The following is a 115,343-nucleotide window of genomic DNA, read 5'->3' on the forward strand; positions in this document are numbered from 1 at the left end:
TGTTTACAAGCTGTCGAAGCACGAAAGTGCGACGGCGTACTTTTTGTAGAACGGTCCGGCGAGTTATGATGAGTGGTAAGGTTAAGGACTTAAGGTCCGGAGCCGAAGCGAAAGCGAGTGTTAAAAGCACGGTTGAATCGCTTATCATAGACCCGAAACCGGGTGATCTATCCATGTCCAGGTTGAAGCTGCCGTAAGAGGTAGTGGAGGACCGAACACACATCCGTTGAAAAGGGTGGTGATGAGGTGTGGATAGGGGAGAAATTCCAATCGAACCCGGAGATAGCTGGTTCTCCTCGAAATAGCTTTAGGGCTAGCCTCTGGTTAGTCTGCCGCAGGTAGAGCACTGAATTTCCTAGGGGGCGTCAAAGCCTACCGAAGAATATCAAACTGCGAATGGCGGACAGATGATGCCAGGGAGTCAGACTGCACGAGATAAGTTGGGTGGTCAAAAGGGAAAGAGCCCAGACCTACAGCTAAGGTCCCAAAGTGTGTGTTAAGTGGAAAAGGATGTGGGATTTCGAAGACAACTAGGATGTTGGCTCAGAAGCAGCCACACATTAAAAGAGTGCGTAATAGCTCACTAGTCGAGAGGTCCTGCGCCGAAAATGTCCGGGGCTAAAACACAACACCGAAGCTTAGGAATTCACATGAATTGGTAGAGGAGCATTGAAGACGGAACGAAGCCATACCGAAAGGAATGGTGGACTGTCTTGAAGAGAGAATGCCGGAATGAGTAGCGAGATTGAAGTGAGAATCTTCAAGGCCGAATATCTAAGGTTTCCAGGGTAAAGCTGATCTGCCCTGGGTAAGTCGGGGCCTAAGGCAAGGTCGAAAGACGTAGTCGATGGATAACAGGTTGAAATTCCTGTACTGCATCAAATCAGAAATGTGGGGACACATGAGGGAAGCATGAGCCGGAAAAGGAAAGTCCGGTACAAGCGCAGCAGAGGACAGATAGGCAAATCCGTCTGTCAACTCAAGGGCGCGATGTGGAGCGAACCAAAGTAGCGAAGCATGTGGAGCTTGTGTCGAGAAAAGCCGCTATAGCGTTTGATGTACCCGTACCGTAAACCGACACAGGTGGATGAGGAGAGAATCCTAAGGCCGGCGGGAGAAGCATTGTTAAGGAACTCGGCAAAATGACCCCGTAACTTCGGGAGAAGGGGTGCTCCAGAGATGGAGCCGCAGAGAACTGGCCCAAGCAACTGTTTAGCAAAAACACAGGTCTATGCAAAACCGAAAGGTGAGGTATATGGGCTGACGCCTGCCCGGTGCTGGAAGGTTAAGAGGAGATGTTAGCCGCAAGGTGAAGCATTGAATTTAAGCCCCAGTAAACGGCGGCCGTAACTATAACGGTCCTAAGGTAGCGAAATTCCTTGTCGGGTAAGTTCCGACCCGCACGAAAGGCGTAATGATTTGGGCACTGTCTCGACAATGCACCCGGTGAAATTGAAATACCAGTGAAGATGCTGGTTACCTGCGCCAGGACGGAAAGACCCCATGGAGCTTTACTCTAGCTTGATACTGGGGTTCGGTATTGCATGTACAGGATAGGTGGGAGACTGAGAAGATGTGTCGCCAGATGCATCAGAGTCGATGTTGGGATACCACCCCTGCAGTACTGGGCTTCTAACCTGCAGCCGTGACCCGGCTGGGGGACAATGTCTGGTGGGGAGTTTGACTGGGGCGGTCGCCTCCGAAAGAGTATCGGAGGCGCTCAAAGGTTCCCTCAGAATGGTTGGAAACCATTCGAAGAGCGCAAAGGCAGAAGGGAGCTTGACTGCGACACCGACGGGTGGAGCAGGTACGAAAGTAGGACTTAGTGATCCGGTGGTATGAAAGTGGGATTGCCATCGCTCAACGGATAAAAGCTACCCTGGGGATAACAGGCTTATCACTCCCAAGAGTTCACATCGACGGAGTGGTTTGGCACCTCGATGTCGGCTCATCGCATCCTGGGGCTGTAGTAGGTCCCAAGGGTTGGGCTGTTCGCCCATTAAAGCGGTACGCGAGCTGGGTTCAGAACGTCGTGAGACAGTTCGGTCCCTATCCGGCGTGGGCGTAGGATATCTGAGAGGAGCTGTCCTTAGTACGAGAGGACCGGGATGGACTGACCTCTGGTGCACCGGTTGCATTGCCAAATGCATAGCCGGGTAGCCAAGTCGGGACGGGATAAACGCTGAAGGCATCTAAGCGTGAAGCCCCCCTCAAGATGAGATATCCCATAGCATAAGCTAGTAAGACCCCTTGAAGACGACGAGGTAGATAGGCAGAAGGTGGAAGTGTGGTGACATATGGAGCTGATCTGTACTAATAGGTCGAGGGCTTAACCAAGAGAAAAGGTTAAGACGGTTTGGATAGAACAAAGAGAGTTATTCTTAAGAGTAATCGGATGAAAAATATTTGCAAAGACAGATACGATATGATATATTTAATGTGCAGTTTTGAAGGAACAATCCTTCTCCTTAAAGATAGGGGATTGGTCAAATGGTATGATAGGGGTCTCCAAAACCTTTGGTGGGAGTTCGATTCTCTCATCCCCTGCTATTTAAAGGATTTAAGTTGAATTTCAGCTTGAATCCTTTTTTTGCATTTAAAAAGATTAATTACAAAGTTGCTAAAACTATATAATAATAATGATGAGGAGATAATCATGAATGAATCTAAATATGAGCATATAGTACACCCATTTCCACCGTTGTATAACAGTGAATCAAGAATACTGATACTTGGAAGTCTGCCATCAGTTAAGTCAAGAGAGCAGATGTTTTTTTATGGACATCCGCAGAACAGATTCTGGAAAATGATTAGTGGAGTATTTGAAGAGACAGTTCCGCAGACGATAGAAGAAAAGAAGGCATTTATGTTAAAGCATAATATTGCATTGTGGGATACAATATATAGCTGTGACATAATTGGTTCTAGTGACAGTAGTATTAAGAATGTTGTTCCAACAGATTTGAAAAGCATTATAGATAATTCTAAGATTGAAAAAGTAATATGTAATGGGAAAACATCAGGAAAATATTATGAAAAATATCAGATGAAATATCTGGGAATTAAACCAGATATTCTTCCCTCAACAAGTCCTGCAAATGCTGCATATTCATTGGGGAAACTTGTTGAGATATGGAAGAAATCTATAATATATTAGATTTTTAATTATTTTTCAGGCTTAACAACATTAAGAGGCATCATAAGATGATCTATAAGGATGCTGTAAGCTTTATCACCATTACCAGCTTTGAGATAATCAAAGTATTTCTTGTGTTCATCTAATGTACCAGTAATACGTCCATCAACCTCAAGAGCTGACTGAGAAGTAAGTTTTATCAGATACATTAGTCTTTTAATTTGCCAATAAATAAATACTATGATATCATTAATTATTATGTAATAAAGGAATGATTCATATGGATAATATTATTATAAGAAGCATGAAAGAAGAGGATTCTTCAGAAGTCCTTGAGATGATGAAGGTGTTTTATGCCTCACCAGCACTGCTTTCAGACCCTTCAGAGGATGTTATGAAAAGGGATATTGCAGATTGTCTTGGAGATAATCCGTTTATAGAGTGCTTTGTATTTGAGAATAACACAGGTGTTATCATGGGTTATTCAATGGTTGCACACAGCTATTCTACTGAATGTGGTGGTAATTGTGTGTGGGTTGAAGATATATATATTAAGCCGGATTACAGAGGAAAGAATATTGCAGGTGAGTTCTTTGAACATCTTGACAATATGTATGGAAAAGAAGCTGTCAGATTCAGACTTGAGGTTGAAGAGGAGAATGAAAGGGCAGTGAAAGCATATAAGAAGGCTGGATTTGAGAAGCTTGGTTATGTGCAGATGGCTAAGGATTACTAATTGGAGTTGTTATGAATAATAGTTATAATGAAAGAAGCATGAAGATAATTGACCTTAAGAAAACTATCTTAGAGGACAATGATGCTGATGCTGACAGATTAAGAGAAGAGCTAAAGAAGAAAAATGTATTCTATATGAATGTCATGTCAAGTCCCGGTTCGGGTAAGACTACAACTATTGTTGGTACAATTGAAAGACTTAGGAAACATTTTAATATAGGTGTGATGGAAGCTGATATTGATTCTGATGTTGATGCACTTACTGTTGCTAAGGCAGGAGTGTCAGCAGTACAGCTGCACACAGGCGGAATGTGTCATCTTGATGCTGATATGTCAAGACAGGGAATGGCTGCGTTAGAAGCTGAAGCAGATAATGCACTTGATTTTATTATACTCGAGAACGTTGGTAATCTTGTGTGTCCGGCTGAGTTTGATACAGGCGCATGTCTTAATGTGGCAATTCTTTCAGTTCCGGAAGGAGATGATAAACCACTTAAGTATCCGCTTATGTTTGAGAAGTGTCAGGTTGTGATTATTAATAAGATTGATTCCATGCCGGCATTTGATTTTGATATGGATAGGGTTAAGAATAATATTGCAATGAGAAATCCGGAAGCAGTAGTTTTCCCTATTTCTGCAAGAACAGGAGAAGGAATGGATGCATGGTGCGAATGGCTAAAAGACAATGCAGCACAATATTTAGGAGAGAACCAGAATGGGTAATGTAAGAGTAATTGATGTACATCAGAGTGTTTATGCAGTTAATGATGAGATAGCTGCTAAGACAAGGGCAAGACTTAAGGAAGAGAAAACATTTATGGTTAATCTTATGTCAAGTCCGGGAGCAGGTAAGACTACGACTCTGTTAAGAACAGCTAAGATGTTAGGAGACAGATACCGTATAGGAGTTATGGAAGCAGATATTGATTCTTCTGTTGATGCTGAGAAGATGGCGGCAGCAGGGATTACTTCAATTCAGGTGCATACAGGCGGAGAGTGTGCGATGGACGCTCATATGACTATGCAGGCGCTTGATGAATTTGATACAAAAGGTTTTGACCTTCTTGTTATGGAGAATGTCGGTAATCTAGTATGTCCGGCTGAGACAGACACAGGAGCATCGCGTAATGTCGTTATTCTTTCGTATCCTGAGGGTGATGATAAGCCACTTAAATATCCTCTTATGTTCGAGGTGTGTCATGTAGTTCTTATCAATAAAATTGATACTAAAGAGTATTTTGATTTTGATGACGAAGCAGTTGTTGAAAGAATTCACGAAAGAAATCCATTAGCAAAGGTATTTTTCGTTTCAGCTAAGACTGGCGAAGGCTTTGAAGAATGGATAAGCTGGCTTGACAATAATATTAAGAAATGGATTGGAGGTACAGTCTGATGGTAGACAGTCGTAATTTTAAAAAACAGAATCAGAAAGGACAGGGGTTAAAGAAACATAAGTGGATTCCGCTTGTTGTTATCGTATTGCTTGCACTTATCCTTATTCTTGTACAGTATTTTATGCTTGATATTCTTGTAGCAGTTAATAGTGCAAAATAGTAATCAGAGATTAAGAAATTCGGAAATATTTAATAATCCCCAGCCCTGCAGATTATCCGGCAGGGCTTTTTTAGTGCAGCAGGAATGAAGCCTTTTTTTAATATCTTTAGGAGACATGTCTTTTTTTGTCAGAACATTTGCAATTGCACCAGAAACAACCGGGGCAGACATGGAAGTTCCGCTTTTTACAGAATATCCGTTAGCAGAATTATTGCATGACCTGATATATGAACCATTTACAATAAGTTCTGGTTTTACTATACATTCACTGGTTGGACCTCTTCCTGAATAGAAATCTTTGCCATCCGTGGAACCAACTGTGATAATTTTCTTGCAGGTTCCGGGAATTGCAACAGTTTGTCGCCCCGGTCCTTCATTTCCAGCGGCTGCGACAACAATAATATTATTGTCCCAGAGCTTTTCAATTGCTTTTTCAAGTGCAATGAGATTTTCCTTTTCGCCAAATGTGGTTGCACCGAAGGATATATTGACAACTCTTATATTCAAATCCTTCTGATGGGAGATTATCCAGCCAGCGGCATCTAAAACATTTTCAATCCTGCCATTGCCAAGTCTGTCTAATACCTTGATTCCTGCGAGATTGGCAGCAGGGCAGATTCCTTTGATTCTGCCGTGGCTTGCATAGCCGCTGCCTGCGATAATTCCACTTACATGGGTGCCATGTCCACAGTCATCATAAGCATTTTTTCTGCCATTGACAAAATCCTTGAAAGCTACTATGCGGTTTTTGAAATCTATATGAGGATATATTCCTGAATCTATTACAGCAACAGTGATTAATTTATTCATAATAATTATTTTCAGAACATAATATATATATTTTAGTATATTCAGATTGGGTGGTTTAGTGCGGTTATATTACAGGGATTAGATGTGACTAATTATTCATTTACTTTCTTATAAAAAATTGATATAATTTAAATATTAAAAGTATGGAGGTATTTTAATGAAACAGTTAAATGAAAAAGTTGCTATTGTAACAGGAGCAGGTCAGGGAATAGGTAAAGGAATTGCTCTTTGTCTTGCAAAAAGAGGGGTTAAGGTTATTGCAACGGGACGTAGAGCAGAGCCAATTGAGCAGACAATTGCAGAGATTAAGGAATTAGGTGGAGAAGGCTTCGCCATGACATGCGATTCAGCAGACAGAGCAAGAGTTGAAGAGGTTGTTAATGTTGCTGTAGAAAAGTATGGAACAGTTGATGTTGTAGTTAATAACGCACAGGCTATCGTTCCTTCTGCTCCAGTTGAAGAAACTTCTTATGATAATATGCTTAAAGCATGGCAGAGTGGTGTAATCGGCTCTCTTAACTATATGCAGGCTGCATTCCCTTATATGAAGGAACAGCATGAAGGAAGAATTATTAACTTTGCTTCTGCAACAGGTATGTTTGGTATTGCAGGACAGTTAGCTTACGGTTCTAATAAAGAAGCTTTAAGAGGTATGACTAAGATTGCAGCTAAGGAATGGGGACAGTATGGTATCTGTGTTAATATCGTTCTTCCAGGAGCGGAATCACCAGCAGCTAAGGCATGGGCTGAGAAATTTCCAGAGGAATATGCGAAGCAGGTTAACCTTAATCCTATGAAGCGTTTTGGTGATCCAGAGATAGATATTGCTCCTGTCATTGCATTTTTAGCAGGTCCGGATTCATGCTATTTCTCAGGACAGAGTGTGATTGTTGATGGTGCTAATTCTATAATGCCATAATGTCTATATACATATTGAAAAAATTTGCTTTTTGGCGGTTCATGGAATATAATGTTTACATCAATAATAATCGTGTATGAGAGGTTTATGTTATGGATAATAAGAGAATTGTAGTTGCCTTAGGAAGAAATGCATTTGGAAAGACATTTCCAGAGCAGCAGCAGAATGTTAAGAAAGCAGCAGTGGCAATAGCTGATCTTGTAGAAGCTAAGTATCAGGTTGTTATTACACACAGTAACGGACCACAGGTTGGGATGATTCAGACAGCAATGACTGAGTTCGCAAGACTTGATCCTGATGACAGAACAGTTGCTCCTATGTCTGTATGCGGAGCCATGAGTGAAGGTTATATTGGATATGATCTTCAGAATGCCATAAGAGAAGAGCTTATTAACAGAGGAATATATAAGACAGTTTCAACTATTATTACTCAGGTAAGAGTTGATCCTTTTGACATTGCTTTCAGTGAACCATCTAAGGTTATTGGTAGATATATGTCTAAAGAAGAAGCTGATGCTGAAGAAGAGAAGGGAAATTATGTAGTTGAAGAAGAACCTGGTAAGTTCAGAAGAATAATTGCTTCACCTATGCCTATTGATATATATGAGATTGATGCTGTCAAGGCATTACTTGATGCAGATCAGGTTGTTATTGCAGCGGGCGGTGGCGGAATTCCTGTATTACAGCAAGGTTCACATCTTAAGGGCGCAAGTGCTATTATTGAAAAGGATTATACAGCTGCCAAGTTAGCAGAGCTTGTTGGAGCGGGAACATTACTTTTCCTTACAGCATATGATAAGCTTACTATAGGAAAGGGAACACCAGAGGAGAAGGTATTTGATACAGTTTCTGCATCAGATCTTCACCAGTATATTAAAGATGGACATTTCCCAGCAGTTACAACTTTCCCTAAGGTTGACGCATCTATCAGATTCGTAACAGCTGATAAGGAAAGAAAGGCTGTTATTGCTAATCTTGAGAAGGCTAAGGAAGGTCTTGCAGGAAAGACTGGAACAACAATTACAGCGTAATATTTTGAATATTATATGGAAGCACGGGCATTTTTGTCCGTGCTTTTTTGCGCCTGATTTTACCGTTCGCGACATAAAAACGACGGATTACGACGAAAAAACGACCGATTACGACATGTTTAACACAAAGCGGGAAAAAGCTGATATACTTATGAAGTCGGAATAATAATCACGATTGGGGGAAAATGCTGGTATTTAATATGTTTAACAAAAAGGATGAAATGTGTATATGCTTTGAAAGATATTTTCTGGCGATGGGGAATTCGCTTGAAGATTTCTGGAGTATTAATAAGAAGTACATGCAGGGATTTTCAAGAGAGGAGGATGAGGAATACATAGGAAAATGTAAGAAAGTTCTTATTGTTATGTCGAAGGAATTTATAACTGACATGTTGTCTTTATATTATATGGATGTGATAAGAAGTCTTAAAGAGCAGGGAGTCATAGAAGTAATGGCCATGATAGGAAATGATGTTAATCTGCCATCAAGATATGAATGGATTAATGATGCAGATGTCAGCAGGATAGCTTTTTATTAATATTTGCTTGCATTTATGTTCCAGAATCTCTATAATCAACTTTGTATGATTATTTTTATAATAGATTATTATCTGTTATGCGTATTTTTTGGAGGAGATTATTAATGATTAGTGCTAACAATGTAACACTTAGAATCGGTAAGAAGGCTCTTTTTGAAGATGTTAACATTAAGTTCACAGAGGGTAACTGTTATGGACTTATTGGTGCGAATGGTGCCGGAAAGTCAACATTTTTAAAAATTCTTACAGGACAGATAGAACCTAGCAAGGGTGATGTTTCAATCACACCAGGTCAGAGATTATCTTTCTTAGAGCAGGATCACTTCAAGTATGATGAATATAATGTTCTTGATACAGTAATCATGGGTAATGACAGACTTTACCAGATTATGAAAGAGAAAGAAGCTATATATGCCAAGGAAGATTTTACAGAGGAAGATGGTAACAAGGCAAGTGAGCTTGAGGCTGAGTTTGCAGATATGAATGGCTGGGAGGCTGAATCAGATGCTGCACAGCTTCTTAACGGACTTGGAATCGGAACAGATCTTCATTATAAGACAATGGCTGAGCTTAACGGTAGTGAGAAGGTGAAAGTTCTTCTTGCAAAGGCTTTATTTGGTAATCCTGATATTCTGCTTTTAGATGAGCCTACTAACCACCTTGATCTTGATGCGATTGCATGGTTAGAAGAATTCCTTATTAATTTTGAGAATACTGTTATTGTTGTATCGCATGACAGATATTTCCTTAATAAAGTATGTACACAGATTGCAGATATTGATTATGCGAAGATTCAGCTCTATGCAGGTAATTATGATTTCTGGTATGAGTCAAGCCAGCTTATTATCAAGCAGATGAAGGAAGCTAATAAGAAGAAGGAAGAAAAGATTAAGGAATTACAGGACTTTATCCAGAGATTCTCTGCCAATGCTTCTAAGTCTAAGCAGGCTACTTCAAGAAAGAGAGCTCTTGAGAAGATTGAATTAGACGAGATTAAGCCATCAAGCAGAAAGTATCCATATATTGATTTCAGACCAGCAAGAGAGATTGGTAATGAAGTACTTACAGTAGAAGGAATTTCTAAGACTATTGATGGTGTTAAGGTACTTGATAATGTATCATTTATTGTAAATCATGATGATAAGATAGCATTTGTTGGTTCTAATGAGCTTGCGACAACTACACTTTTCAATATTATTACAGGCAACATGGAGCCTGATGAGGGAAGCTACAAATGGGGTGTTACAACTTCACAGGCTTATTTCCCTAAGGACAGTGCTGCAGAGTTTAACAGAGAAGATACTATTGTTGAATGGCTTACACAGTATTCACCAGATCCGGATCCTACTTATGTAAGAGGATTCCTTGGAAGAATGCTTTTTGCCGGAGATGACGGTGTTAAGAAGGTTAAGGTATTATCAGGTGGAGAGAAGGTAAGATGTCTTATATCCAAGATGATGATATGTGGAGCAAATGTATTAGTATTTGATGATCCTACTAACCACCTTGATATGGAGTCAATCACAGCTCTTAACAACGGACTTATTAAGTTCCCTGGAGTTACATTATTTACATCACACGATCACCAGTTCATCCAGACAACTGCTAACCGTATTATGGAAATTGTTCCAAGCGGACAGCTTATTGATAAGATAACAACATACGATGAGTATCTTGCAAGCGATGAGATGGCAAGAAAGCGTCAGGGCTTTGCAGAAGCAGCTTCTGATGATGAAGATTAATAAACAGCAATGGACAGCCGCACTTATGTGCGGCTGTCTGTGCGTATGAGCTGCGAGCAGAGTCAAGATGAGAATAAGAATGATTGACAAATACTACACATTTGTTATACTTATCACATATTATATTTGCAGGGGAGCATAAGGGCTGTGTAAGCAGTGGCTGCTGAGAGGGATTAAGTTCCGACCCATAACCTGATGTGGATAATGCCACCGTAGGGATTCTTTAGAGGGCTTTTAGCTCTTCATTTGATTGTTTCGAAATCGGATTTCCACAAGGCTTATGATTTTCCTGTTAATTATCCAGAATGGAGGAATACATATGGAATACGCAACACAGATGGATGCTGCAAGAAAAGGCATTGTTACTAAAGAAATGGAAATTGTTGCAAAGAAAGAAAATATAGATGTCGAGAGTTTAAGACAGCTTATAGCTAAGGGACAGGTTATCATTCCTGCCAATAAGAATCATAAATGTCTTGACCCTAACGGTATCGGTAATAAGTTAAGAACTAAGATTAATGTTAATCTTGGAACTTCAAGAGACTGCGTGGATCTTGATATGGAGCTGGACAAGGTTAATAATGCTGTAAAGATGGGAGCAGAAGCTATCATGGATCTTTCTTCTTTCGGTGATACACAGAAATTCAGAAGAAAGCTGACAGCAGAATGTCCTGCAACAATAGGAACAGTTCCTATATATGATGCAGTTGTATATTATCATAAGGCACTTAAGGATATCACAGCACAGGAGTGGCTTGATGTTGTAGAAATGCATGCTAAAGACGGCGTTGATTTCATGACTATACATTGTGGTATCAACAAGGCTACAGCTAAGAAGTTCAGAGCAGATAAGAGACTTATGAATATTGTATCAAGAGGCGGTTCTATCATATATGCATGGATGGAGATGACAGGAAATGAGAATCCGTTCTTTGAATATTATGACAGAGTGCTTGAGATATGCCGAGAATATGATGTTACAATGAGTCTTGGAGATGCGTGCAGACCGGGATGTATTATGGATGCATCAGATATCTCACAGATTGAAGAGCTTGTTACACTTGGCGAGCTTACAAGAAGAGCATGGGAGAAGGATGTCCAGGTTATGGTTGAAGGACCAGGACATATGCCTCTTAACCAGATTAAGGCTAATATGGAGATTCAGCAGACAATATGCAAGGGAGCACCTTTCTATGTATTAGGACCTCTTGTTACTGATATAGCTCCAGGATATGATCACATTACAGCAGCAATCGGTGGAGCTATCGCAGCTACTTACGGAGCTTCATTCCTCTGCTATGTAACACCTGCAGAACATTTAAGATTACCAGATCTTAATGATGTTAAGGAAGGAATTATTGCTTCTAAGATTGCAGCACATGCGGCTGATATTGCAAAGGGCGTACCGGGTGCAATGGACTGGGATTATAAGATGGACAAGGCAAGAAAGGTTCTTGACTGGGAAGCAATGTTTGACGTTGCGATTGACCCTGAGAAGGCAAGAGCTTACAGAGCTTCATCTAAGCCTGAGAAGGAAGATACATGTTCTATGTGTGGTAATTTCTGTGCAGTAAAGAATATGAACAAGATTATGGAAGGCGAGATTGTAAGTATATTTGATGAGTAATAGCATATATGAAAGGGGTTGCCATGGTGGTGGCAGCTCTTTTTTTATATAAAGAATGTGATTTGCCATGAAACTGGATAAATGTTATAATTAAAAAATGTGAAAATGCGATATTAAGGAGTGAACTTTATGGCAAATACAGCCAGCAGGAATGGTAAAAAGACTACCACTCAGAGAAAGAAAACAAATACTTCAGGCAGGAAAAAGCAGCCGGCTAAGTCTAAGCAGCCAGTAAAGAATAAGCAGATTCAGGATAATCAGTTAAGGAATGATTGTATAATACTTTTTTCGATAGCATGTGCGATAATACTTATACTTACGAATTTTAATCTTGCAGGGACATTGGGCAGAGGAATAAAATGGTTTATGTTTGGTGTTTTTGGCGTGATGGAATACATTTTTCCATTTGTACTTGCAGCAAGTGTTATTTTCTTAATGGTAAACAGGGATTTAATAAGAGTTGCAAGAATTAAGACCGTAGCGGTTTACGGACTTCTTATTGTATTATGCGGAATGATTCAGTGTGTATATAATAAGCCGGCGGTTATGGAGAGTAATGTGGGAGAAGTATTTACATATTGTGCTGATTATAAGGCAGGAGGAGGATTTTCAGGCGGCATATTATGTAAAGTACTGAGTCCGATAGGGGCTATTGGAACATTTGTAATATTAATGATACTTGCAATTATATGCATTGTTATTATCACAGAAAAATCTTTTGTGTCAGGGCTTAAGAATGTAAGGAATAACAGCCAGAGAATGATGCAGGAGGCAAAAGAAGATTATTCGGCATACAGACAGCATTCTGCAAGCAGACATGAAAATGATATGTCAGATGAAGAGTATCATAGGCTAAGAGAAGAAGAGAGAGCTAAGGCAAGATTAAGAAAAATTGAAAAGAAAGAGAAACAGCTTGCTGAAAAGAAGGCAAGGGAAGAATATCTTGCCAATGCCAGAATGAATAATGTTGTAAGAGGCGTGACTTCTGATACACTTATAACAGGTGATGTCCAGCCGGAGCCAGAGATAGATATACATGAAATTGAAGTTGACCGTGAAAGAAAAGATGAATATTCAGCCGATATATATGAGCCTGATAATAGAATGAAACCTGTTGATAAAGCACAGGTGATTGTTGATGACAGTGATGATTTGTTTGAGAATTTGTATTCGGATGATAAATCTGCTGACAGTGTTATGCCTGCACAGTCTGTTCAGGAGATTCAGGATGATTATTATTCAGAAGAACTACAGTATCAAGAGGCAGATGCTTCTGACAGTATGATGGATAATTATTCGTATTCAGAACCAGATGCGGATGAAGATGTATACGATATGCAGGAAGATGAAGCAGCAGATTATGCTGGAGATATTCAGGAAGAGCCAGAAGCTGATGTACAGGATAATGTAATAACAGAAAGTTCTGTGCCTGAAAAGAAACCAAAGAAGGTATACAAGTTCCCACCGATAAGTTTATTAAAGAAAAATCCAGGGGCGGCATCCGGCGGAAAGGCTGAGTACAGAATGACCGCGCAGAGATTACAGGAGACTCTGCTTACTTTCGGAGTTAAAGTTACAATAACTGATATAAGCTGTGGACCTACAGTTACAAGATATGAGTTACAGCCGGAACAGGGGGTTAAGGTAAGCAAGATTGTATCTTTATCAGATGATATCAAGCTTAATCTGGCAGCCGCTGATATAAGAATTGAAGCACCAATTCCAGGTAAGGCAGCTATAGGTATTGAAGTTCCTAATAAGGAAGCCGGAAGTGTATATTTCAGGGAACTGGTTGAGTCTAAGGAATTTAAGGAAAGCCAGTCAGCGATATCATTCGGAGTTGGTAAGGATATTGCAGGAAAGACTATTATTGCAGATATTGCGAAGATGCCTCATATGCTTATTGCCGGAGCAACAGGTTCAGGTAAATCGGTATGTATCAACACAATTATTATGAGTATTCTTTATAAGGCAAGGCCGGAGGATGTAAGACTTATAATGGTTGACCCTAAGGTTGTTGAGTTAAGTGTGTACAACGGAATACCACATCTGTTATTACCAGTTGTAACTGACCCTAAGAAGGCTGCGGGAGCGCTTAACTGGGCTGTTAATGAGATGACAGACAGATATAAGAAGTTTGCTGCTATGCAGGTTCGTAACATCAAGGGATATAATGATGTTGTTGTCAAGAAGAATAAGGAGGGCATAGACCCTCCAATGGAGAAGCTTCCACAGATTGTCATTATCATAGATGAGCTTGCTGACCTTATGATGGTTGCACCGGGTGAGGTTGAAGATGCAATATGCCGTCTGGCTCAGCTTGCTAGAGCGGCCGGAATACATATGGTTATAGCAACGCAGAGACCTTCTGTTAATGTAGTAACAGGACTTATCAAGGCAAATATTCCGTCTAAGATAGCATTTGCAGTATCTTCGGGAATTGATTCAAGAGTTATCATTGATATGAATGGTGCTGAGAAGCTGCTTGGAAAGGGAGATATGCTCTACTTCCCATCTAATCTTCCAAAGCCGCTGCGTGTTCAGGGCGCATTCGTATCTGATGAAGAGGTTGAAAATGTTGTATCTTTCCTTAAGGAGAATGCAGAGGAAGTATCTTATGATGAGAGTATTGCACAGGCTACTGTAAGTCAGGAGAGCATGCCTGGCAGCAGTAAAGGCGATGATGAGAGAGATTCACTTTTTGCTGATGCAGGAAGATTTGTTATTGAGAATGAAAAAGGCTCAATAGGAAGTCTGCAGAGACATTTTAAGATAGGCTTTAACAGGGCAGGACGAATTATGGACCAGCTTGCTGATGCAAAGGTAGTAGGACCGGAGCTTGGAACTAAGCCAAGAAAGGTTGAGATGACAATGGAAGAGTTTGAAACACTTCTAAAGCAGCAGTAATATAAGTAATATATACTATAAAATAAGGAGACTAATGTATGAAGCTTTCAGAGATATTAAAAATATGTTCAGAAAATGAAACTGCAGACTTCAGATACAGTGTTGTATGCGGTGATACTGATGTGGATGTTACTGGAATTACATCTGATTCAAGAAAAATGCAGGATGGATATGCATTTGTATGCATTAAGGGTGCTGTTAGTGATGGGCATAAGTATATTGACCAGATTAAGGATAAGGCATCTGTAATTGTTGTTCTTGATGGCGAATACGAAGCCAAAGACTGCAAGGCAGCAGTTGTAAGCACAGATAACACAAGGCTTGCGCTTGCACTTATGTCGGCAGCAGTCTATGGCAATCCTGACAGGAAGCTGTTTACAATAGGAATAACAGGAACTAAGGGAAAGACAACAACCACTTATATGGTTAAAAATGTGCTTGAGGCATGCGGCATTAAGACTGGACTTATAGGAACAATTGAGACTATTATCGGGGATGAAGCGATTCCGGCACATAATACAACACCTGAATCAATAGAGATTCACCAGTCATTTGCAAAGATGGTAGACGCTGGCTGTAAAGCAGTTGTTATGGAGGTGTCTTCGCAGGGACTTAAGCTTGACAGAACAGCAGGTATTATGTTCGATATAGGAGTGTTTACTAATCTTGAGCCCGACCATATCGGACCTAATGAGCATGAGTCATTTGAGGATTATCTTAATTGTAAGGCTAAGTTATTCAAGCAGTGCAAGGTTGGTATCGTTAATGCTGATGATAAGCATACCCAGGATATCCTTAGGGGAGCAATATGTAAGGTTGAAAGCTATGGTATCGGAGATAATGCTGATATTAAGGCTGAAAATATTGAACTTTTACATGAACCGGGTAAAATTGGTCTTACATATGACTGTACAGGACTTGTTAATATGAAGGTTGAACTTAATCTTCCGGGTAAGTTTTCTGTATACAATTCATTATGTGCAATAGCAATTACAAGGCATTTCGATGTTGACGAAGAGGCACTTAAGGAAACTCTTAAGCATGTTAAGGTTAAGGGAAGAATTGAGCTTGTAAAGGTTTCAGATGATTTTACATTAATGATAGATTATGCTCATAATGCAATGGCTTTAGAGAGTATACTTACAACTCTTAAGGAATATCACCCTCACAGACTTGTATGCCTGTTTGGATGTGGTGGTAACCGCTCCAAGGAAAGAAGATATGAGATGGGCGAGGTTTCAGGAAAACTTGCTGACCTTACTATTATCACATCAGATAATCCAAGATTTGAAGAGCCGGAGGCAATTATAGAAGATATCAAGACAGGAATTGCTAAGACTACCGGAAAACATGTTGATATTACAGACAGAAAAGAAGCTATTAAGTATGCGATAGAACATGGCGAACCGGGTGATATTATTGTTCTTGCGGGTAAAGGTCATGAGGATTATCAGGAGATTAAGGGTGTGAAGTATCCTATGGATGAGAGGGTGCTTATCAAAGAAGTGCTTGAAGAATTGAAGGGTAATTAATGTACGCAGATGTAATAATAGACATTTCACATGAACAGCTTGATAAGACATTCCAGTATGCAGTTCCGGATGAATTGGCGGATGTAATTGAACTGGGAATGTCAGTTGATATTCCTTTTGGAGCAGGAAACAGGCAGATAACAGGGTATGTTGTAGGTTTGGGAGACAAGGCGGCATATCCTGTTGAAAAGATAAAATATATTACAGGGATTACCGAGGGAAAGGTCACTGCAGTAAGCAGAATGTTAAAGCTTGCGGCTTGGCTGAAGCACAATTATGGATGTACCATGAATCAGGCAATTAAGACGGTTATTCCTGTAAAAGATAAGGTTAAACAGAAGGAAAAACGCTCGGTCAATCTTATTATTGACACGGCACAGGCGCAGAAGTATCTTGATGTATTTGCAAAGAAAAATGCAAAAGCAAGATACAGACTGTTAGAGGTACTGATTAAGGAACCTGTAATAGATGAAAGCATTATTAAATCCAAGCTTAATATCACGGCACAGACGGTAAAAGCATTTGAAGATATGGGGATTGCCGAAGTCAGGTCAGAAGATATGTATAGGAATCCTGTAAGAAATGTTTCGGGAGAAAGAAAAAATATCGAGCTTAACAAGCAGCAAAAAAAAGCTGTGGATACAATAATAGCTGACTATGATAAGGGGGATTATAAGACATATCTGCTTCATGGTGTTACAGGAAGCGGAAAGACCGAGGTGTATCTTGCGGCAATTGAGCATGTCCTTAATCATGGAAGACAGGCAATTGTGCTTATACCGGAGATTGCACTTACATTCCAGACTGTGCAGAGGTTTTACCACAGATTCGGGGATAAGGTATCTATTATGAATTCCCGTATGTCAAAGGGAGAACGTTATGACCAGTTTCTGCGGGCGCAGAGAGGTGATATAAGTGTAATGATTGGACCACGTTCAGCGTTGTTCACACCGTTTTCAAATATAGGAATTATAATAATAGATGAAGAGCATGAAGGAGCTTACAAGTCAGAGACTGTTCCAAGATACCATGCAAGAGAGGTTGCATGCCATATGGCAAAGGAAGCAGGTGCTTCAGTGATACTTGGTTCTGCGACTCCTTCAATGGAAAGCTACTATGCGGCAATGAATGGACATATACAGCTTATTACACTTGACAGCCGCGCAGGAAGCGGAGAGCTTCCATCAGTTGATATTGTTGACCTGAGAGAAGAATTAAGGCTTGGAAACAGGACGATATTCAGCAACAGGTTAAGAGAACTGATGAGTGACAGACTTGCAAAGCATGAGCAGATAATGCTTTTCCTTAATAAGAGAGGCGTGGCTGGCTTTATATCATGCCGTTCATGCGGAAAGGTTATGAAATGCCCGCACTGTGATGTTTCACTTACGGAGCATGCTGATGGAAGGCTGATGTGTCATTACTGCGGATATACAACACCTAAGATAACTGTATGCCCTTCATGCGGTTCAAGGTATGTTTCGGGTTTCAGGGCAGGAACGGAAGGTGTTGAAGCACAGGTTAAGAAAACATTTCCACAGGCAAGAGTGCTAAGAATGGATATGGACACTACAAGAGGCAAGGATGGACATGAAAAGATTCTGTCGGAATTCGCCAATGGTAATGCGGATATTCTTATTGGAACTCAGATGATTGTTAAAGGACATGATTTTCCAAATGTAACGCTTATGGGAGTGCTTGCGGCAGACATGTCACTTTATTCCAGTGATTACAGGGCTTCTGAGAGAACTTTCCAGCTTCTTACACAGGCGGCTGGAAGGGCAGGAAGAGCAGAAAAAAGCGGCAATGTAGTTATACAGACTTATACGCCGGAGCATTTTAGTATTGTTAGTGCGGCTAATCAGGATTATAATGCTTTCTATGAGCAGGAAATTGCTTACAGAAAGCTGTGTGGATATCCGCCGGCGGATAATCTTATGAAGATTATGTTATCTTCACCAGATGAGATGTTATTGACAAAGAGTGCAGCGTGGGTTAAAGCATTTGTGGATAACAACTGCAAGTATAAAGGACTTATGTGTATAGGTCCGGCAGATGCACCTATATATAAGATTAAAGATGTGTATAGTAAGATAATCTATGTAAAACATAAAGACAGGGAAGTTCTTAACAGTATATATGAAAAGCTTGATGTTAATATTGTTGGAAATCAGGCTTTTAAGAATATTAATGTACAATACGATATTAATGGATGATTGCGAGGAGGAATATATGGCAATAAGAAATATTAGAACACTTGGAGATGATATACTAAGAGCCAAGGCAAAAGAGATTACAGAGATGACACCAAGAATTGAAGAGCTTATTGATGATATGTTTGATACAATGTATGAGGCTAATGGTGTAGGTCTTGCAGCACCTCAGGTTGGAATCAGAAAGAGACTTGTTGTTATTGACTGTGGAGATGATCCTATTGTTCTTATCAATCCTGTTGTATTAGAGACAAGCGGAAGTCAGACAGGGCTTGAAGGATGCCTAAGTGTACCTGGAAAGACAGGTGAGGTTACAAGACCTAATTATGCCAAGGTTAAGGCTCTTAATGAGAATATGGAAGAGATTATAGTAGAAGGAGAGGAGCTTCTTGCAAGATGCCTTCTTCATGAGATTGACCATCTTGATGGTATAATGTATGTTGATAAAGTAGAAGGAGAACTTCTCTCTACAGATGACATTGAAGAAGAATAATTAATGAAAAGGGGAACAGAATGCGAGTAGTATTTATGGGTACACCCGATTTTGCTGTAGGGACACTTAAAGCAATAATCGAAGCAGGACATGATGTGGCAGCAGTTGTTACACAGCCTGATAAGCCAAGGGGAAGAAGCAAATCACTTGTTTTCTCTCCAGTTAAGGATGAAGCTGTGGCACATGGAATCACAGTGTTACAGCCGGAGAGAGCAAGAGATGAAGCATTTGTAGAAGAATTAAGAACATATAATGCAGATGTAATTGTTGTCGTTGCATTTGGACAGTTACTGCCGGCAAGTATTATTAACATGCCAAGATACGGCTGTATCAATGTTCATGCATCACTTCTTCCTAAGTACAGAGGTGCATCGCCAATCCAGTGGGCAGTTATTGATGGCTGTGAGTATTCAGGTGTTACAACCATGAAGATGGATGAAGGCCTTGATACAGGAGATATCCTGATGGTTGAGAAGGTGAAGCTTGATGCTAAAGAGACGGGCGGAAGTCTTTTTGACAGATTAAGTGATGTCGGTGCGCATCTTTTGGTTAAGACACTTGAAGGACTTGAAGCTGGAACTATTACTCCTGTTAAGCAGGATGATTCAGAAAGCACTTATGTAAAAATGCTTCATAAGTCATTTGGTAAGATGGATTTCAATAAGAGTGCAGCTGAACTTGAAAGACTTATAAGAGGACTTAATCCATGGCCTAGTGCATTTACTTATATAGACGGTAAGATGTTAAAGATATGGGATGCAGATGTTGCAGATAATATCAGTGAAGTACAGACAGAAGAAGTTAAGCCGGGACAGGTTGTTACTGTAGGAAAGAACACATTTACAATAGCCTGTGGACAAGGTTACTTAGTTGTTAATGAGGTTCAGTTAGAAGGTAAGAAGAGAATGGACAGCGGTTCATTCTTAAGAGGCAACCAGTTAGAAGCAGGTGTAATGTTAGGAGAATAAGCAGAATCTTAAATGGTTCAGAAAAGAGGTATTATGGTAGCTTTATATGGTTATTATGGATATGGATATTACTATGATCCAATGTACATTCTGATAATAATATCATGTGTTATTGCACTGATAGCGCAGGTAAAGGTAAAAAGCACATTTAACAAGTATTCCAAGGTGTCATCTTCAAAAGGAATGACAGGCGCAATGGTCGCAGAGCAGCTCTTAAGAAGCCAGGGAATATATGATGTATCTATTCAGAGAGTATCAGGAAGCCTGACAGATAATTATAACCCAAGAAATAAGACACTTAACCTGTCAGATTCTGTGTATAATTCAACATCTGTTGCTGCTATCGGAGTTGCAGCCCATGAAACAGGACATGCCATACAGCATGCTTATGGATATGGTCCATTAAGCTTCAGGACAGCGTTGTTTCCGTTAGCCAGTGTTGGTTCACAGGTATCATGGATACTTATTGTACTTGGACTTATATTTGGCTCAACTAATATACTTATAGATATTGGTATTCTTATGTTCAGTCTGGCAGTACTTTTCCAGCTTGTAACATTACCGGTTGAGTTTAATGCTTCGGCAAGAGCATTACAGCTTCTTGAATCAGAAGGATTCCTGTATGGAGATGAGAACAGACAGGCAAAAAAGGTGCTTTCAGCAGCAGCCATGACATATGTTGCGGCAGCAGCCACAGCAATTTTACAGCTTTTAAGACTGATTTATTTATTTGGAGGAAGACGCCGTGACTGATTCGGTGAATTTAAGGGCAGTTGTACTGGATATACTTATGGAAATCAATGAGAAGGGTGAATTTTCACACCTTCTCATTAATAATGCACTGACAAAATACCAGTATCTTGATAAGAATAAGAGAGCATTTATAAGCAGGTTGTCTCTCGGAACTATTGAGAACAGGATTGAACTTGACTATATAATTGACCAGTATTCAAAGACTCCTGTAAGAAAGATGAAACCACTTATAAGAAATATATGTGAAATGTCTGTATACCAGATAATATATATGGATAATATCCCTGATTCGGCAGTGTGCAATGAGGCTGTGAAGCTGGCTACAAAACGTGGATTCACAGGGCTTAAGGGGTTTGTGAACGGAGTCTTAAGAAACATTGCAAGAAATAAAGACAATATTTCATATCCTGACAGAAATAAGGATATTGAACAGTACCTTTCTGTAAAATACTCAATGCCATTATGGATAGTTAAAATGTGGCACAGTCAGCTTGGAATTGATATGACTGAGGAAATTCTAGCAGGCTTTAAGCAGGAGAAAAAGACTTATATAAGATGTAATACGGCAAAGGCTACGGTTGAAGAAATAAAGAAGATTCTTTCACAGGAAAGCGTATCTGTAGCAGAAGTTGAAGGTATACAATATGCTTTAGAGATTAAGGACTATGATTATATAGCCGGACTTAAGAGTTTCAGGGATGGTCTGTACCAGATACAGGATATAAGCTCTATGACAGCAGGATATATGACAGGATTCAAGGCTGGTGACACAGTAATTGATGTGTGTGCGGCACCGGGAGGAAAGAGCATTAATGCGGCGATAAGCGTTGGTGCTGATGGTAAGGTATATTCAAGGGATGTATCAGACTATAAGGCAGGGCTTATTGAAGAAAATGTATTAAGGCTCGGACTTAATAATATAGAAGTCCAGGTAAAAGATGCACTCGTAATGGATGAATCTATGAGAGAGAAGGCAGATGTTGTTATAGCAGACCTTCCATGCTCAGGACTTGGCGTTATGGGAAGAAAGCCTGATATCAGATATAATATAACAGAGGACAAGCTTGTTTCATTAAAAGAGCTGCAGCAGAGCATACTTTCTGTAGTACAGGCATATGTTAAGCAGGGCGGTATAATGATGTACAGTACATGTACAATTAATTCAGAAGAGAATGAAGCCAATGCTGACTGGTTATGTAAAGAATATGGCTTTAAGAAGATAGAATACAGACAGATTCTGCCGGGAAAGAATGGCGGAACAGATGGGTTCTTTGTCGCAAAACTTAGGAGAGAATAGACATGACAGATATTAAGTCACTTAATTATGACGAACTTGTAACATATATGGCCGGACTTGGTGAGAAGAAGTTCAGGGCTGGGCAGCTATATCAGTGGATGCATGAAAAGCTGGCAGACAGCTTTGATGAATGTACCAATCTTTCCAATGCATTAAGGCAGAAGTTAAAGGAAACATCAGAATATGTATGTCTTGAGCCTGTCAGGGTACAGCATTCAAAGCTTGACGGAACAGAAAAATATCTGTTCAGATTATCAGATGGTAATTATGTTGAAAGCGTACTCATGAAATATCATCATGGTAATTCAGTGTGTATATCTTCACAGGTAGGCTGCCGTATGGGCTGCCGTTTCTGTGCATCTACACTTAATGGAAAAGTCAGGGATTTAAGACCATCTGAAATGCTTGACCAGATATACAGAATACAGAAGATTACAGGGGAGCGAGTAAGCAATGTTGTAGTTATGGGTTCAGGAGAGCCAATGGATAACTATGATAATCTTATTAAGTTCATAGAACTTCTCAATGACGAGAGGGGGCTTAACATAAGCCAGCGTAATATTACTGTATCATCATGTGGAATAGTACCTAAGCTAAAGGAACTTGCTGACCTTAAGCTGCAGATTACTCTTGCTATTTCACTTCATGCTCCAAATGATGAACTAAGAAAGACAATGATGCCTATAGCTAATAAATATTCAATAGAAGAGATAATGGATGTATGCAGGTATTACATAGAATGTACAGGCAGAAGAATCTCATTTGAATACAGTCTTGTTAAAGGCGTCAATGATTCAATGGAATGTGCAAAGCAGTTGATTGAACTTGTTAAGGGCATGAATTGCCATATTAATCTTATACCTGTTAATCCTATCAAGGAGCGTGATTATAAGCAGACAGGTAAGGAGGAAGTGTACGCATTTAAAAATAAACTTGAAAAGAACGGAATAAATGTTACAATTAGAAGAGAAATGGGCAGAGATATTGATGGTGCCTGTGGACAGTTAAGGAATAAGTATATGGAGGATATCGATGAGAGCGACGGCGGTTACTGATATTGGCAAAACTCGTGCCGTTAATCAGGATTATGTATATACATCAGTTGACAGTATTGGATGTCTGCCTAATCTTTTTATTGTTGCAGATGGAATGGGAGGACACAAGGCTGGGGATACAGCATCACGGTTTACTGTAGAGACTGTTAAAAGACTTATTTCTGAGTCAGATCAGACCGATGCAATATCGGTTATAAATCAGGCGGTAAAAGAAGTTAATACTCTGCTGATAGAAAAGGCATCTGAATCAGAAGAATATTATGGAATGGGAACAACACTGGTTATTGCAAGCATTTTTGATAATGCGTTAAGGGTTGCTAATGTAGGTGATAGCAGGTTGTATGTTATAGATGATAATATTACTCAGATAACACGAGACCATTCTTTAGTAGAAGAGATGGTGCTTGCTGGACAGTTAAGCAAGAGTGAAGCAAGAACACATGCAAAGAAGAATGTTATTACAAGGGCAATAGGAGGAGAAGAACAGGTAGAACCGGAAATGTTCTCTATAGATCTTAAAGCAGATAGTAAAATTCTTATGTGTTCGGATGGTCTTACTAATATGCTTGAGGATAATGATATCTTAAGCATTGTGAAGAAACATGCCGATATACAAGAAGCAGCGAGAGAACTGGTTGCAAGAGCTAATGAGAATGGTGGGAAAGATAATATTTCAGTTATAATTGTAGAGCTGTAGTGGAAGGAATAATATTTATGTTAAGAAAAGGAATGTTTTTAGCAGACAGATATGAAATAATTGAGCAGATTGGTACAGGCGGAATGTCTGATGTCTATAAAGCCAAGTGCCATAAGCTTAACAGATTTGTGGCTATTAAGGTTATGAAGTCGGAATTTAGTGAAGATAAAACATTTGTATCTAAATTCAGAGCAGAGGCACAGTCAGTTGCTGGATTTACACATCCTAATATTGTTAATGTATATGATGTAGGCGACGAGAATGGTATCTATTATATAGTTATGGAGCTTGTTGAGGGTATCACACTTAAGAAGTATATTGAAAAGCGTGGAAGAATACCGTTTAAAGAAGCTGTAAGTATTGCAATTCAGGTTGCTAATGGTCTGGATGCAGCACATAAGCATAATATTGTTCACAGGGATATCAAGCCACAGAATATTATTATATCTAAGGAAGGCAAGGTCAAGGTAACAGACTTTGGAATTGCCAAGGTTGCTTCATCTAGTACAATTAATTCGTCATCAACTATGGGTTCTGTCCATTACATTTCACCTGAACAGGCAAGAGGTGGATATTCTGATGCAAGGAGTGATTTATACTCACTTGGTATTACTATATTTGAAATGCTTACAGGTACAGTGCCGTTTGATGGGGATTCTACAGTTGCAGTTGCAGTGCAGCATATTCAGGATGAAATACCTGCACCTTCTACAGTCACTGATGATATACCGCTCAGCATAGACAGGATAGTACTTAAGCTTACGCAGAAAAAGCCGGATAGAAGATATCAGACAGCGGCAGAACTTATTACTGATTTAAAGAAATCGCTTGTTATGCCAGATACAGATTTTGTTGTTATGGCACCTTTATATGGGGCATCAGGCTCAGCCGCAAAAGTAATGCCTGCTAATAATAATCCGGTTAAGGATGAAGAAGATAATTTATCAGATGACATGTTATCAGATGATGATTTTCTAGATGATTCGGAAGATGAAGAAGATGATGAACAATCTAAGAATGAATTAGAAGATGATAGTGATGATTCTGATATTGACGATGAGAATAATGATAAGCTGGATCTGATTATGAAGATAATAGGTATAGGAATAGCAGTTATTATTCTTATAGTAACTATATTCATAATTGTTAAACTTGTTGGAAGTACGAAATCTAATAAGCGTAATAATGAAAGCTCACAGACAACAGAAAGCTCTATAGAGCATACAAGTACATCAGCTGATGACAAGAATAAAGTTACAGTTCCAAAGGTAGAAGGAATGACAAAGGATGAGGCTATCAAGGCTCTTAATGAGGTTGGACTTGGATATCGTGCAGTGGTACAGAATTCTGATACAGTATCTGAAGGAACAGTTATTTCACAGGGAACAGCGGCTGGAAAGAAGGTTGCTAAAAATACACAGATAATTATTACAGTCAGTGGCGGTAAGGAAGTAAAGAATATTACAGTTCCATCTGTTACTGGAAAGACAGAGAGCGAAGCCAGAACTGCACTTGAGGCTGATGGTTTCGGAGTTGATGTTGATTATCAGTATAGCAGTACAGTTGAGAATGGTAAAGTAATCAAGGCATCACCTTCAGGAAGCGTTGCGCAGGGCTCTACTATAACAATTACTGTAAGTCGAGGAAAAGAAATTAAGAATGTAACAATGGCTAATCTTGTTGGAATGACAGAAGGTCAGGCTAGGCAGTGGCTCCAGAATAATGGCCTTAATGTCGAGGTATTACCTGCAACAACGACTGGAACATTAGGAAATGTTATACATTGTAATTATTCTGAAGGAACTTTAGTTCCAGAGGGAACAACAGTTACAATTACTGTAAGTAAAAAGCAGGAGCAAACAACAAAGACAACTGAAGCTGATAAGAATAACAATACTAATCAGGGTGGCAGTTCGAATAATAATTCGAATGGAAACAATAATGCAAATGGAAATAATTCTAATTCGAATAATCAGCCCAATAATGCAGAACAGAAGCCACAGAATTAATCAGGTATAATTATTTATATGCAGGGAAAGATAATTAAAGGTATCGCTGGTTTCTACTATATACATGTAGAAGCCAGCGGTATTTATGAATGTAAGGCAAAAGGAATATTCAGAAACCGACACATTAAACCACTGGTTGGTGATAATGTGGAGATTGAGGTTATTGATAAAGATAATTTCAAGGGAAATGTGGTGGACATCCTTCCAAGAAAGAACGAACTTATAAGACCAGCTTCTGCTAATATCGACCAGGCAATGGTTATATTTGCAGTAAAGACGCCAGAACCTAATTTTAATCTGCTTGATAAATTCATTCTTATGATGAATTATCAGGATGTTCCGACAGTTGTATGTTTCAATAAAGAAGAACTGGCTGATGATGAATATAAGAATGAATTAAAGAAAAAGTATGAGGGGTGTGGATGTGAATGCATATTTATAAGTGCAAAGAATAATATTGGCATTGACAGGATAATGGAAGTACTGAAAGGAAAGACAACAGTACTTGCAGGCCCTTCAGGAGTTGGCAAATCAACACTTACCAATCTGCTTATACCGGACATGGAAGAGCAGGGAGAAGTCAGCCAGACAGGAGAAGTAAGCAGGATAGGCCGAGGAAGGCATACTACAAGACATTCCGAGATATACAATGTATGCAAGGAAACATATATATGTGATACGCCGGGATTTACATCACTTAATCTTCCGGATGTTGAGAAAGAAGATTTAAGATTTTACTTTGAAGAGTTTGTACCATTTGAAGGAAAGTGCAGATTCAATGGATGCATGCATGTAAGCGAACCGGGATGTGCGGTAAAACAGGCAGTTGAAAATGGAATTATTAATTATGACAGATACAAGTCATATACAGATATATTTGAAGAAATAAAGAACAAGAAGAAGTACTAGAAGTACTTGCAAACAGAAAGGTTGTTAAATATGAGTGATTTGAAAAAAATTTTGTCACCATCAATATTATCGGCAGACTTCAAGAAATTAGGAGAAGAGCTTGAAACAATTGATAAGGCAGGAGCTGAATATGTTCATGTAGATGTTATGGATGGACTTTTTGTAAAGAGTATTTCATTCGGAATGCCGGTTATTAAGTCAGCAAGAAGTGCAACTGACAAGGTTTTTGATGTACATCTTATGATTGAAGAGCCTATAAGATATATAGAAGACTTTGTTAAGGCAGGCGCTGATATAATTACAGTACATGTTGAAGCGTGTAAGGATGTTGTTGCTACATTAGAAAAGATTAAGGAATGTGGTGTAAAAGCAGCTATAACACTTAATCCTCCGACACCGGTATCAGCAATTGAGCCTTATCTTGATAAGGTAGATATGGTTCTTGTAATGAGCGTTAATCCGGGATTTGGGGGACAGAAGTTTATACCGGAATCACTTGATAAAGTAAAAGAAATAAGAAGTTTATTAGATGCTAAAGGACTTGATACAGATATTGAGATTGATGGTGGGGTGAATGCTGGAAATCTTGCATCAGTTCTTGAGGCAGGTGCTAATGTAATAGTAGCAGGTTCAGCAATATTTTCTGGAGATGTAGCTGATAATGTTAAGAAGTTTAAAGAAATAATGGGCGCGTGGTAAAACCACACGCCCATTAATATTATACATTGAATCTGAAAAGGATTACATCACCATCTTTAACGACATATTCTTTGCCTTCCATTCTTACAAGACCTTTCTCTTTGGCTCCATTATATGAACCACAGTCAAGTAAATCCTGATAGTAAACAACTTCTGCTTTAATAAAGCCTCTTTCAAAATCGCTGTGAATCTTTCCGGCAGCCTGCGGAGCTTTGGTTCCCTTAGTGATTGTCCATGCTCTGGTTTCGGTCTCGCCTGCTGTTAAGTAGCTGATAAGACCAAGAATACGGTAGCTTGCTGCAATAAGCTTATCAAGACCTGATGAACTTATACCAAGATCTTCAAGGAACATCTTCTTCTCATCATCATCTAATTCTGAGATTTCCTGTTCAATCTGCGCACAGATAACAAAAACTTCACAGTTATCCTTCTTAGAGTATTCTCTTACTCTTGCAACATATTCATTGTCAGCACCATCATTAGCAAGGTCGTCCTCTGATACGTTAGCTGCGAAGATTACAGGCTTGGCTGTAAGAAGGTTGTATTCCTTTAAAAATGCTTCTTCATCTTCATCCTGACATTCAAAGTTCTTAGCTAAATTACCTTCCTCAAGGAATGCCTTAAGTCTTTCAAGAAGGTCACATTCTTTAGCAATATCTTTATTGTTATATGAAGCACGCTTCTGTTTAGCGAGTCTTCTGTCTAATACTTCAATATCTGAGAATATAAGTTCAAGGTTAATGGTTTCAATATCTCTTATAGGATCAATAGAGCCATCAACATGAACGATGTTAGAATCCTCAAAGCATCTTACGACATGAACGATAGCATCAACCTCGCGGATGTTGGCAAGGAACTGGTTTCCAAGACCTTCACCCTTAGATGCACCTTTAACAAGACCTGCAATATCTACGAATTCGATAACAGCAGGTGTTATCTTGGCTGAATTATATAAAGCGGCAAGCTTGTCAAGTCTGTCATCCGGAACTGCAACAACACCGACATTAGGGTCAATTGTACAGAAAGGATAGTTGGCTGACTCTGCTCCTGCCTTAGTAAGTGAATTAAAAAGGGTACTTTTGCCGACATTAGGCAAACCCACGATACCAAGCTTCATAATAGAATCTCCTCATTAATTATTCTTATGATTATTCGTTCCGGAGTTCTTAAAATGTAAAAAAGAATCCAGTACAAAATCATATTATACAAAAAATTTCATTTAAAAACAACATATAATTTGCTTATTAAAATAATATATATATAAGTATAAAAATATATCTATATATTGTACTGAAGATGAGGATAAAACACTATATAAGCAATCAAAACAAGAAACGGAGAAAAAGACAGTTATTAACTGCCTTCTGACGTTAAATAAACTAAAAAAGGACTTGTAATTTAAACACTTTAAGTATAAAATTGACATTAAAGTGGTGGAAAGTGGAGCTTAATGGTAGAAAGTGGGGTGCGATAGTTATGTTGATGGGCGAATACAACCATACAATAGATGCTAAAGGCAGACTAATCGTACCAGCTAAGTTCCGTGAGGTTCTGGGAGATGAATTCGTGGTTACCAAAGGTCTTGATAACTGCCTGTTTGTCTATCCGAATGATGAATGGCAGAAATTCGAAGAAAAGTTACAGACATTACCACTTACCAATAAGAATGCAAGACAGTTTACTAGATTCTTTCTTGCAGGTGCAGCAAGCGTAGAAGTGGATAAGCAGGGCAGAATACTTCTTCCATCAGTATTACGCGAGTTTGCAGGATTGGAAAAAGATGTAGTTTTAGTGGGCGTTGCAAGCAGAATTGAAATCTGGAGCAAAGACCGCTGGCTGCAGAGTATCAGTACCTATGATGATGATATGGATGAAGTAGCAGCTAATATGGAGAGTCTTGGATTTTCTATATAATATGCAGACATGGGGTTTATTATGGAATTTAAACACAAATCAGTTCTTTTGGAAGAAACAATTGACAATCTGAATATTAAACCTGATGGAATCTATGTTGATGGAACACTTGGCGGTGCAGGACATTCATATCAGATAGCGAAAAGACTTACAGGTGGTGGCAGACTTATAGGTATAGATCAGGACGCGGACGCAATTGCGGCAGCGACAGAAAGACTTAAAGAATTTGAAGAACGCGTAACAATAGTAAGAAATAATTATTGCAATATGGACAAGGTTCTTGATGAACTTGGAATTGATAAAGTAGATGGAATACTTCTTGATATAGGAGTTTCATCGTATCAGTTAGATACAGCAAGCAGAGGATTTACTTATAATGTAGATACTGCTCTTGATATGAGAATGGATCAGAGACAGGAGATGACAGCAAAGGATCTTGTTAATACATATAGTGAGATGGAACTTTTCAGAATCATAAGGGATTATGGAGAGGACAGATTTGCCAAGAATATTGCTAAACACATAGTTGCGGCAAGAAAAGAAAAGCCGATAGAAACAACATTTGAACTAAATGAGATTATAAAGGCTTCTATTCCGGCAAAGGTGAGGGCGACAGGCGGTCATCCATCAAAGAGAACATACCAGGCTATAAGAATTGAACTTAACAGGGAATTAGATGTCTTAGAGAATTCAATTGATATGATGATAGACAGGCTTAATCCACAGGGGCGTTTATGTATCATAACATTCCATTCACTTGAGGACAGAATAGTTAAGGCAAGATTTAGAAACAATGAGAATCCATGTACATGTCCACCGGATTTCCCAGTATGTGTATGCGGAAAGAAATCAAAAGGAAAGGTTATAACAAGAAAACCTATAGTTCCCGGAGATGAAGAACTAAACGAGAATCAGAGGTCTAAAAGCTCTAAACTGAGGGTGTTTGAAAGAATATAAAACTTTTATGGAGGGGAAAGTTTTGGAGAAGAGAAGAAATGTTGTAAATCACAGGACAACTGAATATCAGTATGGAAGTGCAGTAAGAAAGCTGCAGTCTGTTCCAGAAATACATACTTATGAGCATGAAAGAAGAATTGAGGAGCAGGAGCAGGAGAGAAGACAAAGAAGAAGAGAGATAAGAAGAAATAACAGGGTTAACCTTGTGTATACTACAGTACTTGCTATCTGTGCAACAGCAGTATTTGCAATCTGCTACCAGTATCTTAATCTCCAGTCAGACATTAAGACTAACAGTACTGCTGTAGTTGAACTTCAGAATCAGCTTAATTCACTTAAGGCAGAGAATAACAGCCATGAATCAGAGATTAATGCAGGAATTGATTATAATGCAATATATGATACAGCTGTCAATGAACTTGGTATGGTATATCCAGGCAGAAGCCAGGTAATCGGTTACGATTCAAAGGAAAGTGAATATGTAAAGCAGTATAAGGATATCTCAAAATAACTAAAATGTGTGGCAGTGCGATATAAAGGATTGATAAATTTATGGACAATACCAGTGAAGCAAGAAGAAAGAAAATGATGCGCAGGAAACGCGCAATGCTTAAGAGGACACACAGAAGAATTAATGTTACATTTATAATAGTATTTGTATTATTACTTGCACTTGGTGTAAGGATATTTATGATTAACTATACACATGGGGAGGAATATTCCCAGGCGGTGCTTAATCATCAGACATATACATCAACTACAATTCCTTATATGCGTGGTAATATTACTGCAAGTGACGGAACAGTTCTGGCATATAGTGAGAAGGTGTATAATCTGATACTTGATGTAAAGAGTGTGACATCAGAGGACGGAAAATATCTTAATAATACAATAGATGCATTGGTAAAATGTTTTGGTCTTGATAAAGATAATATAAAAAAAACAATCAATGATAATCCTTCAAGCCAGTATCAGAAGCTGCTTAAGGAGCTGACATCAGATGAAATAGCGGAATTTAACGAACTTAAGGCACAGAAGAACAGTAATATATACGGTGTCTGGTTTGAGGAAAGCTATGTGAGGAAATATCCGTTTAGTACTCTTGCATGTGATGTTATAGGCTTTGCTTCTAATGTAAATGGAGGAGAACTTGGTCTTGAAAGCCAGTATGACGATGAGCTTTCAGGAACAGACGGAGTTACATACAGCTATGTTGACGAAGACCTTAATGCAGTAGAAACGACAAAGGCAGCAGTTAACGGTAACAATATTATTACAACAATTGATTATAATGTGCAGTCCATAATAGAGAAATATATGGCTGCATATAATCAGGAAAAACCATCTAAGAATACAGCAATTGTTGTTATGAATCCTAAGAATGGTGAGATTCTAGGAATGGCAAGCTATCCACAGTTTGACCTTAATAATCCCAGAAATCTTGCAAATGTATATTCTGAGGAGCAGCTTGCGTCAATGTCAGATACAGATGTAACCAATGCATTGTATCAGTTATGGACTAATTATTGTGTATCAGAGTCATATGAGCCGGGTTCAACTTATAAGCCATTCACTATTGCTGCGGGTCTTGAAGAAGGCGTTGTGCATGATGGAGATACTTATGAATGTAAGGGATATGAGTATGTTGGTCCTGATATGATTAAATGCCACTCATATTCAACAACAGGAAGCCATGGTGTTCTTACATTGTCGCAGTCATTGGAAAATTCATGTAATCCTTATATGATTAATATTGCAATAAAGCTTGGTAATGTCAGATTTGCACAGTATGAGAAAATGTTTGGATTTGGCGCAAAGACTGGTGTAGACCTTCCTGGTGAAGCTACGGGTATTATGTATGATGAGAATAAGATAACAACGATAGATGCTGCAACCAATTCATTTGGACAGAATGTTAATGTTAATATGATACAGATGCTGTCAGCGTATAGTTCTCTTATTAATGATGGCAAGTATTATCAGCCACATATAGTTAAGAGAATAGAATCAGCGAATGGAGAAGTTGTTAAAGAAAATTCACCTGTTCTTGTAAGACAGACTGTTACGGCTTCAACATCAAAGTATCTTAGAAAATATCTGGAAAATACAGTAGAATTAGGAACAGCACATAAGGCGTATATAGAGGGGTATTCTATTGCAGGAAAGACTGGTACTGCACAGAAGATTCCAAGAGCTGACCTTAAGTGGGTTATCTCATTTATAGGGCATGCTCCGGCAGATGATCCTAAATTTGCAATATATATTGTTCTTGATGAACCTGATGGAACTACTGGTACATCGGGAAGTACATCAGATGCACTTATACTTGCAAAAGATATTATGACGGAGCTGCTGCCTTATATGAATGTGTATAAGGATACAGATGAGCCATATGTTGATCTGGGAAATGCACCGGAGGAATCAGGCGTTTCAGATGTTCCTGTTTCGGAACCGGCTGCAGCTACGACAGGCAGCAACTAAAATTATGTAATAATAAGTAGAATAACCCTGCTTTACTTCTCATAAAATGTAGAAGACTAAAGCGGGGTTATTTGTCAATGAAGGATAATGACACATTTGGCTGGCTCAGCACCAGTCATAGAAAAAAGCTTGTGTTAATGATAGCTGCAATCCTTATGGTTTGTATTCTTGAATGCGTAAGGCTTGGCGTTATTATGACGGTAAAGTCAGAGTATTATATGCAAAAGGCTGATGAGCTGCATCAACGGGAGAGAAGAATTAAGGCAAAGAGAGGAAGGATTCTTGACAGAAATGGCGAAATACTTGCAGCTAATGAAGTGGTATGTACAGTTTCTGTAATACATAGTCAGATAGAGGACGAAGATAAGGTTATAAAAGTGCTTGCAGGTGAACTTGATATGGATGTGGAGGAAGTGACTAAGAAAGTAAAAAAAGTATCCTCTATGGAATATATTAAGACAAATGTGGCAAAGGATATCGGAGATGCAATAAGGGAATACGACCTGCCGGGTGTAAAGATTGACGAGGATTATAAGCGGGTATATCCGTATAATGAACTGGCTTCCAAAGTACTTGGCTTTACTGGTGCTGATAATCAGGGAATACTTGGGCTGGAAGCTAAATATGACACATATCTGTCAGGTACTAATGGTCAGATTCTTACACTGTCTGATGCAGGGGGGATTGAGATAAAGGGCAGCCGGGAAGATCGTATTCTACCGGTTGACGGACAGGATCTGTATACAACGCTTGATGTTAATATACAGAAATATGCAACCCAGCTTGCATGGGAGACTATGGTAAAGAAAGAGGCAAAACAGGTAAGCATAATTGTAATGCGTCCGGATAATGGAGAGATACTTGCCATGGCAAATGTTCCGGAATACAATCTTAATTCTCCGTATGAGCTTAATTATGAGCCTGATGAGGAAGAGACACAGAAGGATAAGATGGATCTTCTTAATAATATGTGGCGGAATTTCTGCATAAATGATACATATGAACCAGGCTCAATATTTAAGACGGTTACTGCAACAGCAGCACTTGAGACAGGCGTGGTGGGTTTAAATGATTCTTTCACATGTTCAGGTGCAACAGTTGTTTCTGACAGAAGAATAAGATGTCACAAAACAACAGGACATGGAACACAGGATTTTACACATACAGTGTATAATTCGTGTAATCCGGCATTTGTTGAATGGGGCAGAAGAGTCGGTACTGATAATATGTATCTGTACATGGGTAAGCTTGGACTTCTTGCAAAGACAGGAATAGATCTGTCAGGAGAGGCAGGAACGATTATTCATAAGCAGGAAAATGTAGGTGCGGTTGAGCTTGCCACAATGTCATTCGGACAGTCTTTCCAGATAACACCCGTTCAGATGTTAAGGGCTGTCTCGGCAATTGTAAATGGTGGAAGACTTGTTACACCACATTTTGGCTTATACACAGGTTCATCAGATGGTTCAGTGGTAAATGAATTTGCATATTCAACACAGGATGAGGCAATATCATCCCAAACGAGTGAAACGATGAAAAAGATTCTTGAGGGTGTAGTGTCAGAAGGCGGAGGAACGAAAGCATATATTGACGGCTATTCAATAGGAGGAAAAACGGCAACATCACAGAAGCTGCCAAGAGGTTCAGGAAAATATATTTCATCATTCATAGGTTTTGCTCCGGCTGATAATCCACAGGTTATAGCGATGTGCTTAATTGATGAACCAACAGGCGTATATTATGGTGGAACGATTGCTGCTCCTGTTGTTAAGACACTGTATGAAAATATATTGCCGTATATTGGTATAGAAAGGTCAGTTCAACTTGAAAAAAACGATGATTGATAGTAATATATTTTTGTATACATTTTGTATGAAAGGAAGTAAACGACGATGGATTTAAAGAATAAGACAGTAATGGTCGTGGGAACAGGCATAAGCGGTATTGGAGCCGTTGACCTTTTGAATAAAGTTGGTGCTGACTGCATACTGTATGATGGCAATGAAAAGCTTGACAGACAGAAGGTGCAGGAGAAGTTAGGTGATAACAAGGCAGAGATTATCATCGGGGCATTTGATGAGGCACTTCTTTCGAAGATTGATCTGCTTGTAATAAGTCCGGGGGTTCCTATTGACAGTCCGATAGTGCTTACATTTAAGAATGCCGGTATCCCTGTATGGGGCGAGATTGAGCTTGCATATAATTATGATAAGGGTAAGATTATTGCAATTACAGGAACTAACGGAAAGACAACAACTACAGCGCTTGTTGGACAGATAATTGCTGCATATAATGAGAAAACATTTGTCGTTGGTAATATAGGTAATTCATATACAGGTGAAGTGTTAAAGACAAGTGAGGATTCATATACAGTTGCTGAGATAAGCAGCTTCCAGTTAGAGACAGTACATGAATTCCATCCGATTGTATCTGCAATTCTTAATATTACACCTGACCATCTTAACAGACACCATACAATGGAATGCTATGCATGGACCAAGGAAAGAATAAGTGAGAACCAGACTAAGGCAGATACATGTGTGCTTAATCTTGAGGATAAGTATCTTACAGACTTTGCACCTGAGTGTAAGGCAAATGTTGTGTGGTTTTCGAGTGAAAGAAAGCCATCAGTCGGAGCATATGTTGATGGCGAGATGATTAAGTATACAGACGGAACTAATGATTACGACATGTTAAATGTCCATGACATGAATCTTTTAGGAAAGCATAACTATGAAAATGTATGCGCAGCAATTGCAATGACTAAGGCTGCCGGAATTCCTGATGATATTATAATAGAACAGGTTAAGAAATTTAAGGCTGTTGAACACAGAATTGAATATGTTGCAACAAAGAATGGCGTTGATTACTATAATGATTCCAAGGGAACTAACCCTGAGGCAGCAGTTAAGGCTATTGAAGCTATGGTTAAGCCTACAATTCTTATCGGCGGAGGTTATGATAAAGGCTCAGAATTCGACCTTTATGTAAAGGCATTTAAGGATAAGGTTAAGCTTCTTGTGCTTATAGGACAGACAAGTGCCAAGATTGCTGATACATGTAAGAAATATGGCTTTGAGAATATCGAATATGCCGATTCAATGGAACAGGTAGTAGATATATGTGCTAAAAATGCGGTAAGTGGAGATGCGGTTCTTTTATCTCCTGCATGTGCAAGCTGGGGAATGTTCGATAACTACGAACAGAGAGGAAGAATATTCAAGGATCTTGTTAATAATCTGTAAAAAGGCGGTGCTATATGCCGGGGAATAATAGAAATAGAAGAAATAACAGAAATAAAAAAAAGAGAAAACAATATGGATTTTACTTTGATTACACTCTTCTTTTTGTGCTTGTATTCATTGTTGGCTTTGGGCTTACAATGATTTACAGCACAAGCTCATATACAGCGCAGATTGAAGAGGGTGATCCGGAGTTTTATTTCAGAAAACAGCTTATATTTACTATAATAGGCTTTGTTTTAATGATAGTTGAAACGAAGATTTTAGATTATCATTATCTTAAGAAGCTTGCAGTTGTAATATACATAGGCGGACTTCTTTGCATGTTCCTTTTAAAGACTCCTCTTGGAATTACAAGAAATGGAGCTACCAGATGGATAAAGATTCCGGGACTGGGACAATTCCAGCCTGCGGAGCTTGTAAAGATTGGAACGATTGCCATGACCGCACTTCTTATAGTGAAAGCAGGGCAGAACATAAAGAAATTCAGGACTGTTATAGTGATATGTATAATAGCGGGTTTTGCACCGGCACTGCTTGTTTATGTGCTGTCTTCTAATATGAGCAGCGCACTTATTGTAGCACTTATCTCCGTTGTTATGACATTTGTGGCGTATCCGGGATATAAAATATATGTTGCACTGACGGGGCTGGCAGCGGTGGCTTTTAGCGCATTTTACTCATGGATAAAGAAGATGGCAGCGTCGGGAAATATGACTGGAAAATTCAGATTAAACCGTATACTTGTATGGCTTAATCCTGAGAAATACATTGATGATAAGGGATACCAGACAGTTCAGGCGTTATATGCCATAGGCTCAGGAGGTCTTTTTGGCAAGGGACTTGGCAAAAGTCTTCAGAAGCTTGGATATATCCCGGAATCACAGAATGATATGATATTCTCTGTTATATGTGAGGAGTTGGGACTTTTTGGAGCATTCTGCCTGATTGCTCTGTTTATTGTAATGTTATGGAGAATTAACCATATAGCACAGAATGCACCTGATTTGTTTGGTTCAATGCTTGCAACAGGAGTATTTGCACATATTGCCATACAGGTAATTCTGAATATAGCAGTAGTAACTAATACAATACCTAATACAGGAGTATCGCTTCCGTTTATAAGCTATGGAGGTACGGCGGCAGTATTTTTACTGCTTGAACTTGGGGTTGTATTTAATATAAGCAGTCAGATTAAGTTGGAAAGATAATGGGTAGTAAGAATAGAAACAGTGTAAACCAGAAGAAAAGACGGGGCAGAAAAAGAAAGAAAGTCCTTATTATATTTGCAGTTATTGCAACTGTTGCCGGAACACTTTTTGGTGTTACATATAAGGTGTTTGAGGCTGACACAATAGAATTTGTGGGTTCAACTCATTATTCGGATGAAGAACTTAAAAAATATATATTTGGTGGTGATTATGTTAATCTGCTATATTTCAAAATATTTGGACAAAAAGACACCAAAATACCATTTATCCAGAAATATGATGTTGAGACAGACTGGCCGGACAGGCTTTATGTAACAGTGTATGAAAAAGCAATAGTAGGTTATGTCAGGTATATGGGATGCAATATGTATTTTGACAAAGATGGAATTGTTGTGGAAAGTTCTACGGATTTATATGAGAATGTTCCAGAGATAGACGGACTTAATTTTAACTCTATTGTTATTAATACAAAGCTTGATGCGGGTAATTCCGAGATATATAACACTATTCTGGATCTCACACAGAGCTTTGACAAATATGACATTAATGTGGACAAGGTGTATTTTGATTCTTCATATAATATCACATTGTACATGGGTGATGTTAAAGTGAGCCTTGGAAGCAGCAAGGATTTTACGGACAGATTATTTGAATTAAAGCAATTATCACCTAAGTTTGGGACGCTTAAAGGAACATTGTATCTTGATGATTATAATGGCGATGAAAGTTCTATAATTTTTAAACGCGAAAAGTAAAAAAACGGTTGATATTTTAGACGAAAGATAATAATATATTATGTAGTGCAATTTTTAGATATTAAAGGAGGCAGCAACCTTGTTAGAGATAATGACTAATGACCAGGAGTCATCAGCAAAGATTATTGTTGTTGGTGTAGGTGGAGCAGGTAATAATGCAGTTAATAGAATGATAGATGAGAATATTAGTGGAGTAGAATTTATTGGTATTAATACTGATAGTCAGGCACTTACATTATGTAAAGCTCCAACTGCTATTCAGATAGGCGAAAAGCTTACTAAAGGACTTGGTGCAGGAGCACAGCCGGAAATTGGTGAGAAGGCAGCAGAAGAGAATGTTGAAGAGCTTACACAGGCAATCAAGGGCGCTGATATGGTATTCGTTACATGTGGTATGGGTGGCGGAACCGGTACAGGAGCAGCTCCTGTAGTAGCTAAGATTTCTAAGGATATGGGAATTCTTACAGTAGGTGTTGTTACTAAGCCTTTTAAGTTCGAAGCAAGAACAAGAATGGCTAATGCTGAATCAGGTATTGAGAAGCTTAAGGAGAATGTAGATACACTTATCGTTATTCCTAATGATAAGCTTTTAGAGATAGTGGACAGAAGAACAACTATGCCAGAGGCATTAAAGAAGGCTGATGAAGTGTTACAGCAGGCAGTTCAGGGAATTACAGACCTTATCAATGTACCAGGTCTTATCAACCTTGACTTTGCTGATGTTAAGACTGTTATGGTGGACAAGGGTGTTGCACATATCGGTATTGGTACAGCTACAGGTGATGACAAGGCTATTGAGGCTGTTAAGCAGGCTGTCACAAGCCCACTTCTTGAGACAACTATTGAGGGTGCATCACATGTTATTATTAACATTTCAGGTGATATCAGTCTTATCGAAGCTAACGAAGCTGCAAGTTATGTTCAGGAACTTGCTGGAGATAATGCTAATATTATTTTCGGTGCCATGTATGATGAGAGCGTTACAGATCAGGCTACAATCACTGTTATTGCAACAGGTCTTGAGGATGGTAATGTTAATAAGGCTATGGCAGGATTTGCAGGTATGGCACAGGCAACAAGACCTACTGTTAATGTAAAGCCACAGTATACATATACACAGTCAGCTAGAACATCTTCTGTATCAAATGATGCTCCACTTCCAGGACTTAAGCAGCCATCACCTGTTACACCACAGGTTAAGGACAGAGGAATTACAATTCCAACATTCTTACAGAAGAATAAAAAGTAATAATTCAATATAAGTATATTTAACACCGTCAGTCTGCTGGCGGTGTTTTTTTGTACCCACTCTGTTGTTTTGACAAATTTTGCATGGCATGTTGTATATAATTCCACCTGTAACAAGAAAACAGATTCAAAACAAGGAGGTGATAACGGATACGGTTATATATGCAGATGTTCTGTTTGGAATAAACTTCGTGGCAAACCTGTGTGTGCTGCTTATAACAGACTGGATTTTTAAATTTTCTGCCAGAATATCCAGAATGATTATTTCTGCCACTTTAGGAGCTGCATGGGCTGTCATGTGCGTGTGTATTCCACTAAGATTTGCAGTGCTTGGAAAGTTCATTACATATGGTCCGGTGACATTAATCATGGCGATGATAATGCTTTCGGGTAATGAGGACTTTAAGCATAAAACATCAAAACAATTAAAGCTTTATATGAGAAAACTGTTGAAAGCAGCTGCCGGAATGATATTTACGGCACTTTTTGCAGGTGGGATAATGCATTGGTTAAAGTACACATTTGCAGGGTATTTTATTCAAAATGTAATTCTGTCTGACAGTGAGCTTGTAATCTTTCTTACTGTGACGGTCATGGCTGTTGTCATGGTGCTTAAGGCACTTAAAACTATCAGGATAACGGATGGTTTAAAAAGACATATTGTGATTGGCGTAGCAGAACGGGAATTTGAAATGGACGCAATAATCGATACAGGCAACAGCCTTGTTGATTATATTGGAAAAAGACCGGTTACAGTGGTAGAAAGAACATATTTCAACGACATTCTCAGTGATATAGATAACTTACAGAAGCTTGGATATCATCTGATTCCATATAACAGTGTTGGAAGTTCAGGTGGGATGATGGAAATCATAACAGCAGATTATATACATATATACGAGGGAGAAAATGTTGTGAAAAGGGAGGATGCGGCTATAGGCATGTCTCCCAGGCAGATTAATAAGAATGGGGATTATCATGCTCTTTTGGGGAAGGACATGATTATGTAGAGGAATTGGAAGTTTGAAGAAAATAAAAGGATGGATAGAAATATGGTAGTAAAGGTTGCAATGGCGGATCATTTTCAGTTTAAGGTAATGCCTTCTATAAAGAATTTTTGTTTATTAAAGCAGGGCGATGTACATTATATAGGTGGAACAGATATATTACCGGCACCACTTGGGGCAAGTGAGGAGCAGGATGCAATAGAAGCACTGGGGACAGCTTCTGATGCTGAAGCAAAGCACACTTTGATAGAACATAATTTAAGGCTTGTTGTATATATAGCAAAGAAATTTGATAATACAGGGGTTGGAGTAGAGGATTTAATATCAATAGGCACAATAGGGCTTATCAAGGCAATTAATTCATATGACAAGGATAAAAATATCAAGCTTGCGACATATGCATCAAGGTGTATAGAAAATGAAATTCTTATGTATCTTAGAAGAAACAGTAAAATAAAGGCAGAAGTTTCAATAGACGAGCCATTAAATGTTGACTGGGATGGAAATGAGCTTCTGTTGTCAGATATTATAGGAACGGATGAGGATATTATATATAGGGATATTGAAACAGAGGTTGAATGTAAAATGCTTAAAAGAGCTATAAACCAGCTGCCGGAGCGTGAAAGAATAATAGTTGATTTAAGATTTGGTTTAAGCTCAGAGGATGGAGAAGAAAAGACGCAGAAAGAGGTTGCAGATATGTTAGGAATTTCACAATCGTATATTTCAAGGCTCGAAAAGAAAATAATGCGTCAGTTAAGAAAAGAAATGGTCAAAAGTTGTTGACATTTGCCCCTTCCTTATGGACAATAGTACAAGAAATATTAATGGAGTACTATAATGAGAGGTCATAAGACATTTAGAATTGATAAAATATTTGGTCTGGCTACTCTTGTCTGTATGCTGGTATTGGCTTTGATGGTTTATAATGATTTTTTTAAGTCAGTCAGTATAAGTACTGGTACAGAGAAAGAAACGCAGAATGAAACCAGAAATAATAACGGAATTGATAAAACAGAGAAAGAGAGTAAGCCTGCCAAAAACATAACTGTATGTCTGGATGCTGCGAAAGGCGGAAAAGACATGGGGCTTAGTTCCAATGGAAAGAAAGAGAAGAATATAACTCTTGATATGGCTCTTGCTGTTAAAGAAAAGCTTGATATACAAGGGATAAATGTTGTTCTTACAAGAACTTCTGATACAGATGTAACTGATGAAGCAAGAGTAAATACATGTAATAAATCATCAGCTAATATAGTTGTTTCTTTAAGAATGAATTCATACAATAACGATACTTCTGTATCGGGAGCAGAGAGTTATATTCATACTACAAAGCCTGTGGAGGCAGCAGAATTATCAAGAAAAATACTTGCAAGCCTTGAGAAATCGGTGGGTATCAAGAACCGTGGAGTAAAGGCTGGAACAGTTGCAGATGCAAAGGATAATTATTATATTAATGCCCATAGCAAATGTACAAGCACAATAATAGATATTGGCTTTATAACTAATGCATCAGATTTAAAGAAAGTAACAACTGATAAAGATAAGACAGCACAAGCCATAGCAGATGGCATAACAGATTATTTAAAACAAGCGGGGTTATATTAATGGCAGGAATTAATCAGAAGAACATAAGAAATTTTTGTATTATTGCACATATTGATCATGGTAAGTCAACACTGGCTGACAGAATTATTGAAAAAACCGGACTTCTCACATCAAGAGAAATGCAGGAACAGATTTTAGATAACATGGATCTTGAAAGAGAAAGAGGAATTACAATTAAAGCACAGACAGTAAGAACTGTATATAAGGCATCAGATGGACAGGAGTATATATTTAATCTTATTGATACTCCGGGACATGTTGACTTTAATTATGAGGTTTCAAGAGCACTTGCTGCCTGTGACGGTGCTATACTTGTAGTAGATGCGGCACAGGGGATTGAAGCACAGACACTTGCTAATGTATATCTTGCATTAGACCATGATCTTGATGTATTTCCTGTAATTAATAAGATTGACCTTCCAAGTGCGGAGCCTGAAAGAGTTATAGAAGAGATTGAGGATATTATAGGAATTGAGGCACAGGATGCGCCACTTATATCAGCCAAGAACGGAATTAATATTGAAGAGGTTCTTGAACAGATTGTAACTAAGATTCCGGCACCATCAGGAGATGCATCTGCACCACTTTCAGCACTTATATTTGATTCGTTATATGATGCATATAAGGGTGTTATTATATTTGTAAGAATTAAAGAAGGTACTGTCAAGAAGGGTACTAAGATAAGAATGATGGCAACCGGAGCAGTAGAAGAGGTTGTTGAGGTTGGATACTTCGGTGCAGGCCGCTTTATCCCATGTGATGAGCTTACAGCAGGAATGGTTGGTTATATTACAGCAAGTATCAAGAATGTAAGAGATACAAGAGTCGGTGATACAGTTACTGACAATGACAGACCGTGTGAGCAGCCGCTTCCGGGTTACAAGAAAGTTAATCCTATGGTTTACTGTGGATTATATCCGGCAGATGGCGCCAAGTATCAGGATTTACGAGATGCACTTGAAAAGCTGCAGCTTAATGACGCAGCCCTGCAGTTTGAGCCGGAGACATCTATTGCACTTGGATTTGGCTTCAGATGTGGATTCTTAGGACTTCTTCACTTAGAGATTATACAGGAACGACTTGAGAGAGAATATAATCTTGACCTTGTAACAACCGCACCGGGCGTTATATATAAGGTTCACAAGACGAATGGAGATGTAATTGACCTTACTAATCCGTCTAATATGCCGGACCCGTCTGAGATTGATTATATGGAAGAGCCTATGGTAAGTGCTGAGATTATGGTTACAACTGAATTTGTCGGACCTATTATGAAGCTTTGCCAGGAAAGGCGTGGCATATATAATGGAATGGAATATATTGAGCAGACAAGAGCACTGCTTAAGTATGACCTTCCTCTTAATGAGATTATATATGATTTCTTTGACGCGCTTAAATCCCGTTCAAGAGGTTATGCATCATTTGATTATGAGATGAAGGGCTATGAGCGCTCTAAGCTTGTCAAGCTTGATATTCTTATCAACAAAGAAGAAGTTGATGCACTTTCGTTCATTGTATTTGCAGGCAATGCTGAGGAGAGAGGTCGTAAAATGTGCGAGAAGCTAAAGGAAGAGATTCCAAGACAGCAGTTTGAGATTCCGATTCAGGCAGCTATCGGAAGCAAGGTAATTGCGAGAGAAACTGTCAAGGCACTCAGAAAAGATGTACTTGCAAAATGTTACGGTGGTGATATCTCAAGAAAGAAGAAACTTCTTGAGAAGCAGAAGGAAGGAAAGAAGCGTATGCGCCAGATTGGTAATGTAGAGATTCCACAGAAGGCGTTTATGAGCGTATTAAAGTTAGATGATGAATAAAACATATGAAAAAGGGATATATATACATATCCCTTTTTGTGTACACAAATGTATATATTGTGATTTCCTGTCTGCTCCGGCTGGTGATGCTGTAAAATATGCATACACTAGGGCACTTATTAATGAAATCAGAAATACAGCGGACAGGCAGGTAAAGGATAAGATAACATCCATATTCTTTGGCGGAGGTACTCCGTCTGTACTGCCTGATGGCTGTATAGCTGACATATTATCGGCTGTCAGGGATTGCTTTGATATTTCGGATGATGCCGAGATAACAATGGAATGTAATCCGGGAACTGTTAATGAAAGCAGGCTTTCAGAATACAGAGCCGCAGGAGTGAACAGGTTAAGCTTTGGCTTACAGTCTGCTGATAATAATGAATTAAAAATGCTTGGGCGAATACACACATTTGAACAGTTTGAAGAAAGCTTCAGACTGGCAAGGGATGCAGGCTTTAATAATATTAATGTTGACCTTATGTCGGCTATTCCGGGGCAGACTGAAGCAACTCTTGAAAATACATTTGACAAGGTGATGGCATTACAGCCGGAGCATATATCGGTGTATAGCCTTATTCTTGAGGAAGGCACTTATCTGGCTGATAATATTGATAAGTTTCCGCCGGTTCCTGATGAGGAAGAGGACAGGCGTATGTACCATATAACGAAGCAGATTCTTGAGAATGCAGGGTATGAAAGATACGAAATATCCAATTACAGCAGACCGGGCTTCGAATGCAGGCATAATCTTCTGTATTGGAACAGAGGAGAGTATTATGGCTTTGGGTGTTCGGCAGCAGGATTTACAGGGAATGAGCGGTATTCTGACATAAGGGATGTCAGGGAGTATATAGAGCTTAACGGTGATATAGGAAAACTTCATGAAAATATTGAAATTCTGACGAAAGAAGATGCAATGGAAGAATTCATGTTTCTCGGCCTTAGAAAGGTGGCAGGAGTTGATGTGAAGGATTTTCAGAACAGGTTCGGAGTTTCAATTAATGATGTCTATGCGAAAGAAACAGAGCGGAATATTAATAAAGGTCTTCTTGTAAAGCGGGGAGATATGTTAAGGCTTACTGAATATGGCATGGATATATGTAATACAGTGATGAGTGATTTTATATTAACTGATGGAGATTAAGAAAAGCAGGTGGTAGTCTGATTGTAAAGATTGTCACCTGCTTTAGTGTGTATATCAGAAATTCTTAATGAGTTTTATGTACTGCTTAGGAGTCATTCCCATAAATGTCCTGAATTCTCTCTGGAAATGTGCCTGGTCTGAATAACCAGCACCTTCGATAAAGAAGCTGTTATCACGGTCAGGGTCAGCAATTATGGCTGCAAGGACATTCTGGAATCTGTACATTTTGATAAAATCCTTCGCACCAATACCATAGACTTCGTTGTAAAGCCTTGATATATGTCTTACAGAATATTCTGATTCTGCTGATAATTCTGCAACTGTGCCGGCACCTGAATATATAAGCCTGTTAAGTTTCTCAATATTTTCAGAAACAGGGCAGAAGGTCTTGCAATCTGTAACAAATGCTTTAAAAAGTCTAATTCTGTCTTTAAAGGAGGAAGAATTGTGAAAATCCTTTATTAGCTGCATTTCATACGATTGAGAGGCTGGCTCATAACGGAATATATTATCTGTAATGTTGACGGGATAAGTCTTAATATCACAGCCTTTATTAAAGTAGCAGCCAGTGTTGTCGAATCTTATCCCGAAATAATGGTCAAATTCTTTAAGAGACAGTGTTGTAAATATGTTCTGGCATCCGATACATATGAATTCAGATATGTCATTATTATCGTTGTAACATATTATCCATTCTGTAGTGGATGATGGAATAAATGAGATGTTAAGGATGGTATTAGTTTTATCTGCTTCGTAAAAATGCATATGCTTAACTGCTTTTGTGTCTGTAAGAACATTTTTATGCATGTCAATTCCAAATGGCTGTATCATATGTTTCATAAATTGTCTCCTCTAAAAGTTTATTTATTAAAATAATATTAAGAAAAAATTAAAAAGTCAATAAAAATGTCCGATTTTTTCAATAATTATTGAAAATGGCGAGTATAATGAACAACATGAATTGAACAGTGATGTACACAAAGGCGTGTAAGCAGTTTGGGAAAACTGCCTACACGCCTTTTTTGCATTCTGTTTAATCAGGTACAGAACCTGATCAACTCTGTTACCGGCAATTAAATTAAAAAGAATTTCTGATTAGGGAGGAAATGGTTATGCAAGAGATTTTATCAGCGGTAGATGCCGAATTATTCGGTGTGTGGTTCCTTATAGGTGCAGCTCTTGTTTTCTGGATGCAGGCAGGCTTTGCAATGGTAGAAACAGGATTCACAAGAGCAAAGAATTCAGGTAACATTATTATGAAGAATCTGATGGACTTCTGTATTGGTACAGTAATGTTCGTTCTTATTGGATTCAGTTTCTTATTAGGTGAGGATTTACTTGGTTTTATTGGAAAGCCTGGTTTTGATATCTTCACAGCTTACAAAGATTTTGATTTTTCTAGTTTCGTATTTAACTTAGTATTCTGTGCTACAACAGCTACTATTGTTTCAGGTGCCATGGCTGAGAGAACAAAGTTCTTATCATATTGTGTATACTCAGCAGTTATCTCAGCACTTATCTATCCAATAGAAGCTCACTGGATCTGGGGCGGGGGCTGGCTTGCACAGTTAGGCTTCCATGATTTTGCAGGTTCTTGTTGTATTCACATGGTTGGTGGTATTTCAGCTCTTATTGGTGCTAAGATTCTTGGACCTCGTATTGGTAAGTTTGAAAAGGATGCTAATGGTAAGGTTATAAAGGTAAATGCTTTCCCAGGACACAATATTCCACTTGGTGCACTTGGTGTATTTATTCTGTGGTTTGGCTGGTATGGATTTAACGGTGCAGCAGCAACAACAATTGAAGATTTAGGCTCTATTTTCCTTACAACAACAGTTGCTCCTGCAGTAGCTACAGTAACATGTATGATATTCACATGGATAAGATATGGTAAGCCTGATGTTTCAATGTGTTTAAATGCTTCACTTGCAGGTCTTGTTGGTATAACAGCTCCTTGTGATGTAACAGATGCATTTGGTGCAACAATGATAGGTATTGTTTCTGGTCTTTTAGTAGTATTCGGCGTATGGCTTCTTGACTACAAGCTTCATGTTGATGATCCTGTAGGTGCTGTAGCAGTACATATGATGAATGGTATCTGGGGTACAATTGCTGTTGGCCTTTTTGCAACAAGCTCAGCTCCGGGATATGCAATTGCTTTAGAAGGTGGTTCAATTAAGGGCGAAGGTCTTTTCTATGGCGGTGGATTCACACAGCTTGGACTTCAGTTATTAGGATTTGTATCAGTTGCAGCATGGGCAGTTGTATGCATGGTGATTGTGTTCACAGTAATTAAGGCTACAATCGGACTCAGAGCTTCTAAGGAAGAAGAAATCAGAGGCCTTGATATTATGGAGCATGGCCTTTCAAGTGCTTATGCAGGATTTGAATTCGGTGGTATGGACTTTGTTGACGGTGATGTTGATGTAATCGGTTCAGAATCAATGGAAGCTTCTGTACCTGCTCTTGTTAAGACATCTGATGCAGGTGATGGCAAGAAGATTACCAAAGTTGAGATTCTTATGAAGCAGGAGAGATTCGAGAGATTCAAGAAGGCCATGAACGATATCGGAGTTACAGGTATGACAGTTACACAGGTTCTTGGATGTGGTACACAGAAGGGTGCTCCTGAATATTACAGAGGTGTTCCAATGGATATCCAGCTTCTTCCTAAGACACAGGTTGAGATGGTAATATCTTCAGTTCCTGTAATGGATGTTATCAATGCTACAAGAAAGGCTCTCTATACAGGTCATATCGGTGATGGTAAGATTTTTGTATATGATGTTGAGGATGTAGTAAAGGTAAGAACCGGAGAATCAGGTTATGATGCACTTCAGGGTGAAGACGATTAATATAATGATTTATTAATAAAATGTAGTAATAATAAGAATATGTAAATCGTGGAACTGGACTTTTCCGATGCTTGGACATTGGAAAAGTCCAGTTTTTAATGGCATTGTATTGATTTTAATAATGAAATAAGCATGAAATCTCACATTTATGCCTTTACTTTTGGAGATAAAGATAATAAAATATTAAGTAATATGTAGGGACGTATAATGTATATCTGATTTTATTATGTCGGGTACATTTATGCCGCCTAAATTTTCTTAAGGAGGAAATATTTATAATGGCAAGACAGAAACAGTCAATGGATGGTAATACAGCCGCAGCTCATGTAGCTTATGCTTACACAGAAGTAGCTGGTATCTATCCTATCACACCTTCAAGTCCAATGGCTGATGTAGTTGATACATGGTCAGCTCAGGGACTGAAGAACATTTTTGGTAACACTGTTAAGGTAGTAGAGATGGAGTCAGAGGCAGGTGCTGCAGGTACAGTACATGGTTCTTTAGCAACTGGTGCTTTAACTACAACATTTACAGCTTCACAGGGTCTTCTTCTTATGATTCCTAACATGTACAAGATTGCTGGAGAGCAGCTTCCATGCGTATTTGATGTATCAGCTCGTACAGTATCTACACATGCTCTTAATATCTTTGGTGATCACTCAGATGTTTACGCCTGTCGTCAGACTGGTTTCGCTATGCTTTGCGAGACTAACCCACAGGAAGTTATGGATTTAAGCCCAGTTGCACATTGTGCAGCACTTGAAGGCAAGACTCCTTTCATTAACTTCTTCGATGGATTCCGTACATCACATGAGATTCAGAAGATTGAGAAGTGGGATTATGAAGATCTTAAGGATATGTGCCCAATGGATGCAGTTGATGAATTCAGAGCACATGCACTTAATCCTAACCACCCAGCAGCCCGTGGTTCACATGAGAATGGAGATATCTTCTTCCAGCATCGTGAAGCATGTAACTCATTATATGATGAGCTTCCGAATGTTGTTGAGAAGTACATGGGTAAGGTTAATGAGAAGCTTGGTACAGACTATGATCTCTTTAACTACTACGGAGCTCCAGATGCAGACAGAGTAATCGTTGCTATGGGTTCTATCAATGATGTAGCAGAAGAAGTTATTGATTATTTAACAGCTAAGGGTGAGAAAGTCGGACTTGTTAAAGTAAGACTTTACCGTCCATGGTCATCTAAGCATCTTCTTAAGGTTATTCCTAAGACAGTTAAGAAGATGGCAGTACTTGACAGAACTAAGGAGCCAGGTTCTCTTGGTGAGCCACTTTACCTTGATGTTGCAACTACTCTTCGTGAGGCAGGACTTAACGACATTGTATTAGTAGGCGGCAGATATGGTCTTGGTTCTAAGGATACACCACCTTCATCAGTATTTGCTATTTATAAGGAACTTGAGAAGGACGAGCCTAAGAGCAGATTTACAATCGGTATTGTTGATGATGTAACTAACTTAAGCTTACCAGAAGTTAAGCCAGCTCCAATTACATCAGCTCCTGGTACAGTTGAATGTAAGTTCTGGGGTCTTGGTGGAGATGGTACAGTTGGTGCTAACAAGAATTCTACTAAGATTATTGGTGACCACACAGATAAGTACATTCAGGCATACTTCCAGTATGATTCTAAGAAGACAGGTGGTGTCACAATTTCTCATTTAAGATTTGGTGATAACCCAATTAAGAGTCCATACTATATCAATCAGGCAGACTTCGTAGCATGCCATAACCCATCATATGTTATTAAGGGTTATAAGATGGTTCAGGATGTTAAGCCAGGCGGAATCTTTATGATTAACTGCCAGTGGTCTGATGAAGAACTCAACCAGCATATGCCAGCAGAAGCTAAGCAGTATATCGCTAAGAACAATATCCAGCTTTATACTATCAATGCTATTGATAAGGCTATTGAAATTGGTATGGGTAAGAGAACTAACACAATCCTTCAGTCAGCTTTCTTCAAGCTCGCTAATGTAATGCCTATCGATAAGGCTGTTGATTACATGAAGCAGGCAGCTAAGAAGTCTTACTCTAAGAAGGGTGATGCAGTAGTAGAGATGAACTATAAGGCTATTGATGCCGGTGTTGATGCTGTACATAAGGTAGAAGTTCCAGCAGACTGGGCTACAGCTACTGATGATAAGAAGGCAGCAGACAGAACAGGTCGTCCAGCTACAGTTAAGATGGTTAACGAACTCCTTGATCCTATCGGATTAATGGATGGTGACAGCCTTCCAGTATCTGCATTCAAGGATATCGCTGATGGTCAGTTTGAAACAGGTGCTTCTGCATATGAGAAGAGAGGAACAGCAGTTATGGTTCCAGAGTGGGATCCTACAGCCTGTGTTCAGTGTAACAGCTGTGCATTTGTATGTTCACATGCTACAATTCGTCCATTTATCCTTTCAACAGATGAGGTAAATGCAGCACCTTCTAATATTAAGCTTGCAGATTCTAAGCATGCAATTGATAAGACAATGAAGTACACAATGTCAGTATCTCCATTAGATTGTATGGGATGTGGCGAGTGTGTTACTGTCTGCCCTAAGGCTGGAGAAGCTATTAAGATGGTTCCACAGGAATCTCAGGCAGACGAGCAGCCAGTATTCAACTACTTAGTAGAGAATGTTGGTAAGAAGGAGATTACTCCTGCATTAGTTAATGGTCCTATCGGATCACAGTACAACCAGCCACTTCTTGAATTCTCAGGATCATGTGCAGGTTGTGCAGAGACATCTTATGCAAGATTAATTACACAGTTATTCGGTGAGCAGATGTATATTTCTAACGCAACAGGTTGTTCTTCAATCTGGGGAAATCCAGCAGCTACATCACCTTATACAGTTAATAAGGATTCTAAGAAGGGACCAGCTTGGTCTAACTCACTTTTCGAGGATAATGCAGAGCATGGTTTCGGTATGTACTTAGGACAGAAGACTTTAAGAGATCAGCTTATTGCCCAGGTTGAGGAAATGGCTGCATCTGATAAGGCATCTGATGACTTCAAGGCAGCAGCAGCTAAGTACTTAGAGACAAAGAATGATACAAAGGCTAACACACCAGCAGCTGATGCTCTTATTGCAGAGTTAGAGAAGGCAGCTAAAGATGGTTGTCCAGTAGCTCCACAGATTTTAGCTAAGAAGAATTTCCTTGCTAAGAAGTCTGTATGGATCTTCGGTGGTGATGGATGGGCTTATGATATCGGTTTCGGTGGTCTTGATCATGTACTTGCTTCTGGTGAGAATGTTAATGTATTCGTATTCGATACAGAGATGTACTCTAATACAGGTGGACAGGCTTCTAAGGCTTCTAACATCGGTGAGGTTTGCCAGTTCGCTGCAGCAGGTAAGGAAATCGGAAAGAAGAGCCTTTCAGAAATTGCTATGACATACGGTTATGTATATGTAGCACAGATTGCTCTTGGTGCTAACCCGGCTCAGGCTGTTAAGGTTATTCAGGAAGCAGAAAGCTACAATGGACCATCACTTATCATTGGTTATGCTCCTTGTGAACTTCACGGTATTGCTAAGGGTGGTATGAACCACTGCCAGGATGAGATGAAGAAGGCTGTTAAGGCTGGTTACTGGAACCTCTTCTCATTCAACCCAGCACTTAAGGCTGAAGGAAAGAATCCATTCACACTTACATCTAAGGAAGGTGATGGAACATATCAGGATTTCCTTAATAACGAGGCTCGTTACACAAGACTTGTTAAGCCATTCCCAGAAAGAGCAGAGAGACTCTTTGCTAAGTCTGAGGAAGTTGCTAAGGAAAGATATGATCACCTTACAAAGCTTGTTGAACTTTACAAGTAATTAATATACAGCTTAATAAAGTGTATGATTGCTCCCGCAGGGCTTGTTCCTGCGGGAGTTTTTTGTGGTGGGGAGAAGATAGGAAAATTGTGGGAAGTAAGGGTGTAAAGTTAAACTTTTTGAGAGAGGGATTCGTATATATATGTAGAAGAAAAGAAAAGCTGTGGCGGATTGGACATTGAAGCAGAGTGAAGGCAGGTTGAAGTCCAAAAGGAACGAGAAAGAGAGGCGGATTGGACGTTGACGCGGTTGGGAGACAGGTTGAAGTCCAAAAGGAACGAGAAAGAGAGGTAGATTGGACGTTGAAGCGGAGTGAGCCACGGAGGAAGTCCAAAAGGAGTGAGAAATAGAGGCGGATTGGACATTGACGCGGTGGAAGCCACGGAGGAAGTCCAAAAGGAACAAGAAAGAGTAACAGGCTGATCTATGAAACGGAGAGAAGATAGGAGGTATCTTATGAAGAAGAAAGAATATAATGATACTTTATATAAATAACTTGATAATCAAACTAATATGTATTATAATTTGAAAATCAAAATAATTGGAGGCTCAAATTGAATACAAATATTATAAATAAGAAAAAGTTAATTACAAGTATTATTTTTAAGGCAATATCGCTGATTGCTTCGGTGTATGGTCTTGTATTTACGATTGACAGTATTAAGTCATTCACATTTTTTACAACGCTGTCTAATGTGGCACTTGATATTGTACTTGCAGTATTTATTGTGCTTGATGTTATACTGCTCACTAAGGGAAAGGATTATAAGAACAATGGGTTGTACATACTCAAATTCCTTATGACTCTTTCAATTACACTGACATGTCTGGTGTATATGATTATTCTTGGACCAACTTCCGAGGACGGACTGATTGGTGCATATCTTAATAAATATGCAGGAAGTCTTGGGGTACATTTAATTGGTCCGGTATTTGCGATTGCAGATTTCCTTGTGTTTGATAAGGAATTTTCGGCAAAGAAAATATATGCAATATATGCAGTTATTCCACCGCTTTGCTATGTTGCATTCGTATACATTCTGGCTGCATTGGGCGTAAGATGGTATGATACAATGACAGCACCTTATAACTTCCTTAATTATGCTGCACCAGCAGGCTGGTTTGGCTGGGATTTAAGCCAGATGGGGTCTGAATCACTAGGAATCGGAGTTGTGTATATGATTGTGGTTCTGTTGCTTATATTTATTGGAATTGGACTTTTATATCTTGCAATTAACGGAGCAGGCAGAGAAGCTAAGGCACAGAAAGCAGAACTTGTGAGCGAGTAACCGGATAGAGGTATTGAAAATGTGACTTAGAAGTTGCGATATAGAAGAACGTACAATTTATAATAGAATATAGAAGGTTAAAAATGTCCGGCATGCGATTTAAAATGAATTGCATGCCGGACATTTTACATACTTTTTCATTGTCTTACTTTATGTTATAATATCGGGCAGGAATTGAAGAAGATTAAATATAGAAAACAGGAGAAGATTATGAAAGAGAATCTTAAGAAGCTGGCTAAATACTATAAGCCGTATTTAGGCACATTTATACTTGACATGATACTGGCGATGATGTCAGCAGCGGTGGCACTTGTGATACCACTTGTTGTAAGGTTCATTACATCAAAGGTCGCATATATGAGTGCCAATGAAGCACTTTCAAGAATTATGATTATTGTTGCGGTGCTGTTTGTGCTGGTGCTTATACAGTGGGGATGTAACTACTATATATCTAATTATGGGCATGTAATGGGCGCAAAGATTGAGTACGATATGAGGGCAGAGATATTCAATCATTATCAGAAGCTGTCATATTCATTCTATGATGACCAGAAGGTTGGACAGTTATTATCAAGAATAACATCAGATTTGTTCGATATTACAGAGCTTTTGCATCATGGACCAGAGAATATAACTATTTCACTAATTAAGATAATTGGTGCATTATGCATATTAAGTTCGATTGACTTAAGACTTACGATTGCCGCATTTGTGCTGATTCCTTTTATGCTTGTGTTCGCGTATGTGCTTAACAAGCGCATGAAGAGAGCATTTAAGAGAAACAGGGTAAGAATAGGTGAGATAAATGCACAGATAGAGGACAATCTGTCTGGAATAAGGGTCGTCAAGTCATTTGCAAATGAAGATATTGAATGTGAGAAATTTAAGAAAGGCAATGACTTGTTCCTTGAATCTAAGAGAGACAGCTATCATTATATGGGAATGTACAATGCGGGACTTACTGCATTTACAACAATGATAAATGTAATTGTAATTGCAGCAGGCGGTATTGGAATTGCAAAGGGCTGGGTAAATATTACGGATTTCGTTACATTTTTACTGTATATAAATATATTTACGGAGCCGGTTAAGGTGCTTATTGATTTCACAGAGCAGTTCCAGAATGGCTATTCGGGTTACGAAAGATTCTTAGAGATTCTTTCAGTAGAGCCGGAAATAGCTGATAAGCCTGACGCAAAGGAACTTACTGATGTGAAGGGTGCAATAACATTTGAAAATGTGTCATTCAGATATAAGGACGGCGTGGACGAGGTGCTTTCGGGGGTTAATCTGTCAGTAAGACCGGGAGAATATGTTGCACTTGCAGGTCCTTCGGGAGTTGGAAAGACAACACTCTGCTCGCTTATTCCAAGATTTTATGAGGTGACGGGCGGTTCTATTAAGATTGACGGAACAGATATCAAAGATGTTACGCTTAAAAGCCTGCGTGACCATATCGGAGTTGTACAGCAGGATGTGTATCTGTTTATGGGTACAATTAAAGAGAATATAAGATATGGAAAGCCAGATGCTACAGACGAAGAAGTAATTCAAGCGGCAAAGCTTGCAAATGCGCATGATTTTATTATGAGCTTTGAGAACGGATACGACACAGATATCGGACAGCGCGGAGTCAAATTGTCAGGCGGTCAGAAGCAGAGACTGTCAATTGCAAGAGTATTCTTAAAGAATCCGCCAATTCTTATATTTGATGAGGCGACATCAGCACTTGATAATGAGAGTGAGCAGATTGTACAGGAATCACTTGAGAAGCTGGCTAAGAACAGAACCACATTTGTAATAGCACACAGACTTACAACTATTGAAAATGCGGAGGAAATCCTGATGCTTACTGACGAGGGCATCAAGGAGAGAGGAACTCACGAAGAACTTATGAAGCTTGATGGTGAGTATGCAAGAATGGTTAAGATACATAGCAGAACATAACATACCAGTTTACAATGTTTATATGCAATGCTATTATATAGGAAACGTTGGAAGGAAGATGATAATCATGGACAGAACAAGAAGATTAAGAATGAATGCGACATTAAGAGATATGGTAAGAGAGAATCATGTAAGGGTGGACGAGCTTATATATCCTGTATTTGTTACGGAGGAGAACGATGTAATACAGGAAGTGCCGTCAATGCCGGGAATATGTCAGTATTCGCTTGACCATGTTCTTGAAGAAATCGGACGTGCTGTAGAGGTTGGAATTAAGGGAATTCTGCTTTTTGGAATACCTGTACATAAAGATGAGGTCGGAAGTGAGGCGTATGACGAGAAAGGTGTTGTGTGCAGGGCAATCCGCCTTATTAAGGATGCTTATCCAGAGCTTGTTATCATGGCTGATGTGTGCCTGTGTGAGTACACATCACATGGACACTGCGGACTTGTAAAAGATGGCGTTATATTAAATGATGAGACACTGCCGCTTCTTGCAAAGGCGTCAGTTGCTTATGCAAAAGCGGGGGCAGATATAATTGCACCGAGTGACATGATGGATAAGAGAGTTGAGGCAATCAGAAATGCACTTGATGAGGCAGGACTGGTTAATATTCCTATATGTTCATACAGTGCCAAATTTGCATCAGGATATTACGGACCGTTCAGGGATGCCGCACATTCAGCACCGGAATTTGGTGACAGAAAGACATATCAGATGGATCCGGCTAATGGAAAAGAAGCGTTAAGGGAAGTTGAAGAAGACATATTAGAAGGTGCAGACATGATTATTGCAAAGCCGGCCCTCGGATATATGGACGTTATGAAAGAGATAGCGCTTAACTTCAATATTCCAATTGTCGCTTATAATGTAAGCGGTGAGTACGCGATGGTTAAGGCAGCAGCAATGAATGGCTGGATTGATGAGAAGAAGATTGTAATGGAGAATATGACAGGCTTTAAGAGAGCCGGAGCTAAGATGATAATTACATATCATGCTATAGATGTGGCAAAATGGTTAAAGGAAGAGTAACATTTTTAGCAGTATTAAATTAAGCAGGAGGAGCTGGTTTTATGAATGAAGAGATGTCAAATGATTTATATGAGAGAGCAGTAAAACATATGCCGGGTGGTGTAAACAGCCCTGTCAGGGCATACAAGGCAGTTGACAGAGTGCCAAGATTCATAGCTTCTGCCAAGGGAGACAGAATTACTGATGTAGATGGGAATGAAATGATTGACTACATATGTTCATGGGGACCGGGAATATTAGGCCATGCACATGACAGAGTAATTGCAAAGGTTAAGGAAGCTGCGGAAGCAGGCCTTACATATGGTGCACCAACCAAGAGAGAAGTTGAGATGGCAGAGCTTATATATGAGCTTATTCCTACAATGGAGGTGAGCCGTCTTGTAAGTTCAGGAACAGAAGCCGTTATGAGCGCAATCCGTGTGGCAAGAGGCTACACCAGAAGAGATAAGATAATTAAGTTCAGAGGCTGTTATCATGGACATTCTGACGGACTTTTAGTAAAAGCCGGTTCAGCAGCACTTACAACATCAGTTCCGGACAGTGCAGGAGTTCCTGCGGATTACACTAAGAATACACTTGTAGCAGAGTACAATGACTGCGATTCTGTGAAAGAGCTTTTTGATAACAATAAAGATGAAATAGCTGCGGTAATAGTCGAACCAGTTGCAGCTAACATGGGAGTTGTGCTTCCAAGACATGGATTTCTTGAATTCTTAAGAGACATAACTAAGGAAAATGGAAGTCTTCTTATATTTGATGAGGTAATAACAGGCTTCAGACTTTCAATTGGCGGAGCACAGGAGTACTTTAACATAAAGCCAGATCTTACAACTCTTGGAAAGATTGTAGGTGGGGGTATGCCAGTCGGCGCATATGGCGGACGAGCTGACATTATGCGAATGGTAAGTCCTGACGGTCCTGTATATCAGGCAGGAACATTGTCAGGCAATCCAATTGCAACAGCAGCAGGCTTAGAGACTTTAAGAATCTTAAGAGATAATAAGGACATATACGACAGACTTGAGACTAAGACAAAGCGTATTGCTGACAGTGTAAGAAAATGTGGAGCCGGAAGGGTATCGGTTAATCAGATTGGTTCACTTATGAGTATATTCTTTACACCAGATGCAGTTGAAGATTATGACAGTGCAGTAAAGTCAGACACTAAGAAGTATGCAGAATACTTTGGACATATGCTTGATAACGGAATATACATTGCACCATCACAGTTTGAGGCAATGTTCGTATCAGACGCACACACTAATGAGGATATCAACCGTACAATAGAGGTTATGGAAGAATTCTTCAGGAAATAATTCGGATAATAAGTGGGAATACAGATGCAGTTAGGATATGTAGGAATTAATTATAAGAATACAGACCTTTCAGTAAGGGACAAGATTACATTCACAGACAGCGGGATAGCAGACTTTATGCAACAGGCAGAGGAAGCAGGTGTGAAACAGTGCATGTGCCTTTCAACATGCAACAGATGCGAAGTGTTTTATTTGTATGAGGATGAAACATTTGTACAAGTAATGTCCGATTTATTCAATGATTATTTTGGACTTACTGATACTAAATTAGCCGGTGTCAAATGTGGTGAAGAAGCACTGGTATATCTGTTTTGCATAGCCGCCGGACTTGAAAGCATGGTGCTTGGAGAGGATCAGATACTAGGCCAGTTAAAGGATGCGGCAGACCTTTCAAGAACGCTTGGACACAGCGGGAAAGAACTTAATTATATAGTAAGAGAAGCGGTAAGCTGTGCAAAGCGGATTAAGACAGAGTACAAGGTAAGTGAAAAACCAGTATCTGTATGCTATGTCGGTATTCAGGAGTTAGACAGAGTATGTGGTATATCAGGAAAGCACGCGCTTGTTATAGGAAGCGGCAAAACAGCAGCTCTTGCCATAAGATATCTGGCAGAATATGGCGCTGATGTAACAGTGTGTTCAAGAACTTATCAGCATGCGAAGGCGTTGCTTAAGGAGTTTTCACAGATTGAGGTTATTGCATATGATAAGAAAACAGAAGCACTTAAAAGCAGTGATATAGTTGTCTCAGCGACTTCATCACCTCATCTGGTGATTAAATGTGCTGAATTATCAGGGGGTAAAAAGATGACACTTCTTGATCTTGCTGCACCAAGAGATATAGAAAAATCGGCAGGTGACATTTTTGGAGTTACTCTTATTGACCTTGACAGGATAGGTGGGATTGTGAAGTCTAATCAGAATGAGAGGGCACATTTGTTAAAAGAAAGCCAGTGCGTGATTGATGAATATATAGCGGAAACAAAGAAATGGCTCACATCAAGCAGAATGGATACAACTATCCAGTCGCTTGGCAAAAAATGTGATGAGATAGTACAGGATAGCTATGATTATCTTAACCGCAAGATTGACCTTTCAGACCATGACAGGGTAATCTTAAAGAAGATTCTTAAGTCGTCATTACACAGATTGTTAAAAGAACCGATTGAAGAATTGAAAAATGTGGAAGAAAATGAACAGCAGCAGTATAAAGACATGGTGGAGAGACTGTTTGGCTTGTAGGGAGGATTATGCATTACAGAATAGGAACGAGAGGTTCGAAGCTGGCACTTGTCCAGTCGGAATATGTTAAGAGAAGAATGGAAGAGGCGTATCCTGAGGATACATTTGAACTTGTTATAATTAAGACAACAGGCGACAAGGTTACGGATAAGCCACTTGCTGCGATTGGAACTAAGGGGTTTTTTGTAAAGGAGATTGAGGAAGCGCTTCTTTCAGGCAGCATTGATATGGCGGTTCACAGCATGAAGGATATGCCGGCTGAATGTGCGGCTGGACTTACATTTGCAAAGGCGTGGAAACGAGAGGATTGCAGAGATGTACTTATATTAAAGACTGCAGGAAGTTTTTCAGAACTTCCTTCTGGTGCGGTTATAGGTACTGGGAGCCTCAGGCGTGCATGCCAGCTTGCAATGCTGCGTCCTGATATCCAGTTTACTGCTATCAGGGGAAATGTTGATACAAGAATTAACAAACTTATGGACGATTCATACGGACTTGATGGAATTGTGCTTGCGGCAGCAGGACTTAACAGACTTGGCAGATCATCTGAGATAACAGAGTATCTTGACCCGGAGGTCGTTATTCCGGCACCGGCACAGGGAGTTCTTGCGATTGAGACTGCAGAGGTGAATACAGAACTTCTTGATAAGATAAATGCTTTGTCAGATGATAATTCTGATAGAGAAGCTGTTGCTGAAAGAACATTTTTAAGATTAACAGGCGGCGGCTGTCATGCCCCGGTTGGCGCACACTGTGTGACAAAGGATAACGGTGACCTTCGAATGGTTGTGTTATTTGGTAATGATGATTGCAGCAGGATTCTTAGAATTGAGGTTACAGGAACTGACAGCGAGGCGGTTGGCCACGAAGCAGCCCGTATGCTTGGATTGGAGTAGATTGTGGGTAAATACATATATACATATATTGAAAACGGACAGATGTACGATAAAAGCCCTTCCTTTGCAGAATTACTTGCAAAGGAGGGGCTTTCCTGCGAAAAAATAGTGACTGGCAGGATTGGTTATATTCGTGTGGAGAATCTTTTGGAAAAGATAAAAGATGCACAGTGGCTTGTGTTTACAAGTAAAAATGCTGTGGCTGGGTTTGCTTATAATATGGGGAAGATGGCTTGTGAAGGCGAGCCGGATTGTGATGGTGTGTTGAATGGAGACAGTGTTGAAGCTTTTGGTGTGAGGAGCGGGTTTCCTGACGGTATTAAGATTGCGGTAGTCGGCAATAAAACTAAAGAAGCTCTAAGAACGGCATGCGGTTTTGAGGCAGACTTTGTATCATATAAATCTACAGGCTTGGAACTTGGAAGGAGTCTGATGAATATTGCAGCCGGCAAGATTGTATATCTGTGTGCCGAAGTCACAAGCGGTTCACTTGAGGAAGCTATGAAGGAGTATGAAAACTTAATTAAGATTCCAGTATATAGGAATGAATATGTTGATACATATGCAGAGTACGAAATGAAAGATATCAGTGATGTCTCAGGAATAGCTGTTACCAGTGGCAGCAGCGGTGAGAGAATAAAATGGCTGATTGACAGGCTTGGTGAGTCAGGTGAAGTCCCAGTGTTCAGCATTGGCCCTGCCTGCAGCAGAAAGCTTTTTGAGGCGGGCGTGAAAAAGAATAGGATAATTGAAGCTTGTGAGCATAGCTATAGCGGGCTGGTGGAAGCGATTAAGAAGTCAGCGGGGAAGCCGGAAGCGGGAATTGGACGTTAGAGCAGAGAGCGGCACGGATGAAGTCCAAAACTGGGAAGCCGGAAGCGGGAATTGGACGTTAGAGCAGAGTGAGGCACGGAAGAAGTCCAAAACTGGGAAGCCGGAGGAGTGGATTGGACGTTGAAGCAGAGTGAGGCAAGGAAGAAGTCCAAAACCGGGAAGCTGGAAGCGTGGATTGGACGTTGAAGCAGAGTGAGACACGGAGGAAGTCCAAAATCGGGAGTCCGGGAACGTGGATTGGACGTTAGAGCAGCAAAAGGCACGGAAGAAGTCCAAAACCGGGAAGCCGGAGAAGTGAATTGGACGTTAGAGCAGCGGAAGGCACGGAAGAAGTCCAAAACTGGGAAGCCAGAAACGAGAATAAAGAAAAATAAAAAAGTACTGTACAAATCAGAATCATTGTCCTATAATAACATATAAAAATAGTATGTTTATGTACTGCATATACATAACACCTGATTCATGAATTGATATTAGAAAATGTGGAATAATACCACAAGAAAAGAGGATTGTATGGGAAAGATATATAAATCAGCAGCAGATTTAATAGGTAACACACCACTTGTAGAAGTCGGACATATTGAAGAGAAGTTTGGACTTAAGGCAAGAGTACTTGTTAAGCTTGAATATTTTAATGCAACAGGAAGCGTTAAGGACAGAGTTGCAAAGGCAATGATTGAAGATGCAGAGAAGAAAGGAATTCTTAAGCCGGGCGCAACAATTATTGAGCCTACATCAGGCAATACAGGAATCGGACTTGCTGCCATTGCAACAGCAAAGGGCTACAGAACAATAATAGTTCTTCCAGAGACTATGAGTGTCGAAAGAAGAAATATTATCAAGGCATATGGTGCAGAGATTGTACTTACTCCGGGTTATAAAGGAATGACAGGTGCTATTGCGAAGGCAGAAGAATTAAAGAATGAGATTGAAGGCAGCATGATTGCAGGACAGTTTGTTAATCCTGCTAACCCGGATGCACACAGAAGAACAACTGGTCCAGAGATATGGAATGATACGGATGGAGAAGTTGACGCATTTGTTGCAGGTGTTGGTACAGGAGGAACAATTACAGGTGTTGGTGAATATCTTAAGTCTAAGAATGACAAGATTGAGATAATTGCAGTTGAGCCTGCAACTTCACCGGTACTTTCACAGGGCAAGCCAGGACCACATAAGATTCAGGGAATTGGAGCAGGTTTTGTTCCAGAAATTCTTAACACTAAGATATATGACAGCGTAGTTCCAATCGATAATGATGACGCATTCGAGTATGCCAGATTGATATCACACACAGAGGGAATTCTGGTTGGAATATCGGCAGGTGCAGCACTTTACGCAGCAATCGAGTGGGCTAAGAAACCAGAGAACGAAGGTAAGACAATCGTTGCACTGCTTCCAGACAGCGGCGACAGATATTACTCAACATCACTTTTTGAGAACTAATAGCAGAATAAATGTGTCAAATGTGGACATTCTATAAGGGCAGGGCGTAAGTCCTGCCCTTTTCGTGCTTTGACAGGGTTAGTGAAATTGAGAGTTGATTCAGAGTGCGGTTGAAAATGTGCAGGTGAAAGGAGTAAGTATGACTGATTTTACAACTAACATAGACATGAATGTCCGCATGATGAATGAAAAGTTAAGAGTGGACAGGAATTTTGACATTCTGCAAAGAGATGTATTAATAGGTGGGAAGAGAACACATTTTTATTTTATAGATGGATTCGTACAGGAAGAAACAATTGAAAAACTGGTGCAGTTTTTTTATTCATTGAAAGAATCGGACATAAAGGATATAGATACATTCTTAGAAGTCGGAATGCCATATACAGAGATTGAAAAAAACGGACATTACGACGAGGTGGAGAAGGCATTTCTTTCAGGACAGACAGTCATGATAATAGATGGCTTTGATGAATGTATACTTATTGACTGCCGTACTTATCCGATGCGTTCAGTTACAGAGCCTTACAAAGACAAGGTTCTGCGTGGCTCAAGAGACGGATTTGTTGAGACACTTGTGTGCAATGCGGCACTTTTAAGAAGAAGAATAAGGGATAGCCGCTTTTCAATGGAAATGTATACTGTAGGGGAACGCTCCAGGACAGATGTTGCTGTGTGCTATATTGATGATAAGGTTGATAAGAAGCTGCTTGAAAGAATTGAGAATCTGATAAGCAGCATAGAGGTTGAGGCGCTCACTATGAATATAGAGAGCCTTGCGGAATGTATGTTTAAGGGAAAATGGATTAATCCGTTTCCTAAGTATAAATATTCCGAAAGACCCGATACCGCTGCAGCAGCACTTTTTGATGGAAATATAGTTATTATGGTAGATACATCACCTGCAGTAATGATAATTCCAACAAATGTATTTGATATAATAGAAGAAGCAGATGATTTTAATTTTTCGCCAATGATAGGAACTTATATAAGACTGTCGAGGTTCTTCTTTACATTGCTTACGGTTTTTCTTACACCTGTATGGCTTTTGCTTGAGAGCAATCCACAGTGGGTGCCTGAATGGCTGAAATTCATAACGATAAGTGAGAATATAACGGTTCCGGTTATATTGCAGCTTTTTATTCTTGAACTTGCAGTTGACGGGCTTAAGCTGGCGGCGGTCAATACGCCAGGAATGCTGTCGACACCTTTGAGTATTCTTGCAGGTATTGTTGTGGGAGAATACGCTGTGGAGTCCGGGTGGTTTAATTCAGAATCGCTTCTTTATATGGCAGTTGTAACGGTTGGAACTTACTCACAGGCAAGTTTTGAGATGGGATATGCATTAAAATTCATAAGAATAGTCAATCTGATTCTGGTGCAGTTCTTTGGAAGAATCGGACTTCTGGCAGGAGCCATATTTGCGATAGTGCTTGTATGCTTTAACAGGACAATATCAGGGAAAAGCTACATTTATCCGGTGATACCTTTTAACAGCCAGATGTTTAAAAGAAAAATTCTTCGGGTACGACTGCCACACAAAATAAAAAATAACTAGCAATATATGGCGTATTAAGTGTTAAAATATGACTTAACACGCCATATATTGCTAATTAATTGCAAATGTGATACAATACAAAAAACATTTGAATAAGATATATAAGATATATAAGATTTATGGATTTGGAGATGTTTAATTATGATTAGTGATTATGAGGAAGTTGTTATCAGGTTTAAGGCATATAGGATAAGTTATCCATTAACACAGAAAGAACTTTCGGATAAATCAGGCGTTTCATTAAGAAGTATTACTCGGTTTGAAAGTGGAGAAGATATAAGTCTTGTTAATTTTATGAAATTAATGAATGCGATGGAGCTTATGAATAATTTCGTGAATGTGATACCAGATATGAACAACCGGCCATCATCTTATTTGAAAAATGTTAAAACAAGGCAGAGAGCATCTGCAAAAAGAAAAGCAGATACTGGATTTAAATGGGGGGAAGATGAATGATAAATACAGCGGAGGTAATGCTTTGGGGCACAAGAATTGGAATAATTCATATGAATGAAGCAAATGGGGTTGTTGCATTTGAATATGATAAAGATTTTTTAAAGAGTAATATTGAGGTATCACCTATACATATGCCATTATCAGAAAGAGTGTATGAATTTCCGGAACTTGCAAGGACAGCATTTCATGGAGCACCTGGATTGGTAGCGGATTCACTTCCAGATAAATTTGGTAATAAAATTATAGACAGATGGCTGGCTGAGCAGGGAAAATCAATTAGTGAATTTAATGTTATAGACAGACTGTGCTATACAGGAAAAAGAGGTATGGGTGCATTAGAATATATACCAGCAACAAGTCCGTTTGACAGTACAATAGAGGATGTTAATATATCGAAAATGGTAGAGTTTGCATCTGATGTATTATCTGATAGAAAAGATAAGCTGATTAATCTGAAAGATAATGCTGGATATAGCCAGCTTGTGCTATTGGGAACATCTGCAGGTGGTGCAAGAGCAAAGGCGCTGATTGCATGGAATGAAGATACGGGAGAAATAAAAAGTGGACAGATTAATGCTGGTGATGGATTTGAATACTGGCTTATGAAGTTTGATGGAGTATCTAAAAATGGGGATCATAATCTGGAAGATTCAGTAGAATATACAAGAATAGAATACGGATATTATCTTATGGCAAAAGCAGCGGGGGTAATTATGAATGAATGCCGTCTGCTTGAAGATGCCGGATATGCACATTTTATAACTAAACGTTTCGATAGGAACAATAATAAAAAAATTCATATGCAGACATTAGGAGCAATTTCACATATAGATTACAATATTCCGGGATTATGCAGTTATGAACAGGCAGCATATTATATGAATAGACTAGGTATACCATATTCAGATGTGGAACAATTTTATAGAAGAATGGTTTTTAATGTTATTCTGATTAATCAGGATGATCATGTAAAAAATGTTTCTTTTCTGATGGATAAGAATGGTGTCTGGAGATTGTCACCAGTATATGATGTCACATTTGCATATGACAGCAGCAATATGTGGTTGAAAGCACATCAGATGCTTATTAATGGAAAAAGTTCAGATATAAGTTATGATGATTTGATAAAATGTGGAATAAACATGGGAGTAAGCAAGAGAAAATGTGATGCAATAATATCGTATATAGAAGATGTTGCAAAAAGATTTTCGGATTATATGGATATGGCAGGTGTCAGGGAGAAAACCTGTCAGATTATGAATGACATTATAATTAGCAATAATATTAGAAAAACAGGAGATTAATCATGGAAAAAACAAACGAGAAAAAAGATTTTTTACAGAAAACATGGGTGGTGTGCGCCCTTGCACTTGTGTGTACATTCCTTTGGGGAAGCGCATCGCCTTGTATCAAATTAGGATATGCGCTGTTTAAGATACCGTCAAGTGAAACATGGACACAGGTATTATTTGCAGGAACAAGATTTGTTTTTGCAGGAGTGCTTACAATCTTAATTGGAAGTATTCTTAACAGAAAAATGCTGCTTCCAACGAAATCAAGTGTACCAAACATTTTAAAACTGGCAATGTTCCAGACAATTCTGCAGTACATATTCTTCTATATCGGACTTGCACACAACAGCGGAGTAAAGGCGTCAATAATTAACGGTTCTAACACATTTTTCGTAATACTTGTATCGACAATTATATTCAGACAGGAAAAGCTGAATCTGAAGAAAATTATCGGCTGTGTGATTGGTTTTGCAGGTGTTATCGTAGTCAGCATGAATGGACAGAAAATCGACATGAATTTAAGTATTATGGGTGACGGAAGTCTGTTCTTATGTGCGTTGTCATATGCATTTTCATCATGCCTTATGAAGAACTATTCAAAGAAAGATAATCCGGTAATGTTGAGTGGTTATCAGTTCATATTCGGTGGAATAGTAATGATTATATTAGGACTTGTGATGGGCGGTAGAATTACACACGTGTCAGTATCAGCAATACTAATGCTATTCTATCTCGCATGCATATCAGCTGTAGCCTACTCAATATGGGGAATACTGTTAAAGCACAACCCGGTATCCAAAGTGGCAATCTTCGGATTCACCAACCCTGTATTCGGAGTACTTCTTTCAGCATGGTGGCTTGGAGAGGGAAGCAGGGAGCTTGGAATAAATGCACTTATAGCGTTGGTATTAGTGTGCATAGGAATATGTATAGTTAATGTGAAGGGGAAGAAAGCAGAGTAGATAAAAAAGACCGGTTCAGTTAATGCCTGAACTGGTCTTTTTCATCATTATCTTAAAGCCTCTTTTACAGCTTCCGCAGCTTCATGTAGGGAAACTGCCTTTTCTTCATTAAGCTTATCAATAGGAGCTTTAGATATAAGCTTGCCAAGATGTCCAATCTGAGCCTTAACATTCTTTTTCTTATCCTTCTCCCAGACCTTTTTATTGGCGGCAAGTGCGTTGTTAGCCTCGTTAAGAGTCCGTACAGCATCTTCCCTTATATCAATAAATCTCTGGTATGCTTCATCCTGCTTGCTGTAGACTTCGGCTTCCCAGCGGGCTTTTGCAATCTCTTCTTCGGTCATGTTAGAGCTTGAAGTAATAGTAATGCTCTGTTCCCTTCCGGTACCTAAATCCTTTGCAGATACATTGACAATACCATTAACATCAATGTCAAATGTTACTTCAATCTGTGGGACTCCTGCCATCGCACGCTTAATACCGTTAAGACGGAAGTTGCCAAGCAGTTTATTGTCTCTTGTAAACTTTCGTTCACCCTGAAAAACCTTGATATCAACGGATGTCTGGAAATTGCCGGCAGTAGTAAATATCTGGCTGTGTCTTGTAGGAATGGTAGTGTTTCTTTCAATAAGCCTGCTTGCAATTCCACCCATAGTCTCAATAGAAAGAGACATTGGAGTTACATCCATAAGTATGATTTCAGAAGCAGCAGAACCGGCCTGAAGCTGGTTTCCAAGCTTGCCACCCTGAACGGCAGCACCAAGGGCTACACATTCATCAGGATTAAGATTTCTTGATGGCTCTTTTCCCATAAGCTGTCTTACTTTATCAGCAACAGCAGGGATTCTTGTAGAACCACCAACCAATAAAACCATATTAATGTCTGTCTTGGAAAGACCTGCATCATGCAGTGCATTCTCAACAGGTGTGATTGTTCTGTCTACAAGGTCAGCAGTAAGCTCATCAAATGTCTGTCTTGATAAAGTGATATCAATGTGGTGCGGTCCGTCCTTAGACATAGCGATAAAAGGAAGATTAATATTAGTTGTCACAGAAGAAGACAGCTCCTTCTTTGCTTTCTCAGCTTCTTCTCTTAAACGCTGCATTGCAGAGACGTCCTTTGAAAGATTGATACCGTCACTTAGCTTAAACTGCTCGACAAGATAATTAACTATTCTTTCATCGAAATCATCACCACCTAAGTGATTGTCACCTGAAGTTGCAAGAACTTCAATGACATTATCACCGATATCGATAACAGATACATCAAAAGTTCCACCACCTAAATCATACACAAGAACCTTCTGTGCCATACCATTGTCAAGTCCGTACGCGAGAGCGGCAGAAGTAGGCTCGTTGATAATTCTTAATATGTTAAGCCCGGCAATCTTACCGGCATCTTTAGTAGCCTGTCTTTGTGCGTCAGTAAAATAGGCAGGCACAGTTACAACAGCGTCTGTCACAGGCTGTCCTAAGAAATCCTCGGCATCCTCCTTTAACTTCATAAGTATAAATGCAGAGATTTCCTGTGGAGTATAATACTTTCCGTCAATCTTCTTGCGATAGTCCGTACCCATGTGTCTCTTGATAGAGAATATAGTTCTGTCAGAGTTGACGGCAGCCTGTCTCTTGGCGGCATCACCAACAATACGTTCCTTTGATTTCGTAAAGGCTACAACAGAAGGAGTTGTGCGGTAGCCTTCTTTGTTGGTGATGACAGTAGGCGTATCACCTTCAATAACAGCCACACAGCTGTTAGTTGTTCCTAAATCAATTCCTATAACAGTTCCCATAATAAACTCCATTCAATATATTGATATATTTATTTTACCATATAAAATACATTTGACTATTAAGAAAAAAATAAAAATAAGAAAAAATTAATAAATTGGGGTTTTGCTTGATGATATATATTTTAATATGTTAAAATAAATCCTATTGAAAAGATGAGGAGAATATATTATGGCAGGTTCAGTGTTTGGAAATATATTTAAGATATCAACATGGGGAGAGTCGCATGGAGAGGGACTTGGAGTTGTAATTGACGGGTGTCCTGCAGGTCTGCCTCTTTGTGAGAAAGATATTCAGGAGCAGTTAGACAGAAGAAAACCAGGTCAGTCAAAGTTTACTACACCAAGAAAGGAAGATGATGAAGTACATATTCTTTCAGGTGTATTTGAAGGCAAGACTACCGGGACTCCAATATCACTTGCCGTATATAATAAGACACAGAGGTCTGCTGACTATTCAGAGATAGCTAATTATTACAGACCGGGACATGCTGATTATACATTTGACGAGAAATTCGGATTCAGGGATTACAGAGGCGGAGGAAGAAGTTCTGGAAGAGAAACTATCGGAAGAGTTGCAGCCGGTGCAATCGCTATGAAGATTCTTAAAGAGCTTGGAATTAATATTACAGCATATGCTAAAGAAATCGGTGGAATTGGCATTGATTATGATAAGTTTGATATAGCTGAAAGAGATAATAACGCATTTAACATGCCTGATAAGGAAGCTGCAGAGAAGGTTAAGGCTTTTGCAGAGAGCAAGATGTCAGTTGGAGATTCAATCGGTGGTGTCATTGAATGCAGGGTTACAGGCATGATGACTGGAATTGGCAATCCTACATTTGAAAAGCTAGATGCTAATCTTGCTAAGGCAATAATGTCAATCGGGGCTGTCAAAGGCTTTGAGATTGGAGACGGGTTTGAAGCGGCTAAAGTTACAGGAAAGTATAATAATGATGAATTCGTAATGAAGGATGGCAGGGTTGGTAAGCTGACTAATCACAGCGGCGGAGTGCTTGGCGGAATAAGCGACGGTGATGAGATTGTGTTCAGGGCAGCGGTAAAACCGACACCTTCAATTAGTGCATTGCAGGAAACTGTTAATAAGCAGGGCGAGGATATCGAGGTTTCAATCAAAGGAAGACATGACCCGATGATAGTTCCAAGAGCAGTTGTTGTGGTTGAAGCTATGACAGCACTTACACTTGTTGACCTGATATTTGACAATATGACGGCTAGAATGGACAGAGTTAAAGAGTTTTATAGAAAATAAAAGGAGCAGATATGTATAAAATTTTAAAGACAGATGGCAGGGCAAAAAGAGCAGAGTTCACAACAGTACATGGAACTGTGCAGACACCTGTATTTATGAATGTCGGAACAGTTGCGGCCATTAAAGGCGCAGTTGCGACAACTGATTTACAGCAGATAGGAACGCAGATAGAATTATCTAACACTTACCATCTTCATGTAAGACCGGGAGATAAGATTATTAAGCAGCTTGGAGGACTTCATAAGTTCATGAACTGGGATAAACCGATTCTTACAGATTCAGGTGGATTTCAGGTGTTTTCACTTGCAGGACTCCGTAAGATTAAAGAAGAAGGCGTTACTTTCCAGTCACATATTGACGGACATAAGATATTCATGGGACCAGAGGAAAGCATGCAGATACAGTCTAATCTTGGTTCAACAATCGCAATGGCATTTGACGAATGTGCGCCGGCAAAGGCTGACAGAAAATATATCCAGAATTCTGTTGACAGAACATACCGCTGGTTAGAGCGTTGCAAGAAAGAGATGGCAAGACTGAACTCACTTCCTGATACGGTTAATCCTGATCAGATGCTTTTCGGTATCGATCAGGGTGGTGTGTTCAATGATATAAGAATTGACCATGCTAAGAGAATATCAGAGTTAGACCTTGACGGTTATGCAGTAGGCGGACTTGCCGTAGGTGAAACACATGAGGAAATGTATGATGTACTCGATAATGTAGTGCCATATCTTCCACAGGATAAGCCGACATACCTTATGGGTGTTGGAACACCAGCCAATATTCTTGAGTCAGTAGACAGAGGAATTGATTTCTTCGACTGCGTATATCCTTCAAGAAATGGCCGTCACGGACATGTATATACTAAGTTTGGAAAGATTAATCTTTTTAATGCAAAGTATGAAACAGATACAGCACCAATTGAAGAAGGCTGTGGATGTCCATGCTGTCAGAATTATTCAAGAGCATATGTAAGGCATCTTCTTAAGGCTAAGGAAATGCTTGGTATGCGTCTGTGCGTTCTTCATAATCTTTACTACTACAACCATCTTATGACAGACATAAGAGCTGCGATTGAAGAAGGAAGATATGCAGGCTTCAAGGAAGAGGCATTATATCAGATGAAGACATATGATAAGCAGTAATGCTGTATGTTTATAAATATTTTGTTAAAAATACATTTTGAGGTAGACAAGCAGCTCTCAATTATGTATTATATGTTAAGTTTGAAAGAGACATTTTTAAGGAGGAGTATCAATGAATATTGCTATCATAGTTTTTTATGTCGTAATTATTGGTGCAATGATGTATTTCATGGCAATCAAGCCACAGAAGAAGGAACAGAAGCGTCAGCAGGAACTTATGGATTCTATGGAAATCGGTGATTATGTTCTTACAACAAGCGGTTTCTATGGTGTTCTTATCGATATATCAGATGATGATGTAATTGTTGAATTCGGTAACAACAAGAATTGCCGTATTTCAATGCAGAAGAAGGCAATTGCTCAGGTTGAGAAGCCATCAGACAGCACATCAGCAGAATAATTAAAGGCAATTAATTAAAGCAGGGTTCCGGGTCAGACACATTTGTCTGGTCAGGAATCCTTTTTTTATTGAAAATGTTGTGCAAATGTTATATCATATTAAATTGAATTATCATATGAAAAAGGGGTAAAGGTTTATGGAAAGCAGAATAACTTTAATTCCAGGTGATGGAATAGGACCAGAAATCGTCAGAGAGGCTGTGAAAGTGCTTGACAGTGTGGCTGACAAATACGGTCACAAGTTCGATTATACCAAGATTCTTATGGGTGGATGCTCAATTGATGAGTATGGCGTTCCACTTACAGATGAAGCAGTAGCAACAGCTAAAGCATCTGATGCTGTACTTCTTGGAGCAGTTGGAGGCAATGTGGGTAATTCCAAGTGGTATGATGTTGCACCTAATTTAAGACCAGAAGCGGGACTTTTAAAGATTCGTAAGGAATTAGGACTTTTTGCTAATTTACGTCCGGCATATCTTTATGATGAACTTAAGGCAGCGTGTCCATTGAAGGAAGAAATAATCGGTGATGGATTTGATATGGTAATTATGAGAGAGCTTACAGGCGGCCTTTACTTTGGTAATAGATATACTAAGGAAATTGACGGATTGGAGACAGCCGTTGATACACTTACATACAACGAAGAAGAAATCAGAAGAATTGCAATTAAGGGATTTGAGATTGCAATGAAGAGAAGAAAGAAAGTAACAAGCGTTGATAAGGCAAATGTTCTTGATTCTTCAAGACTCTGGAGAAAGATTGTACATGAGGTTGCAAAGGATTATCCGGAAGTTGAAGTTTCAGACATGCTTGTAGATAACTGTGCTATGCAGCTTGTTATGAATCCTGGACAGTTCGATGTTATTCTTACTGAGAACATGTTTGGAGACATATTATCAGATGAGGCAAGTATGATAACAGGTTCAATCGGAATGTTATCAAGTGCAAGCCTTAATAAGACTAAGTTAGGTCTTTATGAGCCAAGCCATGGTTCAGCACCTGATATTGCAGGAAAGAATGTTGCTAATCCAATTGCTACAATTCTCAGTGCAGCCATGATGTTAAGATATTCACTTGATCTTGACAAGGAAGCAGATGCTATTGAAGCAGCAGTTGCAACTGTTTTAAAGGAAGGCTACAGAACAACTGATATTATGTCAGAAGGATGCACACTTGTAGGAACTGATAAGATGGGCGACTTAATCGCAGAGAGAGTTTAATACATTTAAATAATACATATTAAGGAGATAAGCTATGATAAGTGATAACGCCAGAAGTGGTATGCAGCAGGCACCTGCACGAAGCCTTTTTAATGCACTTGGCTTCACAGCAGAAGAGATGAAGAAACCTATGATTGGTATTGTAAGCTCTTATAATGAGATTGTACCAGGTCATATGAATATTGATAAGATTGTCAATGCAGTTAAATTAGGAGTTGCTGAGGCAGGCGGTGTGCCTGTAGTATTCCCTGCTATTGCAGTATGCGATGGTATTGCAATGGGACATGTCGGAATGAAATATTCTTTAGTAACAAGAGATTTAATTGCAGATTCAACAGAGTGTATGGCAATTGCACATCAGTTTGACGGACTTGTAATGGTTCCTAACTGTGATAAGAATGTTCCAGGACTTTTAATGGCAGCAGCAAGACTTAATCTTCCAACTGTATTCGTATCAGGCGGACCAATGCTTGCAGGTCATGTTAAGGGTAAGAAGAGAAGCCTTTCTTCAATGTTTGAGGCTGTTGGTTCATATGCAGCAGGAACAATGACAGAGGAAGATGTACTTGAGTTTGAGGAAAAGGTATGCCCAACATGTGGTTCATGTTCAGGCATGTACACAGCCAATTCAATGAACTGCCTTACAGAGGCACTTGGTATGGGACTTCGCGGCAATGGTACAATTCCAGCCGTATATTCAGAGAGAATCAAGCTTGCAAAGCACGCAGGCATGGCTGTTATGGATATGGTTAATAAGGGAATCACAGCAAGAGATATCATCACTAAGGATTCTATTATGAATGCCCTTACAGTAGATATGGCACTTGGATGTTCTACTAATTCAATGCTTCACCTTCCAGCTATTGCACATGAGATAGGATTTGATTTTGATATCAAATTCGCTAACCCAATAAGTGAAAAGACTCCTAATCTCTGCCACCTTGCACCAGCAGGTCCAACATACATGGAAGACCTTAATGAAGCAGGCGGTGTATATGCAGTTATGAAAGAGCTTGCAGATATCGGACTTCTTAATACAGACTGCCTGACAGTTTCAGGAAAGACAATCGGCGAGTGCATAGCAACAGCATACAACCGTGATCCTGAAGTCATAAGAACAGTTGATAATGCATACAGTAAGACAGGTGGTCTTGCAGTTCTTTCAGGAAATCTTGCACCAGACGGATCAGTAGTCAAGCGTTCAGCAGTTGTTCCAGAGATGCTTGTACATGAAGGCCCGGCAAGAGTATTTGATTCAGAAGAAGATGCAATTGCTGCTATTAAGGGTGGTAAGATAGTTGAAGGTGATGTAGTTGTTATCCGTTACGAAGGTCCTAAGGGTGGTCCTGGTATGAGAGAAATGCTTAATCCTACATCAGCTATTGCAGGTATGGGACTTGGCTCATCAGTTGCTCTTATTACAGATGGACGATTCTCAGGTGCAAGCCGTGGAGCTTCTATTGGTCATGTATCACCAGAGGCTGCTGTTGGCGGACCTATTGCTTTAGTTGAAGAAGGAGATATCATCAGCATTGATATTCCGGGACTTAAACTTGAACTTAAGGTTTCAGATGAAGAGCTTGCTGCAAGAAAGGCTAAGTGGCAGCCAAGAGAACCTAAGGTAACAACAGGATACTTAAAGAGATATGCTTCACTCGTTACATCAGGAAACAGAGGAGCTATTCTTAAAAGTTCAGCAGATGAGTAATATTTAATATAATTATAAAAAGACATTAAAGAGAAATCAGGAGAAGATAAATGAAGTTAAATGGTTCAGAGATAATTGTTGAATGCTTGAAAGAACAGGGCGTTGATACAATATTTGGATACCCTGGTGGAGCTATTCTTAATGTATATGATGCTCTTTATAAGCATTCAGATGAGATAACTCATATTCTTACATCACATGAGCAGGGTGCATCGCACGCTGCTGATGGATATGCTAGGGCAACAGGTAAGGTTGGTGTATGTTTTGCAACATCAGGTCCAGGAGCGACTAACCTTGTAACAGGTATTGCAACTGCATATATGGATTCAGTTCCTATGGTTGCAATTACATGTAATGTAACAGTTCCTCTTCTTGGAAGAGACAGCTTCCAGGAGATAGATATAGCGGGTGTTACAATGCCAATTACAAAGCACAGCTATATTGTTAAGAATGTAAAGGATCTTGCCAAGACATTAAGAAATGCTTTCAGAATTGCCAAGGAAGGAAGACCGGGTCCGGTATTAGTTGATGTTACTAAGGATGTAACAGCAGCAGAGTGTGAGTACACACCAAGAGTTCCAAAACCTGTAGAGAGAATTACAGCAAGCATTAAGGAAGAAGATATTGACAAGGCTGTGACACTTATTAAGAAATCTAAGAAGCCATATGTATTCGTTGGTGGCGGAGCTGTTATATCAGAGGCATCTGATGAACTTAAGAAGTTTGTTGAGAAGGTTGATGCACCGGTATGTGACTCACTTATGGGTAAGGGCGCATTTGACGGATCTAATGAAAGATACACAGGAATGCTTGGTATGCATGGTACTAAGACATCTAACTACGGAGTTTCAGAGTGTGATCTTCTTATTGTGGTTGGTGCAAGATTCTCAGACCGTGTTACTGGAAATGCTAAGAAATTCGCTAAGAATGCCAAGATTCTCCAGTTTGATGTTGATGCAGCTGAGATTAACAAGAATGTCAGGACAGATGCACATGTACTCGGAGATGCTAAAGAGATTCTTAAGAGAATCAATGATAAGTTAGATAATCAGGATCACTCAGACTGGATGGAACACATCAAGTCTTATAAGCTTGATTATCCTATGAGATATAACAGAGATATTCTTAACGGACCTCTTATCATGGAGAAGATATACGAGATTACAAATGGTGATGCAATTATTACAACAGATGTTGGACAGCATCAGATGTGGGCTGCACAGCATTATAAGTTCAAAGAGCCAAGAACACTTCTTACATCAGGCGGACTTGGAACTATGGGATATGGTCTTGGTGCATGTATAGGTGCCAAGGTTGGACGTAAGGATAAGACAGTTGTTAATATTGCAGGTGATGGCTGCTTCCGTATGAATATGAATGAAGTTGCAACAGCAACCAGATATAACATTCCTATTATTGAAGTTATATTTAATAACCATGTACTTGGTATGGTTAGACAGTGGCAGGATCTTTTCTATGGCAAGAGATATTCAGCTACAGTTCTTGATGATCAGGTGGATTTTGTTAAGGTTTCAGAAGGAATGGGAGCCAAGGCTTACAGTGTTGATACAATAGAGGAGTTTGAGAAAGCATTTAAAGAAGCAATCGAACTCAATATTCCATGTGTTATTGACTGTCATATTGACAGAGAAGACAAGGTATTCCCTATGGTTTCACCGGGGGCTGCAATCTCAGAGGCATTCGACAGAGAAGACCTTAATAACAAGAAATAATTCATATATTGACTTTAATGTGATAAAGGACTAAAATAGTTCTTAATATTTTATATTTTAGGAGGAAGAAAAGGTGAGTAGAGTTTATAACTTTAGCGCTGGTCCAGCTGTTTTACCAGAGGAAGTACTCAAAGAAGCAGCAGATGAAATGTTAGATTACCAGGGAAGCGGTCAGTCGGTAATGGAAATGAGCCACAGATCCAAGGTTTATGACAACATCATCAAAGAGGCAGAGAAGGATTTAAGAGACCTTCTTAACATCCCAGATAACTATAAGGTGTTATTTTTACAGGGTGGTGCATCGCAGTTCTTCGCTGAAGTGCCTATGAACCTTATGAAGAATAAGAAAGCAGGTTATATCCTTACAGGACAGTGGGCTAAGAAAGCATTTGCAGAAGCTAAGATATATGGAGAGGCTGTTGAGCTTGCTTCATCAGCAGACAAGACATTTTCATATATTCCAGACTGCTCAGATCTTGATATTCCAGAGGATCTTGACTATGTATATATCTGTGAGAACAACACAATTTACGGAACAAAGTATAAGACATTACCTAACACTAAGGGTCATATTCTTGTATCAGATGTTTCATCATGCTTCTTATCAGAACCTATGGATGTAACTAAGTACGGCGTTGTATACGGCGGTGTTCAGAAGAACATCGGACCAGCAGGCGTTGTAATTGCTATTATCAGAGAAGATCTTATAACAGATGACGTTCTTCCAGGAACTCCTACAATGCTTAAGTGGAAGACACAGGCAGATGCAGATTCTCTTTATAATACACCACCATGCTACAATATCTATATCTGTGGCAAGGTGTTCAAGTGGATTAAGAAGATGGGTGGACTTTCAGCAATGAAGGAACACAATGAGAAGAAGGCTAAGATTCTTTATGATTTCCTTGATGAGAGCAAGTTATTCATGGGAACAGTTGTTAAGGAAGACCGTTCACTTATGAATGTACCTTTTGTATGCAACATTGAAGATAAAGAAGCTAAGGATGCTATGGAAGCTAAGTTCATTAAGGAAGCTGCAGCTGCAGGATTTGTTAACCTTAAGGGACACAGAACAGTTGGCGGTATGAGAGCATCTATCTACAATGCTATGCCAATCGAAGGTGTAGAGAAGCTTGTTGAATTCATGAAGAAGTTCGAGAAGGAGAATGCATAATGATTAATGTTAATTGTCTTAATAATATAGCAGCCTGCGGATTAAAGCTTTTTTCTGATGAGTATAATACAGAAAGCTCATTTGAAGACGCACAGGCTGTACTTGTAAGAAGTGCCAAGATGCATGATATGGAGCTTAGTGATAATCTTCTTGCAATTGCAAGAGCAGGAGCTGGCGTTAATAATATTCCTCTTGACAAATGTGCAGAGGAAGGTATTGTTGTATTCAACACACCAGGAGCTAATGCTAACGCAGTTAAGGAACAGGTTATTGCAGCTATGCTTTTAGCATCAAGAGATTTAATCGGTGGTAACAAGTGGGTTGCAGATAATGCAGAAGACCCTGATATTGCCAAGGCAACTGAGAAGGCTAAGAAAGCATTTGCAGGACAGGAAATCAAGGGCAAGAAGCTTGGCGTCATCGGACTTGGAGCAATTGGACAGTTAGTTGCCAATGCAGCTATAGCACTTGGAATGGAAGTATACGGATATGACCCATATGTTTCAGTTAAGGCTGCATGGAATCTTTCAAGTGAAGTTAAGTACATATCTGATGTTAAGGATATCTATAAGGAATGTAACTATATTACAGTTCATGTTCCTGCACTTGACAGCACTAAGGGAATGATTAATAAGGAAGCGTTTGACCTTATGCAGGATGGAACAGTAATTATCAACTGTGCAAGAGATGTACTTGTTGATGAAGCTGCTATCGGTGAGGCACTTAAGTCTGGAAGAGTTAAGACTTATGTTTCAGATTTCCCTAACCCAACAACAGCTAAGATGGAAGGAGCAATTGTTCTTCCTCATCTTGGAGCTTCAACAGCAGAAGCTGAAGATAACTGTGCTATTATGGCAGTTAATGAGCTTAGAAACTTTATCGAGAACGGTAATATTGTTAATTCAGTTAATTACCCTAACTGTGATTGCGGAGTATGTGCAACTAAAGGAAGAATTACTGTATGCCACAAGAATGTTCCAGCGGTTATTAGTAAGATAACAACAGTTCTTGGTGCTGCAGGCATCAATATATCATCTATGGCTAACCAGTCAAGAGGTGATTATGCATATTCTCTCTTAGATATTGAAGCATCTGCACCAGAGGCAGTAGTTGAAGAGCTTTCAGCAATTGAAGGTGTTATCAAGGTAAGAGTTATTAAGTAATCATATGTAATGAGAATAATATCAAAGACCAGTCATTTGTTGTAACATTTGGCTGGTCTTTCTTGTATTAAGGTTGTCTGAATGTTAAAATGTATCTAATATATGAAAGTATAGTACTTAAGTTAAATAGTGCGGATGGAGGTTAGTATGGCAGTAATAAGACCATTTGAATGTGTCAGACCGGCTGAGAAAGTGGCAGACAGAGTAGCAGCTCTTCCTTATGATGTGTATGATTCAAAGGAAGCAAGAGCAGAGGTGGAAAGAGAACCATTATCATTTCTTAAGATTGACAGGGCAGAGACCCAGTTTGATGAATCAGTTGATATGTATAGTGAGCAGGTATATAAGAAAGCCCATGATATGCTTATGGAAGCTATAGATGATGGAACATTTATAACAGATAAGGACAAGGCATATTATGTGTATGAGCTTACAATGGATGGAAGGACACAGACAGGAATTGTAGCATGTGCTTCTATTGATGATTATCTTAACAATATTATTAAGAAGCATGAGAACACAAGAGCTGATAAGGAATTAGACAGAATTAACCATGTTGATACATGCAGTGCCCAGACTGGTCCTATATTCCTGGCATACAGAGCTAATGCAGTAATAAGTGCAGAGGTTGCCAAAGCTAAGCAGGAAAAGCCTGTATACAGTTTTACAGCGGTTGATGGAATAAGACATCAGGTATGGAAAATAAGCAGTAAAGAATCTGTAGAGACAATAGAGAACGCATTTGCAGGAATTAACCAGATATATATTGCGGACGGACACCACAGGGCAGCTTCTGCTGTAAAGGTAGGTTTACGCAGAAGAGAAGCTAATCCGGGATATACAGGCAATGAAGAGTTCAATTATTTCCTGTCAGTATTATTTCCAGATGAAGAACTTATGATTATGCCATATAACAGAGTTGTAAAGGACCTGAATGGTTTAAGTGAAGAAGAGTTCATGGAAAAGATTAAAGATAAATTCACTGTAAGCGAGAGCAGCACACAGGTTGCACCTTCTAAGAAAGGTGAATTCGGAATGTATCTTGGCAAAAAATGGTACACACTCACAGCCAAAGAAGAAATCTTAAGCAGCGACCCGGTAGACGGATTAGATGTAGCAGTACTCCAGAACAATGTCTTAGAGCCACTCTTAGGAATCCACGATCCTAAGACAGATAAGAGAATAGATTTCGTAGGCGGAATCCGCGGCTTAGGCGAGCTTGAGAGAAGATGTGATGAGGATTGCGTTCTTGCTTTTTCAATGTATGCAACTTCTATTGGAGAACTTTTTGCAGTAGCGGACGCAGGACTATTAATGCCTCCTAAGTCAACTTGGTTTGAGCCAAAATTAAGAAGCGGATTATTCATACATAGATTCTAAGTGGATTTTATGTATTTTCGGTGTAGATGTGCTGAAGGGTGATGTGTGTATATTTTCGTGCATGGTCTCATGATTCCTGCGCTTAGTGGGAGTAAATGCCGTTATCTGCAAAGTTTTTTACTGTGAACGAAAGCAAACGCGCTTCGCTTGAACGAGCTTTCATTCACAGCGCTTATGCATCTAACGGCATTAACTCCCACACAGCTCGTCATAAATCGACCACACACGAAAATATACGCACATCACCACCACTACACTATAGACATAATATACAGAATAATTCAGTTAGGAGGAGAAAATAATGTTACACGAAACATTTACTATAGAATTACCATATGAGGAGCTGGGGATAAAGCAGCAGGGCAGTGCCACAATAACAACTTATATCAAGGATGTGTTCCCTAATGATCAGGATCCGTTTAAGAGACCTCTTATTGTTATCTGTCCGGGTGGCGGATATAATCATCATTCTCCAAGAGAAGGAGAAGCTATAGCTATTAAGATGCTTGATATGGGGTATAATGCTGTTGTATTGAGATACAGTCTTGCACCTGTTACGTATCCTGCACAGCTTTTTGAGGCAGCCTATACAATGAAGTATGTAAGAGATAATGCAGCAGAATGGGATGTTGATCCTGACAAAATCATTATCGCAGGGTTTTCAGCAGGAGGTCATGTTGCCGGACTTCTTGGAACGGGATGGAATTCAAAAAGACTTGATTATCTTCTGGAAAATGTACTTCACTGCAGTCATGAGTATGTTAAGCCTGATGGCATGCTGTTAGGTTATCCTGTAATTACATCAGGAATTGATGCACACAGGGCATCATTTGAGAGAAGTCTTGGGGAAAAATATGATGAGTTTATAGATGAAGTGTCTATAGAAAAGAGAGTGGATAAGGACACACCACCTGCATTCATATGGCATACATGTGAAGATAAGACAGTTCCGCTTGAAAATTCATTACTTATGGTAGAGGCGTTAAGAAAACAGGAGATTCCGTTTGATTATCATGTATATGCTAAAGGTACTCATGGTCTTGGACTTGGCACACGAGAGACTGCGACTAAGAATATGGGACATTATGAACCACAGGTGTCATCATGGACGGAATGCTTTAAACAGTGGATGGGGGTAATGTATGAATAAAAACTTATACGGCCTGATGAACTGGCCGGAGATAGAGGGAATTGTATATGCAGAATGTGACAAGCCAAAAGAGCTGCTTGGTGCGCATGTTACCGGTAAGGGACTGCTTATACAGATAATGCGTCCTGATGCAGTGACAGTTAAGCTGCATATAGATGGCAGAAAAACTGCTGTTAATATGGAAAAGGTTGATGAATCCGGATTCTTTGCAACACTTGTTTCATCTAAGAAAAAGCTTTCATACACTTATTCAGTGGAGAAGGTTAATGGAGAGGTCACAGAATATACGGACCCATATGCATTTGCAAATGTTACGAAACCGGAAGATTACAAAGCATTTCTTGCAGGAGAAGAGAAAAATGCAGCACATATATTCGGCGCTCATGAAAGAACTGTCAATGGCGTGAAGGGAGTGCTTTTTACCGTATGGGCACCTAAGGCACTCAGCGTAAGTGTCGTAGGAGAGTTTAACAAATACGACGGCAGAGTCCACTTAATGGAAAGAATTGAGGACACAGGAGTATTTGAACTGTTTATTCCGGGACTGGCAGCCGGATGCGGATATATGTATGAAATTAAGAGACAGGGTAAGGGGACTACAAGAAAGTTAGACCCTGTATCAAGACAGATATCATCAGTTCCAATTACTGCATCAATGGTAAGTGATGAGAACATGCCTGATTCATATGCATGGAACGATGGGATATGGATGATAAAGCGAAAGAAAGAAGCAGGAAAGAAGAAGCCCGTAACAGTATATGAGGTATCACTTACTGACTGGCTGAAAGAAAAAAGTGCAGATGAGTTCGTGGATTTTTTAAAGCAGGAGGGATATACACATGTATGTTTCCTTCCGGTTGCAGAGTATCTTAATGAGGAGATGAATGGATATTCGACATTGGGATATTTTGCGGTGACACACCGAACAGGCGGCAGCGATGCATTTAAAAAGCTGGTTGATGACTGTCATAACGCCGGAATTGGCGTAATAATGGACTGGAATGGTGCTTACTTTGGTACAGAAGTTAAGGGACTGTATGATTTTGACGGGGCAGATGCTTACGGATATCTTAAGCCATCACTAGAGAAGCATCCTGAGTGGGATGTTGTCACATTTGACTATAAGAAAGGTGCTGTAAGAAGTTTTCTTTTATCAAGCGTATTAATGTGGCTTAATGATTACCATATTGACGGTATCAGAATTGATGGTGTTGCTTCAATGCTTTACCTCGATTATGGTAAACAGCCGGGTACATGGACACCTAACATGTATGGCGGCAATGAGAATCTTGACGCAATCGAATTTCTTAAGACTATGAACAAATGTATTGCTAAACGTGGCGACGGCTGTTTTACAATAGCTGAAGAATCAAGCGGCTGGTTTGGAGTTACTGCGGCAGATAATGATGACCCTCTTATGTTTACTTATAAGCAGAATAACTGCTGGACTAAGGATTTTCTTGAATTCATGGGAACCGACCCGCTGTTTAGAAAAGGTGAGTATGATAAGCTGACATATGGAATGCTCTATAATTACGGAGAGGATTTCATGCTCTCGCTCAATCATGATGATTTTAGGCAGAAAGCATTTGTGGATATGGTGTCAGGCAGTGATGAGAAGGCACATTTGTCAGATATCAAGGCTGCACTTGGATTCATGTATGCACATCCGGGAAGCAAGATGTTTGCAGCAGGACAGGATGCAGGACTTGAGAAATTCATGTCGGAGCTTAATAAGTTCTATGTGAAAAATGCGGCTCTATATGAGCTTGACAATGACCCTGATGGATTTATGTGGCTTGAGAATTCTAATCCGGAAGAGACTGTTATTGCAATGCAGAGAGCTGACAGCAAGGGTAATAAGCTTGTGATTGCTGTGAATTTTACTCCTGTCAGGAGGGAAAATTACAGACTTCACGTTGATGTGCGTGGAAAGTATAAGGAAGTATTTAACAGTGAGTGGAAGAAGTTCGGTGGAGATGAGAAGGTTAATGGACAGATTATCAAGTCAGATAATGATGGTGATGATATGGAATATATTGATATTACACTTCCTGGACTTTCATTCGTTATATATAACAGTGAACCGTATACACAGCTTGAACTCGAGGAGATTGCTGTATTAAAGAGGGCTGCAATTGCAAAGAAGGAAGCCATGAGAAAGGCAGCAGAGGCTGAAATGCTTGAACTTGCTGCAGCAGAGGAAGCAAAGCGGGCGGTTGAAGCAAGAAAACAGGCAGAGAAAGCCTGTATGGAAGCACTTCAAGCTAAAGAAGAAGCTGTAAGAAAGGCTGAAGAAGCAGCCCGTGCAAGTGAAGAGATTGATATAGAAACTAAGAAGAAGTTAGAGCAGCTTAAAAAGAAGATGAAATAATACAAAGGGGGATCAGCTATGGGGTTCATAGGACTTGTGGCAGATGCAGCCACAACAATCCAGCAGGAAACGGGTGAGATAACCAGATTCTTTTCTATTGCCCATGTTAAGCAGCTTCTCAATGATTTAGGAAACTGGTCGGTTTCACTTATTGGTAAAATTGTTATTGTTGTCTTAATATGGTTTATTGGCAAGAAGATAATCAGGGTACTTGATAAGCTTGTAAAGAAGATGCTGGACAGAAGCACGCTAGATAAAGGCGTTGTTAATTTTGTGGTATCAGTGCTTAAGTTTGTAATGTATGCAATACTTATCATGATAGTTGTGGATAAGCTGGGATTTCAGACGACATCACTGCTCACACTTTTTGGTTCTGCAGCACTTGCAATTGGTATGTCCCTGCAGGGAAGCCTTTCGAACTTTGCAGGAGGAATTCTTATTCTTATATTCAAGCCTTTTAAGGTTGGCGATTATATTATAGTCGGAACTAATGAAGGAACTGTAAAGTCTATAGAGATTCTTTACACAAGGCTTGTTACTATTGATAATAAAGTAGTAATGCTTCCGAATGGTTCACTTTCTAATTCAAGCATTGTTAATGTAGGCGCAGAGAATACAAGAAGAATTGATATCCAGATAGGAATAGGCTATTCATCAGATATTCCTAAAGCCAAGAAGCTTCTTGAACAGGTTATTAACAGCGAGAAGGGAATACTTAAGGACAAGGATATTCTGGTTGTTGTCAAGAGTCTTGATGAAAGCTGTGTAACACTTGAAACAAGAGCGTGGGTTAATACAGCAGACTACTGGAATGTAAGATTTAACCTGCTTGAAAGATATAAGAATATATTTGATGAGAATGGAATTGAGATTCCGTTCAACCAGCTTGATGTACATATGAAGTAGTTTTTTTTAGGATGCCGCGAATGTGGCATCCTTTTTTAGTGCCTTTAAATGTGTTCACAAAACTACACTGATTTTACTTATTTTTTACATAGTTTGGTCACATTTTCCAATTAATATCTTACTTGTAAGAACAAAAGAGACAGAAAGGAGTGCCTGATATGGCAATTGAAGTTTTTAACCGTTATGAGAAGAAATACATTATAGATGAAGATACTTTTCATAAGCTGACTTGCCAGATAGCTGATTATATGAATCCGGATGCGTATAACAGAAATGGTGAGGCGTACAGAATCAGCAACATATATTATGATACTGAGAATGATCAGCTTATAAGAGCTTCTATTGAGAAACCGGTATACAAAGAAAAGTTAAGACTGAGAGCTTATGGGACGCCAGAGCTTACAGATAATGTCTTTGTAGAGATTAAGAAGAAGTACAATGGTATTGTCAATAAAAGAAGAACTTCAATGACGCTTCAGGAGGCATATGATTTTATTGATGACGACATATATCCAGATGGACATGAAGGAAGAATAAACAGGCAGGTGCTTAAGGAGATAGATTACTTCAAGAATTTCTACCATTTGCAGCCTAAAGTTTATCTTTCATATGACAGATTCGCATACTTTGAGAAAGATGACGGTGATTTTAGAATTACATTTGATAAAAATATTACGACCAGAAGGGAAGATGTGAGACTTGAGCATGGAAGCTATGGAAAGAAGCTTCTGCAGGATGGTCAGTATTTAATGGAAGTTAAGATAAGCGGCGCTGTACCGCTGTGGTTTACTAAGATAATATCAGGACTTAATGTTTATCCGGTATCGTTTTCTAAGTATGGTACTGAATATAAGCAGTATGTCCTTACGAATTACACAAGCTTAATGTATAAAGGAGAAAATATATGTTTGAATCAATCTTTACATCAACATCAGAGAATACAATCAGCATTAGCCAGTCAATGTTAGGAATATTAGTAGCAGTTGTTATTGGTTTAGTTATTGCATTTGTGTATATACTTGTATCAAAGAAGGATGGATATAATAAGAGTTTTATAATAGGTCTTGCTCTTTTACCAGCAATAGTGGCAGCAGTTATTCTTCTTGTAGGAAGTAATGTTGCAAGAGCGTTTTCAATGGCGGGAGCTTTTGCTTTAGTAAGATTCCGTTCAGCACCGGGAAGTGCTAAAGATATATCAGTAGTGTTCTTTGCAATGGCAACAGGTCTTGCATGCGGACTTGGTTTTGTGACATTTGCAGTGTGCTTCGCAGTAATAATTCTTCTTGTATTTGTAGTGTTATCGGTAACAGGATTTGGAACAAGAGATGCACATAGAAAACAGTTAAGAATCACAATTCCAGAGAATCTTAACTATATGGCAGTATTTGATGATATATTTGATAAGTATCTTAGTGAAAATGTACTTAGAAAAGTAAAGACAACTAATATGGGTACAATGTTTGAACTTACCTATGAATGCAGGATGAAAGACGAGAGCGAGCAGAAGCAGTTCATAGATGAGTTAAGAGTTAGAAATGGTAATCTCAATATTACAATGGGAACGATGCCGGATTCGGATGGCGGATACCTTAATTAATGCATTAATCATATTATATAATAACAGAACTGCCCGGACAAATTCATGCCGTCCGGGCAGTTTTACATTTTTTTTACAATCTTTTTTATGTCAGGCACTTGTATAATTCGCATATTTATTATATTATAAACAATATACGAAAGGGCGTGGTAGATATGGTAGATAACAACACTCAATTTTTTAAAACTCAGCCAGAGAAGACAATTTCAGTAGAAGGAATACTTGAGCAGGTATATCTTGCACTTAAAGAGAAGGGGTACAATCCGGTTAACCAGATAGTTGGTTATATTATGTCTGGTGACCCAACATATATTACAAGCCATAACAATGCAAGAAGCCTTATTATGAAGGCTGAAAGAGACGAACTTGTTGAAGAGGTTGTAAGATATTTCATTGAAGGTAAAGGCTTATAATATGAGAATTATAGGCTTAGATGTCGGAACGAAGACTGTTGGAGTTGCCTTGAGCGATCCGCTTGGGATAACTGCACAGCCTTTCGAAACGATAACAAGAAAAGAGAATAATAAGTTACGAAGAACTTATGCCAGGATAGAACAGATTATATCCGAATATGATGTAACTGAAATCGTGGTTGGCTATCCTAAGAACATGGATGATACTATTGGGGAACGGGCTAAGGCCTGTGAAGAATTTGCAGCAGCACTGGAAAGACGAACAGGATTACCTGTTACACTGTGGGATGAAAGACTTACTACAGTTGAAGCAGACGAAGTCCTTGAAGAATGCGGGATGAGGCGAGAAAACCGCAAGACAGTTATTGATCAGCTTGCGGCTGTTTTTATTTTGCGTGGATATATGGAATCTAAACAGAAGTAATATTTGGAGGATTTGTTTTTCATGGAAAAGCTTGAATTTATTGACGAGAACGGTGAGAAGACACAATTTTATGTGATTGAAGAAACTAGAATTAACGGAATTAATTACCTGCTTGTATCAGAGTCAGATAATGAGGACGAGGAAGCAGAAGCTTATATTCTTAAGGATACATCTGATGCGGCAAGTGAAGAAGCTGTTTATGAGTTTGTAGAGGAAGACAGTGAACTTGAATCGGTAGGCAAGGTGTTTTCTGAATTAATGGATGATGATGTTGAACTTAAATAAGGTGTGAGCCTTATTCATATTTTATATTTTATTTTATTATGAGGTGTTTATGAAAAAAGCAGAGAATGCGTCTGTCAGGATTATACCATTGGGTGGTCTTGAGCAGATAGGAATGAACATTACTGCCATTGAGTATGATGACAGTATTATTGTTGTGGATTGTGGCTTATCTTTCCCAGAGGAAGATATGCTTGGTATTGATTTAGTTATACCGGATGTTACTTATCTTAAGGAGAATCTTAATAAGGTTAAAGGATTCGTTATTACTCATGGACATGAGGATCATATTGGTGCAATTCCATATGTTTTAAAGGATGTCAATGTTCCTATATACGCTACTAAGCTTACTATGGGACTTATAGAGTCAAAGCTTAAGGAACATAATATGTTAAAGTCAGTTAAGAGAAAGGTTGTTAAGTATGGACAATCTGTAACTCTTGGCGATTTCAGAGTTGAGTTCATAAGAACTAACCATAGTATTGCAGATGCCGCAGCACTTGCTATATACTCACCGGCAGGAATTATTGTCCACACAGGAGATTTTAAGGTTGATTATACACCTGTATATGGTGATCCTATTGATCTTCAAAGACTTGGTGAACTTGGAAAGAAGGGTGTACTTGCACTTATGTGCGACAGTACGAATGCTTTAAGACCTGGTTTTACTATGTCAGAGAAGACAGTTGGTGCTACATTTGAAAAGATTTTTAATGATAATAAGAACAGCAGAATTATTATTGCTACATTTGCATCTAATGTAGACAGAGTACAGCAGATTATTAATTCAGCGGTTAAATATGGTAGAAAAGTCTGCGTTGAAGGCCGAAGCATGGTTAATATTATTGAGGTTGCAGAAGACCTTGATTATCTTAAGATTCCGGACGGAACTCTTATTGAAACGGATGAGATGAAGAATTATACACCTGAGCAGATTGTTCTTATTACAACAGGTAGTCAGGGAGAGTCAATGGCTGCTCTTTCAAGAATGGCAGCTAATCTTCATAGAAAGGTATCTATCCAGCTTGGCGACTGTGTAGTATTTTCATCAACTCCTATACCTGGTAATGAGAAGTCAGTAGCCAAGGTTATTAATGAGCTTGGTATGAAGGGGGCTAAGGTTATATTTCAGGATACACATGTATCAGGACATGCATGTCAGGAAGAGATTAAGCTTATATATTCTCTTGTAAAGCCTAAGTATTCTATTCCTGTTCACGGTGAGTACAGACACCTTGTTGCACAGAGAGATGTTGTTATGTCACTTGGATATGACAAGGATCATGTTATTATTGCCAAATCAGGAGATGTGTTAGAACTTAATGATGAGCATGCACAGGTTGTAGATCATGTCCAGACAGGAGCTATTTTTGTTGATGGACTTGGCGTAGGTGATGTAGGAAATATTGTATTAAGAGACAGACAGAACCTTGCAGAGAATGGTATTATCATTGTTGTTCTTACACTTGAAAAATATACCGGACAGCTTATAGCAGGCCCGGATATTGTTACAAGAGGTTTTGTGTATGTAAGAGAGGCTGAAGAGCTTCTTGATGAGGCAAGAGCAATTGTATCTGATTCAGTTGAAAAGTGTCTTGATAAGAATATTACTGACTGGAGTAAGATTAAGAATATTATTAAAGATGACTTGAGCGAGTATCTCTGGAAGAAGATTAAGAGAAATCCTGTGATACTTCCAATCATTATGGAGGCACAGATATAATATATGTTGCCGGATATTACTGCAGACAGTTGGAGAGGTGTTTTTCATGCGTAGAATTGATGAACTTAAGAAAGAGATTATACATGAAATTCTTAACAGTGAAGAATATAGGGAATACAGAAGACTTCAGTCTGAAATAAACAGGACGCCTGACTTGAAGAGGCAGGTGGATGAATTCCGTATGAGGAATTTTGAATTACAGAATTCAGAAAATGTTCCAGACATGTTTGCAGCAATGGAGAATCTTAATAAGGAATATGCCGACATGAGGAATCAGGACATTGTAAACAGATATCTTATGACAGAGATTACATTTTGCAGATTTATGAGAGATATATATAAGGATATAGCGGAGGCAATTGACATAGACCTTGATTTTTTAGGGTGAATCATATATAGTGTAGCTTATTAAGGAAGAGGAGAATCAGGTTTTATGAGCAATAAATCAATCAGAATGCTGATATCAGTATCACTGAATGTATTAATAATTGTTTTGGGAATATATCTTATCTTTTTTATGGGAAGTAAGGCATATTCATTTGGTGAGAAGGTATTCAATGAGCAGTCAGTTGATTCGCAGGATAATGCCCGTACAGTTGAGGTTACTATAACAACAGGCATACAGGCTAAGAAGCTTGCTGGTATGCTTTATGACAAGGGACTTGTACAGGATAAGACAATAGCATATTTTCAGATTCAGTTCTCAGATTATAAGGATAAATTCGTAGGTGGAACTTATGAGCTTAACACGGGAATGACACCTACTGAGATTATGCAAGTGCTGGCGCAGTCAGACAGTGAGGAAGAATAACTTAATTGTAAGGGGAATATATGATAGTCAATGAAAGAGTAGTTGCCTATATTAATTCTCTCGATTGTGGTAATTCTGATATATGTAATACAATTGAAAAAGAAGCGATTGCGGATGAAGTCCCAATCATTAGAAAAGAGATGGGTAATTTGCTGAAGGTGCTGTTACAGCTTGTACAGCCTGAAAGGATTCTTGAAGTTGGAACAGCAGTAGGTTACTCATCTATTCTTATGAGTGAGAATATGCCGGAAAAATGCACAATTACTACAATAGAGAATTATGATAAGAGAATACCTGTGGCAAGAAATAATTTTAAAAGGGCAGGAAAAGAGAATGTTATAACACTTATAGAGGGAGATGCTCTGGAAGTGTTGAAGACTCTGGAAGGTCCATATGATTTCATATTCATGGATGCTGCCAAGGGACAGTATATTAATTATCTTCCTGATATTAAGAGAGTCCTTAGAAAAGGCGGACTTCTTATATCGGATAATATTCTGCAGGAGGGAGAACTAGTGGAATCCCGTTATGCAGTTACAAGAAGGAACAGAACAATTCATACAAGGATAAGAGAGTATGTGTATGAGCTTACTCATTCAAAGGATTTTGTGACATCAATTGTTCCTATTGGAGATGGAATTACACTTAGTGTAAAGCAGTAAAGGAGAATAATATGGCAGGACATATGTATAATGGCAGGGAGACAGAACTTCTTATACCTGCAAGCAGTCTTGAAGTTTTAAAGATAGCAGTAATATTCGGTGCTGATGCCGTATATATCGGTGGTGAAGCATTTGGATTAAGAGCTAAGGCTAAGAATTTTTCAATAGAAGATATGAAAGAGGGCGTTAAGTTTGCCCATGAAAGAAATGTCAAGGTATATGTTACAGCTAATATTCTGGCACATAACTATGACCTTGAGGGTGCAAGAGCTTACTTTGAGGAACTTAAGGAAGTAGGTCCTGACGCGCTTATTATATCGGACCCGGGAATGTTTACAATAGCAAAGGAAGTACTTCCGGATATTGATATACATATAAGCACACAGGCTAATAATACTAACTATATGACATATAATTTCTGGTGGAATCAGGGTGCTAAGAGAGTGGTTTCAGCAAGAGAATTATCTCTTGAAGAGATTAAGGAGATAAGAGAGCATATTCCTGATGAGATGGAGATTGAGACATTCATGCATGGAGCAATGTGTATATCTTATTCAGGCAGATGCCTGTTATCAAGTTTCCTTGCAGGAAGAGATGCTAACAGGGGAGCATGTACACATCCATGCCGCTGGAAATATGCTGTTGTTGAGGAGAACAGACCGGGACAGTTCATGCCTGTATATGAGAATGAGAGAGGAACATATATATTTAACTCTAAGGATTTATGTATGATAGAGCATATTCCAGAGATGGTAAGTTCAGGTATTGACTCATTTAAGATTGAAGGCCGTATGAAGACAGCACTGTATGTTGCAACTGTTGCAAGAACTTACAGACTTGCTATTGATGATTTTATAGAAGACCCGGAGAAGTACAAGGCTAGAATCCCATTCTATAAGAGTGAGATAAGCAAATGTACTTACAGACAGTATACAACAGGTTTCTTCTTTGGAAAGCCAGACGAGAATACACAGATATATGACAGTAACACATATATCAGGGAATACACATATCTTGGTATTGTAGGAGATGTTAACGAGCAGGGACTTTACCATATTGAGCAGCGTAACAAGTTCTCAGTTGGAGAGACAATTGAGGTTATGAAGCCGGACGGACAGAATATAGAAGTCACAGTTAAGCGTATTGTTGATGAGAATGGTAAGGATATGGAGAGCTGTCCACATCCTAAGCAGAACCTTTATATTGATTTGGGAATCCAGCTTGATAAGTATGATATCTTAAGACGTCAGGAAGAAGAAACAGAAGTTAACAGTTAAATTAAAGAGACAGTTGGATAGGCAATTAAAGGCACCTTTACACATATGATATATAAAAATGTGTAGGGGTGCCTTTTTGAAAACATTTGAAAAACCATTATCGGCACAGGAAGAGAAAGAATTGCTGATAAAATTACGCGAAGGCGATAGTGCGGCCAGAAATGCTCTTATAGAAAAGAACATGCGTCTTGTTGCACATATAGTCAAAAAATATACCTCTACTGAACGTGATTATATTAATGAAGACCTTATTTCAGTGGGAACAATAGGACTTATTAAGGCTGTTGATTCATTTGACATAGAAAGAAATGTGAGATTCTCAACATATGCTGCCAAATGTATAGACAACGAAATTCTTATGCTTTTCCGTCAGGATAAAAAGAAGGAACGGGAAGTGTCTCTTAATGAGCCTATAGGAAAGGACAAAGAGGGAAATGAGATAAGCCTTAAGGATATTATCGGAGAAGATTCGGAGAAGAAACAGCCTGATGCTGTGGAAGATTATATGTTTTATGAGCAGATTAAGTGTATATATGGTAATATAGAAAAGGTGCTTGCACCAAGAGAGATAGAGATATTAAAATACAGGTATGGACTTTTTGGTGCAAAGGAATGTACACAGAATGAACTTGCTGACAGGCTTGGAATAAGCAGAAGCTATGTGAGCAGAATAGAGAAAAAGGCACTTGGTAAATTAAGAGAAGTGCTTATTGAGTGGAAACTTATATGATAATATAGTCAGGAGGACATGAAATGCAGATTACAGATGCAAAGGTAATAGCAGGCAGATTATCTAAGGTAAGGGATATCATGAAATCAGAAGGCGTTGATATATATGTAGTCGTAACAGGTGATTACCATATATCGGAGTATGCAGGAGATTATTTTAAGGAAAGAGAATTCATTACAGGATTCACAGGCTCTGCCGGAACGGCTGTTATAACACAGGATGATGCAAGGCTTTTCACTGACGGAAGATATTTCGTGCAGGCTGAAAAGCAGATTGAAGGGACAGGCTTTTCACTGATGAAGGTCGGTGCTCCGGGTGTTATGAATGTGGCACAGTACTGTGAGAGTATAGTTAAAGATGGAATGAGCATGGGATTTGATGGAAGAACCATGCCGGCTGAAGAAGGAATTGAGCTGTCTGATATATGTAAAAAAGCAGGAGCAGGCTGTTTGTATGATTTTGATGCAATTGAGAATATATATGAGGACAGGGCAGAGTTTCCACACAGCAAAGCATTTTATCTTGATGAAGAGTACTCAGGAGAAAGCATAATAAGCAAGCTTTCAAGAATAAGAAAGTATATGGATAATAAAAATGCTGATATACATATTATGGCAACGCTTGACGACATATGCTGGACATTCAATATAAGAGGATGCGATGTTGAGTGCAACCCTGTTATTATGGCATATTCAGTGATAACTAAGGATAAAGCATACATATATACTGATAAGGACAGGTTTGATGATAAGACGCTGGCCAAATTCGGAGAGGCATGTGTAAAGGTGCTGCCATATGACAGCATATATGGAGACATTACCAGAATGAATGGAAAAGTGCTTATTGATAAGAGACGTGTGAATATGCGTATATATGAGCTTATACAGTCTGGAAGAGATGTGGAAGCGGTACTGTCTGACAATCCGGCAATGCATTTTAAGGCAATAAAGAATGAGACAGAGATAAGGAATCTATATGGCATACATGTTGACGATGGCGTGGCTGTAACAAAATTCATATTCTGGCTTAAGAAAAATGTTGCATCAGGTAATTTAACAGAAGCAGATGCAGCGGCATATCTTGATAATTTAAGAAGCAATATAAAAGATTACATAGAACTAAGCTTTGACACAATCAGTGCGTATAATGCAAATGCAGCGATGATGCATTACCATGCAGATGAAACCAATGCGGCTGTCTTAAAGCCGGAAGGCATGCTGCTTGTGGATTCAGGCGGACAGTATATGCGTGGAACAACTGATATAACAAGAACAATAGCACTTGGATCTGTGACTGATGAGATGAAGATGTATTACACACTTACACTTAAAGGCATGTTAAGCCTGGCAAATGCAAAATTCTTAAAAGGCTGTAACGGTTTCAGTCTTGATATTCTTGCCAGAGCACCACTGTGGAATGTCGGAATGGACTACCGATGCGGAACAGGCCATGGCATAGGATACCTTTTAAATGTGCATGAGAGTCCTAACGGGTTTCGATGGAAGCACAATCCGGGTAAGAATGACCTTGCAGTTATTGAAGAGGGCATGGTTACATCTGATGAGCCGGGGGTATATATTGAGGGCAGGTTCGGTATAAGAATTGAAAATGAGATTGTGTGCCAGAAAGATTTCGACAATGAATATGGCACATTTTTAAAGTTTGACATGCTTACAGTTGTTCCGATAGACTTAGAACTTGTTGATGTAAATTATCTTGATGCTGTTGATATTGAGCGGCTCAATAAGTATCAGGAAAGAGTATATAAGACGCTTGAACCGTATTTTGAAGGTGAAGAAAAGGATATGTTAAGAGAGGCAACCAGACCAATAGGAGGTTGAGATGGAGTTAAAGGAATTTTCGCATAAGGGCGAAGCAATTGAAAAGGAGATTAAGAAGGAGTTCCAGTTCATGGGACGGACAATTAAGAAACGCCGCGTAGGACTGGTTATCGCTGCAGCCGGAGTGATAGCGGTAATAGCAGTTGCACTTTTTATCCGTTCACAGCAGTTTGATGTGTGGGATTATGTAACTATAAGCTATGAGGGCGCTAACGGATATGCAAAACCAGAGTTTACTCTTAATAAGGACAGCCTGTATAAAGAACTTATGGGTAAAAGTACCGATTCGGATAAAGCATACAATGTTAAAATGCTGATTGCTTCTATAGATATATCAACAGAGGCAGAGGATGTATCTAATGGTGATAAGTACAAGGTACGTCTTGAGATTGATAAAAAGTATGAGGATGCTGCAGGTGTTAATATGGGAAGCGGCAATAAAAAGATAAAAGCTGCGGGAATCCAGAAAGGGACTGCAATTAAATTGTTTGATAAAGTTGATGTGTTGTTTGCAGGAATCAGTCCGGAAGCGTCAGTAAGCATAACTAATAACTGGGATGATGAATATCTTTCCGGGCTGACATTTACGGCAGATAAAGACAGCGGTATCAGTTTTGGAGAATCGGTAAAGGTTACATGTACGGCTTCCTATGAGGATATAGCAAGACATGGATTCCTTGCTGATAATGTGGAACAGTCATATAATGCGGACAGGCTTCCTGGCTTTACAACGGATGTATCACAGATTGATAAGAAAATAGTGGAACAGGTGAAAAAAGAGGTTCTGGAAACAATTGCTTCTGAAACATCTTCTAATACTTTTCATATGCTTTATAAAGCAACAAAGGATGCATCATTTCTTTATCATGTGAATAATGAAACATGTACAGACAGCAAGGTGACGGGTGTTTATTTCCTTTCAGGAAACGGAAAACAGACGGATGTTAATAATTATATATATGTATTTGCATCAGCAGTTATATCAGATTCAGAAGACAGCAGAACGGTATATTATGCTTTTTCATACAGTAATACTTATATTAATGTGGATGGAACATTTGACATGAACCATGATAACGAGAATAAAAGATATGTATGCAGTGACAATTACGAAAAGCTGTATGAGGAATGTGTCGGAAGTAAAAGTAACAGTTATTCGATTAATGAGATAAAATAAAAATACTATTTTGTAAATATCTGTTTATGTGATATAATTTAGTAAAATTGGTCAAAGCAGGGGGAGTTGACCTGCGGAAAGAGGTTGAAGGGTGAATTATAGAAAGAAAATACGTTTGGGAGACGTACTTGTAAAAAAAGGCATAATTGATGAGAATCAGTTACAGACTGCACTTTCAAGACAGAGAGAGCAGGGCAAGATGCTTGGTGAAATGGTTATTGCACTTGGATATGCAACACAGAGGGATATTAATGAAGCACTTTGCGACAGTCTTGGAATAGATTTTGTTGATATGAGAGAAACAGATGTCAGCGAAGATGTACTTTCTATGCTTGATGAAAATATTATGAGAAAGTATACGCTTGTTCCTCTTGGGGATGCACCTGATAATCCGGGAGCAATAAGAGTTGCTATGGCTGATCCTACTAATATTCTTGCCATGGATGATATTAATATTGTTACAGGCAAGCAGGTAGTTCCTGTTCTTGCTAATGCGTCTGATATTAATGCTTTCTTTGATAAAGCATTTGGACAGAAGCAGGCACAGAGTATTGTTGACCTTTATAAGAAGGAACAGGGGGACGTATTCAAGGAAGAGACTAAGGAAGATAAGGCAAGAAGAGAAGAAATTGAGAATGCGCCTATTGTTCAGCTTATTAACAGTGTTATAGAGCAGGCGGTAAGACAGAGAGCTTCCGATATACATATAGAGCCAATGGAGAAGAGTATCCGTGTAAGGTACAGAATTGATGGTAATCTCCGTGAAATTATTGATTATGATAATACGCTTCTTGGTGCTATCACAACACGTATAAAGATTATGTCAGGTATGGATATCTCTGAAAAGAGAAAGCCACAGGATGGTCGTATTACTCTTAATGTAGACGGAAGAGAGTATGATATCCGTGTATCTAATCTTCCTACTGTATATGGCGAGAAATGTGTTATGAGAATTGCGTCCAAAGAAGGGTTTAACATTGATAAATCCAAGCTTGGACTTACACCGGCTGACCTTAAGGTATTTGATGATATCTTAAAGAACCCACATGGAATTATTCTTGTAACAGGACCTACAGGATCTGGTAAGTCTACGACACTTTACACAGCTTTAAGTGAACTGAATACAGAAGATGTTAATATTATCACAGTTGAAGATCCTGTCGAGGCTAATATTGATGGTATCAATCAGGTACAGGTTAATAATAAGGCTAACCTTACATTTGCAACTGCCTTAAGATCAATCCTTAGACAGGATCCGGATATCATTATGATTGGTGAGATCCGAGATGGTGAAACAGCTGAGATTGCAGTAAGAGCTTCTATTACCGGACATCTGGTTGTTAGTACATTACATACTAACAGTACAGCAAGTTCTGTTGCCCGTCTTGAAGATATGGGAATAGAATCTTACCTTATAGCTGATTCGCTTGTTGGTATTATTGCCCAGCGACTTGTAAGAAAGCTGTGTGACTGCAAGATGCCTAAAGAGGCAAGTGCAGCAGAGAAAGAAATGTTAGGCCTTAATCCGGATGAACCATTTACAGTATATGAACCATGTGGCTGTAAGCTTTGTAATGGAACAGGTTACTATGGACGACTTGGTATCTATGAGATAATGAAGATAACACCTTCTATTAAGAGACTTATTTCTAAACATGCTGATGCAGAGGATATTAAGAATCAGGCAATCAGTGAGGGAATGAATACCCTTAAGATGGCGGCAACCAATGCTGTTAAGGAAGGCGTCACAACAATTGCTGAGATGGTTAAGGCTACTTATGAGGCAGAGGAAGATGATTCACAGCCTAATGCAAAGAATGCCAATGCCGGAGCAGTTAAGAAGCCGGCAGCACCAGCATCATCTTTGACATCCGGATTATCAGCCGGCAGGTCAGATGATAATGAAATTGTTGAAATAGAATTAGAGCAGATTGACTAATGGCTGCGTGATGGGGGTTATATTATGTTTACAGTAGAGCAGCTGCTTACGATAGCAAAAGAAAAAAAGGCAAGTGATGTACATGTTACAGTCGGACTGCCACCAAGAGTCAGAATTAATGGAGACCTTGTTGATCTTGAATATCCAAGGCTTACTCCGGCAGATTGTGAAAAGCTTATTCTTGATATTATGGATGAGAGACAGGAAAATATGTTTAAGGACAGAGGAGAACTGGATTTCTCATTCTCGATTCCGAATATAGGCAGATACAGAGTTAATGTGTTCAGGCAGAGAGGTTCTGTTGCGTGTGCAATGAGAATTGTTGGAACAGAAATCCCTTCCCCTGAAAGTCTTGGTGTACCTAAGTCAGTTATTGACCTGCATTCCAAGAAGAGAGGGCTTGTGCTTGTAACAGGTCCTACGGGTTCAGGTAAGTCTACAACACTTGCTTCACTGATTGACAGGATTAATGATAACCGCAATGCACATGTAATAACACTGGAGGATCCTATAGAGTATCTTCACAGTCATAGAAAAGCCATGATTAACCAAAGGGAAATCGGGCTTGATACACGTTCTTATGCAGATGCATTAAGGGCAGCGCTCCGAGAAGATCCTGATGTTATTCTTGTTGGAGAAATGAGAGATCTTGAGACAATATCAACAGCCATAACTGCGGCTGAGACAGGACACCTTGTATTTTCAACACTTCATACAATTGGCGCAGCGGCAACTATTGACAGAATTATTGATGTATTTCCGCCACACCAGCAGCAGCAGATAAGAATCCAGCTTGCAGTTGTTCTTGAAGCTGTTATTTCACAGCAGCTTATACCGACGGCTGACAGAAGAGGAAGGGTAGCTGCATTTGAAGTAATGCATGGAACCATTCCTATAAAGAATCTTATCCGTGAGGCTAAGACATATCAGATTACAAGTGTTTTACAGACAGGAAGAAAAGACGGAATGATATCTATGGATGATGCACTTCTTGATTTGTATAATAAGGGTGTGATTGATGCTGAGAATGCGGTAAGTTATGCTCAGGATGTTAATTATGTTACCAAGAGAGTTAATCAGTTCTTCTAATATGCGGATGTGATATGTAAGTAGGGGCGAGAAATGTTTGCAAAATTAAAAGAATGTAAAAGCATTAAAGAAATATATGAGGTTCTCGGAAGAGAGCCTTTTGAAAAGGTGGCAGAAGTGCTTCTTGTACTATGGAGTGCGCTGCCACTTCCATCTATAATAACTCATGCAATGTGGGCTGGGAAAAATGTTGAAGGGTATGTGTACCGTTTTCATATGTTATCAAAATACCAGACCACGGTTATGTTTATGGGATTGCTGACAATCCAGTTTGTTCTTGTGTATGGTCTGGGACTGATATTGTGGGATAAAGGCCATGCCAGACAGAGGATTGTGGATTTCTTCAAGAAAGAACCCTGAAATATCTTTTTTATAGTGCTTCTTATATGGAGTGGAATCTGTACATCGTGTTCAAAGGATATACATACATCTTTTTTTGGAACGGAATACAGGTATGATGGGCTGCTTACATATTTTTATTATGCAGCAGTGTATATGTGTGCACATATTATAAAGGATGAAAGGCGCAGAAAGAAAATATTTGGCTCATATGCAATAGTATCTGTGATTATGGGGATATGCCTTTTGTTACAGGATTACGGAGTGATTGATGGTGTGTTCAGGTCACAGAGAGCGACAGTGTTTAATCAGTTTAACCATATGGGATACTACCTTAATATGTCAGTACTTGTAATGACCGGATTATATCTCATGCAAGAAAATATTAAGCTGAAAATATTGTATACTGCCGGAATGACATTCCAGTTATTCTGTCTGCTTGTTAATAATACATTTGGCGGATATCTGGGAACGGTTGCAGGCGTTGTATGTGTGTGCATTATATATGCAATCAGTACACACAGGAATAAATGCATTATTATACCACTGGCTGTACTTATTGTACTTAGCATCATGAGTATGGCGGATATGATTCCATCAAGCGCAGGAGAAAATGTTGGCAGAGATTTAAATAAACTTGCACATGATATACGTTCCATTGTTACGGAGGCTGATGATATGGAATCGGCAGGAACGGGAAGAATGGTATTATGGAAGGCATGCTTTAAAATGATTCCAGAAAGTCCGGTTGTAGGATACGGACCAGAACAGCTTAATGATAAGTATTCCGGCGCAATGCTTCCGTGGACAGACAGACCAGCTAATGAATATATACAGCATATGGTATTTCTTGGGATTCCGGGATTGCTGTTGTATCTGGCTTCACTTATTACAATGCTTGTGTGCCAGCTTAAGAGAATAAGAAAACTGACACCTACAACAATAGCAGCAGCGGGGTGTGTAATAGCATATGCAGTGTGTGCATTTACAGGTAATACAATGTTTTACACGACGCCGTATATGTTTATGTTCCTTGGATTGGCGGGGAAAGGCTGGAAGTAAAAGGAATTTCATATTCGGTATCTTATGGTTGAAAACCTGTTGGATAGCCGAATTTTCATGACTTGCAAATAAAAAACTGCAAATATGACGAGAAAACGACCGAATGCGACATGAAAGCTGCCGAATACGACATAAACTCTACCGAATGCGACATAAATGCTGTTTGCATTGAGTGAATTTATATATTATGATTTGAAAAATTATAATATAGGAGGAAGCTAAATGGGGGTAGAGATTAACAGAAAATTCAAGGATGCATTGTTTCGAAAGGTATTTGAAGAGAAAAAGGATCTGCTGAGTCTGTACAATGCGTTAAACAACACAGAGCATACGGACGAAAATCTTATAACGGTGAACACAATAGAAGATGTTATATATGTCGGGTATAAGAATGACATAGCTTTCGTTATTGATAGTGAATTAAATCTATATGAACATCAAAGCAGTGTTAATAAAAATATGCCGATAAGAGGACTTATCTATTTTGCAGAGCTTTACAAGGGTTATATTGAAAGGAATTCCTTAAGAATATACAATGAGACAGAAGTAAAACTGCCTTTCCCAAGATATGTGGTGTTTTATAATGGGGAAAAGGATGAAACGGAAAAGAGCGTGCAGAGGCTTGCGGATTTATTTGTTAGAAATGAAGCTAACCAAAATCAGAAGCCGTGTCTGGATGTGGAAGTACTGCTGCTTAACATTAATTATGGCTGCAATAAAGAGATAATGAACAAATGCCAGAAATTGATGGAGTATTCAAGGCTTATAGCCATGATAAGAGGCAAAACTGCTGATTTAGCGAAGATATATAGTCAGGATAGTATTGAAAAAAGCAAAAAAGAAATATTCACTGAAGCAGTTTCGCTTGCAATAGAAGAGGCAATCAGCAATAATATACTTAGAGAAATACTTATAAAAAACAAAGCGGAGGTGACGGATATGCTTCTGACAGAATTTGACGAAAAGGATTATATAGAGGGAGTAAGAGAAGAAGGCGAAAGAAAAGGCCGAGAAGAAGGTCGGGAAGAAGGAAGAAACAAGATGATATATTCCCTTGTGGAAGACAAGAGTATAAGTATGGAGAAAGGTGCACAAAAGCTTGGGATAAGTGTAGAAAAACTTAAGGATGATATGGTCAAGGCAGGATATAAGCGTCCTGATATTGATTAATTATTATATTATAATAGAACCCCTATATAGTTACTTTTTTATAGTAATTATATAGGGGTTTTTATTTGAAAATTTTAATTAAGACGATATATCTCTACTTCTCTGCCAAATAAATTATAATCAGTTCCTACTTTTTCAAAGTTGGATGCAATATCAAGATTTTTATAAAATGATAAGTAAGTGTCTTTATCATAGATCGCTTCTATATCATAAGTGATATTGGAAGACGGCAGACTTATACCACCTACAGATAAACCATTATTATTAAATAATGATGTGTCAATTAATAAATACAGAGGTTCGTCTTTAAAGTTGATATCGCTATTTTTATAATCAGCTGTTAAAGCTGTGTTATATGTTGTTGCAAAAAAGTGGTTTGTTTTACCAAGAGTATAAGTAGTACAAGTTAAGAGAAATGGTGAGCTTAACATAATTATACAATTGGAATTTTCTTCAATGTCTTCAATTGCAACGCCTTCATGAGGATAGTTGAATCTGAATATATGTGGTGCCATCAAAATGCTTAATGTGGCAAAAATTACAGCGAAGCCATAACACATAATATATTTTAATTTCTTATTTTTAAATATCCAATTTAAGCAATAGCAGAATAGAGATACTACAAATGCTGCAAATAAAGGATAGATAATCATTATATATCTGTTAGATACTCTTCCCATGTGAACGATGGAAGTCATATAAGCATTAACGGCAAGCATTGATATGCATACAATCATAAGTGCAAATAATGCAAAGTTAAAGAACTTAAATTTATGAATGAAATCTATACATTTTCTTTTTATAAGCAAAAAGAAATTCTTTAACCATTTCTCATGTCTGAATATAAAGCAAAAAGGAATGAAGAAGAATAGAAATACAATCAATCCGTAAAACAAATACCATAAAAACATTGATGGCCAAGGGGATGTTGCAACTCCAAATAAATCATTAGTTATATAAGACATATATAATTTAAATTGGAATACAAATGAATATTTTACTACCTGACTGCCGAAAGTCCCTGATGAATCAAACAAATGTGGTATTGTTGCAGGGAATATTGCAATTGACAACAAAGCAGAACTAATCATTGATATTCCAAAACTAATTGCTAATTTAAAATGTTTTGTAATCAGGTAAAAAAGTCCATAAATTAATGCAGCAATAAAAGCAAGGATAATAAATTCATGCAGGGTTAAACAACCGATAAGTGTTGTGATAGCAATTTTAACTAATATATTAATAGGGACTTTTGAGCTGTTCCGCTGATTATATAATTCCGACAGATAATACATGAAAACAACACTGATGGCTGTTGCAGGACAGTATATCCTTAAGAAAAATAAAATGTCCTCTGCACCTGTGGTGAAACCAAAGAATAATACACCGGCAATTCCATAATAAGAATTGTTAGTTATTCTTCTTATTAATTTGAATAAAAATATCTGCTGGATTACAAAAAATATAAGATTAAGTGCAAAACAATACCATGCAGACCATGTTCCGGGAAAAAGTGCACATATAAAATGAAGAAGCATAAATCCTAAGAAAGGATGGTAGTCATCAGCACAATTTTTATAAACAGATGAATAGTCAAATATTTCGGATTTATCAACAGATATGTAGTCGTACAGAATGGATGAATTTTCCCAATTATCAAAATTCTTTAACTGGTTATTTTCCCTGAAAATATCAGTTCCCTGAGAACTGTTGGCGAAACCATAATTCCATAGCTCATCAGAATGAAACCCTTTCTTATTAATCCCAAATGAAAAAGACAGATAAATGCATTGCATTAATATAATGAAAAATAAAAGAATGTGGTGTCTTTTTATGGATTTGAAAGATATAGCTTGTTTCATTGTTTCTCTCCCTCTATAATTGTTAATATATAAATAATATCATGTTGTGCAATGTAATAAAATACCCAAATACAATTTTTGAAAACTATTAATATGATAAGGGAAAATATAATTTACCAGTGATGATTAATGTGGGAAATGATATATTTTGTACAAAAAATCCCCCTTTTGGTATGTGGTGTTTAATAAGAATGCATGATATAGATATAAAGTACTATAAATAGACATATTATTTTTTGTTTATTTTGGTAAAAATATTGTGAACAAATTATGAATGTGTTATACTAATAGCACAATTCAGGATATAAATCCAAGTAATGATGAGGAGAGAGGTATGGAGAGTTTTTCATACAAAGCGGTTAGCGCTGCGGGAAAAGATGTTAAAGGCTCAGTTGAGGCTGAAAGCCGAGAAGAAGCTGCCAGAAAGATTAAGGAACAAGGCTTGGTTCCAGTATCAATCGGCAAGCAGGGAGCACTTGATAAAGATGTTAATATTCCTATATTTAAAGGGAAAAAGATACCTGCAAGAGACATGAGTGTATTCTGTAGACAGTTTGCAAGTATATTGAAGGCTGGTGTAAGTGTTATCAATGCGTTGGAGATGCTTGCAGAACAGACGGAGAATAAAAAATTAAAAGAAGCAATTGTTAATACACAGTCTAATGTAGAAAAAGGTGAGAATTTATCTGATTCTATGAGACAGAATGATGCATTCCCAAGTATTCTTATAGATATGGTAAGAGCTGGCGAGGCATCAGGTAGTCTGGAGAATTCTCTTACACGAATGGCTATACAGTTTGAAAAGGATGCCAAGCTTAACGGAATAGTTAAGAAAGCAATGATGTATCCTATAGTTCTTTTATGCGTAATGATTGGCGTAATTATAGTAATGCTTACATTCGTTATTCCAAGCTTTATGACAATGTTCGAGGATCTTGACAGTGAGCTTCCGGTTACTACAAAAGCAATTCTTGCTATGAGTAACAGCTTAAAGAGTTACTGGTATATATACATAATTGTTGTAGTTGGAATAGTTGTAGGTATACAGATGTACAAGCGTACAGATAATGGAAAACACAACCTTGATAAACTTAAGCTTAAAATACCAGTATTTGGATTATTACAGACTAAGTCAGCTTGTGCTTCATTTGCAAGAACAATGAGCACACTTCTTCAGGCAGGTATGCCAATGATTGATGCACTTGAAATATCTGCATCAACTATGAAGAATGTTTTGTTTTATGATGGCTTAGAAAAGGCTAAGAATGGAGTTTCACTCGGACTGCCTCTTTCAAACCAGTTAAAAGCAACGGGATTATTCCCGGCAATGGTTGTACATATGGTAGGTATCGGCGAAGAAACTGGTAATGTTGAAGAAATGCTTACTAATTCAGCTGCATATTATGAGGAAGAAGTAGAAGTTCAGACACAGACACTTACATCACTTATGGAACCTATTATAATCGTTCTTATGGCATTGGTAGTTGTAATGCTTATAATGGCAATATATCAGCCTATGATTCAGCTTTATAATACATTGGGAAATGCATAATTTTATTAATGTATATAATTTGCTATGCATGTCGCAGTTTATGATAGCAAGTTTATATAAATATATTTCAAAAGGGAGATATGAAACATGAAAAAGACACAGAAAAAATTAGGTAACAAAGGTTTCTCTTTAGTAGAACTTATCGTAGTTATCGCAATCATGGCAGTACTTGTTGGAGTACTTGCACCAACACTTATCAGAAATGTTGAAAAGTCAAGAGAGTCTACAGATCTTCAGACACTTGATTCAATCAGAAGCTCAGTATCAACAGCATTATCAATTGAAAATGTTAACTCTCAGTTAAGTGGATCAACATCTACAACATTATCTGATATTTCTAATGCATCAGGATCAACAACACTTTTAGGATTATTAAAATCTGAACTTAGTGATGATGGTGTTATAGATGCATCTATGAAGTCTAAATCAGGACAGAGTGGAGATGTTACAATTGAAATTGCTGCAGATGGAAAAGTTACTGTATCAGTAAAAGATGCATCAGGTGTAGTTACAGCTGCTAAGTCAAAGACGGCTATGGAAGTAAAATAATTTTGATACATAAAACCTAAGGACCTAATAGTTATGCAATACGAAATATTACTGTACTTCATTATCTTTCTATACGGTACCGTATTCGGAAGTTTTTTGAATGTACTGATTTACAGATTACCTTTAAAAGAGAATATAGCTACAGAACATTCGCATTGTATGACATGTGGCGAGAAAATCCAGTGGTATGATCTCATACCACTGGTGAGCTACATAATATTAGGCGGAAAATGCAGACATTGTAAAGCAAAGATATCACCACAATATCCAATCATTGAAGCGACCAATGGAATAATGTATGTGATAGTCTTCTTGGTACACGGATTTAATCCGGTAAGTATTCTTATGTGTTTTGCGTTTTCGATATTTCTTGTTATTTCAGTCATTGACTGGAGAACTTTCGAAATACCATTTTCACTAAATGTGGCAATTGGTGTGCTGGGAGTTATAAGAATAATATTAGACCACAAGAACCTATTAGATTACCTAATAGGGTTTTGTGTTATAAGTGGATTTATGCTTGTCTGCTTATTTATTGGACGGGCAATTAAAGATATTGACGCATTTGGCGGTGGAGACATTAAGCTGATGGCGTTTGCAGGATTATTCTTAGGATGGAAGTGCATAATCCTGGCATTTCTGATTGGCTGCATCTTAGGTGCAGTCATTCATTCCATCCGTATGAAGGTTACGGATGCAGAGCATGTGCTTGCATTTGGACCATATTTGTGTGCAGGGCTTACGATAGCCATGCTTTTTGGTACGAATATAATTAACTGTTATCTGTCATTAATGGGGTTTTAATTGTTAAGATACCAATGATGGATACAGAAATTTATATATATTAAACTAGATTGATTAGCTTATTATGTGGGGAGCTGGATAGGAGGATTTATGGCTGCAGCTAAAGCCAAAGGCAAATTAGTAAGTATCGTTATTAATAACGAGTATATTAAGATATGTGAAATCACTAAATCAGGAAAGAACAGTACTGTTCATAAGACTGTTACTATTCCTGCACCAGAAGGGTGCTATGAGGATGGTATTCTTATAGATATTGATACGCTTTCAAAAACAATTAAGGGAGTACTTGTTGAACACAGATTTAATTCTAACAGTGTTGCATTTTCTATCAGTTCTCCAAGACTTGCTACTAAGGAAGTCCTTATTCCTAATGTTAAAGCTAATAAAATAGAAAAAATTGTTCAGGCTAATGCAACTGAGTATTTCCCTGTTAATATGGATGAATATATTATCCAGCACACAGTTCTTCAGGAAATAGAAGATCAGGGACAGAAGAAGTTAAAGATTATGGTTGCAGCTGTTCCTTCAGAGGTTGTTGAATCATATTATGACCTTGCTAAGGCGTTGGGACTTAAAGTCGCATTTGTCGATTATGCAGGTAACAGTACATATCAGATTATGAAACAGCAGATTGGTGAAGAAGTCAGTCTTGTTATTCAGGTAGAAAATGATGGTACTGTAATCAATATATTCAAGGAAAATGTATTACAGTTACAGCGTATGGTTCCTTATGGAAAGTCAATGCTTGTAAATGCGGTTATGGATAAGTATGGACTTAAGTATGATGCTGCTACAACAAAGCTTCAGAATGAGACACTTCTCCATTCAAGATTTGATGGTGACGAGGTTACTGAGTCATTAAGATATATGGCAAGTAACATTAACCGAGTAATTGACTATTATGTTTCAAGAAACAGGGTTTCAATCCAGAAGGCTTACCTTATTGGACATTCAACAACAATCAAGGGATTTGCAACACTTCTTTCTAATGAGTTGAATATGCCAATCACTAAGGTTGAGGCACTTAAAGGTATTGTTCTTGATAAGAAGGCTTATGTAGAAGAGGCAACTCTTACAAGTTATGTTACTAACTTAGGTGCAGTAGTTGATCCTGTTGATTTCGTTCCTAGAAAGATGCAGGAAGCTGGTTCCAAGAAGGAAAACACAAAATCTATTATCATAGGATTTTTTGGCGCAATAGCTGTATCAGCGCTTCTTGTAGTTATACCTCTTGTCCAGATTGTTGCACTTAATGCACAGATAGGTTCTCTTAACAAAGATATTAAGGGATTAAGTACGATTAATGATGTTGTTAATTCATACTACAATGTTAAAGATAAATATAATGATGTAGCTGCATTTGCAGCACTTACAGCAGACAGCGATGATTCATTACAGGATTTTGTTGATTATCTTGAAAAGAATGTACCAAGTGATGTAGTTATATCAGGTTTTACGATAAGCTCTGGTGCAGTATCAATTTCAGGAAAAGCAGGAAGCAAGGCATCTGTTGCTTTACTTATCCAGCAGCTGCAAAAGAATCCGGCTATTCTTAATGTTGATGTTCCTACAATCAGTGAGAGCAAAGATAGTCTTGGAATTTCACAGGCTACATTCTCGTTATCATGCACATTTGCAGGTGGAACTACTGATTCAACACAGGAAACTAAGGCATCAACTAAAACAGCTAAGTAGGAGGGGTGACAGATGGATAAAGATAAGTTAAAGGGAATGTTAAAAATCTCAGAAAGAGATAAGAAATTATTGATAGTAGTTATGGCAGTCCTTATTATGGCACTTGCTTACTTCTTTGGTTATTCTAATTTGTCATCACAGGTTGATACTTTATCGACAAAGAAGGCAAATCTCGAAGTTACTAAGAAGGATTTGAAAGAAAAGAATAATAATAAACAGAAGTATATTACAGATACAGATAAATTATCAAAGGCGTATGCTATACTTATGGATAAGTATGATTCCGGAAGTTCACAGCCAAACACAATTGAATTCTTCAATAAGACAGAAGATGTAACAGGAACATGGGTAAAGAGTTTAGCTTTATCGCCTAAGACATCTATATATAAGTTTGGTCAGATTGCTTCAAGTAATACTAACGGTACAAGTACATATTCATCAAATTATGTTGGATATAAGACATCAATTAATATTACTTATGAAGGAAACTATGAACAATGGAAGCATTTTATTAAGTATATAAATACTTATGCAAGCAAATGTACTATTGATTCATTAGCTGCTTCGTATGGTGAAAGTACAGGTACGGTATCAGGAACTGCTGTTATTTCACTCTATTCAATAGAGGGTGGAGACAGAAAGTTCTCAGAACCAAAATTTGACAGTAAGACAGGAACAAAAAATATTTTCTCATCAGGAAGTCTTACAACTGACTAATTAATGAACATAAAGGGAGAGGGATATGAGTTTATTCATTAGGAAAGGAAAATTGAATAATTCGGGATTTTCACTGGTGGAAGTTCTCGTTGCAATTGTTATTCTTGCAATCATATCTCTACCGGTTTTAAGCACATTTTCAAATGCAGCAAGGATTAACGCTAAGGCAAGAAGAACTGAGAATGCCAATACAGCAATTAATAATATTGTTGAGGAGGCGAGAATTGTTTCTTTGGATAATCTTGCTGATGGAAATGGCAAATATAATTACCAGACACTTGGAACAAGCAATAATACATATCTTGTAGCAGATAAAGGGCAGCAGTATTTTACAGGTGTTGATGGTGAAAAGTATTTTATAAGAACAAAATTTAACAGCAATCCTTATAATTCTAATGCTAATGCTGCGGCTGGCAATAAAAAAACTAATAACGATATCAATTCGGCTGGTCTTTCTGTATATGCAGATATTACGGCAAGTAACAGTTATGTATACAGAGACGATTCAGCAGATACAGAAGCGATTAAATATTTTTCTGATTTGAATAAGACAGCAGTAAGCAGGACGGATATTTCTAAGACTATAGATGTTACTATATCTATTAAAGAGAAGAGTTCTAATCATTTCACACAGGATATTTCAGTTAATGTTACATATAAGTATATAAAAGAAGCGGGCAAGTATCCGGATTATACGGCTCGTTCAATGGATATGGTAACATGGGAATTCCCTGCACATGTTACCGGTTCAGGTACATCAGCAGTATATACAATATCTGGGAAAATTAAAGATAATGCAAAGAATATGTACATATTCTATACTCCATATCAGGGTGAAGCTGTGAGTGGTAAATCTTATACTGATTCAGTTACAGAAGCAGAAATGACATCTGGTTCGGTTGCAACAGAGAGAATTAATATTAACTATGATTATCCTTCAACATATTCCCTGACAAGCGCGGATCATGTGATTAAGGATGTTGATGTATATCTGTTCGAGATGGAGAAGGTAGTCGATACATCAACAGTTGTTGGAAGTCCTGTTTATAAGAAAATGGGAACGAATATTTCTAATGTTTATATTAATGGTGCTAAGGCTATTTCAAGTGTGAATGGTACAACTCCGGTGACTGTTTATTCTAATATAGAAAAATGGGGAGAAATTAACAGTGCTCTTACAAAGCACATTAACAATAAGGATGTATTATATCAGATGACTGTGGATGTATGGCTTTGGAGAGATGTCAAGGATGAGATTGATGATATTGTTGACAGTAATACTGAGCCGACAGCAGAGAAGATAACAACACTTACTACAACCAAGGAAGATTAGTCAGTAAAAGAGTGAGGATAGCATATGGGAAAAGTATTATTTAAAGGTAAAAAGAATAATTCTGGTTCTACTATTGTAATAGTACTGTTGATGACATCATTCGTACTGATATTATCTACACTTATTACAACAACAACAATGATAAATCTCAGAATGAAGATGGCTTCAAGTCAGTCTACAAAATCTTTTTATACAGCAGAACAAGCTGTTGATGAAGTCAGGGCTGCGCTTGGCGTTATTTCTGTTGAATGTTTTAATACTGCATATGAAGAAGAACTTACTAAGTTATATAGTACTAATTCTACAGGAACAACTATTAATAACAAAGAAGCTAATCAGCAGATGCGACAGAAGTATACTAAGGATTTACTTAATAAAATGCAGTTATTTGAAGGGGTACCTAGTTCAGATGCTAAAATAGCCTTTTATCTTGGACAACCAGCAGGCTCATTTACTATTGCTAATTGGAATGCGGATGATACTAAGGCTGATGAAAAGAAGATATATACTTCTTTTGTGGATACTCTTAATAATTATATTGAAGATAATACAAAGCTTTCTGTTGAGAAGGTAACTAAGATTACATTTGATGTATCAGGCGTTTCACCTCTCTATTCATATGCAATCGGATTTTATGACTGTGTAGTTAAATATCTTGATAACAGTGGAAATTATTCTTATATCACTTTCAATGGTGCAGTAGGTATGCCTGATATTGAGATTGATTTTAAGAATGATGATAAAGTTGGAACATTATGCTTCGCTGATTATTCTCTTGTAGGTAATGGTGGAATTATTTTACCGAAAAATGCTTCAGCAACTATCAGTGGAAGTGCATATGCAGGAACTGGGGCATCCGCTAAAGGAACAGCGCTTACGATTAATGATGGTGCCAGTCTTACAATGGGTGGTGGTTATTTTGTATGTGGTGGAAATATTGAAGCTGATAATAATTCAGGACTTTCGGTAAACAATACTTCTTTATGGGCAAAAAATATCAATGTTTCTGATGGAGTTACAATTAATTCAAATGCTGCATCATTTAATCTTCAGGATGACCTTACTGTGGATGGAGAAAATTCTGAAGTCAATATTAATGGTTCTTTCTTTGGATTTGGTTATGAGGAAGGAAATCTTGCAAAGCAGAGACCTAATTACAGTAGTGCTATTATTGTAAACGGACTTAATTCACATATTACATTTGGCACACTTGGACAGTTGTATGTTGCAGGTCGTGCTTATATTAAGTTTTCTGATGACCGCGCATATGCAACAGGTGAATCTTCTGCAGTTAATATTAATCAGGAAATATACATGATACCAGCCAAGCTTCTTACTAATGGTTCAAAGAACCCATCGGCTCTTAATGACAGTGCGGCAAGTGGAGTGAAATTTACATGTGATATTAATGAAAATAATTTCTTCGCATATGATCTGCTTGCTGACGAAAAGTATGAGAGCAGGAATGCTTATTTTGATACAGATGGTAATCTTGTGGATGAGAGTACTCTTGAAACTGACAGTACAACACATCTTATTACAGATGCTAATATAAGAGCTAATTCAAAGACTTATTATTACTTTAAGTTTAAGGATGATTATGCAAGGAATAAGTACGCTAATCTTATATTGGATGATACTGAATTTGAATCATATATATCAGGAAAGAGTGATGATTACAAGGAAAATGCAAGAAAATTAAGAAAGCAGATTATTGCAGCAAAGGATTCATTTAAAGGACTTACTAATTCAAGCATTACAGGTGTGTCTATTAATACACCGGGAGCATTTTCACAGATTACAAGTTCGTCAGGTTCTACATTGTCTGCAGCAGAGTTAAAGATTAAAGCTGCAAGTACAGACCGGGCTTTAAGATATGATGTACTTAACAAGATTCTTGCTAATCCGTTAAAGAGTGATGAGGAATCAGGATGGTATACAAGCAGGGCTGATTTACAGAATGATTTAAGTTCAAGGAATCCGGCTAAATATAGTTCAATTAACCTTAGTAATTACACATTAGGAGATGTATTTGGTAACATTATTAATGAAGAAGGCATTGAAGAATTATTAAGAAGTGGAGCAGGACCAACGTATTCTTATCCTAGATTTACTGATGGAAGCCATTATGCAGTGTATAAGCTTAACAGTGCTGATCCAACAGAAACATTAAAAATCAGCACAGTTGGTTTTGCAAGTGGTCTTGTAGTGTGTACGGGCAATGTGGATGTAGATGTGGATTTTAGTGGCGTTATCCTCGCTAAAGGAAAGGTTACTGTAGAAAGTGGCTGCACAGTAAGCAATGGATATACTGAGACATCATTTAAGACAGCAATGGAAGGTTGGATGAATTCGGCAAATGAAGCAGACGGAACCTTGCGTAATGGATATGATATTGGTCACATTTTCAGATTCTATAATTCAAAGACAACTACTACAAGTGGTACTTTAACTGTTGACAAGATGACTTACAGGGATATGGTCAGAGTTGACAAGTGGAGAAAGTACGAAGAAGAAGAGGCCTATTCAACAGCAACAACAGAGTAATAATGAAATTCATATGGAGATGTGAGATGGGGAAGATAGTGTGTGAAAAGAAGAGACAATTAAATAACCATGGATTTTCTTTATTGGAACTTCTTGTTGTTATGGCAATAATTGCTGTTGTTACGGTTGTTACGATGATTGGTATTAATGTCTTATATAAAGGAAATGCCAAGAAGCTTAATAAGAATCTGTATTCGACAATCAGTGAGTTAAAGACTAATACAATGTCTAAGGCAGGTGACTGGCAGGTTGTTATTAAAAAGGATGGCGGAGATTATGTTATTTCAATGATGTGGAAAAAGGATTCTTCATCAGAATATGTTGAAAAAGATTCGTATAGATGTGGAGCAGGAAGGATTTCATTTACATATGAGAATGGAACACCGTCTGCGGCTAAAGCAGATTTTTCAACTGATGAAATGGTTATTGAGTATGCCAGAGATAACGGTCAGGTCAAGGCTGTTAAGGTGGGGTCTGATAATTATGTTAATAAGGATGATGCACAGTCAGGCACATTTATAATTAAGACATCCGGTACAGAGTATACTTCTGAATTGTGGTATGCAACCGGAAAGGTAATAACGACGAATTAAGCGTTTAGTAAACGGGAGTAGATTATGAAGCGAAACAATAAGGGTTTTTCATTAGTTGAATTATTGATTGCTATGGCAGTTTCCAGTATAGTGCTTACGGCACTTGTATTACTTGTTGCCCAGTCTGTCAAAAGCTACAGCAAACAGACATCACTGGCGCAGATACAGAGTGATGCTGATGTAGTACTGAACCAGATATCAAAAAGTATTCTGGAAGCGGATACGATATATATTGATAAGACTGATGCATATGTAAAATTCTATACCAAGACGGTTTCTGATACTTCAGACCCCACTAATCCTAAGCATATAAAATGGGGCTATTATTACGACAAAGCAGAAAAGAAACTGTATTATACCGATGATACACTTTCTAAAAAGAGTGAAGCCTGTGATTATGTTGAGGGTTTTGATGTGAAGCTTTCAAAATCTAATTTTACTTTGAAGGACGGTCATATTATAGAGGAGCTTCCAACTAATCCAGAAATTCAGGTTTCTATAACTCTTGAACGAATGAAAAATGTGCGAACGGTTACAAGAGAGTATATGGCACGAAATAAAATCGGCAACAATATTACATTGCAGAAAGCAACAGGTGGAGAGGTTACTTTGAAGGCAACAGGTTCGGTTGCGGGTGATAAGTCGGATCTGAGTAAGATTTCAGATACATATTTTTATTAAGATATCAGGAGGTAAGTAATGATGAAAAAAGAAAAATTCAGTTTTAAAAAGTATATTTTTCCAGCAATTGCCTCTGTGGTAGTCTTTGCTTTGATGGTACTTCTTATTGTTGTTACTCGTAAACCAGAGGATGCGGAGGCTGCATCATCGGTAACTATAGGTGGTAAAACTTATTCAGCAGATGGAACACATATGGTTGTTCTTGAGGTCGTGCCTGATGAATCATATGATGTTCTTGGCTCTCTTGTTGCAGATGATCAAGGTGTTGTAAAGTGGACTGATATTGTAAAAGACCAGCCTAAGGTTGGAACTGTCAATTTTGATGAGTACAATAATCCTGCAACAGAAGCTGATAAAACGAAAAATGATAAATTTACACAATATATAAAGGATTATGCACACAAATATCTTTCTTCAATTAACTCTACATTAGGAGGAAAGGTCGCGAAGGCTTATTTCAGAATTAAAGACACAAATAAATTGTATTCCGTAATGGATTCTGATGTGACTATAGCAAGACAGATAGGGTATGATCTTAATAATTTACAGTTAGAGTTTTATACTGTGGATGCAAGTGGAAATGCTGGTGAGTTAATTAAGGATCCATCTACTAATAAACCAATAAGAGATATTTTTTCTTATTCTATATTTGATAGTGCTAAGATGAATGGTGCTCTTGATATTAAATATGTCAAGGCATCAGAAGTTAAAGTCTCTGATATTGATTCTGCTGCACTGGTTTATTTTTCTAAATATACTAATAATGATATCTTACAAATGTATAAGCAGAAAACTAAGAAGGAAGTTACCTCAATAGATAACTGGACTAAAGGTACATATGATTTAAAGGCTGATGTAGCACTTCATCTGTATATGGAAAATATAACTGCCAGCAAAGCTGTAGTATACTGTTCAACAGAGAAAAATGCAATTACAACTAATATTGGTAAGATATGTATGCTTATGGATGCAATAGACGGAGATTATTTCGTTAGGGATTTTGCATATAAATATGTTGGAAATAATAATAGAATGTATGAAGGTAACAGGGGGTGGATTGATGTATCAAATGATACATTAAAACTGTTTCTTAAACAAAGTACAGATGATCCAAACAAAACTAATTTTGAAATGGAATTTGGCTCTACGATGTTCAGTGACTGTCATAAAGGATATGCACCTGCGGGTGAATATAATGGAGCTAATGGAAATTATTCATATCCAAGATATAATGGTACAGAAGATAGTGTACAGCAGACTTTAAGGAGAGCATCATTATCAAGAAAAAATCCTAATGCGCTTGTGCAGGAGTTAGAGTCTGATATAGGTAAGATTAGTGATTTTAATGGTGGCTCATATAAGGGAACATACTATGAAGATGCTAGAAAGGCTTTGGGAATAGGAGATGAAGACGCGTTCAGATATTCTCAGGCTATCAGATACATTTTAGGCGATTTTGATACATCCAATATAAGCACAATAAAGGTATTAGAGGTTGAGCCAGCTGGATATTACAGATATACAGGTACAATGGAAGACCAGAAGAATATAAGAAGATGGTTCAGTTTATCAACAGAGACAAATAGTACAGGGGATAAGTTTACAGTTCCATACAATATTGTAATAGATCATTGTTCAACTAATGCGTTAATTGGTAAAAATGTTGACCTTGCGGCTGAGTATGACCTTATTATTATGGGGGCATATGGAAAAGATAAATTCAATACATCAGATTCTGTAACACCATTTAATACAGAAGTACTTGGAAATGTATTTAGCAAAGGCAGTTCCTATATTTCAGGGGCCGGTTCAGATGTTGAGGGTGCAAAATTAAATGGTAATGATATAACTGATAAGGTATATGACAAGTTATATGATTATACTTTAAGAGGAATGCCAATAGTATTTGATAAGGGTCTGTATTTTGGAGATACTGATGTAACTGATGACGATACCAATATGTATAAGCTAAGAATGGATGATCTTATAACTAAGATATTAGCTGATAAGGGAACTAACGGAAATCTTACATATACAGATGTATCAGCACAGGGAGAGCAGAAGATTTCTATACGGTTAAAGTTTATAAAGAAACCGGGAGAGGTTATTGGTTCTACATATACTAATTATAATGGTAAATTATCTAATCCGGTTGTGTATTCAGTTGATGGTTTAGATGGTACAACCAAGGTTGATGATGTTGATGGTAATATCAAGGTTACATTCAGAGGAAGCGAAGCTTTACCAAGTGGCAATTACAGAATAAAGATATACATTGACAGAAATCAGGATGGCATATTTGCTGATGATGTCCAGAGTGATAAGAAGGAACTACTGTATTATGATAATACTCAGGGCAGAGGTTCTAATGATGAGTATTATGGAAAATTGTATTCAAGCAATGGAACGGGTATATTTGAAACAAGCATATTATTGCCAGCAGCCTCAAGAGGATATTTTGCATGGAAGGTTGAGATTGTTAAGATAGCAGGAACAGATTTTACTTCAATTGATAAAGTAAAGTATTCTGCTAAATCTGTTAATGAAGGTGGATTTGCCATAAAGGGCAATGAAACAACTGTCAAAGTATTACAGATAAATGGTGATGAAGGAAGTCTGAAACTTGAAAGCGGAAGTAATTTTGCCACATATTTTAATAAGGCTTCTAAAGTTACAGGACTTAATCTATACGTTAAGAGAATGAGCTTTGAAGAGGTTAATAGTGTCGCAGACATAGAGAAAGAGTTTGGCAAGTATTCTATGATTGTTCTTGGTATGAAAGATAGTTATGGAAAGAATGCGCAATTTAATGATAATGTAATTGCAGCTTTGCAGAAATATATTAATGATGGAAATGCGGTGCTGTTTACACATGATACAATGTCTTATTATAATTCGGAAAAGAATACTATCAAAAGTTATAATGAGCTTACAAAGTTTACAAAAGGATTTTTACCTTTGATTGGAATGAAATATAGTGGTAGTGATAGTAATATGAATACTAACTTCACTGATTCATTGCATTACTGGCTTACAAGAAAGAGTTTGAACAAATTCCCTTATGTTCATCAAAGTAAGGGTGTAT

Annotated in this window: 96 protein-coding genes, 1 tRNA gene and 1 rRNA gene (2 of these 98 running past the window's edge); 92 read left to right on the forward strand and 6 right to left on the reverse strand. The window is 38.5% G+C overall.

Annotated features, from left to right (window positions below):
- The 3 genes from EUBELI_RS03345 to EUBELI_RS03355 form a co-directional block, all read left to right on the forward strand.
- Positions 1-2,337, forward strand: a 23S ribosomal RNA gene (locus tag EUBELI_RS03345) (it extends 551 nt beyond the left edge of the window).
- 139 nt (positions 2,338-2,476) lie between these two features.
- A tRNA-Trp gene (locus tag EUBELI_RS03350) sits at positions 2,477-2,547 on the forward strand.
- Positions 2,548-2,656: 109 nt separating this feature from the next.
- Positions 2,657-3,157, forward strand: coding sequence for a DNA-deoxyinosine glycosylase (locus EUBELI_RS03355; protein ID WP_041688003.1), 501 nt, complete (start codon positions 2,657-2,659; stop codon positions 3,155-3,157).
- An 8-nt stretch (positions 3,158-3,165) separates the two neighbouring features.
- Here EUBELI_RS03355 and EUBELI_RS03360 read toward each other — a convergent pair whose 3' ends face one another.
- Positions 3,166-3,345 (reverse strand): hypothetical protein, encoded by a 180-nt coding sequence (locus EUBELI_RS03360; protein ID WP_012738945.1) that lies wholly within the window; start codon positions 3,343-3,345, stop codon positions 3,166-3,168.
- 71 nt (positions 3,346-3,416) lie between these two features.
- On the opposite strand from EUBELI_RS03360, the gene EUBELI_RS03365 reads away from it, so the two are divergent.
- From EUBELI_RS03365 to EUBELI_RS14340, 4 genes are read left to right on the forward strand one after another with little or no spacing between them, the layout of a single operon-like run.
- Positions 3,417-3,872, forward strand: coding sequence for a GNAT family N-acetyltransferase (locus EUBELI_RS03365; RefSeq protein WP_041688005.1), 456 nt, complete (start codon positions 3,417-3,419; stop codon positions 3,870-3,872).
- 11 nt (positions 3,873-3,883) lie between these two features.
- Entirely contained in the window at positions 3,884-4,594 is a 711-nt protein-coding gene (gene hypB, locus EUBELI_RS03370; RefSeq protein WP_012738947.1) for a hydrogenase nickel incorporation protein HypB, read from the forward strand.
- Positions 4,587-5,264 (forward strand): hydrogenase nickel incorporation protein HypB, encoded by a 678-nt coding sequence (gene hypB, locus EUBELI_RS03375; RefSeq protein ID WP_012738948.1) that lies wholly within the window; start codon positions 4,587-4,589, stop codon positions 5,262-5,264. Before hypB (EUBELI_RS03370) ends, hypB (EUBELI_RS03375) begins: the two co-directional genes overlap by 8 nt.
- The gene (locus EUBELI_RS14340) at positions 5,264-5,425 is read left to right on the forward strand and encodes a hypothetical protein (protein ID WP_012738949.1); all 162 of its coding nucleotides are present in this window, start codon (positions 5,264-5,266) and stop codon (positions 5,423-5,425) included. The genes hypB (EUBELI_RS03375) and EUBELI_RS14340 overlap by 1 nt, the downstream gene beginning before the upstream one ends.
- Before the next feature lie 3 nt (positions 5,426-5,428).
- Here the strand turns inward: EUBELI_RS14340 and EUBELI_RS03380 are convergent, their stop codons facing one another.
- The gene (locus EUBELI_RS03380) at positions 5,429-6,235 is read right to left on the reverse strand and encodes a S8 family peptidase (protein ID WP_012738950.1); all 807 of its coding nucleotides are present in this window, start codon (positions 6,233-6,235) and stop codon (positions 5,429-5,431) included.
- Positions 6,236-6,392: 157 nt separating this feature from the next.
- Between EUBELI_RS03380 and EUBELI_RS03385 the strand changes: the two genes are divergently transcribed.
- The 17 genes from EUBELI_RS03385 (at position 6,393) to rpe (ending at position 27,625) form a co-directional block, all read left to right on the forward strand.
- Positions 6,393-7,154 (forward strand): SDR family NAD(P)-dependent oxidoreductase, encoded by a 762-nt coding sequence (locus EUBELI_RS03385; protein ID WP_012738951.1) that lies wholly within the window; start codon positions 6,393-6,395, stop codon positions 7,152-7,154.
- A 92-nt stretch (positions 7,155-7,246) separates the two neighbouring features.
- On the forward strand, positions 7,247-8,185 hold the full coding sequence (gene arcC / locus EUBELI_RS03390) for a carbamate kinase (RefSeq protein ID WP_012738952.1): 939 nt from the start codon (positions 7,247-7,249) through the stop codon (positions 8,183-8,185).
- A gap of 200 nt (positions 8,186-8,385) precedes the next feature.
- Positions 8,386-8,724: a hypothetical protein gene (locus tag EUBELI_RS03395; protein WP_148231337.1), complete on the forward strand. Its 339-nt coding sequence runs from the start codon at positions 8,386-8,388 to the stop codon at positions 8,722-8,724.
- A 104-nt stretch (positions 8,725-8,828) separates the two neighbouring features.
- Positions 8,829-10,466 carry an ABC-F family ATP-binding cassette domain-containing protein gene (locus tag EUBELI_RS03400; protein WP_012738954.1) on the forward strand — a complete coding sequence of 546 codons (1,638 nt, stop codon included), beginning with the start codon at positions 8,829-8,831 and terminating at the stop codon, positions 10,464-10,466.
- 280 nt (positions 10,467-10,746) lie between these two features.
- The gene (thiC, locus tag EUBELI_RS03405; RefSeq protein ID WP_012738955.1) at positions 10,747-12,093 is read left to right on the forward strand and encodes a phosphomethylpyrimidine synthase ThiC; all 1,347 of its coding nucleotides are present in this window, start codon (positions 10,747-10,749) and stop codon (positions 12,091-12,093) included.
- A gap of 129 nt (positions 12,094-12,222) precedes the next feature.
- The gene (locus EUBELI_RS03410) at positions 12,223-15,000 is read left to right on the forward strand and encodes a DNA translocase FtsK (RefSeq protein WP_012738956.1); all 2,778 of its coding nucleotides are present in this window, start codon (positions 12,223-12,225) and stop codon (positions 14,998-15,000) included.
- Between the two features lie 38 nt (positions 15,001-15,038).
- Positions 15,039-16,532 carry a UDP-N-acetylmuramoyl-L-alanyl-D-glutamate--2,6-diaminopimelate ligase gene (locus EUBELI_RS03415; RefSeq protein ID WP_012738957.1) on the forward strand — a complete coding sequence of 498 codons (1,494 nt, stop codon included), beginning with the start codon at positions 15,039-15,041 and terminating at the stop codon, positions 16,530-16,532.
- The gene (priA, locus tag EUBELI_RS03420; protein WP_012738958.1) at positions 16,532-18,748 is read left to right on the forward strand and encodes a replication restart helicase PriA; all 2,217 of its coding nucleotides are present in this window, start codon (positions 16,532-16,534) and stop codon (positions 18,746-18,748) included. The genes EUBELI_RS03415 and priA overlap by 1 nt, the downstream gene beginning before the upstream one ends.
- Positions 18,749-18,764: 16 nt before the next feature.
- Positions 18,765-19,238: a peptide deformylase gene (gene def / locus EUBELI_RS03425; RefSeq protein ID WP_022097799.1), complete on the forward strand. Its 474-nt coding sequence runs from the start codon at positions 18,765-18,767 to the stop codon at positions 19,236-19,238.
- Positions 19,239-19,258: 20 nt separating this feature from the next.
- Complete coding sequence (gene fmt / locus EUBELI_RS03430) at positions 19,259-20,206, forward strand: methionyl-tRNA formyltransferase (RefSeq protein ID WP_012738960.1); 948 nt, start codon at positions 19,259-19,261, stop codon at positions 20,204-20,206.
- A 12-nt stretch (positions 20,207-20,218) separates the two neighbouring features.
- Positions 20,219-20,959 (forward strand): zinc metallopeptidase, encoded by a 741-nt coding sequence (locus EUBELI_RS03435; protein WP_012738961.1) that lies wholly within the window; start codon positions 20,219-20,221, stop codon positions 20,957-20,959.
- Positions 20,952-22,256, forward strand: coding sequence for a 16S rRNA (cytosine(967)-C(5))-methyltransferase RsmB (gene rsmB / locus EUBELI_RS03440; RefSeq protein WP_012738962.1), 1,305 nt, complete (start codon positions 20,952-20,954; stop codon positions 22,254-22,256). Before EUBELI_RS03435 ends, rsmB begins: the two co-directional genes overlap by 8 nt.
- Before the next feature lie 2 nt (positions 22,257-22,258).
- Entirely contained in the window at positions 22,259-23,311 is a 1,053-nt protein-coding gene (gene rlmN / locus EUBELI_RS03445; RefSeq protein ID WP_012738963.1) for a 23S rRNA (adenine(2503)-C(2))-methyltransferase RlmN, read from the forward strand.
- Entirely contained in the window at positions 23,289-24,008 is a 720-nt protein-coding gene (locus EUBELI_RS03450; RefSeq protein WP_012738964.1) for a Stp1/IreP family PP2C-type Ser/Thr phosphatase, read from the forward strand. The genes rlmN and EUBELI_RS03450 overlap by 23 nt, the downstream gene beginning before the upstream one ends.
- A gap of 17 nt (positions 24,009-24,025) precedes the next feature.
- Positions 24,026-26,017, forward strand: coding sequence for a Stk1 family PASTA domain-containing Ser/Thr kinase (gene pknB / locus EUBELI_RS03455; RefSeq protein ID WP_095206502.1), 1,992 nt, complete (start codon positions 24,026-24,028; stop codon positions 26,015-26,017).
- 18 nt (positions 26,018-26,035) lie between these two features.
- Entirely contained in the window at positions 26,036-26,926 is an 891-nt protein-coding gene (gene rsgA, locus EUBELI_RS03460) for a ribosome small subunit-dependent GTPase A (RefSeq protein ID WP_012738966.1), read from the forward strand.
- A 30-nt stretch (positions 26,927-26,956) separates the two neighbouring features.
- Positions 26,957-27,625, forward strand: coding sequence for a ribulose-phosphate 3-epimerase (gene rpe, locus EUBELI_RS03465; RefSeq protein ID WP_012738967.1), 669 nt, complete (start codon positions 26,957-26,959; stop codon positions 27,623-27,625).
- A gap of 19 nt (positions 27,626-27,644) precedes the next feature.
- On the opposite strand, the gene ychF is transcribed toward rpe, so the two are convergent.
- Positions 27,645-28,742 carry a redox-regulated ATPase YchF gene (gene ychF / locus EUBELI_RS03470; protein ID WP_012738968.1) on the reverse strand — a complete coding sequence of 366 codons (1,098 nt, stop codon included), beginning with the start codon at positions 28,740-28,742 and terminating at the stop codon, positions 27,645-27,647.
- A gap of 359 nt (positions 28,743-29,101) precedes the next feature.
- Here ychF and mraZ point away from each other — a divergent pair, with 359 nt between their 5' ends.
- The 14 genes from mraZ (at position 29,102) to hemW (ending at position 45,009) form a co-directional block, all read left to right on the forward strand.
- Positions 29,102-29,539 (forward strand): division/cell wall cluster transcriptional repressor MraZ, encoded by a 438-nt coding sequence (gene mraZ / locus EUBELI_RS03475; protein ID WP_041688510.1) that lies wholly within the window; start codon positions 29,102-29,104, stop codon positions 29,537-29,539.
- A gap of 21 nt (positions 29,540-29,560) precedes the next feature.
- A complete protein-coding gene (gene rsmH, locus EUBELI_RS03480; protein ID WP_041688008.1) occupies positions 29,561-30,496 on the forward strand; it encodes a 16S rRNA (cytosine(1402)-N(4))-methyltransferase RsmH in 936 nt (311 codons plus the stop codon).
- 22 nt (positions 30,497-30,518) lie between these two features.
- Positions 30,519-31,007, forward strand: coding sequence for an FtsB/FtsL family cell division protein (locus tag EUBELI_RS03485; RefSeq protein ID WP_049777873.1), 489 nt, complete (start codon positions 30,519-30,521; stop codon positions 31,005-31,007).
- A 41-nt stretch (positions 31,008-31,048) separates the two neighbouring features.
- On the forward strand, positions 31,049-32,977 hold the full coding sequence (locus EUBELI_RS03490; RefSeq protein WP_012738972.1) for a peptidoglycan D,D-transpeptidase FtsI family protein: 1,929 nt from the start codon (positions 31,049-31,051) through the stop codon (positions 32,975-32,977).
- A 77-nt stretch (positions 32,978-33,054) separates the two neighbouring features.
- On the forward strand, positions 33,055-34,821 hold the full coding sequence (locus EUBELI_RS03495) for a peptidoglycan D,D-transpeptidase FtsI family protein (protein ID WP_012738973.1): 1,767 nt from the start codon (positions 33,055-33,057) through the stop codon (positions 34,819-34,821).
- Positions 34,822-34,869: 48 nt separating this feature from the next.
- Positions 34,870-36,222 (forward strand): UDP-N-acetylmuramoyl-L-alanine--D-glutamate ligase, encoded by a 1,353-nt coding sequence (gene murD, locus EUBELI_RS03500; protein ID WP_012738974.1) that lies wholly within the window; start codon positions 34,870-34,872, stop codon positions 36,220-36,222.
- 14 nt (positions 36,223-36,236) lie between these two features.
- Positions 36,237-37,430: an FtsW/RodA/SpoVE family cell cycle protein gene (locus EUBELI_RS03505; RefSeq protein WP_012738975.1), complete on the forward strand. Its 1,194-nt coding sequence runs from the start codon at positions 36,237-36,239 to the stop codon at positions 37,428-37,430.
- Complete coding sequence (locus tag EUBELI_RS03510) at positions 37,430-38,185, forward strand: cell division protein FtsQ/DivIB (RefSeq protein WP_012738976.1); 756 nt, start codon at positions 37,430-37,432, stop codon at positions 38,183-38,185. The genes EUBELI_RS03505 and EUBELI_RS03510 overlap by 1 nt, the downstream gene beginning before the upstream one ends.
- A gap of 79 nt (positions 38,186-38,264) precedes the next feature.
- Positions 38,265-39,434: a cell division protein FtsZ gene (gene ftsZ / locus EUBELI_RS03515; protein WP_041688009.1), complete on the forward strand. Its 1,170-nt coding sequence runs from the start codon at positions 38,265-38,267 to the stop codon at positions 39,432-39,434.
- A gap of 88 nt (positions 39,435-39,522) precedes the next feature.
- Positions 39,523-40,443: a sigma-E processing peptidase SpoIIGA gene (locus tag EUBELI_RS03520; RefSeq protein ID WP_012738978.1), complete on the forward strand. Its 921-nt coding sequence runs from the start codon at positions 39,523-39,525 to the stop codon at positions 40,441-40,443.
- Between the two features lie 42 nt (positions 40,444-40,485).
- The gene (gene sigE / locus EUBELI_RS03525) at positions 40,486-41,226 is read left to right on the forward strand and encodes an RNA polymerase sporulation sigma factor SigE (protein WP_041688518.1); all 741 of its coding nucleotides are present in this window, start codon (positions 40,486-40,488) and stop codon (positions 41,224-41,226) included.
- Between the two features lie 54 nt (positions 41,227-41,280).
- The gene (locus EUBELI_RS03530) at positions 41,281-42,048 is read left to right on the forward strand and encodes an N-acetylmuramoyl-L-alanine amidase family protein (protein ID WP_012738980.1); all 768 of its coding nucleotides are present in this window, start codon (positions 41,281-41,283) and stop codon (positions 42,046-42,048) included.
- Positions 42,048-43,862 carry a translation elongation factor 4 gene (gene lepA / locus EUBELI_RS03535; RefSeq protein ID WP_012738981.1) on the forward strand — a complete coding sequence of 605 codons (1,815 nt, stop codon included), beginning with the start codon at positions 42,048-42,050 and terminating at the stop codon, positions 43,860-43,862. The genes EUBELI_RS03530 and lepA overlap by 1 nt, the downstream gene beginning before the upstream one ends.
- Positions 43,852-45,009, forward strand: coding sequence for a radical SAM family heme chaperone HemW (gene hemW, locus EUBELI_RS03540; protein ID WP_012738982.1), 1,158 nt, complete (start codon positions 43,852-43,854; stop codon positions 45,007-45,009). The genes lepA and hemW overlap by 11 nt, the downstream gene beginning before the upstream one ends.
- A 54-nt stretch (positions 45,010-45,063) precedes the next feature.
- Here the strand turns inward: hemW and EUBELI_RS03545 are convergent, their stop codons facing one another.
- On the reverse strand, positions 45,064-45,849 hold the full coding sequence (locus EUBELI_RS03545; protein ID WP_012738983.1) for a helix-turn-helix domain-containing protein: 786 nt from the start codon (positions 45,847-45,849) through the stop codon (positions 45,064-45,066).
- A 266-nt stretch (positions 45,850-46,115) separates the two neighbouring features.
- Between EUBELI_RS03545 and EUBELI_RS03550 the strand changes: the two genes are divergently transcribed.
- From EUBELI_RS03550 to EUBELI_RS03620, 14 genes are all read left to right on the forward strand, one after another.
- Positions 46,116-47,864: an ammonium transporter gene (locus EUBELI_RS03550; RefSeq protein WP_012738984.1), complete on the forward strand. Its 1,749-nt coding sequence runs from the start codon at positions 46,116-46,118 to the stop codon at positions 47,862-47,864.
- A 278-nt stretch (positions 47,865-48,142) separates the two neighbouring features.
- Complete coding sequence (gene nifJ / locus EUBELI_RS03555; RefSeq protein ID WP_012738985.1) at positions 48,143-51,703, forward strand: pyruvate:ferredoxin (flavodoxin) oxidoreductase; 3,561 nt, start codon at positions 48,143-48,145, stop codon at positions 51,701-51,703.
- Positions 51,704-52,257: 554 nt separating this feature from the next.
- A complete protein-coding gene (locus tag EUBELI_RS03560; protein WP_012738987.1) occupies positions 52,258-52,992 on the forward strand; it encodes a hypothetical protein in 735 nt (244 codons plus the stop codon).
- Positions 52,993-53,202: 210 nt separating this feature from the next.
- The gene (locus EUBELI_RS03565; protein ID WP_041688016.1) at positions 53,203-54,939 is read left to right on the forward strand and encodes an ABC transporter ATP-binding protein; all 1,737 of its coding nucleotides are present in this window, start codon (positions 53,203-53,205) and stop codon (positions 54,937-54,939) included.
- Between the two features lie 67 nt (positions 54,940-55,006).
- A complete protein-coding gene (gene hemB, locus EUBELI_RS03570; RefSeq protein WP_041688522.1) occupies positions 55,007-55,972 on the forward strand; it encodes a porphobilinogen synthase in 966 nt (321 codons plus the stop codon).
- Positions 55,973-56,013: 41 nt separating this feature from the next.
- On the forward strand, positions 56,014-57,288 hold the full coding sequence (hemL, locus tag EUBELI_RS03575) for a glutamate-1-semialdehyde 2,1-aminomutase (protein ID WP_012738990.1): 1,275 nt from the start codon (positions 56,014-56,016) through the stop codon (positions 57,286-57,288).
- Between the two features lie 24 nt (positions 57,289-57,312).
- Positions 57,313-58,530 carry a glutamyl-tRNA reductase gene (gene hemA / locus EUBELI_RS03580; RefSeq protein ID WP_012738991.1) on the forward strand — a complete coding sequence of 406 codons (1,218 nt, stop codon included), beginning with the start codon at positions 57,313-57,315 and terminating at the stop codon, positions 58,528-58,530.
- Positions 58,531-58,538: 8 nt separating this feature from the next.
- Positions 58,539-59,426 carry a hydroxymethylbilane synthase gene (gene hemC, locus EUBELI_RS03585; RefSeq protein WP_012738992.1) on the forward strand — a complete coding sequence of 296 codons (888 nt, stop codon included), beginning with the start codon at positions 58,539-58,541 and terminating at the stop codon, positions 59,424-59,426.
- Positions 59,427-59,429: 3 nt separating this feature from the next.
- A complete protein-coding gene (locus EUBELI_RS03590; protein WP_012738993.1) occupies positions 59,430-60,260 on the forward strand; it encodes a uroporphyrinogen-III synthase in 831 nt (276 codons plus the stop codon).
- 513 nt (positions 60,261-60,773) lie between these two features.
- Positions 60,774-61,706: a cysteine synthase A gene (gene cysK, locus EUBELI_RS03600; protein ID WP_041688018.1), complete on the forward strand. Its 933-nt coding sequence runs from the start codon at positions 60,774-60,776 to the stop codon at positions 61,704-61,706.
- Between the two features lie 139 nt (positions 61,707-61,845).
- Complete coding sequence (locus EUBELI_RS03605; RefSeq protein WP_041688020.1) at positions 61,846-63,261, forward strand: spore germination protein; 1,416 nt, start codon at positions 61,846-61,848, stop codon at positions 63,259-63,261.
- Positions 63,262-63,402: 141 nt separating this feature from the next.
- Complete coding sequence (locus EUBELI_RS03610; RefSeq protein ID WP_012738998.1) at positions 63,403-63,717, forward strand: helix-turn-helix domain-containing protein; 315 nt, start codon at positions 63,403-63,405, stop codon at positions 63,715-63,717.
- Positions 63,714-65,021: a type II toxin-antitoxin system HipA family toxin gene (locus EUBELI_RS03615; protein WP_012738999.1), complete on the forward strand. Its 1,308-nt coding sequence runs from the start codon at positions 63,714-63,716 to the stop codon at positions 65,019-65,021. Before EUBELI_RS03610 ends, EUBELI_RS03615 begins: the two co-directional genes overlap by 4 nt.
- A gap of 2 nt (positions 65,022-65,023) precedes the next feature.
- On the forward strand, positions 65,024-65,971 hold the full coding sequence (locus tag EUBELI_RS03620) for a DMT family transporter (RefSeq protein WP_012739000.1): 948 nt from the start codon (positions 65,024-65,026) through the stop codon (positions 65,969-65,971).
- 47 nt (positions 65,972-66,018) lie between these two features.
- Here the strand turns inward: EUBELI_RS03620 and dnaK are convergent, their stop codons facing one another.
- Positions 66,019-67,764 (reverse strand): molecular chaperone DnaK, encoded by a 1,746-nt coding sequence (gene dnaK, locus EUBELI_RS03625; RefSeq protein WP_041688021.1) that lies wholly within the window; start codon positions 67,762-67,764, stop codon positions 66,019-66,021.
- A 169-nt stretch (positions 67,765-67,933) separates the two neighbouring features.
- On the opposite strand from dnaK, the gene aroC reads away from it, so the two are divergent.
- The 30 genes from aroC (at position 67,934) to EUBELI_RS03775 (ending at position 99,925) form a co-directional block, all read left to right on the forward strand.
- The gene (gene aroC / locus EUBELI_RS03630; protein WP_012739002.1) at positions 67,934-69,034 is read left to right on the forward strand and encodes a chorismate synthase; all 1,101 of its coding nucleotides are present in this window, start codon (positions 67,934-67,936) and stop codon (positions 69,032-69,034) included.
- Between the two features lie 11 nt (positions 69,035-69,045).
- Positions 69,046-70,182, forward strand: a complete 1,137-nt coding sequence (gene tgt, locus EUBELI_RS03635) for a tRNA guanosine(34) transglycosylase Tgt (protein WP_012739003.1) — start codon at positions 69,046-69,048, stop codon at positions 70,180-70,182.
- A 112-nt stretch (positions 70,183-70,294) separates the two neighbouring features.
- Positions 70,295-70,582, forward strand: a complete 288-nt coding sequence (gene yajC, locus EUBELI_RS03640; protein ID WP_012739004.1) for a preprotein translocase subunit YajC — start codon at positions 70,295-70,297, stop codon at positions 70,580-70,582.
- A gap of 136 nt (positions 70,583-70,718) precedes the next feature.
- On the forward strand, positions 70,719-71,801 hold the full coding sequence (gene leuB, locus EUBELI_RS03645; RefSeq protein WP_012739005.1) for a 3-isopropylmalate dehydrogenase: 1,083 nt from the start codon (positions 70,719-70,721) through the stop codon (positions 71,799-71,801).
- Between the two features lie 34 nt (positions 71,802-71,835).
- Positions 71,836-73,509, forward strand: coding sequence for a dihydroxy-acid dehydratase (gene ilvD / locus EUBELI_RS03650; protein WP_012739006.1), 1,674 nt, complete (start codon positions 71,836-71,838; stop codon positions 73,507-73,509).
- A 50-nt stretch (positions 73,510-73,559) separates the two neighbouring features.
- The gene (gene ilvB / locus EUBELI_RS03655) at positions 73,560-75,242 is read left to right on the forward strand and encodes a biosynthetic-type acetolactate synthase large subunit (protein ID WP_012739007.1); all 1,683 of its coding nucleotides are present in this window, start codon (positions 73,560-73,562) and stop codon (positions 75,240-75,242) included.
- A gap of 73 nt (positions 75,243-75,315) precedes the next feature.
- Positions 75,316-76,416 (forward strand): 3-phosphoserine/phosphohydroxythreonine transaminase, encoded by a 1,101-nt coding sequence (serC, locus tag EUBELI_RS03660; protein WP_012739008.1) that lies wholly within the window; start codon positions 75,316-75,318, stop codon positions 76,414-76,416.
- Positions 76,416-77,579, forward strand: a complete 1,164-nt coding sequence (locus tag EUBELI_RS03665; protein ID WP_012739009.1) for a phosphoglycerate dehydrogenase — start codon at positions 76,416-76,418, stop codon at positions 77,577-77,579. The genes serC and EUBELI_RS03665 overlap by 1 nt, the downstream gene beginning before the upstream one ends.
- Before the next feature lie 147 nt (positions 77,580-77,726).
- Positions 77,727-78,959 (forward strand): DUF1015 domain-containing protein, encoded by a 1,233-nt coding sequence (locus tag EUBELI_RS03670; protein WP_041688023.1) that lies wholly within the window; start codon positions 77,727-77,729, stop codon positions 78,957-78,959.
- A gap of 301 nt (positions 78,960-79,260) precedes the next feature.
- Positions 79,261-80,109: an alpha/beta hydrolase gene (locus EUBELI_RS03675; RefSeq protein WP_012739011.1), complete on the forward strand. Its 849-nt coding sequence runs from the start codon at positions 79,261-79,263 to the stop codon at positions 80,107-80,109.
- A complete protein-coding gene (locus EUBELI_RS03680) occupies positions 80,102-82,483 on the forward strand; it encodes a GlgB N-terminal domain-containing protein (RefSeq protein ID WP_012739012.1) in 2,382 nt (793 codons plus the stop codon). The genes EUBELI_RS03675 and EUBELI_RS03680 overlap by 8 nt, the downstream gene beginning before the upstream one ends.
- An 18-nt stretch (positions 82,484-82,501) precedes the next feature.
- Positions 82,502-83,389 (forward strand): mechanosensitive ion channel family protein, encoded by an 888-nt coding sequence (locus EUBELI_RS03685; RefSeq protein ID WP_012739013.1) that lies wholly within the window; start codon positions 82,502-82,504, stop codon positions 83,387-83,389.
- A gap of 158 nt (positions 83,390-83,547) precedes the next feature.
- Positions 83,548-84,357: a polyphosphate polymerase domain-containing protein gene (locus EUBELI_RS03690; RefSeq protein ID WP_012739014.1), complete on the forward strand. Its 810-nt coding sequence runs from the start codon at positions 83,548-83,550 to the stop codon at positions 84,355-84,357.
- On the forward strand, positions 84,294-84,986 hold the full coding sequence (locus EUBELI_RS03695; RefSeq protein ID WP_041688025.1) for a DUF4956 domain-containing protein: 693 nt from the start codon (positions 84,294-84,296) through the stop codon (positions 84,984-84,986). Before EUBELI_RS03690 ends, EUBELI_RS03695 begins: the two co-directional genes overlap by 64 nt.
- Before the next feature lie 155 nt (positions 84,987-85,141).
- Positions 85,142-85,399: an IreB family regulatory phosphoprotein gene (locus EUBELI_RS03700; RefSeq protein ID WP_012739017.1), complete on the forward strand. Its 258-nt coding sequence runs from the start codon at positions 85,142-85,144 to the stop codon at positions 85,397-85,399.
- Between the two features lies 1 nt (position 85,400).
- Positions 85,401-85,823: a Holliday junction resolvase RuvX gene (ruvX, locus tag EUBELI_RS03705; protein WP_012739018.1), complete on the forward strand. Its 423-nt coding sequence runs from the start codon at positions 85,401-85,403 to the stop codon at positions 85,821-85,823.
- Positions 85,824-85,844: 21 nt separating this feature from the next.
- The gene (locus EUBELI_RS03710) at positions 85,845-86,108 is read left to right on the forward strand and encodes a DUF1292 domain-containing protein (RefSeq protein ID WP_012739019.1); all 264 of its coding nucleotides are present in this window, start codon (positions 85,845-85,847) and stop codon (positions 86,106-86,108) included.
- Between the two features lie 49 nt (positions 86,109-86,157).
- Positions 86,158-87,828, forward strand: coding sequence for a ribonuclease J (locus EUBELI_RS03715; RefSeq protein WP_012739020.1), 1,671 nt, complete (start codon positions 86,158-86,160; stop codon positions 87,826-87,828).
- Between the two features lie 46 nt (positions 87,829-87,874).
- Complete coding sequence (locus EUBELI_RS03720; protein ID WP_012739021.1) at positions 87,875-88,216, forward strand: YlbF family regulator; 342 nt, start codon at positions 87,875-87,877, stop codon at positions 88,214-88,216.
- A gap of 45 nt (positions 88,217-88,261) precedes the next feature.
- A complete protein-coding gene (locus tag EUBELI_RS03725) occupies positions 88,262-88,639 on the forward strand; it encodes an endolytic transglycosylase MltG (protein ID WP_148231338.1) in 378 nt (125 codons plus the stop codon).
- Positions 88,640-88,659: 20 nt separating this feature from the next.
- A complete protein-coding gene (locus EUBELI_RS03730; protein WP_012739023.1) occupies positions 88,660-89,301 on the forward strand; it encodes an O-methyltransferase in 642 nt (213 codons plus the stop codon).
- Between the two features lie 11 nt (positions 89,302-89,312).
- A complete protein-coding gene (locus EUBELI_RS03735) occupies positions 89,313-90,578 on the forward strand; it encodes a peptidase U32 family protein (protein ID WP_012739024.1) in 1,266 nt (421 codons plus the stop codon).
- Positions 90,579-90,654: 76 nt separating this feature from the next.
- Positions 90,655-91,308 carry an RNA polymerase sporulation sigma factor SigK gene (gene sigK, locus EUBELI_RS03740; RefSeq protein ID WP_041688027.1) on the forward strand — a complete coding sequence of 218 codons (654 nt, stop codon included), beginning with the start codon at positions 90,655-90,657 and terminating at the stop codon, positions 91,306-91,308.
- A 23-nt stretch (positions 91,309-91,331) separates the two neighbouring features.
- Positions 91,332-93,149, forward strand: coding sequence for an aminopeptidase P family protein (locus tag EUBELI_RS03745; protein ID WP_012739026.1), 1,818 nt, complete (start codon positions 91,332-91,334; stop codon positions 93,147-93,149).
- Between the two features lies 1 nt (position 93,150).
- Positions 93,151-94,326: a hypothetical protein gene (locus tag EUBELI_RS03750; protein ID WP_012739027.1), complete on the forward strand. Its 1,176-nt coding sequence runs from the start codon at positions 93,151-93,153 to the stop codon at positions 94,324-94,326.
- 91 nt (positions 94,327-94,417) lie between these two features.
- Positions 94,418-96,265: a GspE/PulE family protein gene (locus EUBELI_RS03755; protein ID WP_012739028.1), complete on the forward strand. Its 1,848-nt coding sequence runs from the start codon at positions 94,418-94,420 to the stop codon at positions 96,263-96,265.
- Positions 96,266-96,289: 24 nt separating this feature from the next.
- A complete protein-coding gene (locus EUBELI_RS03760; protein WP_012739029.1) occupies positions 96,290-97,354 on the forward strand; it encodes a type IV pilus twitching motility protein PilT in 1,065 nt (354 codons plus the stop codon).
- Positions 97,355-97,387: 33 nt separating this feature from the next.
- Positions 97,388-97,714 carry a hypothetical protein gene (locus EUBELI_RS03765; RefSeq protein ID WP_012739030.1) on the forward strand — a complete coding sequence of 109 codons (327 nt, stop codon included), beginning with the start codon at positions 97,388-97,390 and terminating at the stop codon, positions 97,712-97,714.
- Positions 97,715-97,849: 135 nt separating this feature from the next.
- Positions 97,850-98,755 carry an O-antigen ligase family protein gene (locus EUBELI_RS03770; protein WP_012739031.1) on the forward strand — a complete coding sequence of 302 codons (906 nt, stop codon included), beginning with the start codon at positions 97,850-97,852 and terminating at the stop codon, positions 98,753-98,755.
- A gap of 222 nt (positions 98,756-98,977) precedes the next feature.
- Complete coding sequence (locus EUBELI_RS03775) at positions 98,978-99,925, forward strand: RpnC/YadD family protein (RefSeq protein WP_012739032.1); 948 nt, start codon at positions 98,978-98,980, stop codon at positions 99,923-99,925.
- Between the two features lie 74 nt (positions 99,926-99,999).
- Here the strand turns inward: EUBELI_RS03775 and EUBELI_RS03780 are convergent, their stop codons facing one another.
- Complete coding sequence (locus EUBELI_RS03780; protein WP_012739033.1) at positions 100,000-101,787, reverse strand: glycosyltransferase family protein; 1,788 nt, start codon at positions 101,785-101,787, stop codon at positions 100,000-100,002.
- Between the two features lie 334 nt (positions 101,788-102,121).
- On the opposite strand from EUBELI_RS03780, the gene EUBELI_RS03785 reads away from it, so the two are divergent.
- From EUBELI_RS03785 to EUBELI_RS03830, 10 genes are all read left to right on the forward strand, one after another.
- The gene (locus tag EUBELI_RS03785) at positions 102,122-103,339 is read left to right on the forward strand and encodes a type II secretion system F family protein (protein WP_041688031.1); all 1,218 of its coding nucleotides are present in this window, start codon (positions 102,122-102,124) and stop codon (positions 103,337-103,339) included.
- 87 nt (positions 103,340-103,426) lie between these two features.
- The gene (locus EUBELI_RS14600; RefSeq protein ID WP_012739035.1) at positions 103,427-103,888 is read left to right on the forward strand and encodes a prepilin-type N-terminal cleavage/methylation domain-containing protein; all 462 of its coding nucleotides are present in this window, start codon (positions 103,427-103,429) and stop codon (positions 103,886-103,888) included.
- 33 nt (positions 103,889-103,921) lie between these two features.
- Positions 103,922-104,692 carry a prepilin peptidase gene (locus tag EUBELI_RS03795; protein WP_012739036.1) on the forward strand — a complete coding sequence of 257 codons (771 nt, stop codon included), beginning with the start codon at positions 103,922-103,924 and terminating at the stop codon, positions 104,690-104,692.
- 90 nt (positions 104,693-104,782) lie between these two features.
- Positions 104,783-106,387, forward strand: a complete 1,605-nt coding sequence (pilM, locus tag EUBELI_RS03800) for a pilus assembly protein PilM (protein WP_041688033.1) — start codon at positions 104,783-104,785, stop codon at positions 106,385-106,387.
- 12 nt (positions 106,388-106,399) lie between these two features.
- Positions 106,400-107,104 (forward strand): hypothetical protein, encoded by a 705-nt coding sequence (locus EUBELI_RS03805; RefSeq protein ID WP_012739038.1) that lies wholly within the window; start codon positions 106,400-106,402, stop codon positions 107,102-107,104.
- A 25-nt stretch (positions 107,105-107,129) separates the two neighbouring features.
- Positions 107,130-108,437, forward strand: a complete 1,308-nt coding sequence (locus EUBELI_RS03810) for a type II secretion system protein (protein ID WP_012739039.1) — start codon at positions 107,130-107,132, stop codon at positions 108,435-108,437.
- 24 nt (positions 108,438-108,461) lie between these two features.
- Positions 108,462-110,984 carry a hypothetical protein gene (locus EUBELI_RS03815; protein ID WP_012739040.1) on the forward strand — a complete coding sequence of 841 codons (2,523 nt, stop codon included), beginning with the start codon at positions 108,462-108,464 and terminating at the stop codon, positions 110,982-110,984.
- Between the two features lie 26 nt (positions 110,985-111,010).
- Positions 111,011-111,577 (forward strand): prepilin-type N-terminal cleavage/methylation domain-containing protein, encoded by a 567-nt coding sequence (locus EUBELI_RS03820; RefSeq protein ID WP_165437533.1) that lies wholly within the window; start codon positions 111,011-111,013, stop codon positions 111,575-111,577.
- 24 nt (positions 111,578-111,601) lie between these two features.
- Entirely contained in the window at positions 111,602-112,258 is a 657-nt protein-coding gene (locus tag EUBELI_RS03825) for a PilW family protein (protein ID WP_012739042.1), read from the forward strand.
- An 18-nt stretch (positions 112,259-112,276) separates the two neighbouring features.
- A protein-coding gene (locus EUBELI_RS03830; protein WP_012739043.1) for a DUF5057 domain-containing protein crosses the window boundary here: on the forward strand, positions 112,277-115,343 show its 5' portion. The gene runs 947 nt beyond the window's last position; the window shows 3,067 of its 4,014 coding nt (coding positions 1-3,067); the start codon lies at positions 112,277-112,279; the stop codon falls past the right edge of the window.

It is taken from the genome of [Eubacterium] eligens ATCC 27750 (genome assembly GCF_000146185.1).
GTDB lineage: Bacteria > Bacillota > Clostridia > Lachnospirales > Lachnospiraceae > Lachnospira > Lachnospira eligens.

Coding starts and splice junctions, on each gene's coding strand:
- EUBELI_RS03670 (WP_041688023.1), top strand. CDS start 77,727: ATGGCAGTAATAAGACCATTTGAATGTGTCAGACCGGCTGAGAAAGTG.
- EUBELI_RS03505 (WP_012738975.1), top strand. CDS start 36,237: ATGCCGGGGAATAATAGAAATAGAAGAAATAACAGAAATAAAAAAAAG.
- EUBELI_RS03665 (WP_012739009.1), top strand. CDS start 76,416: ATGATTAATGTTAATTGTCTTAATAATATAGCAGCCTGCGGATTAAAG.
- priA (WP_012738958.1), top strand. CDS start 16,532: ATGTACGCAGATGTAATAATAGACATTTCACATGAACAGCTTGATAAG.
- mraZ (WP_041688510.1), top strand. CDS start 29,102: ATGTTGATGGGCGAATACAACCATACAATAGATGCTAAAGGCAGACTA.
- EUBELI_RS03695 (WP_041688025.1), top strand. CDS start 84,294: ATGTTTGAATCAATCTTTACATCAACATCAGAGAATACAATCAGCATT.
- tgt (WP_012739003.1), top strand. CDS start 69,046: ATGTATAAAATTTTAAAGACAGATGGCAGGGCAAAAAGAGCAGAGTTC.
- ruvX (WP_012739018.1), top strand. CDS start 85,401: ATGAGAATTATAGGCTTAGATGTCGGAACGAAGACTGTTGGAGTTGCC.
- rsgA (WP_012738966.1), top strand. CDS start 26,036: ATGCAGGGAAAGATAATTAAAGGTATCGCTGGTTTCTACTATATACAT.
- EUBELI_RS03710 (WP_012739019.1), top strand. CDS start 85,845: ATGGAAAAGCTTGAATTTATTGACGAGAACGGTGAGAAGACACAATTT.
- ilvB (WP_012739007.1), top strand. CDS start 73,560: ATGAAGTTAAATGGTTCAGAGATAATTGTTGAATGCTTGAAAGAACAG.
- EUBELI_RS03770 (WP_012739031.1), top strand. CDS start 97,850: ATGTGTGCACATATTATAAAGGATGAAAGGCGCAGAAAGAAAATATTT.
- EUBELI_RS03750 (WP_012739027.1), top strand. CDS start 93,151: ATGGAGTTAAAGGAATTTTCGCATAAGGGCGAAGCAATTGAAAAGGAG.
- EUBELI_RS03530 (WP_012738980.1), top strand. CDS start 41,281: ATGAGAGGTCATAAGACATTTAGAATTGATAAAATATTTGGTCTGGCT.
- EUBELI_RS03685 (WP_012739013.1), top strand. CDS start 82,502: ATGGGGTTCATAGGACTTGTGGCAGATGCAGCCACAACAATCCAGCAG.
- leuB (WP_012739005.1), top strand. CDS start 70,719: ATGGAAAGCAGAATAACTTTAATTCCAGGTGATGGAATAGGACCAGAA.
- EUBELI_RS03820 (WP_165437533.1), top strand. CDS start 111,011: ATGGGGAAGATAGTGTGTGAAAAGAAGAGACAATTAAATAACCATGGA.
- murD (WP_012738974.1), top strand. CDS start 34,870: ATGGATTTAAAGAATAAGACAGTAATGGTCGTGGGAACAGGCATAAGC.
- def (WP_022097799.1), top strand. CDS start 18,765: ATGGCAATAAGAAATATTAGAACACTTGGAGATGATATACTAAGAGCC.
- EUBELI_RS03365 (WP_041688005.1), top strand. CDS start 3,417: ATGGATAATATTATTATAAGAAGCATGAAAGAAGAGGATTCTTCAGAA.
- arcC (WP_012738952.1), top strand. CDS start 7,247: ATGGATAATAAGAGAATTGTAGTTGCCTTAGGAAGAAATGCATTTGGA.
- nifJ (WP_012738985.1), top strand. CDS start 48,143: ATGGCAAGACAGAAACAGTCAATGGATGGTAATACAGCCGCAGCTCAT.
- EUBELI_RS03745 (WP_012739026.1), top strand. CDS start 91,332: ATGCAGATTACAGATGCAAAGGTAATAGCAGGCAGATTATCTAAGGTA.
- yajC (WP_012739004.1), top strand. CDS start 70,295: ATGAATATTGCTATCATAGTTTTTTATGTCGTAATTATTGGTGCAATG.
- EUBELI_RS03395 (WP_148231337.1), top strand. CDS start 8,386: ATGTTTAACAAAAAGGATGAAATGTGTATATGCTTTGAAAGATATTTT.
- EUBELI_RS03385 (WP_012738951.1), top strand. CDS start 6,393: ATGAAACAGTTAAATGAAAAAGTTGCTATTGTAACAGGAGCAGGTCAG.
- EUBELI_RS03510 (WP_012738976.1), top strand. CDS start 37,430: ATGGGTAGTAAGAATAGAAACAGTGTAAACCAGAAGAAAAGACGGGGC.
- EUBELI_RS03400 (WP_012738954.1), top strand. CDS start 8,829: ATGATTAGTGCTAACAATGTAACACTTAGAATCGGTAAGAAGGCTCTT.
- EUBELI_RS03810 (WP_012739039.1), top strand. CDS start 107,130: ATGAGTTTATTCATTAGGAAAGGAAAATTGAATAATTCGGGATTTTCA.
- EUBELI_RS03415 (WP_012738957.1), top strand. CDS start 15,039: ATGAAGCTTTCAGAGATATTAAAAATATGTTCAGAAAATGAAACTGCA.
- hemB (WP_041688522.1), top strand. CDS start 55,007: ATGGACAGAACAAGAAGATTAAGAATGAATGCGACATTAAGAGATATG.
- hemW (WP_012738982.1), top strand. CDS start 43,852: ATGATGAATAAAACATATGAAAAAGGGATATATATACATATCCCTTTT.
- EUBELI_RS03615 (WP_012738999.1), top strand. CDS start 63,714: ATGATAAATACAGCGGAGGTAATGCTTTGGGGCACAAGAATTGGAATA.
- EUBELI_RS03690 (WP_012739014.1), top strand. CDS start 83,548: ATGGCAATTGAAGTTTTTAACCGTTATGAGAAGAAATACATTATAGAT.
- EUBELI_RS14600 (WP_012739035.1), top strand. CDS start 103,427: ATGAAAAAGACACAGAAAAAATTAGGTAACAAAGGTTTCTCTTTAGTA.
- rlmN (WP_012738963.1), top strand. CDS start 22,259: ATGACAGATATTAAGTCACTTAATTATGACGAACTTGTAACATATATG.
- EUBELI_RS03730 (WP_012739023.1), top strand. CDS start 88,660: ATGATAGTCAATGAAAGAGTAGTTGCCTATATTAATTCTCTCGATTGT.
- hypB (WP_012738948.1), top strand. CDS start 4,587: ATGGGTAATGTAAGAGTAATTGATGTACATCAGAGTGTTTATGCAGTT.
- EUBELI_RS03805 (WP_012739038.1), top strand. CDS start 106,400: ATGGATAAAGATAAGTTAAAGGGAATGTTAAAAATCTCAGAAAGAGAT.
- EUBELI_RS03795 (WP_012739036.1), top strand. CDS start 103,922: ATGCAATACGAAATATTACTGTACTTCATTATCTTTCTATACGGTACC.
- sigE (WP_041688518.1), top strand. CDS start 40,486: ATGGTAGTAAAGGTTGCAATGGCGGATCATTTTCAGTTTAAGGTAATG.
- EUBELI_RS03760 (WP_012739029.1), top strand. CDS start 96,290: ATGTTTACAGTAGAGCAGCTGCTTACGATAGCAAAAGAAAAAAAGGCA.
- EUBELI_RS03785 (WP_041688031.1), top strand. CDS start 102,122: ATGGAGAGTTTTTCATACAAAGCGGTTAGCGCTGCGGGAAAAGATGTT.
- EUBELI_RS03825 (WP_012739042.1), top strand. CDS start 111,602: ATGAAGCGAAACAATAAGGGTTTTTCATTAGTTGAATTATTGATTGCT.
- cysK (WP_041688018.1), top strand. CDS start 60,774: ATGGGAAAGATATATAAATCAGCAGCAGATTTAATAGGTAACACACCA.
- EUBELI_RS03720 (WP_012739021.1), top strand. CDS start 87,875: ATGCGTAGAATTGATGAACTTAAGAAAGAGATTATACATGAAATTCTT.
- EUBELI_RS03715 (WP_012739020.1), top strand. CDS start 86,158: ATGAAAAAAGCAGAGAATGCGTCTGTCAGGATTATACCATTGGGTGGT.
- EUBELI_RS14340 (WP_012738949.1), top strand. CDS start 5,264: ATGGTAGACAGTCGTAATTTTAAAAAACAGAATCAGAAAGGACAGGGG.
- aroC (WP_012739002.1), top strand. CDS start 67,934: ATGGCAGGTTCAGTGTTTGGAAATATATTTAAGATATCAACATGGGGA.
- ychF (WP_012738968.1), bottom strand. CDS start 28,742: ATGAAGCTTGGTATCGTGGGTTTGCCTAATGTCGGCAAAAGTACCCTT.
- hypB (WP_012738947.1), top strand. CDS start 3,884: ATGAATAATAGTTATAATGAAAGAAGCATGAAGATAATTGACCTTAAG.
- pilM (WP_041688033.1), top strand. CDS start 104,783: ATGGCTGCAGCTAAAGCCAAAGGCAAATTAGTAAGTATCGTTATTAAT.
- hemL (WP_012738990.1), top strand. CDS start 56,014: ATGAATGAAGAGATGTCAAATGATTTATATGAGAGAGCAGTAAAACAT.
- EUBELI_RS03700 (WP_012739017.1), top strand. CDS start 85,142: ATGGTAGATAACAACACTCAATTTTTTAAAACTCAGCCAGAGAAGACA.
- EUBELI_RS03380 (WP_012738950.1), bottom strand. CDS start 6,235: ATGAATAAATTAATCACTGTTGCTGTAATAGATTCAGGAATATATCCT.
- ilvD (WP_012739006.1), top strand. CDS start 71,836: ATGATAAGTGATAACGCCAGAAGTGGTATGCAGCAGGCACCTGCACGA.
- EUBELI_RS03735 (WP_012739024.1), top strand. CDS start 89,313: ATGGCAGGACATATGTATAATGGCAGGGAGACAGAACTTCTTATACCT.
- EUBELI_RS03610 (WP_012738998.1), top strand. CDS start 63,403: ATGATTAGTGATTATGAGGAAGTTGTTATCAGGTTTAAGGCATATAGG.
- EUBELI_RS03680 (WP_012739012.1), top strand. CDS start 80,102: ATGAATAAAAACTTATACGGCCTGATGAACTGGCCGGAGATAGAGGGA.
- hemC (WP_012738992.1), top strand. CDS start 58,539: ATGCATTACAGAATAGGAACGAGAGGTTCGAAGCTGGCACTTGTCCAG.
- EUBELI_RS03550 (WP_012738984.1), top strand. CDS start 46,116: ATGGTTATGCAAGAGATTTTATCAGCGGTAGATGCCGAATTATTCGGT.
- fmt (WP_012738960.1), top strand. CDS start 19,259: ATGCGAGTAGTATTTATGGGTACACCCGATTTTGCTGTAGGGACACTT.
- EUBELI_RS03450 (WP_012738964.1), top strand. CDS start 23,289: ATGAGAGCGACGGCGGTTACTGATATTGGCAAAACTCGTGCCGTTAAT.
- pknB (WP_095206502.1), top strand. CDS start 24,026: ATGTTAAGAAAAGGAATGTTTTTAGCAGACAGATATGAAATAATTGAG.
- EUBELI_RS03520 (WP_012738978.1), top strand. CDS start 39,523: ATGTTGTATATAATTCCACCTGTAACAAGAAAACAGATTCAAAACAAG.
- EUBELI_RS03495 (WP_012738973.1), top strand. CDS start 33,055: ATGAAGGATAATGACACATTTGGCTGGCTCAGCACCAGTCATAGAAAA.
- thiC (WP_012738955.1), top strand. CDS start 10,747: ATGATTTTCCTGTTAATTATCCAGAATGGAGGAATACATATGGAATAC.
- EUBELI_RS03765 (WP_012739030.1), top strand. CDS start 97,388: ATGTTTGCAAAATTAAAAGAATGTAAAAGCATTAAAGAAATATATGAG.
- EUBELI_RS03675 (WP_012739011.1), top strand. CDS start 79,261: ATGTTACACGAAACATTTACTATAGAATTACCATATGAGGAGCTGGGG.
- lepA (WP_012738981.1), top strand. CDS start 42,048: ATGGCAGGAATTAATCAGAAGAACATAAGAAATTTTTGTATTATTGCA.
- EUBELI_RS03775 (WP_012739032.1), top strand. CDS start 98,978: ATGGGGGTAGAGATTAACAGAAAATTCAAGGATGCATTGTTTCGAAAG.
- EUBELI_RS03410 (WP_012738956.1), top strand. CDS start 12,223: ATGGCAAATACAGCCAGCAGGAATGGTAAAAAGACTACCACTCAGAGA.
- rpe (WP_012738967.1), top strand. CDS start 26,957: ATGAGTGATTTGAAAAAAATTTTGTCACCATCAATATTATCGGCAGAC.
- EUBELI_RS03435 (WP_012738961.1), top strand. CDS start 20,219: ATGGTTCAGAAAAGAGGTATTATGGTAGCTTTATATGGTTATTATGGA.
- EUBELI_RS03725 (WP_148231338.1), top strand. CDS start 88,262: ATGAGCAATAAATCAATCAGAATGCTGATATCAGTATCACTGAATGTA.
- EUBELI_RS03780 (WP_012739033.1), bottom strand. CDS start 101,787: ATGAAACAAGCTATATCTTTCAAATCCATAAAAAGACACCACATTCTT.
- EUBELI_RS03490 (WP_012738972.1), top strand. CDS start 31,049: ATGGACAATACCAGTGAAGCAAGAAGAAAGAAAATGATGCGCAGGAAA.
- EUBELI_RS03355 (WP_041688003.1), top strand. CDS start 2,657: ATGAATGAATCTAAATATGAGCATATAGTACACCCATTTCCACCGTTG.
- EUBELI_RS03815 (WP_012739040.1), top strand. CDS start 108,462: ATGGGAAAAGTATTATTTAAAGGTAAAAAGAATAATTCTGGTTCTACT.
- dnaK (WP_041688021.1), bottom strand. CDS start 67,764: ATGGGAACTGTTATAGGAATTGATTTAGGAACAACTAACAGCTGTGTG.
- EUBELI_RS03360 (WP_012738945.1), bottom strand. CDS start 3,345: ATGTATCTGATAAAACTTACTTCTCAGTCAGCTCTTGAGGTTGATGGA.
- hemA (WP_012738991.1), top strand. CDS start 57,313: ATGCAGTTAGGATATGTAGGAATTAATTATAAGAATACAGACCTTTCA.
- EUBELI_RS03545 (WP_012738983.1), bottom strand. CDS start 45,849: ATGAAACATATGATACAGCCATTTGGAATTGACATGCATAAAAATGTT.
- EUBELI_RS03565 (WP_041688016.1), top strand. CDS start 53,203: ATGAAAGAGAATCTTAAGAAGCTGGCTAAATACTATAAGCCGTATTTA.
- rsmH (WP_041688008.1), top strand. CDS start 29,561: ATGGAATTTAAACACAAATCAGTTCTTTTGGAAGAAACAATTGACAAT.
- EUBELI_RS03605 (WP_041688020.1), top strand. CDS start 61,846: ATGACTGATTTTACAACTAACATAGACATGAATGTCCGCATGATGAAT.
- EUBELI_RS03620 (WP_012739000.1), top strand. CDS start 65,024: ATGGAAAAAACAAACGAGAAAAAAGATTTTTTACAGAAAACATGGGTG.